Source organism: Roseinatronobacter ekhonensis (genome assembly GCF_900499075.1).
Lineage (GTDB): Bacteria > Pseudomonadota > Alphaproteobacteria > Rhodobacterales > Rhodobacteraceae > Roseinatronobacter > Roseinatronobacter ekhonensis.
In genome coordinates this window covers 1-112823 of record NZ_UIHC01000005.1, presented here as the reverse complement: position 1 = coordinate 112823, position 112823 = coordinate 1, and the positions used below count along the sequence as shown (strand labels likewise).

Sequence of the window (112823 nt, the reverse complement as noted above, 5' to 3'; positions counted from 1 at the left end):
ATTTGCTGCGATGCGGCGCAGCCGGTCTGTGCTGTCTTTGATATAGATCAACAAATGGCAATGTGTCGCATCGGTTTTGCTTGTTCTAAGACATGTAATATGGTTTTAGAGTTCAAAAGCTCAACGGAATTCCATGGCATACATCGAATTGTGTGACCATGCCGGACAGAACGCGGCTCAAGGCCGCATAAAAACGGGAACCGACCATGCGCCTTCTTTCCGCCATGACCACTGCGGCCGTCTCTGCCGCTTGCGCCCTGTCTGCCACAATGGCGTTCGCCGACGACCAGCTTCCGGAATTGCCGGTGCGCGGTGCGCCGGTTCCGGGCGGTATTGCGCTGCAAACGCCAGCATCTTCGGTTGCGTCCGGAGTGGTGTTTCTGGACAACCTGCTTCTCTGGATCATCGTGCCGATCACGATTTTCGTGACTGCGCTGCTGATCTGGGTGATCGTGTTCCACAATCGGCGTGCCAACCCTACACCGTCGAAGTTCACCCACAACTCCCCGCTGGAAGTGGCATGGACGGCCATCCCCGCGCTGATCCTGCTGGTGATTGCATTCTTCAGCTTCCCGGCGCTCCGCTACGAGCAGACCATGCCAGAGGCGGACGTCACCCTGAAAACCACAGGCTACCAGTGGTATTGGGGTTATGAGTATGTCGATCATGGTGTCGAATTCTCCAGCTTCATGCTGAACCGCGAAGAACTGGAAGAATACGGTTATACTCAAGACGAATACCTGCTGGCAACCGACACCGCCGTGGTGCTGCCTGTCGGCAAGGACATTGTTGTTCAGGTGACTGCCGCCGACGTGATCCATTCTTGGGCCATGCCTGCCTTCGGTGTGAAGCAGGATGGTGTGCCGGGCCGTCTGGCAGAGCTATGGTTCAATATTGATCAAGAGGGCATATATTTCGGTCAGTGCTCTGAATTGTGCGGAATCAATCACGCCTACATGCCGATCACTGTGAAAGCGGTGAGCGAGGAAGAATATGTCGCATGGCTGGAACGCCAGGGCGCGCAGTTCGCCGAAGGGTCGTGGGAGGCAGACGTGCAGGCGCGCGTCCAGCTTGCCGCTGCCGAATAAAGACCGCCCACCGAACCGGATAGCCGCATGACCGATATTCGCGCAGATTTCACGCAGGCCGGCCCCGCAGATGCGGAGTTCGGTGACTATGTCGCGCTGCTGAAGCCGCGTGTCATGACGTTGGTGGTCTTCACCGCCCTCAGCGGTCTGCTTGTCGCGCCCGGCGGGCTTCACCCGGTCGAGGGGTTGGCGGCGATCATCTTCATTGCGCTCGGCGGCGGGGCGTCCGGCGCGCTGAACATGTGGTGGGATGCCGATATCGACGCGGTGATGAAGCGCACGGCCAAACGCCCTATTCCGGCAGGCAAGGTCACACAGGGAGAGGCGTTGGCGATTGGCGTAACGCTCTCGGCGATCTCGGTCATCATGCTGTGGCTGGCGACGAATGCACTGGCGGGCGCTTTGCTGGCCTTTACGATATTTTTCTACGTCGTGATCTATTCGATGTGGTTAAAACGCGCGACGCCGCAGAACATTGTCATCGGGGGCGCCGCAGGGGCATTCCCGCCGATGATCGGTTGGGCCGCCGTGACCGGCAGTATCAGCATCGAGGCTTGCCTGATGTTCCTGCTGGTCTTCATGTGGACGCCACCGCATTTCTGGGCGCTGGCGCTGTTCATGAAGTCGGATTACCACGAGGCCAAGGTGCCGATGCTGACAGTGACCCATGGTCGCCGCGCAACCCGCACACATATTCTGCTGTATACTATCGCCCTGCTGCCGGTCGCACTCGCGACGGGGCTGACCAGCATTGGCGGGCCGGTCTACATGGCTGCAGCGTTGTGGTTCAGCCTTGGGTTTCTGCATGGTGCATGGGCTATCTGGCGCCGCGACGAGGTGCAGGCCGAAGCCGATAGCTACGCAACCGAAAAGCGCGTTTTCCGGTTCTCGCTGTCCTACCTGTTCGTATTGTTCGGCGCGCTGATTGCAGAAGCCGCGTTGCGCAACCTGCCAGCCTACGCCGATTTTGCCGCTCGCTTTAACCTGATGGAGATGTTCTAATGGCAATCGCCCGCGAACACCCGCTGCACAAGCGCCGCTCCGGCCGCAATATCGGGCTGGCGCTGGTGTTGCTGGCCTTTATCGCATTGGTCTTTGGTCTGACGATCGCCAAAGTGTCGGGCGGCGGCTCTATCGAGGCGTTCGACCACACATACCGGCCAATGCTTGATCCCGACACTCTGATCCCGGCGGAGGAGTGATGGCGCTGTTGGCAAACATGACCGGAAAGCAAAAGACGCTGGTGCAAACGCTGGGCGTTGTGGTTTTCATGGCGGGCTTGGGTTGGGCCTCTGTCCCGCTATACGACCTGTTTTGCCGTGTGACAGGCTATGGCGGCACGACCAACACGGCCAGTGCCGCGGGCGATGTCATTCTGGATCAAACCATGCGCGTGCGGTTCGATGCGTCTGTCGAGCGCGATTTTCCGTGGTCCTTCGAGCCGGTGGAACGCACAATGGACGTTCGGATCGGTGAAACCGGTCTGGCGTTCTACGAGGTGCATAACCCGACTGACCGGCCCATCGCGGGCACCGCGAGCTATAATGTGACACCCTATGATGCAGGCAGCTTTTTCACAAAGATCGACTGTTTCTGTTTCGAATTGCAGGTGCTGCAACCCGGCGAAACCGTCCTGATGCCCGTCACCTATTTCGTCGATCCAGAGATTGTCGATGACCGCGATGCCAAGGTTGTCCATACGATCACCCTGTCCTACACATTTCACGCAACCGACATCCCAGAGGATTACACCCCTCCGGCAGAGGTCGTGACCAACTAAGCCAAGCTGACACAAGATCAGACCAACCCGAGGGAACTGCTGACAATGGCCCACGCGAAAAACCACGATTACCACGTTCTGCCCCCGTCCATCTGGCCCTTTGTGGGTGCGCTGTCCGGGTTTATCATGCTGTTTGGCGCAGTTATGTGGATGCATGACAACGGCCCGTGGCTGTTCTTGATGGGGCTGGCCGGTGTTCTGTATGTGATGTTCGAATGGTGGAAAGACGTGATCGTCGAAAGCCATGCGGGAGATCACACCCCGGTCGTGACAATCGGGCTGCGCTACGGGTTCATCCTGTTCATCATGTCAGAGATCATGTTCTTTGCCGCGTGGTTCTGGAGCTTCTTCAAGCACGCCATGTATCCGATGTATGAGTATGTCGGCACTGAATACGTGCAGCCCTATATCTACGCGGTCAACGCATTCGAACTGCCGCTGATCAACACGCTGGTGCTGCTGTTGTCGGGCTGCGCAGTAACTTGGGCACACCATGAACTTGTGCATGGCGGCACCCGCAAGAATGTCGAACTGGGCCTGCTTCTGGGTGTTGTGCTGGGCATCGCCTTTACCGGGCTTCAGGCGTATGAGTATGCCTATCTGGTAAACCACCGCGACTACACGTTCGCGGGCGATGTCTTCTTTGCCAATTTCTTCATGGCAACCGGATTTCACGGCTTTCACGTCATAATCGGCACGATCTTTTTGGCGATCTGCTGGTTCAGGGTGCGCGCGGGCCACTTTACCGCCGAACGCCATGTCGGGTTCGAGGCCGCGGCGTGGTATTGGCACTTCGTCGACGTGGTCTGGCTGTTCCTGTTCTTCGCGGTATATATCTGGGGCATGTAACACCTTATAACCTGACCTGTCGGAAAGCGCGGGCCTGCGGGCGCGCGCTTTTCCATTGCATGATACTGGAGCACCCGTGACCCGCCGCATGATCCTGCCCGCCCTGTTCGGTCTGATCGGGACCGCAATCCTGATCGCTTTGGGTGTCTGGCAACTGGATCGCGCCGGTCAAAAAGCCGCTCTCGTGGCCGATATGGAGGCGCGCCTTGTTGGCGCGCCGACAGCCCTGCCTGAAAGCCCGACGCCTTTGGCCGATAATTACCGCCCCGTTCGGGCCGAAGGGGCGTTCCTGCCCGCGCAAACCTTTGTGTTGTCGGCGGTGAAAGGGCAGGGGCCGGGCTTTCGCGTGATCGGCGCGTTCCAGACAGACAGCGGGCGCCGCATCCTTGTGGATCGCGGGTTTCTGCCGCAGGCACAGCGCCCCGACCTGCCCGCGCCGACAACCGCGCCGCAAGTCCTGATCGGTAACCTGCAGTGGCCCGAGGATTCCGACAGCTTCACCCCCGAATATGACGCCGCGCGCGATCTGTTCTTTGCGCGTGATGTCGGCCCGCTGGCGACGCATCTTGGAACCGACGCTGTCATGCTGGTTTTGCGCGCCAGCAATCCGCCCCACCCGCAGATACAGCCCATGCCGGTCGATGGCGTCTCCATTCCCGACAACCACATGGGCTATGCCGTGCAATGGTTTCTGATGGCAGTTGTTTGGGCGGGGATGACACTCTTCTTTCTGTGGCGTATCAGGACCAAACGCGACTGAGGATCGGGGCTGACATGCAGTATATTTCCACCCGTGGCACCGCACCGGTGCTTGACTTTGAGGCGACCATGCTGACCGGGCTGGCCCGCGATGGCGGGCTATACCTGCCCGATCATGTGCCGCCGATGAAAATGTCGGAAATCGCCAGCCTTGCGGGCCTCAGCTACGAGGAACAGGCGTATCTTGTCATGCGTCCCTTTATCGGCAGCGCCTTTACGGATGAAGAATTCCGCGAGATCATTGCGCGTGCTTATGCGGGTTTCGGCCATCCGGCGCGCGCGCCGATGAAGCAACTTGCGCCCAATCATTTCCTGCTGGAACTGTTCCACGGCCCGACCTTGGCGTTCAAGGATTTCGCGATGCAACTGATCGGGCAGTTGTTTCAGGCCGCCCTTAAACGGTCGGGCGACCGCGTGACCATCGTAGGCGCCACATCGGGCGACACGGGGTCGGCAGCCATCGAGGCGTTTCGCGGGCTGGAGAATGTCGATGTGTTCATCCTCTATCCGCATGGGCGCGTGTCCGAAGTGCAGCGCCGCCAGATGACCACCCCGACCGAAAGCAATGTCCATGCGATTGCGGTCGACGGCGATTTCGACACCTGTCAGGCGCTGGTCAAGGACATGTTCAACGATTTCGAATTCCGCGACGAAGTTGGGCTTGCAGGCGTCAACAGCATCAACTGGGCGCGGGTGCTGGCGCAAGTGGTCTATTACTTCTCTGCCGCCGTCACGCTTGGCGCGCCGCACCGCCCTGTCAGCTTTACGGTGCCGACCGGCAATTTTGGCGACATTTTCGCAGGCTATATCGCCCGCTCCATGGGGCTGCCCATTGAAAAGCTGGTAGTTGCCACGAACCAGAACGACATCCTGCACCGCGCGCTCGCAACGGGCGGCTACGTCACCGATGGGGTCAAGCCGTCCATCAGCCCGTCGATGGATATTCAGGTCAGTTCCAATTTCGAGCGCGCGCTGTTCGACGCCTACGGGCGCGACGGTGCCGCCGTGGCGCAGCTGATGGATGAATTGAAATCGGGCGGTGGCTTCCAGATCAGCCAAGGCGCGCTGCAGTACCTGCGCGAAACTTTCGCATCGGGCCGCGCGTCCGAGGAAGAAACGGCGGCCACCATCACCCGTACCGTGGGCGCGACGGCCGAAGTTCTCTGCCCGCATTCCGCCGTGGGCGTGCATGTAGCCGAAGCGAATCTGTCGGCCACGCCCATGGTCACGCTGGCAACTGCTCATCCCGCCAAGTTCCCCGACGCGGTCGAGGCGGCCACCGGCACCCGCCCGGCGCTGCCAGAGCGTATGGCCGACCTGTTCGAGCGACCCGAACGCGTCACCCGCCTGCCCAATGATCTATCCGCCATCGAATCCCACATCCGCGAGAACCGCACCGTATGACCATTCAGACCACGACCCTGCCCAACGGCTTCCGTATTGTCACCGAATATATGCCGACGCTGGAATCCGCCGCTGTCGGGCTATGGGTTGAAGCGGGTGCGCGCCATGAACGTGCAGAGCAGAACGGCATCGCCCATTTCCTGGAACATATGGCCTTCAAGGGCACCGCGCGCCGCAATGCGCTGCAAATTGCCGAGGAAATCGAGGATGTGGGCGGCTACATCAACGCCTATACGTCGCGAGAGATGACGGCGTTCTATGCCCGCGTGCTGCGCGCCGATGTCGCGCTGGCGCTGGATGTGCTGGCCGATATCGTGCTGAACCCTGCCTTTGACGCGCGCGAGATCGAGGTGGAACGCGGCGTCATCCTGCAAGAGATCGGGCAGGCGCTGGACACGCCGGACGACATTATTTTCGACTGGCTGCAAGAGGTCGCCTTTCCCGGCCAGCCAATCGGGCGGCCTATTCTGGGGCCAAGCGCGACGGTTCAGGGTTTTGGCGCGGAGGACTTGCGCGGCTTTGTCGCCAGCCATTACGGGCCGGGGCAGATGATTCTGTCTGCGGCTGGCGCGGTCGATCATGACGTGCTGGTGCGTTTGGCCGAACCATTGTTCGGCCATCTGCCCGCCAAACCCGCACAGGTCGCGGCACCCGCGCGCTTTCAGCAGGGCGAACGGCGCGAGCTTCGCACGCTGGAGCAGGCGCATTTCACATTCGCACTGGAAGCGCCCGCCTACCGACATGCCGATTTCTACACCTCGCAGGTGTTTTCAGGCGCGCTTGGCGGGTCGATGTCCTCTCGCCTGTTCCAGCGGCTGCGCGAGGAGCGTGGTCTGTGTTACACGGTATTCGCACAATCGGGGGCTTATGCCGACACAGGCATGATCACGATCTACGCAGGCACCGGCGGCGAACAGGTCGCTGATCTGGCGCTTTTGACGATGGACGAGATCAAGCGCGCCGCCGACGACATGACCGATGCAGAAGTGGCCCGCGCGCGTGCCCAGATGAAAGCGGGGTTGCTGATGGGGCTGGAAAGCCCGTCAGCGCGCGCTGAACGGCTTGCCAAATTGCTGTCGATCTGGGGGCGTGTGCCGGACCTGTCGGAAACCATTGCCAAGATAGACGCGGTCGATGTGGCGGCAGTGCGCGACCACGCGGCGGAACTTGTCGTGGGTAGCAAAGGGGCGATGGCGCTTTACGGCCCTGTCTCTGACGCGCCGAGCCTTGCTGACCTGCAAGCGCGGCTGGCGGCGTGATGCTGGGGCGGCGCGCGAAGCTGCAACTGGAGAGTGCGCGCCTTGTCCTGCGTTTGCCGCAACACACTGACTTCCGCCCATGGTCGGATTTGCGCCGCGCGTCCGCCGGGTTCCTGACGCCGTGGGAGCCGACATGGTCCGACGACCACTTGTCGCGCCGCGCGTTTTTGAACCGGGTGAACTGGGCGGCGCGCTGTCACCGGCTGGACACGGCTTTGCCGTTGTTCATTTTCCGGCGCGAGGATGCCCAGCTTGTAGGCGCGATAACGCTGGACAATATCCGGCGTGGCCCGGCGCAGGCCGGCACTTTGGGCTATTGGGTCGGCGCGCCCTATGCGCGGCAAGGTTACATGCGAGAGGCGATAGAGGCTGTTGTGCATCATGCCTTTACCGCCATGGGACTGTCGCGGGTAGAGGCTGCGTGCTTGCCCGAGAATGTCGCGTCGCGCGGGGTGTTGGAGCGTGCGGGGTTCAAATACGAGGGCGTGGCGCAAAGCTATTTGCAGATAAACGGGCGCTGGCGGACCCATGTGCTATACGCCAATCTGCGCAATGACCGGCGCGGACGCACCGATGCTGGGATGTAGTTCTCCCGCGCGCGGGCCGCGCCCACCCACCCACGGGGCCGCGCGCCATGCGCGGCCCCTTGCGCGCCCCGCGCGCGGGACTAGCTTGAACCACATGACATGTTCCCAACTGAACGCATGTGACGCGGGTTTTGTCGCCCGGCTGGATGCCGAGTTGCCGAGAGGCACTCTGCGTCCCGTCGCTGCGGGCTATCTGTCAGAGCCGCGGGGACGCTGGCAGGGTGTGGCGGGCGGGGTCGCCCTGCCGCGCAACGTCGATGAGGTGGCGAAGATTGTTCGCGCCTGCCATGCTGCCTGCGTGGGCATTGTGCCCTATGGCGGCGGCACCGGCCTTGTTGGCGGGCAGATTGCCCCGGACGGGCCCGCGCCGCTGTTGTTGTCGCTGGAGCGGATGCAGTCGATCCGCGCCAGCTACCCGTCAGAGAACGTGCTGATCGCCGAGGCGGGCGCTATCCTGGCCGACGTGCAGGCTGCCGCTGAAAACGAAGACCGGTTGTTTCCCCTGTCGCTGGCATCCGAAGGATCGGCCCGGATCGGGGGGCTTCTTGCAACAAATGCCGGCGGCGTCAATGTGCTGCGCTACGGCAATGCGCGCGACCTTGTGCTGGGCCTGGAGGCCGTGCTGCCCGATGGCCAGATCTGGCACGGGCTGAAGCGGTTGCGCAAGGACAACACGGGCTATGACTTGCGTCATTTGCTGCTCGGGTCCGAAGGCACTTTGGGCGTGATTACAGCGGCCAGTTTGAGGCTGTTCCCGCGAAACCACGCCGAAGGGGCCGCTTTGCTGGTCGTGGACAGCCCAAGCGCTGCACTGGAGCTGTTGGCTTTGGCGCAGGCGAAGCTGTCGGGAATGATTTCGGCGTTCGAGTTGATCGGTGGGATGGGACTGGCGTTTCTGGCAGAGACAATGCCGCAGGTCCGCCAGCCTTTCCCCCAGCCACCCGCATGGATGGTGCTTCTGGATTTGGGCGTGCCCGACGGGATTGATCTGCCGCCGCTGCTGGAGAGTGTTTTGACCGACGCGATGACGCGCGGGTTGATCACGGACGGTCTGATCGCGCAGAACGCCGCGCAGCGTGCCGAGTTCTGGGAGATCCGCGAATCCATTCCGGAGGCCAATCGCCATATCGGGTCGGTGTCGAGCCATGACATTTCGCTGCCCTTGTCGGACGTGCCTGCCTTTATTGAGCGCGCAGGGCCAGAGCTGGCGCGGATCGGTGCGTTCCGCATCAATTGCTTCGGGCATCTGGGTGACGGAAACCTGCACTACAACGTGTTTCCCATGCCCGGACGGTCGCGCGCTGACCATGAGCACCAGCGCGATGCGATCAAGACCTGCGTGCATGATCTGGTCGATGCCATGGGCGGGTCTGTCAGTGCAGAACACGGGATCGGCCGCCTGAAAACTGGAGATCTGGAGCGCTACGGCGACCCGACAAAGCTGGCCGCGATGCGCGCGATCAAGGCAGCTCTTGACCCGGTGGGCATTATGAACCCCGGCGCTATCCTACGCCGTGTTTAACCCTAGGGGGTACTAGGCGGGCAGTAGAAAATGCAACGCGAACAAAACGCCTGCACCGCCGAAGATGGTCAATGTGGCGTTGCGTGTCCACAGGCTGATGGCAATGGTCGCGACCGCCGCGCCGATACGCACCATGTCGAATTGACCGCCGGTCGCGGTGGGAAACAGGATCATCGGGGTAATCATTCCAGGCATGACCGCCACAGCGGTATAGCGCAGGTGGCGCAGCAGCCATTCAGGCAAATCACGGCTGCCGATAATGCCCAGAAACGACAGACGCAACAAGAAAGACCCTGCGCCCAAACAGATGATCACAAGCCAGATCTGCGCGTCTGACAGTGTCATTGCTTGACCCTCCGCTTGCTTATCTGGCGCTCAACCTCGGCGCCCGTAACCATCGCCAGAAGGGCGGCCAATAGCAGGCCAAGATTGAAGGGCACAAAGGAGAAGGCCAAAACGCCGATGATCGACACAAGCGCAGCTGCCACATGCGCGGCGGACCGCAGCATGGGCACGATCAGCGCCAGAAAGGTGATTGGCACGGCAAAGTCTATCGGCAGGGTTGGTGGGATCACATCGCCCAGCACCGCGCCGCCATAGGTGGCGATATACCATGTCGGACAAACCGGGGTGATGACGCCCATGTAATAAGCAAGCTTCTGGCGCGGTGTCATCTCGGGGCTGTCATCGTATTTCAGGATAGATGCGGCATAGGCCTGATCCACCATGAAATAGGACACGACCGCGCGCTCCCACCACGAAATCTGCCCCAGATGGGGCGCAAGGCTGGCCGAATACATCGCCATGCGCAGGTTGACCGCCAGCGAGGTCGCGAGCACGATCAGAACCGGCGCGTTCTCGACCATAAGCTGGACGGCCACGAATTGCGCCGCGCCTGCGATCACTAGGATAGAAAATCCCATGGTCTGGCTGACATTCAGCCCCGCCTCTGTTGCGACCACGCCGAACACCACGCCAAAAGGTATGATAACCAGCAAAAACGGAAAGCCGGCCCAAAAGCCAAGCCAGAAATCACGCGGGAATGTCATGGGGCCGCCTTTGCGCCGCAGCGCGGTCGTGAACATATGTAAGGTGTTTAGCCCGCGGCAAAGACGAATTCAAGTCAGCGTGAAAACACACCGTTGACCCGCCCTAAAAGCATGAAGGCCCGTGCCGAGCGCGTGTCCGACAATGCCGCGATCTGGGCGTCATCCGCTGTGGGTTCGAACGCGGATAAGACCTTGTCGAATTCGCGCAGGAACAAATGTGCAGCGGCGCGGAATTCGGGGTCTGACCGCATTCGGCCCGAACTGAGCGCAAGGCAGGATCGGTCGCGGATGCCCCCCAAGGGTGCCACCAGCGCGCCGCGCGTGCCTTGGGCAAAGGCGCGCCAGAAATCGGGACGCGCGCGGTCGGGGCGCAGATCATCCATATAGATGCCTTCCTGTGCAAGCCGGGTCAGCACATCTTGCGCAGCCTTGATCAGCGGCGCCACGCGCGCATCCGCCAACGCGCGCCGCAGCGCGGTAAAGCCGTCGGTGTCGTTTTCATCCTCGGGGAAGTGCAGCGCGCGGATCAGCGTGGCAGGGTCCAGCGCATCGCTTGGCGCGGTCTCGAACCCTGCAAGGGCCAACAATGCCTGAGGGTCTTGTTGGCCCGGTTGCAGGCTGCGCCCTTCGCGCGCCCGCTGCGAGAAGAACATGGTCAGGCGGGTTTCTGTTTGTTCGGCCTGCGCGCTGAGTTGCTCGATCTTCTGCGCGGCAATCGGCGGCAGATCGCTCTCTGGCTGGTTGCGTTGCAACATGCTCCGGCGCAATTCGTCAATGCTGCCCTGTAGCTGTCCGGCTTCCGAGCGGATCTCTGACATGGCATTGGCCAAGAGCAACACCATGGAAATCAGTACCGCTGGCAGGAACAAGCCCACCGCAAGCATGGCCAGCGTCACCTTGTCCATTGCCGCGAAATCGGCCAGCAGAAAGAACACGGCCCCTGCCAAAAGCCAAACCGCCAGCGCAAGGGCGCGCACCACGCCGCGATCCATCAACCGCGACGGCGCGCGGGCGGGACGGTTCACGACAGGGGGCGGTGTCTGGGCCATGGGTCAGATATACTGGATTTCGAGTATCTCGTAACTGCGGTTCCCACCCGGCGTGCGAACCTGAACGCTATCGCCCTCGTCCTTGCCGATCAACGCGCGCGCGAGCGGCGATTTCAGGTTCAGCAACCCTTTTTCAAGATCGGCCTCTGCCTCGCCGACAAGCTGGTAGGTGCGTTCCTCGTCGGTCTCTTCATCCACCAGTTTTACGGTCGCGCCGAACTTCACGCTGCCCGACAGCTTGGCCGGGTCGATGACATCGGCCCGCGACAGAATGGATTCCAGCTCCTTGATGCGGCCTTCGATGAAGCTCTGTTTTTCACGCGCTGCATGATACTCGGCATTTTCCGACAGGTCGCCATGCTCGCGCGCTTCCGAAATGGACCGGATCACGGCGGGGCGCTCGACAGATTTCAGGCGTTTCAATTCTGCGTCCAGCATCTGCTGACCGGTGCGGGTCAGGGGCAGTTTTTCCATTTGTCGTCCCCACTCTATATATAAAGACAGCCCGCGGCTGGGGCCGGGGCTATCTGGTTACTCCACCTGTATCTGAGCGCAGCGGCGACACAAATGCAAGCGCAATGCGAATATCGCGTTTCAGATACATATTGTCGCGATCAGGCGGTTGTTCGTGCTGCAACGCCGCGTAAGCATTGACCATGCCGCCGGACCTGCGCTAGGGCTGTGCGACAGAATATGTCGCGCAGGCATCAATGCGCGCAATTATCAGGAGCAAACATGTCCGCCACTGACCGCGAAGCCATGGAATATGATGTCGTCATCGTTGGCGCTGGCCCGGCTGGGCTGTCTGCCGCGATCCGGTTGAAGCAGCTTGACCCCGATATGGGCGTTGTCGTGCTGGAAAAGGGCTCTGAGGTCGGTGCGCATATCCTGTCGGGCGCCGTTCTGGACCCGTCGGGCTTGGATGCCTTGATCCCCGATTGGAAAGACCGCGGCGCGCCGATCACCGTACCGGTCCGTAAGGACAATTTCTATATGCTGGGCGAAGGTGGACAAATCCGCGTGCCGAACTGGCCGATGCCGCCTTTGATGAACAACCATGGCAACTACATCGTGTCGATGGCCAATGTCTGCCGCTGGATGGCCGAACAGGCCGAAGAACTGGGGGTAGAGATTTTCCCCGGCATGTCGTGCTCTGAAGTGGTCTATGGCGAGGACGGGCAGGTCAAAGGCGTGGTCGCGGGCGAGTTCGGCAAGAACCCCGATGGCACCCCGGGCGACGGGTATGAACCGGGAATGGAGCTGCATGGCAAATATGTCTTCCTATCGGAAGGGGTGCGCGGATCGCTCTCGAAAGAGGTGATCGCGCGCTACAGCCTGTCCGACGACAAAGAGCCGCAGAAATACGGCCTTGGCATGAAAGAAATCTGGGAGGTTGACCCGGAAAAGCACTGTGAAGGCACCGTCACCCACACAATGGGTTGGCCTTTGGGCAGCAACGCTGGCGGCGGCAGCTTCATCTACCACATTGACAACAATCAGGTTTATGTCGGATTTGTGGTCCACCTGAACTACGAAAACCCCTATCTGTCGCCCTATCAGGAATTCCAGCGCTTCAAGCACCACCCGATGGTGGCCGAGTTGCTGAAAGGCGGCAAACGCGTGTCTTATGGCGCGCGTGCGATTTCCGAAGGGGGCTATCAGTCCATTCCGAAAGTGGTGTTTCCGGGCGGGGCGCTTTTGGGGTGCTCGGCGGGGTTGGTGAACGTGCCGCGCATCAAGGGCAACCATAACGCAATGCTCTCGGGCAAGGCCGCCGCAGAGGCCGCGTATCAGGCCATCAGCGCTGACCGCGCAGGCGACGAGCTGACCGACTATGAACACGAACTGCGCAACGGTCCAGTAGGGCAGGACCTGAAAAAAGTGCGCAATGTCAAACCGATGTGGTCGAAATGGGGGCTTTTGCCCTCGCTCACTTTCGGGGGGCTGGACATGTGGACCAATACGCTCGGATTCTCGTTTTTCGGCACGATCGGGCATGGCAAATCCGATGCCGACGCGACCGGCGAGGCCGCCAAGCACAAGCCGATCGACTACCCAAAACCCGATGGCAAACTGTCCTTCGACCGGCTGACCAATGTGGCGTATTCCTTTACCAACCACGAAGAAAGCCAGCCTGCTCACCTGACGCTGGTGGACCCTACCGTGCCGATCAAGGTGAACCTGCCGAAATACGCCGAGCCCGCGCAACGCTACTGCCCGGCAGGCGTCTACGAGGTTGTCGAGGAAGAGGGCAGCGATCCGCGCTTTGTCATCAACTTCCAGAACTGCGTGCATTGCAAGACATGTGACATCAAGGATCCCAGCCAGAACATCAACTGGGTCACGCCGCAGGGCGGGGACGGGCCCAACTACCCGAATATGTAAATCGCCGGTGTAAACCGATTTTTGATCGGCTTTTGGCCGGCGGGCGATTGCCTGTCAGGGGTCATGGCACTAGGGTCACGGCACCTAACCGGAGTATTCAGAGCGTGCAACCCCCCATGATGTTCCTCGCCCGTCTTGCCTTGGTTGGCGTGCTGGTTGGTGCTGCCGCGCTGTCCGGCCCTGCCGTCGCGCAGGATCTGTCTTTGCGCGGGACGGCGGGCGCATTCCTGTCGTCGCGGGTTGCGGTCTCCAATGGTGATTTCGCGCAGATGGCCGCCAACCATGACCGGCTGTTGCAGGCCGATCCCGAGAACCCGGGTTTTCTGGAATTGTCCATGCAGGGGCATCTGCTGGCGGGCAATTTCGACCGTGCCGTTGATCGCGCGGCACAGATCATGGCGCGCGGTGACGGAAGCAATGTCGCTGCCCTTGTCATGCAGGCGGACGCGTTCAACCGTGGGGAATATGACGTGGCGCTGGCAGCCTTGGATGACGGCGCGCGCACGGGGCCCCTAACCGACCCAATGGCCCGTGCCTGGGCCGAATTGGGCAAGGGCAGTATGTCGGACGCGCTGGGTGCCTTTGACACTGTCATCGCCCAACGCGAAGAGCTTGCGCCTTTCGCGCTTTACTTCAAGGCACTTGCGCTGGCCTTTGTCGGGGATCTGGAACGCGCCGAAGCGCTCTTGACCGGCGAGGCCGAAGGCCCGATCGGGCTAAGCCGCCGGGGCGTTATCGCGCATATCTCTATCTTGTCGCAACTTGGCCGGATGCAGGACGCGCTTGAGTTGACCGACGCGATGTTCGGCGTAAACCCCGATGAGGATGTCGCCTATCTGCGCGCCGCATTACAAGAGGGGCGCGCGATCCCGTTTGAGACCATCACCTCTGCCCGTGACGGGATGGCCGAAACCTATTTCACCCTCGCCTCGGCACTGCCATCCGAGCGTGGGGATTGGTTACCGCTGATCTATGCGCGGCTTACTCTGGCGCTTCGCCCCGAGCATGGCGATGCCATCCTGCTGGCCGGTCAGTTGTTGGAGCGTGCCGAGCAATACGCGTTGGCAGACGCGGTCTATGAGTCTATGGCAGAGGATCATCCACAATATCTGGGCGCGCAACTTGGCAAAGCCAACGCGCTTTCCCGCAGCGGTGATACGGCACAGGCAATCGAAAGCCTACGCGCGTTGACCCGTGCCAAGCCGGACTCGGTTCTGGTCTTCAGCGCGCTTGGCGACATGCTGCGCCGCGAAGAAGACTTCGCAGAGGCAGAAGCGGCCTATGCCACCGCGCTCGACCTGCTCGACACGGTTGAAGAGCGCCATTGGGTGCTGATCTACACCCGCGCGATCACGCTGGAGCGGCTGGACGACTGGGAGCGCGCGGAACCTGAATTCCGCCGAGCACTGGAATTCGTGCCGGAAGAGCCGCAGGTTCTGAACTATCTTGGCTATTCGCTAATCGACAAGGGCCTAAAGCTGGACGAAGCACTCGACATGATCGAACGCGCGGTCGAGGCAGAGCCTGATAGCGGCTATATTGTCGACAGTCTGGGCTGGGCCTTTTACCGCCTTGGCCGCTATGAAGAGGCCGTCCCGGTCATGGAGCGTGCGGTCGAGCTGATGCCGACGGATCCTATTTTGAACGACCATTTGGGCGATGTTTACTGGGCCGTGGGCCGCGAACGCGAAGCCCGGTTTCAGTGGCGCCGCGCGCTGTCTTTTGCCCCGCATCCCGATCTTGATACGGACCTTGTCCGCCGCAAGATCGAGGACGGCAAGAACCCGCCCGACGCGGTGACAAGCACGCAATGACCGATGCAGAGCTGGCACCTGCCAAGGTGAACCTTGCGCTGCATGTGACAGGGCAGCGCAGCGATGGCTATCACCTGCTGGATTCGTTGGTGGTGTTCACGCAAGCGGGCGATATTTTGCGCGGGCAGGAGGTCCAATCGGGCCTGACGCTGCGCGTTGCCGGTCCCGAAGCCGCCGGGCTAGCGGGCGATAATGACAATCTGGTGCTGCGCGCTGCGCATGTCATGCAGGCCGAAGGGCTGGCGCTGGAGTTGGAAAAACACTTGCCGGTTGCCTCTGGCCTTGGCGGCGGATCTTCGGACGCGGCCGCTGCGCTCAGGCTGGTTGCCCGCCTGACGGGTCGGGCGCTGCCCGAAGATGTCTTGTCCCTTGGTGCCGATGTGCCGGTCTGCATGGCGGCTACACCGTGCCGGATGCGCGGGATCGGCGAACGGGTGACGCCCATGCCCGCCTTGCCACACATGGCGATGGTGTTGGTCAACCCGCGTGTCGGGGTGTCCACGCCAACGGTTTTTGCGGCGCTCGCGCGCAAGGATAACCCGCCCCTGCCGGACCCGCTACCCGATTGGGCCGATTTTGCGCAGTTCATCCTTTGGCTGGGCAAGCATCGCAACGATTTGCAAGCGCCCGCTTGCGCGGCAGTTCCGGATATTGCGCAGGTCTTGAGCGCGCTTGACAATGCGGGCGCGGCGCTTGCGCGTATGTCGGGTTCTGGCGCGACCTGTTTCGGGTTATTCCCGGACATGGAGCGTGCCGAACGGGCCGCGCAAACCCTCCGGCGGGTCGAGCCGCAGTGGTGGGTGCAAGCGACCGGCCTTTTGCAAGGCGGTCCCGATGGCACAGCCTGACATGCTGGAGATCGCGTCTGCCGATGCGCTCTGGACGTGGCTGGCCGCGCATCACGCAAGCAGCAAAGGCATCCGGCTGATCACGTGGAAAGCGGCCCATCGCGACAAATATGTGTCGCGCGACGAGGTTCTGGATGCACTTTTGGCGCATGGCTGGATTGATGGTCGTCGATTTGTGGTCGATGATGACCGCACGGCGCAGCTTGTCACCCCACGCAAGCAACAGGCCTGGTCGGAAAGCTACAAGGCGCGCGTTGAACGGCTGCGCGCAGAGGGGCGCATGCACCCGGCAGGGGAAGCGGCGGTTCAGCAAGGCATCGACTCTGGCCTGTGGGATTTCTTTGCAGATGTGGACCGTCTTGTCGTGCCTGAAGATATGGCGTCGGCGCTTGATATGGGCGCTTGGGATGCCTTGCCGAAATCCTACCGGCGCAATGTGCTGCGCTGGATCAAGCTGGCCAAGACGGTTCCGACACGCGAAAAGCGCGTTGCCGCCGCGCTTGATGCGACGGCCAAAGGACGGCGATTGCCGCAGATGTAAGTTCTACCCCTCGAACAGGCGGCCTTGCTGTTCCGGCGTGGGGGCGGGCAGGCCAAGATGCGCCCAGGCCTTGGCCGCCAGCATCCGTCCGCGCGGGGTGCGCGCCAGAAGGCCCTGTTGCAACAGGTAGGGCTCGATCACTTCCTCGATCGCGTCGCGGCTTTCCGACAGTGCGGCGGCGATGGTTTCCACCCCCACCGGCCCGCCGCCGTAATTGTCGGCCAGAAGCGACAGGTAGCGCCGGTCTGCTCCGTCCAGCCCCAATTTGTCCACGCCCAGCCGGGTCAGGGCGTTGTCAGCCAAAGCGCGGGTCAACCGCCCGTCGCCTTCGACCAATGCGAAATCGACCACGCGGCGCAGCAGGCGGCCAGCGATGCGCGGGGTGCCGCGCGCCCGTTTGGCGATTTCGCGCACCCCTTCCTCTTCGGTGGTCACACCCAACAGCCGCGCCCCGCGTTGCACGATCTGGCACAGCTCATCTTCGGTGTAGAATTGCAGGCGTGTCGGAATTCCGAACCGGTCGCGCAGCGGCGTGGTCAGCAGGCCCATCCGCGTCGTGGCCCCGACCAGCGTGAACGGTTGCAATTCAATACGCACGGTGCGCGCGGCAGGCCCTTCGCCGATAACCAGATCCAGCTGGAAATCTTCCAATGCAGGGTAAAGCACCTCTTCCACGACCGGGTTCAGGCGGTGGATTTCGTCGATGAACAGAACATCACGCGCTTCGAGATTGGTCAGGATCGCGGCCAGATCGCCCGCCTTGGCCAGCACCGGGCCGCTGGTCATGCGAAAGCCCACGCCAAGTTCCCGCGCCATGATCTGCGCCAGCGTGGTTTTGCCCAGTCCCGGCGGGCCGTAGAATAACGTGTGGTCCATCGCTTCGCCCCGCATCTTGGCGGACTGGATGAATACACGCAGGTTGGCGCGTGCCTCTTGCTGGCCGACGAATTCGTCCAGGCCTTGGGGCCGCAAGGCGCGGTCCAGGTCGGGGCTGTCGGTTGGCATGTCCTGCCCGCGCAAGGTGGGGTCGGGTGTTGTCATGGCACTACCCTTTCGGGGCCAGCAGGCGCAGCGCGGCACGGATCAGCGCGGGCGTGTCTGCGTCGGGCTGGTCGGTTTGCGCTTCAGCCACCGCGCGGGCGGCATCTGACGGGCCATAGCCCAGATTGCCAAGCGCCGACATCGCTTCGGCCACGGCATTCGTGGGGGTGGCTACAGGGGCCGCCGGGGCCGTGCCGTGGGGCGTCGGCTCAATCACGTCGGCGGCAGAGAGGTTGGCGGCGGGCATGGCGGGGCTGTCCACTGTCATCAGGGCGGGGGCCTTGTCCTTCAGCTCATTGGCGATACGCAGGGCCAGCTTCGGGCCGACACCCGGTGCCTTGCGCAACGCCGCACTATCGCCAAGCGCAATCGCGCGCGACACGCCGTCTGGGCCAAGCGCGCCAAGGATCGCCAAAGACGCTTTCGCCCCAACCCCCTGAACAGAGGTCAGTACGCGGTGCCATTCCTTTTCCAGAAGTGTGGGGAAGCCGAAAAGCTGCATCAGGTCTTCGCGCACGACCATATCTGTGTAAAGCGCGACCGCTTCGCCCCGGCCCGGCAATGCCATCAGGGTCCGGTCAGAGACATAGACGATATAGCCGACCCCGCGCACGTCGATCAGAACGTGATCCCCGCCGCGCATATCGACCACGCCGGACAGCTTGCCAATCATCCCACCACCTTTGCCGCACGTTGCGCGGTCTGGCTGTGGAACGCGTGGCAAATGGCAATGGCCAAAGCATCGGCGGCATCCGGCCCCGCGATCTGCACGCCGGGCAGTTGCATGCGCACCATGTGGTCCACCTGTTCCTTGGCGGCCTTGCCCACGCCGACGACGGCCTTTTTGACCGCGTTGGGCGCGTATTCACCGACCACCAGCCCGGCTTGGGCGGGCACCAGAAGCGCAATGCCCCGTGCGCTGCCCAACTTTAGCGTGGCGACCGCATCCTTGTTCACAAAGGTCTGTTCCACCGCCGCGGTATGCGGCGCAAAACGCGCCAGTACATCGGTCAGTTGCCGGTGCAATTCCAGCAGGCGCGTGGCCAGATCGGCGGTCGCGGTGGAATGGCATATGCCGTTGCCAATATGGCGCATGCGCACCCCGTCCACGTCGATCACGCCCCAGCCAAGGTTGCGCAAGCCTGGGTCTATGCCGATCACGCGCATCATGTTTGGGGCCTGCCTGTTTGCTGTTTTGGCATGGTTAGCACGAAAAGCGAACATCTGCCAAGTGGCTAGCCGCGCACCGCCCCGTCAAGTCATGCAAAAAGGGCATAGGGGGCATGCAATAACTGTGAGTTGTGAAGGGGCATCGCAAGGGCTATTTGCCGATCATGCACAAAGATGCAGCAGTTTGAAAACTTTTCTATCGGAGACCAGACATGACCTTCTACGCAGAAAGCCGCAACACCGCGGCAGAGGTCCTTGCCGGTTTCCATGGCCTCTCGCTTGGCGCGCTTGTCGCCACCTTGATGACTTGGAACGAGCAACGGATCACCCGCAACCGTCTGAGCCTGCTCAGCGACCGTGAACTGGCTGATATCGGGCTGAACCGCGCCGATATAGAGGCCGTCGCACAAGGCCGTCATCGCCGCTAAGCGTTGACAGGATGACAGCCTGCGCCCGTGGCCTGCCAGCTGCGGGCGTTTTTATTAGTTCGTCTTGGTTTTTGGGATGAATGGCAACGGCATTACCGGCACGCCTTCGTCCAGCAGGGCCTTGGCCTCTGCCGGTTTCGCTTCGCCATAGATCGCGCGTTCGGGGGCCTCTCCCAGATGTATGGCGCGGGCCTGTTTCACGAAATCCGGCCCGACATAATCCGAATTCGCTTCGACCTCTGCGCGAAGCGCTTGAAGCTTTTCCATGACATCAGCGCGTCTGGCGGTTTTGACGGACGGGGCCATGATCGCCTTGATCACGTCGGCCGCGCCGCAGTCGGGGCAGGTCACAAGCCCACGGTCGTGCAGCGCGTCATACGCCGCGCCGGACTGGAACCAGCTTTCGAACCTGTGGCCGTGAGGGCAGTCGAGAGTATATTTGATCATCGCTGTGCCTGTGACAGTTCCGCAGGACTTAACGATCTGGCAGAGTATTTCAAGATGAAAGCGGTTGTCGCGCTCTTGCGTGTTCGCGTGCCCGATCTAGTTTGACCGTCATGAAACACGTCATCATTGCGCTTTTCCTCACCTTCTGTGCCGTGCCTATGGCGCAGTCATTCAGCTTTACCGCCCTGAACGGCGACAAGCTTGACCTGACGCAATGGCGCGGTCAGCCGGTGCTTGTGGTCAACACAGCCTCTTTTTGCGGATTCACCCGTCAATACCGCGATATGCAGACGCTGTATGATGAATATGGCGACGATGGTCTGGTGGTGCTCGCTGTCCCCTCAGAGGATTTCAACCAAGAATACAGCAGCAATGAGGACGTGGCGCAGTTCTGTCGGGTTGAAACTGGACTGACCTTTCCGATTGCAGAGATCACGCAGGTGCGTGGCGGCGCGGCGCACCCGTTCTACCGCTGGCTGTCACAAGAATATAACCGCGCGCCGACATGGAATTTTAACAAGGCGCTGATCGGTCCGCAGGGCGACCTTCTTGGATTTTGGGGCTCGTCGATGCGCCCGACTGCGCGCGCCATTACAGACGAAATTCGCCGCGCGCTGCCGTGAGACCGGTTTTCATCGGCTCAGAGATTTATCGCGGGTCCAGCTACGGCGGGGCGCATCCGCTGCATATACCGCGCGTTTCGACCGTTATGGACCTTGTGCGCGCTCTGGGCTGGTTGGCTCCGGGACAATACCGCAACAGCCCGCGCGCGAAACCCGCCGCTTTGACGGGGTTCCATACCTCTGACTATATCGCGGCGTTGCAACGGGCCGAAGCGGCGCAGGCCGTGGATGCTGTGGCGTTTGACCGCCACGCGCTGGGCACGACCGCGAACCCTGTGTTCCCTGAAATGTTCCGCCGCCCGGCCACCGGCGCAGGCGGCGTTATGCTGGCGGCCGAACTGGTGGCAGAGGGCGGAGTCGTTCATGTGCCCGGCGGCGGCACGCATCACGCCATGGCCGACCGCGCGAACGGGTTCTGCTACCTGAATGACCCGGTCCTGTGCCTGCTGGCGCTGCGGCGGCTGGGCCTGTCGCGCATCGCCTATGTTGACATAGACGCGCATCATGCCGACGGGGTGCAAGCCGCCCTGGGTGCGGATGACGACATGCTGCTGATTTCTGTTCACGAGCAAAACCGCTGGCCCTATACCGGCGCGCTGGACGACACGGGCGGCGGGCGCGCGGTGAACCTGCCGGTGCCGCGCGGGTTCAACGATACCGAGATGACATATGTCCTGCACCGTCTGATCCAGCCGCTGCTGGAACAGTTCGACCCGCAAGCGGTGGTGCTGCAATCCGGGTCTGACGCGATACTGGAAGATCCACTTTCGCGGCTGGCGCTGTCAAACAACGCGCATGCGCAGGTCGCTTTGGCGCTGCGCGACATGTCCCCGCGACTGATTGTGTTGGGGGGCGGGGGCTATAATCCGTGGTCGGTGGCTCGCTGCTGGACGCGTGTCTGGGGGGCGTTGAACGGGCACGACCTGACAGGATCGCTACCCGAACAGGCGCAAGCCCTGCTGCGCCCGCTGACATGGAACCGGCGCGGGCCTGCATGGCAGGTGCAGCCGCATTGGACGACCACGCTCAATGACCCCGCCCGCGACGGGCCGGTCGGTGCGGACCTGAAGCACAGGGTCGACGTTTTGCGCAATCGTGCGCGTCTGGCCCGCGCGGCGCATCTTGCACCGGACCCCGCCCGCGCGTAGAAGGGCTGCGCAATTCTGGGGCGAAGAGGTCTGCGCATGCCGCTTCTGGTGATGAAATTCGGGGGTACCTCTGTCGCCGATCTGGACCGCATTCGCAACGCGGCCCGCAAGGTGCGTGCAGAAGTCGCGCGCGGCTATGACGTGATCGTCATCGTCTCTGCCATGTCGGGCAAGACCAATGAGCTGGTCGGCTGGGTGAATGAAACCTCGCCGCTCTATGACGCGCGCGAATATGATGCCGTGGTCAGTTCGGGCGAGAATGTCACCGCCGGATTGATGGCCCTGACATTGCAGGAAATGGAAGTGCCTGCGCGTTCTTGGCAGGGCTGGCAAGTGCCGATCCAGACCACCAGCGCGCATAGCGCGGCCCGCTTCGTGGACATTCCGCGCACCAATCTGGATGCGAAATTCGCCGAAGGCTTCAAGGTCGCCGTGATCGCGGGGTTTCAGGGCGTCAGCCCCGAAGCACGGATTACAACGCTGGGGCGCGGCGGGTCTGACACGACTGCCGTGGCCTTTGCTGCTGCGTTCGGCGCGGAACGTTGCGATATCTATACCGATGTGGACGGGATCTACACGACCGACCCGCGCATCACCAGCAAAGCGCGCAAGCTGGAAAAGATCAGCTTTGAAGAAATGCTGGAACTGGCCAGCCTTGGCGCAAAAGTGCTGCAAACCCGGTCGGTGGAACTGGCCATGCGCTACAAGGTGCGCCTGCGCGTGCTGTCGTCGTTTGATGAAACCGACGAAACATCAGGAACTCTGGTCTGTGATGAGGATGAGATCATGGAATCGAAAGTCGTCTCTGGCGTGGCCTATAGCCGCGAAGAAGCCAAGCTGACCCTTGTCACCGTAGAGGACAAGCCCGGCATTGCCGCCGCCATTTTCGGCCCGCTGGCCGATGCCGGTGTGAATGTGGACATGATCGTTCAGAATATCTCGGAAAAAGCCGCGGGCACCGACAAGCCTGTGACCGATATGACCTTTTCATGCCCTGTGGATCAGGTCGCCCGCGCCCGCAAGGCGCTGGAGGCCGCGCGCGACGCGGGCAATATCAACTATGATATGCTGGAAGTGGACGAAGATGCCGCCAAAGTGTCGGTGGTCGGAATCGGGATGCGCAGCCATGCCGGCGTTGCCGCGCGCATGTTCAAGGCGCTGGCGGCGGACGGCGTGAACATCAAGGTTATCGCGACATCAGAGATCAAGATTTCCGTTCTTATCGACAGGAAATATATGGAATTGGCGGTTCAGGCGCTTCATGATGCGTTTGAACTGGACAATGCGGGATAGCGCATCGCGCCTGTAAGATGATCGGAGGGGCCATGCCCCACAGAACGGAAACCGACAGCCGCCGGATGTTGCGAGAGCTGCGCGACGAAATGGCCAGCGCCCAGCCGGGGCAGGAACGGCTGGATCGGATAACCACGATCATAGCCAAATCCATGGGCACCGATGTGTGCTCTATCTACCTGCTGCGCGATCCCGACACGCTGGAGCTGTGCGCCACCGAAGGGTTGCGCGCGAGTGCGGTGCACGAAACCCGGCTGCGTCTGGGCGAGGGGTTGGTCGGCAAGGTGGCCCGCCTGGCCCGCCCTTTGAAAAGCGCCGACGCGCCGTCAGAGCCCGGCTTTCGCTATATGCCTGAAACTGGCGAAGAGGTGTTCACCTCTTTCCTGGGTGTCCCGGTGCAGCGGTTGGGTGAGCGGCTGGGCGTGCTGGTCGTGCAATCGAAAGAAACGCGCGACTATTCCGAGGACGAGATCTACGGGCTGGAAGTGGTAGCCATGGTCATCGCAGAGATGACCGAACTGGGCGCGTTCGTGGGCGAAGGGACGAGCTTTGCCTCGCCCCACAAACACGCCACCACCCTGCGCGGTGTGACGGCGCAAGAGGGTGAGGCCGAGGGCCATGTCTGGCTGCACCAACCGCGCGTGGTTGTCACGAACCTTGTCAACGACGATTCCAAGGCCGAAATCGCGCGCCTGCACGACGCGGTCGAGAAGCTGCGCGGCTCTGTCGATGACATGCTGAACGCGGCGCGGTCGCGCGACAAGGAACATCAGGAAGTTTTGCAAACCTACCGCATGTTCGCCAATTCGCGCGGCTGGATGAAGCGGATGGAAGAGGACATCCGCCTTGGTCTGTCTGCCGAAGCCGCCGTGGAAAAGGAACAATCCATTGCGCGTGCCCGGCTGGAAACGGTGCCCGACCAGTATCTGCGCGACCGGCTGCATGATCTGGACGACCTGTCGAACCGCTTGCTGCGTATTCTGACGGGTCAGGGCGTTGAAACGGGCGCGGAAATGCCCGACCGGGCCATTCTGGTTGCGCGCAATATCGGGCCCGGCGACCTGTTGGAATATGGCCGCAAGCTGCGCGGTGTGGTGCTGGAAGAAGGCGCTGTGGGCAGCCACGCCACGATTGTCGCGCGGGCCTTGGCCATTCCGCTGGTCATCAGCGTTCCGCGTATTACCACCGATGCGCTAAGCGGGGATCATATTCTGGTGGATGGCACCGAAGGCGTGATCCATCTTCGCCCCGATGACACGGTCACGGGCGCGTTCCGCGACAAGATGGCGATGCAGGCCAAGGCGCAAGAACGCTATGCCAGCTTGCGGGACAAACCCGCAATGGGGCGATGCGGCACACAGATCACGCTGAAGATGAATGCGGGTCTGATGGCCGATTTGCCGTCCTTGCCCACATCCGGGGCCGAAGCCGTTGGCCTGTTCCGCACCGAATTGCAATTCCTGACGCGCGAACGCATGCCGCGCCGGTCGGAACTGGTGGCCACCTATGCGCGGGTACTGGATGCCGCGGCGGGCAAAAGCGTGCATTTCCGCACGCTTGACATCGGCTCTGACAAGGTCGCGCCATATATGAAGCGCCCCGACGAGCCGAACCCCGCAATGGGGTGGCGCGCGCTGCGCGTTGGCCTCGACAAACCCGGCGTATTGCGGATGCAGTTGCAGGCGTTGATCCGCGCGGCGGCGGGCCGCCCACTCAGCGTGATGTTCCCGCTTGTCGCGACGGGCGAGGAATTTGCCCGCGCCCGTGATACGCTGATGCGGGAAATCGAACGCGAACGCCGCCTGGGCCACGAATTGCCAGAGCAGTTGAAGGTCGGCGCGATGATGGAAACCCCGTCGCTCGCCTATGCGCCCGACAGTTTTTACCGCGAGGTCGATTTCATCTCGATCGGCGGCAACGACCTGAAACAGTTCTTCTTCGCCGCCGACCGCGAGAACGAACTGGTGCGCCGCCGCTATGATACGCTGAATGTCAGCTTCCTGACCTTCTTGCAGGTGATCGTGGATCGTTGCCACGAGACAGAAACCGCGCTGTCCTTTTGTGGCGAAGACGCGGGCCGTCCGGTCGATGCGTTGGCGATGGCCGGGATCGGCATTCCGGCGCTGTCGATGCGGCCTGCGTCCATCGGACCAGTGAAATCCCTGATCCGGCGGTCGAACCTGAACGAAGTGTCCGAACTGATCGCCCGCGTTCAAGTGCGCGGGCTGGAAAGCGCGCGCCCCGCCTTGCTGGATTATGTCGCGTCACTTGTTGACTGACCTGCAATGACCTCTGCCTTTTGCACGCGGCCCGCTACCCCGTCCCATGCGCCGGGCAGCAGCGCCAGCCCAAGCACCCGCTCGGGGTTGGTCGGCGGCGGCATTGACACATCCGCCAACGGTTTGAACCCGAAACGTCCGTAATAGGGCGCGTCGCCCACCAGCAACACCCGCGCCCAGCCAAGCGCGCGCGCGCGCTCTACGGCTTCGCGGATCAGCCACCCGCCCAGACCTTCGCTCTGATGGGTTGGGTGCACGGCAATCGGCCCCAGCAGCAGCACCCGCGCGCGGCCGACGCGCACCGGCCAAAAGCGGATCGCGGCGGCAACACCGCTGTCGTCGCGCAGCAGCAGGCACAGCTCTGCCACGGGGCTGACCCCGTCGCGCAGCCGGTAAGACGACAGCGCTTCGCGGCCGGGCGCGAAACACAGGTCATATAGCGCCTCTACCTCCCACCAGTCGGCCGGGGTTTCGGTGGATAACTGCATGGGTCTTTTCCGCTTGGTCTGGCCGCGCGGGTAGCATGGCGCTAGGGTCTGCGCAAACCAAAGGAAGTCTGCACATGTTCTACGAACCGAAAGATGGCCATGGCCTGCCGCACAACCCGTTCAATGCCGTGGTCACGCCGCGCCCGATTGGCTGGATCTCGACCCGCGGCTTGGACGGGCGCGACAACCTTGCACCCTATTCATTTTTTAACGCGGTCGCCTATGAGCCACCGCAGGTCATGTTCGCCTCGACCAGCGCCAAGCCGGACCGCGATGACACAAAGGATTCGGTCGCCAATATCCGCGAAACAGGCGTGTTTTGCGTGAATGTGGTGGAATACGCCGCGCGCGACGTGATGAACCAAAGCTCTGGCCCGTGGCCGCGCGAGGTGGATGAATTCGACCACGCGGGCATTGCGCGGGCCGCGTGCAGCATGATCGACGCATCACGCGTGGAAAATGCGCCTGCCGCGCTGGAATGCAAGATGCGCCAGATCATCAAGCTGGATGGCGCCGCCAATTTCATCGTGGTGGGCGAGGTTGTGGGCGTGCACTTGCGGGATGATTGCATGGTGGACGGGCAGTTTGACATCACTCGCTTTCAGCCCTTGGCGCGCTGTGGCTACCGCGACTATGCCGTGGTCCGCGATGTGTTCAGCTTGTCACGGCCCGGTGACTGACCCCTTGTTTGCGAAGGTTCGCGCGATATCTATTGCTCAGGTAACAGGAGCATATGATGTTCGGCTTTAGCCCCAGAAAGATCCAGATGATTGACCCTGCGCAGGCCCGTCCGGGCCGCGCGACCCCGATCGCCACGGCAGAGCGCCATGCGATATGGGACCGGCCCCTTAAGGCAGCCCCGCCGGACGGGATGGAACACGCCATGTTCGGCATGGGGTGTTTCTGGGGGGTGGAGCGTATCTTCTGGCAAACCCCTGGAGTGTGGTTGAGCATGGTGGGTTATGCAGGCGGCTTTACGCCAAACCCGACCTATGAGGAGGTCTGCAGCGGCGAAACCGGCCACAACGAAGTGGTGCGCGTGATCCTCGATCCGGCCACCATCAGCTATGAGGGGCTGCTTGCAAAATTCTGGGAAGGGCATGACCCGACCCAAGGCATGCGGCAGGGCAATGATCGCGGCACGCAATACCGTTCGGGGATTTATGCGTACGGCGACGCGCAGCTTGCGGCGGCGCAGGCCAGCCGCGACGCTTTTGCGCCGCGTCTTGTGCAGGCGGGATATGGCGCGATCACGACCGAAATCACGCCCGCGCCGGAATTTTATTACGCCGAGGATTACCACCAGCAATACCTGCACAAGAACCCGAACGGGTATTGCGGGTTGGGCGGTACGGGGGTGACCTGCCCGGTCGGCTTGTCGGCCTAAGGCGCGCCCGCGCGCAGCTCGACCGGCGCGCCCACCCGCCCACCCATGCGCGCCGCCCGACCCGCGCGCGGGCGCGCCGGGACGCTTGGATTGCCAATGCTTGACCCGCCCTTGGCGCGGCTGTATCGCGACGACAGTTTCCTGTCCCTGAAAGTGCATCCGATGCCGACCTTCACCGCCATTACGACCTTGAACGCCGAAGCTCCTGCCTATGCGCTGTCCGAGGCGATGGAAAACATGACACCGGAACCCACCGGTGTCGGCGTGTTCGAGATGGAAGACGGGTCGGGGCTTTGGGAAGTTGGCGGCTATTTCGTAGAAGCCCCGGACGATGTAGAACTGACGCTTCTGGCGCAGGCCTTTGGTGCAAAAACCTTCATCGTGTCGGAATTGCCGGAAATCGACTGGGTGGCCAAGGTCAAGCGCGACCTGTCGCCGGTCGAGGCCGGACGCTTTTTTGTATATGGCAGCCATGACGCCGAGAAGCTGCCACAGGGCCGCGTGGGTCTGTTGATCGAGGCGGCGATGGCCTTTGGCACCGGGCACCACGGCACGACATTGGGCTGTTTGCGCGCGCTTGACCGATTGGACACCGCAGGTTTCAAAGGCCAGCGCGTGGCCGATATTGGCTGCGGCACCGCCGTTCTGGCGATGGGTGCGGCCAAAATCTGGCCCGAACCGGTTCTGGCCAGCGATATTGATGCGATTGCGGTCGAGGTCGCGCAGGCTAATGTCACTGCCAATGCGCTGGATGGGCGTGTGACATGTCTGGAAGCCACCGGTTTCGACCACCCCGACCTGACCGCCGCAGCCCCGTTCGATTTGGTGTTTGCCAATATCCTGATGGGCCCGTTGATCGCGCTGGCGCCGGATATGGGGCGCATGGTGGGGCAGGGGGGATATGCAATCCTGTCGGGTTTGTTGGTGGAGCAGGCTGACACGGTTTTGGCTGCGTATACCGAGAACGGCTTCAGTTTGCACCACCGTGAGGATATCGGCGACTGGGCCACATTAACCTTGTCGCGGAACTAACGCGGTATTGCCTGTCTCACGCCAAAGTTGTGACAGATTTCCGGGGCTATCTTGGCTTTGACAGGATCAGAGCAAGGCCAGCGGGTATGACACCTCAACAGTTGATAGATTTTGACGCGCGACGCGAGGCGGTGCTGCGCGAGCATATGAAAACCAGCCCCAAGTTCCGCGCCCTTCGGCGTGACCGGCGCGTCGCGTTTGCCGCGTCGGTTGTGCGCTACGGGGTGGCAGTGGGAATCATGTTGTTTCTGCTCAAGGCTTTCGTGATCTCGCAATCCGGACCCGATGGGTATTTGGCGACCGTGCAGCCGCTTTTGTCGCAACTGCCCGCAGGCAGCTTGCTAGCGCAATCGGTCGCAATCGACCCCTATAGCGCCATGCTGGCAGATGCCTTCACAGAGCTGACCGCACCAGACACGCAGTCCGCCCAAAACGCGCTTGACGGGTTTTCGCGGGTTGGCCCGGCGACATCAGAATTCTGACCCACGCATCGGACACACCAGCTTTGTCACCTTGGTTCGCCAAGCTTGTGCTTGTGTCTGCCCGTCATCGGGCGGGCTTGACAATCTTGACTTAAATTGTCAGATTATCCCATAGCCTAGCCATCGAATGACAGCCCGGCCCTACAATCCTATCAGCCAATCGGGCCGCTATGTCAGAACTGTGCTTGCGCCAGCCCACCCCATTGGGTGCGGTATGGTGAAAGATGAAACGCCAACGTCGGGTGAAATGCAGCCGGTGCCCTTGCACCATGCCGAAGCGCTGACATTGCAAGGCAACACCGCTCAAATCTTGTTGGACGGGCAGGTGTATACCCTGCGCATTACCCGTGCGCGCAAGCTCATCCTGACCAAGTAGCCCCACCCGCGCCGTCTTTTGGCAAATCCGGACCCGATATGAGCAAGATACCCTCTCCCTGCATTGGTGTATGCAAATTCAAGCGCGACGGCCATTGCATCGGTTGTTCGATGACCAAGGATCAGAAATCCTTGTTCAAGAAACTGAAAAAGGAAAAACACCAGCATGCCTTTCTGGACATGCTGGTGCATCAGCAGAGTGATATGGGCAAATATTCACATTGGCCTTCGGCCTACCGCAAACGCTGCGACAAGAAAAACGTGAAAGCGCCTGTCTAGCCTATCCCAGATGGGCGCGTAGCAACCAAGCGAATTTTTCATGCGTCTGCCCGCGTGCGATCGCCATATCTTGCGTCAGCAAATCGCCGTGTTCTTCTGCCACTGCGGCAGTGCCCGCCAGCGTTGCGGCCAGCGTGTCTTGGGCTTTGGCCATAGCCGCGACCATGTCCTCGGCAGAAGCATGGCCATCGTGCTCCGCAACTTTCGAGCGCTTGAGCATCTCTGACAATCGCCCTTCGGCATGACCGCCAAGCGCTTTCACCCGCTCTGCCAATGCGTCCTGCGCGGTGAAATGATCCTCGTAAATCGTTTGAAACATGTCATGCAGCGCGCCAAAGGCCATGCCGGTCACGTTCCAATGAAAATTCTGCGCCAACATGGTTGTAACGGCGGTTTCCGCCACGCTTTGTGTCAGTGCTTCGCAAATTGCGTCTTGCGCGGATGGGGTTAATTGAGCGGCGGTCTGGGTCATGCGCAACCCTCCTGTCATGAATGTCTGGGATGAGTGCGGGACTGGCTGGCGCATAGCTGGCGGCCCGCTACCCCAATCCTAGACCGGCGGGCGGGATTGTTCAACCAAAATTTAGAAATATTCTAAGTCTTGGGCGATGCGTCAGCACCCAGTCGCGCGACAAGCTGTGCCGCAAGCCAGCCAACCGACCGCCGGTAATGCAACGGCAGGCGGGCGCGCAGCAGGAAAGTTGCGCTTGCCTGATCATCGCGCGCGATAGCATCCAGTAATGCCAGCAACCAGTTTTCATCAAACGACCGCTCGCGCGCAGCCACGGTATGCACCACCGGGGCCTTTGGCAAAGCCTGTGCAAGCGCCCGCAACAGCGCATCGGCATAGACCTGCGGGGACTGGCCGTCACGATTATACAAGAGCGCGCAAGCTTCAAACACAGGCATATGCGCTTTGGCCCTGCATGTCCGCATCAGCACGCGCAACATTGTCAGCGTGGCGTCTGTTTGCGGGCTGCGGCTATGTTCGGAGGGGCAGGGAAGAGTTTGCATGGATCACCTATTCCTGAGTAATATACTCTGAAACTCGGTGTCTGGCCAGCGAAACCGCGCCTCTAAAGCGCGGCGGATTGAAATAGCCGCACTTTCAGCCCGCCATGCGGGATCGGCGCGCCTGCGTCCAGCTTCAGGCCCGTTGCATGGGCCAGCTTGGCATCTGTTGTCACCAGCCCCACGCGCCAGCCTGCGAACTGCTCTGCCAGAGCTTTGCCCAGACTGGCATATAAGCCGTATAGCTGGCCAATATTCCCGATACGGCCCCCATAGGGCGGGTTAACCATAACCAAGCCCGGTGCGCAGTCTGGGCGGGTCAGCGCGCTGATGGGCTGGCAGGTGAACTGCGTCCAGTCAGACAGGCCGGCACGTTCGGCATTCGCGGTCGCACCCTGCACCGCGCCCTGATCGCGGTCATAGCCAAAGAAGCGCAGATCTGGTGATCTGGGCGGCATTGGGATCGCAGGCTGCTCGGGTGCGCCGGAAAACTGCTCGAACGCGAAGCTGCGTGCGCGGCCGGGTGCCAGGCCCGCGGCGATATCGGCGGCTTCCAGAACGAAGGTGCCCGACCCGCACATCGGGTCAATCACCGGCTGTGTGCCGTCATACCCCATCTGCCGCAGGAACGCGGCGGCCATGGTTTCGCGCAATGGGGCTTTGCCGATGAACTGCTTGTAGCCGCGCTTATGAAGGCTCTCGCCCGACGTATCGAGCGAGATCGTCGCCAGATCGTCGTCGATCCGCAGCATAACGCGCAGCCCCTCGGCGGCGGATAGCGGCGCGCCAACTGCATCTGTAATCGCGCGTTCTATGCGCTGGGCGGCGGCCTTTTGGTGGTAGATGCGCGAACGTGTGCAACTGGCTTCTATGCGCACAGGCACATCGCCGCGCAGCCAGTCGGCCCAAGGCAGCTTGCGCGCGCGTTTGTCCAACTGCGCCAGATGCATGGCCCGAAACGCGCCAATCCGAACGAGCACACGGCTGGCCAGACGGCTTTCACGGTTGGCGCGCGCAATGTCGGACATACCGCCGTTAAATTCCACGCCGCCGGGCAGGGCGCTGGGGTCAGAAAACCCAAGCGCTTGGGCTTCATTCAGCAATAGCGGCTCCAGCCCCGGCAGGCAGGCCATGAAAATGGTATACTCGGTCATGCCCCCTGCGATACGGGGAAACGCGCGGCTTGGCGAGGGGGTATGTTACCCTGCCAGCCTGTCCATGGCTTGGGCGAGTTTCACGTCCAACTCGGTAATCCCGTCGGCATCATGGGTCGTCAGTGTGACGTTCACGGTCTTGTAGACGTTGGACCATTCGGGGTGGTGGTTCATCTTTTCGGCCACGATAGCCGCACTGGTCATCCAGCCGAACGCATTGATGAAATTGGCGAATGTATAGGTTTTTTGCAACGCGTCGCGCCCGTCTGCCAGCGCCCAACCATTGGCCAGAAGCGGGTCCAGTGCGGTGCGGTCGGTCAGTTTTTCGGTCATGTATCCTCCTGTCTGGGTTTGCGGAACGGCGCGAAACCGGCCAGCGCCGACATTTCATAGTCGATGGCCGCGCGCTCTTCGCGCAGGTAGCGCGCAACCGCCTGATGAAAACCGGGTTCGGGGAAATGATGCAGCGAGTGGATCTCGCTCGGCATATAGCCGCGAGCCAGTTTATGCGTGCCCTGCGCGCCAGCCTCGACGCGGCCCAAACCCTGCTGGATGGCGAAGTCCATCGCCTGATAATAGCACAGCTCAAAATGCAGGCAGGAGTGATCCTCGACACAGCCCCAGTAGCGACCATACAGACAATCACGCCCGATGAAATTCAGCGCGCCGGCAATCGGGATGCCGTCGCGTTCGGCCAGCACCAGCAGAACATCGTCGCGCATGGTCTGTTGCACGATGTCGAAGAACTGGCGCGTCAGGTAGGGGGTGCCCCATTTGCGCGCGCCGGTGTCTTGGTAGAATTGCCAGAAGGCATCCCAATGTTCGGGCCGCAGATCATCGCCGGTATAGGCGTGGATTTCGCCGCCAAAGGCTTGGGCGGTCTTACGTTCCTTGCGGATGGTTTTGCGCTTGCGCGACGATAGTGCGCCAAGGAACGCCTCAAAATCCGTATAGCGCGCGTTTTCCCAGTGAAACTGCTCTGTCACACGGTGCAGGAAGCCATATTCCGTGCCGCGCGCGGCCTCTTGGGCTGTGCAAAAGGTCACATGTGCCGATGACAGGTTATTGTCGCGCGCGACCTGCGCCATCGCTTGCAGTATCGCGGCGGTCCCCGCATTCTCAAATCCCGCTTTGCACAAGAAACGCCGGCCCGTGGCGGGCGTGAACGGCGCAGCCACTTGCAGTTTCGGATAGTACTGCCCGCCTGACCGTGTGTAGGCCTGTGCGAAAGCGTGGTCGAAGATGTATTCGCCCTGGGAATGCGATTTCACATAATGCGGAGCAACGGCGATCAACGCGCCGTCCTGTTCAACCGTTATATAGCGTGGCTCCCATCCCGTGCCGGGACCGACGGAGCCTGACGCCTCCAATGCGTGCAAAAAGCGGTAGGTGGTGAATGGATCGGTGGGGCGCCCGGTCGCATCTTCCGGGCAAGCGCAGGCATCCCAATCCTGCGCCGCGATCTCGTCCAAGGACGAGACCAGCGTGACCGAAAGCGCCCCGCCATCCGCCATCACATGGCCGCCAGCAGCGCCTCGCCACCCGAGATGTCGCAGGTGCCGGGGCTTTCCTCTGGGTGGAACAGTGTGACCACACCATCCTCGACCAGCATCGCATAGCGCTTCGAGCGGCCCATCATGCCGACGGGTGGCGCGTCGAACATCATGCCGATTTCTTTGGTAAACGCGCTCGTTCCATCCGAGAGCAGGGTCAGCCCCGCATCGCTTGCACCGGTGCTGTCGCCCCAATGCTTCATCACGAACACGTCGTTGACTGACAGGCAAATGATCTCATCCACGCCCTTGGCGGCCAAGTCATCCTTCACGCGGATAAAGCTGGGCACATGCGCCGAATGGCAGGTGGGCGTATAGGCACCGGGCACTGCGAAAATCACGACCTTGCGGCCTTTGGTCAGGCTGGACAGGCTGACCTGCTCCGGCCCTTCTGCCCCCAGACGCGACAGGCTTGCCTCTGGCAGCGTATCGCCCACTTGAACTGTCATGTTCCATCCCTCTCTTGGTTGTCTTTTGCTATGCCCTGAATATAGGATGCAGCACGGTGCGGGCCAGTGGCAAGAGGGCAGGATGAAGCGAATTGTTGTCGTGGGTGCGGGCCAGGCCGGCGCCTCGCTGGTGGCGCGGCTGCGGGCCAAAGGTTTTGATGGCGGGATCACCCTTCTGGGCGCAGAACCTGTGCCGCCCTATCAGCGCCCGCCTTTGTCCAAAGGGTATCTGCTGGGGGATATGGCGCTGGAACGCCTGTTCCTGCGGCCAGAAATTTTTTATGCTGATCAAGCGGTTGACCTGCGGATGGGTGCAAGCGTGACCGGTCTGGACCGTGCCGCGCAGACCGTGGCGCTGGGTGACGAGCATCTGCCCTATGACGCGCTGGCGCTGACCACGGGGTCGGTGCCGCGCCACCTGCCTGCCAGCATTGGTGGCAATTTGGCGGGTGTCTACACAGTGCGCGGGCTGGCGGATGTCAATGCCATGGCGGCGGAGTTCCGGGCTAGCGCGCGCGTTGTCATCGTGGGTGGTGGCTATATCGGGCTGGAAGCGGCTGCGGTAGCCGCAAAGCGCGGGCTGGATGTAACCGTTCTGGAAATGGCCCCGCGCATTCTGGCGCGTGTGGCCGCACCGGAAACCGCTGCCGCCGTTAATGCCCTGCACGCGGGGCATGGCGTGCGTATCCTGACCGACACTGCCTTGGCGCGCATCGACGGCACCGACCGCGTCAGCGGGGTTACGCTAGCGGATGGCACGCATCTGCCAGCAGATTTCGTGATCGTCGGCATCGGCATTGCCCCTGCAACCGATCTGGCCGAAGCGGCGGGCCTGACGCTGGATAACGGCATCGCCACCGACGCGCAGGGCCGCACCAGCGACCCATCGATCTGGGCGGCGGGCGATTGCGCGTCCTTCCCGTGGCAAGGCGGGCGGCTGCGGCTGGAAAGCGTTCAGAACGCCATCGACCAGGCCGAATGCGTGGCCGACAACATGCTAGGTGCGGGCCGCGACTATGTGCCAATGCCGTGGTTCTGGTCGGACCAATACGACATGAAGCTGCAAATCGCCGGGCTGAATGCAGGCTATGATCGTGTGATTGTACGTGCCGCGCCCGCCCGCAGCCATTGGTATTTCAAGGGGGATACGCTGCTCTCGGTCGATGCGCTGGGCGATCCACGCGCATATATGGTTGGCAAGCGGATGATAGAGCAGGGGATCTCCCCCGATCCCGCGGCACTGTCCGACCCTGCGACTGACCTTAAAGCTCTGTTGAGCGCATGAGGATCGTCGGCGGCACCCATCGCGGGCTGAAGCTGGCCGAGATCGGCGCGGGTGATGCGGCAGCACATCTGCGTCCGACATCGGACCGTGTGCGGGAATCGATGTTCAATCTGCTGATAAACGGCGCAGATGCGATCCCGTTCGACGGTATTCGGGTGCTGGACCTGTTTGCAGGCACCGGCGCCTTGGGGCTAGAGGCACTGTCGCGCGGCGCAAGTTTTGCCTGTTTCATAGATGACGGCGCCACAGCCCGCGCGCTTCTGCGCGAGAATATCGAGAAGATGCGCGCCATGGGCCGCACCAAGGTATTTCGGCGCGACGCGACCACCTTGGGGGCAAACCATGGTGCAGTGTTTGATCTGGTGTTCTTGGACCCGCCCTATGCCAAGGGCTTGGGCACGCAAGCGCTGGCATCCGCCGTCGCGGGCGGCTGGCTGAAGCCCGGTGCACGCGTGGTCTGGGAAGAAAGCCTGCCCCAACCTGCGCCCGAGGGGTTCACACTTGTCGATCAACGCCGCTACGGCGACACCCATGTCACCATGCTGGAGCATAGCGCGTGACCCCGAAGCTTGTGATTTTCGATTGCGACGGTGTGGTCGTCGATAGTGAAATATTGACGAACTCCTTTCTGCGTGACGAAATGGCCGCGCATGGGCTGGACCTACCCCTAGAGCAGATCATGGGTCTGTTCGTTGGCGGTACGATTTCGGGCGTTGCCGTGCAGGCGCGCGATATGGGGGCGACCCTGCCGGCGGATTGGGTGGAAACCTTCTATCCGCGCATCTGCGAGGTGCTGGCACGGGGCACCCCGATGATCGCGGGCATTGTCGGCGTGCTGGAACGGCTGGAGCAGGCGGGCATTCCTTATAGCATCGGGTCGAACGGACGGCACATGAAAATGCGGACCACCTTGGGCCAGCACCCGGAATTGGCGTCACGGTTCACGACCAACGTGTTTGCCGCCACCGATGTCGCCCGCCCCAAACCCGCGCCCGACCTGTTTTTGCACGCGGCACAGGCGATGGGCCATGCGCCCGCGCATTGCGTGGTGATCGAAGACAGCCCCACCGGCGCGCGCGCGGCACAGGCGGCAGGGATGCGCTGTTTCGGCTACGCACCCGAGGGCGATGGCGCGAAGCTGGTGGCTGAGGGCGCGCATGTGTTTCGTAGTATGGACGACTTGCCAGCCCTGTTGGCCCTGTAATCCGCCCATGAAAAAGGGGCGCTTTCGCGCCCCTTATCCGGTGCTATATGACCGGCGATCACGCCAGATCGAAGCGATCCGCGTTCATCACCTTGACCCATGCAGCGACGAAATCCTGCACGAATTTCTCGGCATTGTCGTCTTGGGCATAAACCTCTGCATAGGCGCGCAGAACCGAATTGGACCCAAAGACCAGATCGGCGCGGGTGGCGGTGAACCTTGCGGCCCCCGTTGCGCGGTCCTGCAACTCATAGGAATTGCGACCTTTGGGTTCCCATTTCCAATCCATGTCGGTCAGGTTGACGAAGAAATCATTCGTCAGCGCGCCGACACGGTCGGTAAAGACGCCATGCGCCGTGCCGCCGTGGTTGGTGCCCATCACGCGCAGACCACCGACAAGGCAGATCATTTCATGCGCCGTCAGGCCCATGAGCTGCGCCCGGTCGAGCATCATCTCTTCGGGCTGGACGGAATAGTCCTTCTTCATCCAGTTGCGGAACCCGTCGGCGACAGGTTCCAGCCACTTGAAGCTGTCGGCATCGGTCATCTCGTCCGTGGCATCGCCCCGGCCCGGTGCAAACGGCACTTCAATGTCGAACCCGGCGGCTTTCGCGGCCTGTTCCACACCGACATTGCCCGCCAGCACGATCACATCGGCAATCGAAGCACCGGTTTCGGCGGCAATCGGTTCCAGCACGGCCAGCACGCGGCCCAGACGGTCAGGCTCATTGCCTTCCCAATCCTTCTGCGGGGCCAGACGGATGCGCGCGCCATTGGCACCGCCGCGATAGTCGGACTGGCGGAAGGTGCGAGCGCTGTCCCATGCGGTGGCGACCATGTCACCGACCGACAGTCCGCTTGCGGCGATCTTGGCTTTCACAGCGGCCACATCGTAGCTTGTGGAGCCAGCGGGCACCGGGTCTTGCCAGATCAGCACTTCGGTCGGGGCTTCCTTGCCGATATAGCGCTCTTGCGGGCCCATGTCGCGGTGGGTCAGCTTGAACCACGCGCGGGCGAAGGCATCGTCAAAAGATGCGGGGTCGGCCATGAACTTCTCACAGATGGCGCGGTAGGCCGGGTCCATCTTCATGCCCATATCGGCATCGGTCATGATCGGGTTGTAGCGGATGGACGGGTCTTCGACATCGACCGGCTTGTCTTCCTCGGCAATGTCGATGGGTTCCCACTGCCATGCACCGGCGGGAGATTTCTTCAATTCCCACTCATAGCCGAAGAGCAGCTTGAAATAACCCATGTCCCACTTGGTCGGGTGCGTGGTCCATGCGCCCTCAATCCCGGACGTGACCGCATCGCGGCCCACAGCGCGGGTCTTGTGGTTGATCCAGCCAAGCCCGCCTTCTTCCAGCGCGGCACCTTCGGGGGCCGGGCCAAGGTTTTCGGCGCGGCCATTGCCGTGGCATTTGCCGACGGTGTGGCCACCGGCGGTCAGCGCGACGGTTTCTTCGTCATTCATGGCCATGCGGGCGAAGGTTTCACGCACATGCTGCGCAGTCAGCTCCGGGTCCGGCTGGCCGTTCACGCCTTCGGGGTTCACGTAGATCAGCCCCATGTGCACGGCTGCCAGTGGGTTTTCCAGCGTCGCGGCGTCGTTGGTATCCGTATAGCGGTTTTCGGCGGGGGCCAGCCATTCGCTTTCGGCGCCCCAGTAGATGTCCTTTTCTGGGCCCCAGATATCCGCACGACCCAAGGAAAAACCAAAGGTTTGCAGACCCATATCCTCATAGGCAACGGTGCCCGCCAGGATGATCAGGTCGGCCCAGCTGATCTTGTTGCCGTATTTCTTCTTCAGCGGCCAGAGCAGGCGGCGCGCTTTGTCCAGGTTGGTGTTGTCGGGCCAGCTATTGAGCGGCGCGAACCGGATATTGCCGGTGCCAGCGCCGCCACGGCCATCCTGCACGCGGTAGCTGCCTGCGGCATGCCATGCGAGGCGAATCATCAAGCCGCCATAATGGCCCCAATCGGCGGGCCACCAATCCTGGCTGTCTTTCAGCAGCGCCTTCATATCGGTTTTCAGCGCGTCGTAATCCAGATCCTTGACCGCTTCACGATAGCTGAATTCGCCCAAGGGGTTCGTCTTGGTGTCGTGCTGGTGCAGAATGTCCAAGTTCAGCGCCTTGGGCCACCAATCCATCACTTGCGTGCCGGTCGTGGTCACCGCGCCGTGCATGACAGGGCATTTGCCTGCATTGTCTGATCCGTCCATTGATCCCTCCAGAGATTAAATCTGGAATGAGTCTAACATGCCAAAAGGATCAGGAATAGTTTTTTGTTCTGATGGATTTTATAAGGTAAAGTTATGAAATTCTACATTTCGACATGACGCAACTGGTTCATGACGCGGACCAACTCGCGGGCAATCGCGGGTTCAGACAGCGCGTGGCCCGATAGCCCGACCATTTCCAAACGCGAGCGGCCCCAGTGGCGGTGTAATTCCCATGCGGTCGCGGGCGGACAGATCATGTCATAGCGGCCCTGCACGATAGTCCCGGGCACATTGGACATCTTCCAAAGCCCGTTCAACAGCGCGCCATCCTCGCCCAGAAAGCACCCGTTGGAGAAGTAGTGATTCTCTAGCCGGGCAAAGGCGCGGGCGTAGTCACTGGGCGCATCGCCCCCCAGCAGCCCGCGAGTTTCAATTGAGGCCAGAGCGTTTTCCCAGCGCGTCCAGGCGCGGGCGAAGCGGTTTTCCTCATGAATGTCACCGCTGAACAGTCGCTTGGAATAGGCTGCGATCAGGTCACCTTGTTCCTCATCAGGGATCAGCCGCGTGAATTGAGCCCAGAGTTCGGGAAAGAACCGGGCTGCACCCCCGCCATAGAACCAGTCCAGTTCCGCGCGCGTGCCAGTGAAGACACCGCGCAAAACCACATGGGTGACGGCATCGGGGTGCGCCTGCGTATAGGCCAGAGCGAGCGTCGCGCCCCACGACCCGCCGAACACCGCCCAGCGCGAAATCTCCAACGTGTCGCGGATCAGCTCTATATCGGCCAGCAGATGCGCGGTTGTGTTGGCATGAGTGGACGCCGAAGGCTTGGACCGCCCGCATCCGCGCTGGTCGAACAGGACAACGCGGTAATGTTCGGGGTCGAAAAACCGCCGCATGGTCGGGCTGCATCCGCCGCCGGGCCCGCCATGCAGGACCACTACCGGCGTGCCGTTGGGGTTGCCGCATTGCTCGATATAGACACGATGCCCTTCGCCTACGTCCAGCAAGCGCTGGTCATAGGGTTCGATATATGGGTAAAGACCCTTGTGTGCGTTATCATGTCCGGCTGACTTGTCCATATGCTGGACTATATAGTTTGTCAGACCCGCCCGCCATGGGGCACAACGCAAAAAACCGAGGGGACCATGACGACAAGCACGATCGACCCGTCCGAAGTGGCGAAATTCGAGGCGATGGCCGCTGAATGGTGGGATCCGAATGGCAAGTTCAAGCCATTGCACATGCTTAATCCCTGCCGGTTGGACTATATTACGCGCCAAATTGCCGCTGAATTCGACCGTGATCTGACCGCGTCCCAGCCGTTCAAGGGGCTGCGGCTGCTGGATATTGGCTGCGGCGGCGGGTTGCTGTCGGAACCGATGGCGCGTCTGGGGGCTGATGTGGTCGGCGCAGATGCCGCCCCGCGCAACATTCCGGTCGCGCAAATCCATGCCGATCAGGAAGGCTTGCAGATCGACTACCGCCACACCACCGCAGAGGATATGGCGGCGGCGGGCGAGCAATTCGACGTGGTGCTGAACATGGAAGTGGTCGAGCATGTCGCCGACCCGCTGGCCTATCTGACCGCCTGCCAGCAGTTGTTGAAACCGGGTGGGCTGATGATCTGCTCGACCCTGAACCGCAACCCGAAAAGCTACGTCATGGCGATCATCGGGGCGGAATATGTCATGCGGTGGCTGCCCAAGGGCACCCATGAATGGTCGAAATTCATCACCCCGGATGAGCTATATGACCTACTGCGCCGCGCCGACATGGACCCTGTCGACCGCACGGGGTTTGTCTTTGACAAGTTGCGGTGGAGCTGGTCGCTGTCCGAGCGCGATCTGTCGGTGAATTATGTCACGGCTTCGGTGAAGCAGGGGGCACGGGCGTAGACCCAGTCGGCCGCAAGGCCCCGGGTCAAGCCCGGGGCGCGCGTGTTGTCTTACCCGCGCATCACCTCGGCCACTGCCCGCGCCACGTCACCTGCGCGCGAGGGGTCCATGCCTGCCATGTTCACCCGCCCGTCCCACAGCATGTAGATGCCATCATCCTCGCGCAGCTTGGTCACTTGCGCTTCGCTCAGTGGCAGGATCGAAAACATGCCCTGTTGCGCGGCCACGGCCCCCATGCGGTCCGACCCGCTGGCGTCGCGCAACGCCTCCGCCAAGGCGCGACGATTGGTCTGCACGCGGGCGCGCATCTCGTCCAATTCTTCCAGCCAGACCGCGCGCAGCATCGGGTCGCCCAAGATGGTGCTGACAACGCGGCCGCCGTGATCGGGCGGAAACGCAAAGCTCTGGCGGTTCAGACCGGCCAGAGTTGCTGCCATCGCATCGCGCTGACCCTCTGGGACCACCACCATGGCAATGCCGACGCGGTCGCGATAGAGGCCGAAATTCTTGGAACAACTCGCAGCAATCAATACTTCGGGCAAGCGTGCGGCCAAATGGCGCAAGCCGCCCGCATCGGCATCCAGACCGTCGCCAAACCCCTGGTAGGCCATGTCGACGAAGGGCACGGCCCCTGTGCGTTCCAAAAGCGCGCCCATCTCGGCCCAATCCTGCGGCGACAGGTCCACCCCGGTCGGATTGTGACAGCAGCCATGCAGCAGCACCACTTCTCCGGCCTGCGCAGCGCCCAGATCGGCGAACATGCCAGCGCGGTCCAGCGCACCGGCTTCTGCATCCAGATACCTGTAGGGGCGCGCTTTCAGCCCTGCGGCTGCAATCAGCGGCCCATGGTTCGGCCATGTCTGCGCGCTGACCCAGACGGTCGCGCCGGGGCGCACCTTCGCGATCAACTCGCAAATCTGGCGCACCGCCGCTGTGCCGCCGGGTGTGCCCACAGCGGCCACCCGCGCGCTTGGCACGGCGCCGCCCAACAACAAGGCTTCCATCGTGGTTAGAAATGCCGCGTCGCCCGCCAGTGACAGGTAGCTCTTGCTGTCTTGCTGCTCCAATATGCGCGCCTCGGCCTGTTTGACCGCGCGCATGATCGGGGTGCGCCCCTGTGCGTCGCGATAGACGCCCACGCCAAGGTCGATCTTGTCCGCACGCGTATCGGCGGCAAAAGCCTGCATCAGGCCGATAATGCCGTCCAGCTTCGGGGCGGGCAGGGTTTCGAACATGCGCTTATTCCTGTGCAGGGGTCCAGTCGCGCGTCAGGGTGCGCGTGCGCTCTTCCTGTCGGACGACATTGAAGCCGTGGCGTTGATACTGGATCAGCGCGCGTGGATGGTCGAGTGTGCAGGTGTTGACGGTCATTCTTTGCACGCCGTCTTGCGCCCAACCCGTCAGGATCGCGGTGCGCAGCATCCAAGAGCCGAAACCGCGCCCGACCACACCGGGTACCAGTCCGAAATAGCAAAGCTCGCATGTGTCGTCCGCGCGCCAGTCCAACAGGAAAAACCCATGCGGCCAGCCCTTGTCGATCAGCGAATACAAAGCGACCTTGGGGTCGGCCAGCCAGTAGCCGATCTCTGCATCTTCTGACGCGTGCAGATCGGTCCAAGCATAGTCGCGCCCCACCGCATCATAAAGCGCGCGGAAATACCACACAGGCGACGAATCTGCCTTGAGCAATGCTCCGGTCATGGCGGCGGGTGTGTGCGGCCAGTCATAGGAAGGTCGCGCTGTCATCTCCAGAAACGTAACAGTATAGGGAACGGTATCCCCGGTGCGGCGCGTGGTCATCCCTGTTCCACCTTCAGATCCGGGAACAGCCCCCATTCCGACCATGACCCGTCATAGAGCGCGTGGTCGCGGTGGCCTAGCACTTCCAGCCCCAGGGAGAGCACCGCCGCTGTCACGCCCGAGCCGCATGTGGTGATGATCCGGCGGTCCAGATCGACGCCCGCGTCTTCGAATGCCGCGCGCAAGTCCTTGTCGCGCTTCAATGTTCCGTCCGCCTGAAGCAATGTGCCAAACGGCAAGTTCAGCGCGCCGGGCATATGGCCCGCGCGCAACCCCTCGCGGGGTTCCGGTTCGTCGCCGCGAAAGCGCGACGCGCTGCGGGCATCCACGATCTGCCAGTCGCGCAATTTGATGGCGGCGGCAACCTGGCTCACGTCTTTCACAAGATGCGGCTGGCGCTGCACCGTCATGTGCCGCTCACGCAGCACAGGCGGCATATCTTCCACAGCGCGCCCTTCGGCTTGCCACTTGGGCAAGCCGCCATCCAGTACGGCGACATCGGTCTTGCCCATCAGCTTGAACAACCACCAGACGCGCGCTGCGGAAAACAGCCCCATTCCGTCATAGACGACCACTTGGTGCCCGTCTCCCACGCCCATGCTGCGCATCCGCGACATGAATTTTTCGACCGGCGGTGCCATATGCGGCAGTTCGGACCGGTGGTCGCTGATGTCGTCAATATCGAAAAACCGCGCGCCGGGGATGTGCGCTTCATCATATTCGGCCCGCGCATTTCGCCCCGACGCAGGCATATACCAGCTTGCATCCAGCACGCGCAGATCGGGGTCAGACAAATGCGCGGCCAGCCATTCGGTGGAAACCAGCGTTTTCGGATCGTCCATATCAGCCCCCGTAGCAATTTGTCCTCCAACACCTACCGAGGCCCGCGCAGACTGGCAAGCAGGGCTTTTCGCGGATGCGCGCATGGCGTATTCAGGCAGGTATGAGCAATGCCCTGACCGCGCTTTACGACCGCAAGGTCGAGACTGGAACGCTGCGCCCGGACCCGGCCCAACGCGCGGCAATGCCGTTGTTCCAGCCCTTACTGGAGTATTTGGCCCAATCTGCCCCGAAATCCGGGGGGCTGCGTGGGTTGTTCGGGCGTGCCAAGCCCGCGTTTGCGCCGGGGCTCTATCTGTGGGGCGGCGTGGGGAGTGGCAAATCCATGCTTATGGACCTGTTCGTGGACCATGCGGGCGATGTGCCCAAACGCCGTGTGCATTTTCACGCCTTCATGCAGGAGATACATGCCGGCATGCACAAGGCCCGCCAGTCCAACACCGAAGACGCGCTTGCGCCCGTGGCCGATGCCGTGGCCGCGCAGGTCCGCCTGCTGGCGTTTGACGAGATGCAGATCACTGACATCACCGATGCCATGGTCGTTGGCCGCCTGTTCGAGCGGTTGATGGCGGCGGGAGTGGCGATCGTCACCACCTCGAACCGCCCGCCCGACGATCTGTACAAGGATGGGCTGAACCGCGCGCTGTTCCGGCCGTTCATTGATATGCTCAACGCGCAAATGACAGTGCACCACCTAGAGGCGGAAACCGACTACCGCCAACACCGTCTTGCGGGCGCGCAAGTGTATTTCACCCCGTCCGGCGCGCAGGCGCGCGAAAGCCTTGGGCAGCTTTGGGATGATCTGACCGGCCATGATCCGGGACAGGAATTGCGCCTGCGCGTCAAAGGCCGCGATGTCGTGGTCGCCAAGGCGCATAACGGTGTGGGCCGCGCGTCTTTTTGGGAGCTGTGCGGCCAGCCCTTGGGCGCCGCTGATTACCTTGCCATCGCAGAGGCGTTGCGTGTTCTGATCCTCGACGACATTCCGCAACTGTCTTCGGGGAACTACAATCAGGCCAAGCGTTTCGTGACACTGATCGACGCGCTTTACGAGGGCCGCGTGCGCTTCATCGCCTCTGCCGCGGCAGAGCCTGAAAAGCTATATACCGAGGGGGCCGGTTCGTTCGAGTTCGAGCGCACCGCGAGCCGTTTGCGCGAAATGCAAAGCGCCGACTGGCAAACCTGACTTCTTTCATCTTGCCGCAAATACTCGCGGGGGTCGGGGGGCGGCAGCCCCCTTTGGTTCCTATCCAAGCTGTGCGACGGCCCATTTTGCGGCATCGGCGACCACCGGATCGGCATCCTCGCACAAGCCTTGCGCCACGGGCTGTAGACGGGGGGTGCCGGAATTGCCGATGGCATAGAGCACGTTGCGCACGAAGCGCCCCCGCCCGATCCGCTTGATGGGCGAGCCGGAAAAGCGCGCCCGAAACGCCGCGTCATCCAGCCCGGCCAGTTCTGCCAGATCGGGCGCGATCATGCCGTCGCGGGCGGCATATTTCACCTCGCGGGCCTCGGCGGCGAATTTGTTCCACGGGCAGACCGCAAGGCAGTCGTCGCAGCCATAGATCCGGTTGCCCATCTTTGACCGCAGCTCTTCCGGAACCGGGCCGTGATGCTCGATCGTCAGGTAGGAAATGCAGCGCCGCGCGTCCAGTTGGTAGGGCGCGGGAAAGGCATTGGTCGGACAGACATCCAGACAGGCCCGACAGCTTCCACAACGCTCCTCGGCTGGCGCGTCAGGGGGCAGCGCATGGGTGGTGAAGATTGCGCCCAGAAAGAACCAGTTGCCCAGCTCGCGTGATAAAAGGTTGGTGTGTTTTCCCTGCCAGCCCAGTCCCGCCGCCTCGGCCAGCGGCTTTTCCATGACCGGGGCGGTGTCGACAAAGACCTTGATCTCGCCGCCCGCTGTCTCGATCAGCCAGCGCCCCAGCCGTTTCAGGCGTTTCTTGACCACGTCATGATAATCGCGCCCTTGTGCATAGGCGGAAACCACGCCCCGGTCCCGCAGCGCCAGCAGGTCCAGCGGGTTGTGATCCGGCGTGTAGGCTTCGGCCAGCATGATCACGCTACGCGCCTCTGGCCACAGCGCTGTCGGATCGCCGCGCCAGTGCATCCGCTCTGCCATCCAGCCCATCTGGCCATGATGACCGGCCTCGACAAAAGCGCGCAGTCGCTCGGGTGCGTGCGGTATGGCGTCGGGGCGCGTGACAGCGCAGGCGGTGAAGCCGAATTCCCGCGCGCGGTTGAGCAACTCTGATTTCAGGTCTTCGGGCATGTGTCCGGCATGGCGCAAAACGCCTCAGAAATCCAGATCGGCATAATGCGCGGGCGGCGGAAAGCCGGGAATCTGGTCAGCCAGAAGCGTGCGGAATGCAGGCCGCGATTTGATCTTGGCATACCACTCATGCACCGTGCTCGACCGTTTCCAGTCCACATCGTTTATGTAGTCCAGACAGGAAAGATGCGCGGCAGCCGTAAAATCCGCGAGCGTCATTTCATTGCCCGCAAGCCAGCGGCGTTTGCCCAGCAGCCAGTCCATATAGTCCAGATGAAACTTGATACGGGTAGACCCGGTCTTGATGCGTGTCGAATCAGGATAGCCTTGCCCGCTGATCTTCTTGTTCACCCGCTCATAAACAAGGTTTGCGGTCACTTCGGTGTGGAACTTGTCATCGAACCATGTGCACAGGCGGCGCATCTCATAGCGGTCCTCGGGCGATTTGGGCACCAGCGGCGGCGTGGGGATCGATTCGTCCAGATACTCGCAAATGGCTTGGCTCTCGGACATATGCGTGCCGTTGTAGCGCAAGATCGGCACCTTGCCCGCCGGGTTGCGGCGCATGAAATCCTGGCTGGGATCCCAGTAGCGTTCCTCTATCAACTCGACCTCGACGCGCTTTTCCCCAAGGGTCAGCCGCACCTTGCGGCAAAAGGGCGACAGGGGGACGTGATACAAACGGGCCATGGGCTGCGCGATGCCTTTGTGAAACGGGGCGGTTTCCCTCTCTTGCCTTGCGCTGGTCCCAAGTTCAACCACCCAGACAGTCGGCGCGCCCGTCACGTTCGATTGTGGCCGCCCCGTCCATAATCTGCGCGGCACGCCGTTGCACGAAAGCGGACGGGTCGGCAGCATCGCGTGTCTTGGGCGATGGCAGCAGCGCGGCAAGGCGCGCCGCCTGCACTGCGTTCAGTTCAGCTGCCGACACGTTGAAATAGTGCTGCGCGGCGGCGTCCACGCCGAACACACCTTCGTCGAATTCGGCCATGTTCAGATAGACCTCGACAATGCGGGTCTTGGGCCATGCGGTTTCCACGATCAGGGTTATGCCCGATTCGAGCGCTTTACGTGTCCAGTCCCGACCGTGCCACAAAAACACGTTTTTCACCGTCTGCTGGCTGATGGTAGAGGCCCCGCGCATCGCGCCCGCTTCGATCACCTGGCGGATGGCCGACATGTCGAACCCCCAGTGTCGGCAAAAGTTCGCGTCCTCGGCCGCCACCACAGAGCGTGCCATCACGGGTGCGATCTGGTCCAGCGGCACCCAGTTGCGGCTGATCTCTCCCAAACGGCGGTATTCCTGCCACATGAACAGACCGCCGGGCGGCGCAACAAAGCGGTACAGCAGCACCCAGGCGACCAGCAGCACCAAGACCAGTGCAGCCAGCCGCAGCACCCAGCGCCGCAGCCAGCGCAGAGCGTTCGCTACGCCCATAAAGGCACGGTGCGGCGCGCCGGTGCGGTAGGGAGGTTTCTTTTGTGTCTGTTTGGCGCGGGGCATGGGGGTTTAACACATGGCCGCGCCTGCCCGGTCAAGAGGGTATCACCCGTAGGCAATGCCCAAAAGCACCACGCCAAGCACCATGCGGTAGATCACATAGGGCGTGAAGCTGACGGATCGCAGCAGCCGCATCATCAGCGCTAGCGCGGCAAGGGCTGCGACAAAGGCGATCGCGGCGGCGATTGCGGCATCGCGTGCCAAAGCCCAATCCGCCTGACCGATCACATCTAGCGACAGCAGCGCGCCAGAGGCCAAAATTGTGGGGATCGACATCAGCATAGACAGTTTCGCAGCATCATGGCGCGCATAGCCCAAAGCCCGAGCGCCGCTGATGACTATACCCGACCGCGATGTGCCGGGAATAAGTGCCACCACTTGCCACAAGCCAAGAATGACCGCATGGCGCAGTGTCCAGCCGGGCGCGGCGCGGGTCTGTGCGCCGCGTTTGTCGGTGACATAGAGTACAATGCCAAAGATGATCATGGCCCAACCGATGACAGCGATACTGCGCATCAGATCTATCCAGCCGGTCAGCTTCAGCACAAGGCCGGCGGCCATGACCGGGATGGTTGCGACAATCAAGCAGAGCGCCAGAAACGATTCCGGGCTGGCAAGCTGACCGCGCGCAAGTTGTCCGGCACCGCGCACCGCGCGCGCCACGTCCGTCCGAAAATACAGGCAGACCGCGACAAGCGTGCCCACATGCACCGCGACATCCAGCGCCAATCCTTGATCCTGCGCGCCCATCAGCTTGGGCAACAGGATAAGATGGCCAGAGGACGAGACCGGCAAAAACTCTGTCACGCCCTGCACAAGCGCCAGAATGGCAAGGTATAGCAATGTCATAGCGCCGCTATACTCTGCGGGGATTAGTGTGCCAAGATTTAATAAGCAGACATTAAAGGCAGCTTTGCTGACCTAAAATCGTAGAAATTTCCTAATCTTTCTGCGCAAGCGAAGAAATTTTCTTCAGAAATGGCAGCTTTGCTGACTTTTCATTTGCGTCGCGCCTTTGTAAAAGGCCGTTCCGAACCTTGGAGGACAGAAAATGGCCAAGCAACCGATGCTGCGTTTCGTATCCGTTGGCAAAGAAATGCCAGAAAAGCGGCCGCCAGACCTGCGGACCGAGGATTTCGGCGAGATTTATGGCGAATACGCAAGCGAAAAAGCTGCGGAGCAAGCGGGCCGGTGCAGCCAATGCGGTGTGCCCTATTGCCAGTCGCATTGTCCATTGCACAACAATATTCCCGATTGGCTGCGCCTGACCGCCGAAGGGCGTTTGCAAGAGGCCTATGAGCTCAGCCAAGCTACCAACACCTTTCCCGAAATCTGTGGCCGTATCTGCCCGCAAGATCGCCTGTGCGAAGGTAATTGCGTGATCGAGGAAGCGGGGCATGGCACCGTGACCATCGGATCGGTCGAGAAATACATCACCGACAAAGCTTGGGACGAAGGCTGGGTCCAGCCGATTGCGCCCACGGCAGAGCGCACCGAATCGGTCGCCATTCTGGGTGCCGGCCCCGGCGGGCTGGCCGCGGCCGATGTGCTGCGCCGCGCCGGTGTGCAGGTGACTGTCTATGACCGCTATGACCGCGCGGGCGGGTTGATGACCTATGGTATCCCCGGCTTCAAACTGGAAAAACCCGTCGTCATGCGCCGGATCGAACAGCTTGAAAAAGGCGGTGTCGAATTCGTTCTGAACTGCAATGTTGGCGAGGATATCAGCTTTGATGCCATTCGCGGTAAACATGACGCGGTGCTGATCGCAACGGGCGTCTACAAGGCGCGGGATCTGAGCATACCGAATGCCAACGCGCCCGGCGTGTTGCCCGCGCTGCAATTTCTGACTGCCAGCAACCGCAAGAGCTTTGGTGACGAGGTTCCGGATTTCGACGACGGCACGCTGGATGCCAAGGGCAAGCGCGTGGTGGTCGTGGGCGGCGGCGACACAGCCATGGATTGCGTGCGCACGGCAGTGCGGCAGGGCGCGACCTCGGTCAAATGCCTGTATCGGCGCGACCGCGAGAATATGCCCGGCTCTCGACGCGAAACACAGAACGCAGAGGAAGAGGGTGTCGAATTCGTCTGGCTGACCGCTCCCTTGGGCTTTATCACCGATGACGCGGGCGACCTGTCGGGCGTGCGTGTGCAGCAAATGCGCTTGGGCAAGCCCGATGCCAGCGGTCGCCGCGCCCCCGAAGTGATTGACGGGGCCGACTATACCGAGGACGCCGACATGGCGATCATGGCGCTTGGGTTCGAGCCGGAAGACATGCCATCGCTGTTCGACCAGCCCGAACTGGCCGTCACCCGCTGGGGCACGATCAAGGCGCGCTTCAACACGCATGAAACGGAAATGCCGGGCGTCTGGGCCGTGGGCGACATCGTGCGCGGCGCTAGCTTGGTAGTCTGGGCTATCCGCGACGGGCGCGAAGCTGCCGACTCCATCCTGACTTATCTTTCGGCACCCGCACAGGTTGCTGCCGAATAACCGAATTTCCTGCCTGAAAGGGAAACGACATGACCAAGTATGATGACGCATGGGCCGCCCGCGAAGAAGCCAACCGTGCCTACATGTCCGAACACAGCCTGTATCGCGACGAGGACGAGCATTCGTCCTGCGGCGTGGGGCTTGTGGTATCGCTGGACGGCAAGCCGTCGCGCAAGGTGGTGGAAAACGGGATCGAGGCGCTGAAAGCCATCTGGCACCGCGGTGCGGTCGATGCCGACGGTAAAACCGGCGACGGCGCGGGCATCCATGTGCAAATCCCCGTGTCGTTTTTCTACGACGCGATCCGCCGCACGGGCCATGAGCCCGCGCATGACCAGCTTATGGCCGTGGGGCAGGTGTTTTTGCCGCGCACGGATTTTAACGCGCAGGAACGTTCGCGGACCATCGTGGAAACCGAAGTGCTGCGGATGGGCTACGCGATCTATGGTTGGCGCCATGTGCCCGTCAGCGTGTCCTGTCTGGGCGAGAAGGCGAATGCGACGCGGCCAGAGATTGAACAAATCCTGATCCGTAACACCAAGGGCACCGATGAAGAGACGTTCGAGCGCGAACTGTATGTCATCCGCCGCCGGATTGAAAAAGCGATCAGCGCCGCCGGGATCACCGGTTTTTACATGTGTTCGCTGTCCTGCCGGTCGATCATCTACAAGGGGATGATGCTGGCCGAGCAGGTCGCCGAATTCTACCCCGATCTGGCAGACGAGCGGTTCGAAAGCGCCTTTGCGATTTATCATCAGCGCTATTCGACCAATACGTTCCCGCAATGGTGGCTGGCGCAGCCTTTCCGCATGCTGGCCCATAACGGCGAGATCAATACGCTGAAAGGCAACCTGAACTGGTTGAAAAGCCATGAGATCCGCATGGCATCGGGTGCCTTTGGCGAGATGGCCGAAGATATCAAGCCCATCGTCGCGTCCGGCGCATCGGATTCGGCGGCGCTGGATTCGGTGTTCGAGGTTCTGGTCCGCGCGGGCCGCAACGCGCCCATGGCGAAAACCATGCTGGTGCCCGAAGCGTGGTCCAAAACCGCCGTCGAGATGCCCGAAGCGTGGCGCGACATGTATTCCTACTGCAATTCGGTGATGGAACCGTGGGACGGCCCCGCCGCCTTGGCCATGACCGATGGTCGCTGGGTCTGCGCGGGTCTGGACCGCAACGGCCTGCGCCCGATGCGCTATGTCGTGACCGGCGACAACATGCTGATTGCAGGGTCGGAAATTGGCATGGTCGTGGTCGATGAACTGTCCGTGCGCGAAAAGGGCGCACTTGGGCCGGGCCAGATGATCGCGGTCGATATGACCGACGGCAAACTGTATCACGATGTCGAGTTGAAGGATAAACTGGCAGCGCATCAGCCATTCGGCGACTGGAACGAAAAGATCGTCGAGCTGAATGAAAAGCTGCACGATGTACCCGAATCCCGCCAGATGGAGAAGGCGGACCTGCGCCGCCGTCAGGTGGCCGCTGGTTATTCTATTGAAGAAATAGAGCAGGTTCTGGCCCCGATGGCCGAGGACGGCAAGGAAATGATTGCGTCGATGGGCGACGATACACCCTCTGCGGTGCTGTCCAAGGTCTATCGCCCGCTGTCGCATTTCTTCCGCCAGAACTTTAGCCAGGTGACGAACCCCGCAATCGACAGCTTGCGCGAATACCGCGTCATGAGCCTGAAGACCCGCTTCGGCAACCTGAAAAACGTGCTGGACGAGGAAAGCAGCCAGACCGAAATTCTGGTGCTGGAAAGCCCCTTTGTGGCCAATGGCGAATTTGCCGAGATGGTCCGTGAATTTGGCGACCAGGTCTCGTTCATCGACTGCACCTTCCCTGCAGGCGCGGGCGAAGATGCGCTGCGCGACGGTCTGGAACGCATTCGGGCCGAGGCGGAGGATGCCGTGCGCTCTGGCGCAGGCCATCTGGTGCTGACGGATGAACACCAATCCGCCGACAAGGTCGCGATGCCGATGATCCTTGCGACCAGCGCCGTGCATAGCTGGCTGACACGCAAGGGGCTGCGGACCTTCTGCTCCATCAATGTGCGCTCTGCCGAATGTATCGACCCGCATTATTTCGCGGTGCTGATCGGGTCCGGTGCGACCACGGTCAACGCCTATCTGGCGCAGGAAACCATTGCCGACCGGATCGACAGAAACCTGATCGACGGCCCGCTGATAGAGGCGATGCGCCGCTACCGCGCGGCTATCGACCTTGGTCTGTTGAAAATCATGTCCAAGATGGGGATTTCGGTCATCTCGTCCTATCGTGGCGGGCTGAATTTCGAGGCCGTGGGCCTGAGCCGCGCCATGGTTGCCGAATACTTCCCCGGAATGCCGAGCCGGATTTCCGGCATCGGTCTGCACGGTATCCAGATGAAACTGGAAGAGGTGCACGCCAAAGGCTGGCGCGGCGGGCAGGATGTGCTGCCCATCGGCGGGTTCTACAAGATGCGCCGCTCTGGCGAAAAGCACGCTTGGGAAGCCACCAACATGCACCTGCTGCAACAGGCCTGCAACAATTCCAGCTACGCGTTGTGGAAGCAATATGCCAAGGCCATGACCTCGCGCGATCCGATCCATCTGCGTGACCTGTTGGACATCAAGCCCTTGGGCCGTGCCATTCCGTTGGAAGAGGTGGAATCCATCACCTCTATCCGCAAGCGGTTTGTCACGCCCGGTATGAGCTTGGGCGCGCTGTCGCCCGAAGCGCATATGACGCTGAACATCGCCATGAACCGCATCGGCGCGAAATCCGACAGCGGTGAAGGTGGTGAAGATCCGGCCCACGCGCACCCGCTGCCCAATGGCGACAACCCCTGTGCCAAGATCAAGCAGGTGGCCTCTGGCCGCTTTGGCGTGACCGCGGAATACCTGAACGCTTGCGAAGAGTTGGAAATCAAGGTTGCCCAAGGAGCGAAACCGGGTGAGGGTGGCCAGCTTCCGGGCATGAAGGTGACAAAGCTGATCGCACGGCTGCGGCATTCGACGCCGGGTGTGACGCTGATTTCGCCGCCGCCGCATCATGACATTTACTCGATCGAAGACCTTGCGCAGCTGATCTATGACCTCAAGCAGATCAACCCGCGCGTGAAGGTCACGGTCAAACTGGTGGCGCAATCGGGCGTGGGCACGATTGCCGCCGGTGTGGCCAAGGCCAAGGCGGACACGATCCTGATTTCGGGCCATAATGGCGGCACCGGTGCCAGCCCCGGCACGTCCATCAAATACGCGGGCCTGCCATGGGAGATGGGGCTGACCGAAGCGCATCAGGTTCTGGCCATGAACAAGCTGCGCGAGCGGGTGACGCTGCGGACCGATGGCGGATTGCGCACGGGGCGCGACATTGTCATGGCCGCGATGATGGGGGCCGAGGAATACGGCATCGGCACCGCCGCGCTGATCGCGATGGGCTGCATCATGGTGCGCCAGTGCCAGTCGAATACCTGTCCGGTGGGCGTCTGCACGCAAGACGAAAGCCTGCGTGAAAAGTTCACCGGCAATGCCGACAAGGTGGTAAACCTGATCACGTTCTACGCGCAGGAAGTGCGGGAGATCTTGGCCGAAATCGGGGCGCGGAGCCTTGATGAGGTGATCGGGCGCGCCGACCTGCTGACGCAGGTCAGCCGGGGTGCGGCGCATCTGGATGATCTGGACCTGAACCCGCTGCTGCTGACCGTCGATGGCGCGGACCAGATCCGCTACGACCGCGAGAAGCCGCGCAACGCGGTGCCGGATACGCTGGATGCCGAGATCATCCGCGATGCCGCGCGCTTCTACGAAGAAGGCGAAAAGATGCAACTGTCCTATGCGGTGGAAAACACGCACCGCACCGTGGGAACGCGCGCGTCCAGCCATATCGTGAAACGCTTTGGTATGCGCAACAGCCTGCAACCCGACCACCTGACGGTGAAACTGACCGGCAGCGCAGGGCAATCTCTGGGCGCATTCGCGGCGCCGGGCCTGAAGATCGAGGTCTTTGGCGATGCCAATGACTATGTCGGCAAAGGGCTGTCGGGCGGTACGGTCGTGGTGCGCCCCCGCATGTCCTCGCCCCTTGTCACCCAAGACAATACGATCATCGGCAACACGGTGCTGTATGGCGCGACCGACGGTTACTTGTTCGCGGCGGGCCGTGCGGGCGAGCGGTTTGCGGTGCGCAACTCTGGCGCTCAGGTCGTGATTGAGGGCTGCGGTTCCAACGGGTGCGAATACATGACCGGCGGCGTGGCGGTCATTCTTGGCAGCATCGGTGCCAATTTCGGCGCGGGTATGACTGGGGGCATGGCTTACCTGTATGACCCGGAGGGCGAAACCGAGGACCTGATCAACATGGAAACCCTTGTGACCTGTCCCGTGACCGTAGAGCATTGGGATGCCGAGTTGCGTGGTCTGATCGCCCGTCATGCAGAAGAAACGGGGTCGTCGCGCTCCGAGGATATCTTGCGCAACTGGGACCGCGAGCGTGTGCATTTCGTGCAGGTTTGCCCGAAAGAAATGCTGGTGCATCTGCCGCACCCGATCAGCCATGATCAAGCGGCCATGCCAGCCGAATAGGTCTGGCGGTTGTCTTCGCCACTCAAATTCGGGCGCGCGGCGGTGGCTGCGCGCCCAGACCTGGCCAAAAATAAAAAGCCCCGCAGATGCGGGGCTTTTGCCATTCTAGTCATATCGCTCCCGGGCTGTTACGGGCAAGCCGCCTCGTAATAGGTGCCGTCGCCGCGCGCATAGGCACAAGTGCCAGTTTCCGTGTTGCGCGCCAGCAAGGTGCCTGCGGCGGCCCCTGCGACCGTGCCTATTATGGCCCAGTTGGTGTTGGCACCCAGCAGGTTGGCAGCGGCCAAACCACCAGCGGCACCCAGCACGCCACCCGTGACCTGACGCTCGGTCGAGGTCATCTGGCAGCCCGAAAGGGCCAGTCCTGCCGCCAGAATGGCGACGCTTGCGAATTTTGTCATCTGCTCTCCTTCCCGGGCCTTGCCCGATATCCGAAGCACTTAGTTTATCAGCTTTTGCGCATCTGTCATCGGATCGTGCGCACCGGCTGGGCACGATTGCGTCAATCGGCGGTAATTTGCAAATCCACCCCGTCCGCCCGCACGGTTACGGCAAGCGTTAGGCCTTGCGCAGCCGCTTCTTGCGCCAAAAGTGGGAACTGCACATGCGCTGCGCGCAGGCCGTCGGGCCATGGGCCGCCGTCTGCTATTGGTGTCCAAAGCGCACTATCCAGTTTCGGTTTCTCCGCGCGTGCCGTGATGTGAAGACCCGTGTCAGAAAATGCACAGACCGCATGCCCCCCATAGGGAAGGGCGCATTCCAGGCATAGCAGCGCCAAGAGCCCCAGCTTGACAAGAGGTTTGGGTTGGCTTGGCGCGGGCGTCCAATCCAGATCGAACCGAAGCTGTGCACAATAGTCCCGCAAGATGCCCTGCAATTCGTCCGCGCCGATGGTCTGGTCCGCGCGCACGCTGCCAAAGGCAATGCGGAACAGCCTGATGCGCGCCTGTGCCTGTTGCACGCTTTCGCGCACCAGCTCCAGTTCCGGACCGCCGGTTGAATTGGCCATCTCCAGCAGTTCGACCCCATTGCCTATGGCCCCCAGCGGGCTGATAAGGTCATGGCAGATTCGGGCTGCGACCAGAGCAGGCAGGTCGGGTTCGTGCGGCATCTGCGCCGCGCTTGCGGAAACTTGTGGGGGAAAGCGGTGTCGCATCATATACTTGAACCGGGAATGTTCGTGCGCTGCCCCGCCCATCCCGATTGGGGGCTTGGGCAGGTGCAATCGCGCGTCGGCGATATCGTGACTGTGAATTTCGCAGAGATGGGCAAACAAGTGATTAACGCGACCATGGTTCCTCTGGAGGTTGTCTGGAACGTTGATGATGAGCATTAAACAACCCAGACGTGCGCACAATGATCGAACGCGAAACAAACTGTTTCGCTTGAACGCATCGGTCGCTTTGGATTAAGCGCAGACGGCGCAATCGGGACAGGACTGAAACGGGATGGGGCCAGCGTCATACCTAAAGCCGAAGGCGGGCAGCCTGTCGACGCGGCTTGCCGCAAGCGCAGAAGACCTGCGCGCGGCACAGGGGCTGCGCTACCGCGTATTCGTCGAAGAGTTGGGCGGCGACGGCCCGCTGGTGGATCATACCGCAAAACTGGAGCGGGATGCGTTTGACCCGTATTTTGACCATTTGTTGCTGATTGACAACGCGTGCGAAGGCCAGATTGTCGGCGCATACCGCCTGTTGCCGGGCGACCGCCTTGGGCCGGAGGGGCGGTTTTATAGCGATGGCGAATTCGACCTAGCGCCCCTGCGCAATTCCGGTCGGCGCTTGCTGGAACTGGGGCGCTCTTGCGTCGCCCCGGCCTATCGCGGCGGGATGGCAATGCTGCTGATGTGGCAGGCGCTGGCGGACTATGCGACGGCGCGGCACATTGAGATTCTGTTCGGGGCGGCCAGCTTTCCCGGCACAGATCTGACCGCTCTGGCGCAGCCGCTAAGTTGGTTGCATCACACCCATCTTGCCGCGCCAGAGTTGCGGGTGCGCGCGCGTCCCTGCCATCTGGATCATATCCTGCCCGCCGACGCGCTTGACCTGACCGCCGCGCGAGAAGGCATCCCGCCATTGATTCGCAGCTACCTCCGGCTTGGTGCGACCATTGGCGAAGGGGCATTTGTCGACCATGCATTCAACACCACGGATGTGTGCATCATTCTGGATGCCGCCCGTCTGAGCCGTCATGCACAAGCTTTCGTGGGGCGAACGGGATGAGCACTTGGGATTCGTCGATACCGCCGCCCTCTACGGACTTGAGCACGGCAGAGCGTCGCCGCGCGTTTTTGCGGCTTGCGGTTCTTGCCTTGGGTCTGGTGCCGACGCTGTTGGCCTTGGTCTTGGCCCGCATGGCAGAGTATGTCACCCATGCGGGCGCGCGCCGATTGTCCCCTCGCGTCATGCGGCTTTATTGCCGCTTTTTGCTCTCGGTCATCGGGGTTCGCGTGGAATTGCGCGGGACGGTCCCAATGGGGCGGGGCGCGCTGGTTGCCAATCACGCGTCATGGCTCGACATTTTCGTGCTGGGGGCCACGGCCCCCGTGCAGTTTGTGGCAAAATCAGAGGTCGCGGGCTGGCCCGGCATCGGCCATCTGGCGCGGTTGGTGGGCACGGTGTTCATTCGCCGCGACCGCCGAGAGGCACAGGCGCAAACCGGCGTTCTGGCGGCAGAATTCCGGCGCGGCCATCGCTTGGTGTTCTTCCCTGAAGGCACCAGCACCGACAGCACCCTGGTGCTGCCGTTCAAGGCGACGCTGTTTCAGGCATTTCTGGCACCTGACATGCCCAAGGGGCTGGCGGTGCAACCCGTCTCTTTGCGCTACCACGTCCCCGAAAACACCGACCCGCGGTTTTATGGCTGGTGGGGTGGCATGGATTTCGCCAGCCACTTCCTGCGCATTCTGGGGCAAGGTCGGCAGGGGCGGGTGACGGTAACCTGCCACCCGCCTGTTGTCTGCGCGGGCCAGACCCGCAAGACGCTGTCCAGCCAATGCGAAGCATTGGTGCGCGCGGGGTTTGCGTCCGGCTAGGCTTTCGCGTCTTCGGCGGCCTTGCGCAACGCGGCCATCAAATCTGCCAGCAGGGTTTGATAGCTTTCTGTCACCAATGCGCCGTTTGCGTCAAAATGATCCTTGGGTCCGGCGACCAGCATCTCTGGCCCCTGCAAGATCAGCGGGCGGAACGGGACCATCATCAGCCGCAACGCGAATTGCGTGCGTTCGCCGCCCGCGCGACCGGCTGCGGCAGAGACCAGCGCGACCGGTTTGCCCGTCCACGGTTGCCCGCCCCGGCTTATCCAGTCGAGCGCGTTTTTCAGCACGCCCGGCGGGGCCTTGTTGTATTCGGGGCAAGCAATGACAACGGCATCCGCAGCTTTTACCTGCTCTTTCAGCCGGGTCACGGCGTCGGGCATGCCCTGCGCTTCCAGATCTTCGTTGAATAGAGGCAGGTTCAGGTCGCCTTCGATGAAATTTGACGGGCCGAAAGCTTGCGCGCTGGCATGCATGAGCTTGCGGTTGAAGCTGTCGGCGCGTAGCGACCCGCATAGGCCGAGAAGTGTCAGGTCTGTCATGGTTGTCCTTTCCATTGCGTCCCTTAGGTAAGGGTGTTCATGACCAAGGCAACCGCTTGCGCGCAAGCCGGGTTTCGCGCAATTTCGGAACCAAGCAAGACAAAGGACAGATGATGACCGATCGCCACGGCGGACAAATCCTTGTGGACCAGTTGAAAGCGCAGGGGGTGCGCCGCGTGTTTTCTGTGCCGGGAGAGAGCTTTCTGGCAGCTTTGGACGGGCTGCACGAGTCCGGGATCGAGAATGTCGTTTGCCGCCACGAGGGCGGCGCGGTGATGATGGCCGAAGCCCACGCCAAGCTGACGGGCCAACCCGGCGTTGCCTTTGTCACGCGCGGGCCGGGTGCGACGAACGGGTCGAGCGGTATCCATGTCGCCAAGCAGGATTCAACGCCACTCATTCTGTTCGTGGGCCAGATCGACAATCGCCACCGTGACCGAGAGGCATTCCAAGAGGTGGATTATCGCGCCGTATTCGGCCCGCTGGCGAAATGGGCGGCAGAGGTCGACCAGATCGACCGGCTGCCCGAATACATCAGCCGCGCTTTCCATGTCGCCCAATCTGGTCGCCCCGGTCCTGTTGTGCTGGCCTTGCCCGAAAACATGCTGTCGGCGCGCGCCGATGTGCCGGATCTGCCCGCTGTCGCCCCTATGCCGCCGTCGGTCTGTAGTGACCAGATCGACGCGGTGTTGCAATTGCTTTGCCGCGCCAAGCGTCCGTTGGTGATTGCGGGCGGGTCGGTCTGGTCGGCGCAAGCTGCCCAAGACCTTGCGCGCTTTGCCGAAGGGTTCGGCTTGCCCGTTTGTGCCACCTTCCGGCGGATGGACCGTATCGACAACCGCCACCCCAATTATGCGGGCGATCTGTCGGTCGGGATGAACCCCAAACTGGCCGCGCGCCTGCGCGAGGCGGATTGCCTGTTGGTGATCGGCTCTCGCCTCGGCGATATTGCGACCGGCAGTTATGACTATGTCGACCCGGCAGCTCCCGGCAAGACGATCATCCATATTCATCCCGACCCCGACGAATTGGGCCGCGTGTTCCGCCCCGATCTGGGTCTTGCGGCCCCTGCTGTCGATGTGCTTGCGCGTCTGGCGCGTCGCGACCCGCCCGCGCGGCCGGACTGGGCGGCATGGACGCAGGCGGCACGCGCCGACTATCTGGACTGGATCACCCCGCGCGAAACGCCGGGCGCCGTGAAGCTGGAACAGATATTTTGCAGTCTGTCCGACCTGCTGGCGGATGATGCCATCATTACCAACGGCGCGGGCAATTACGCGGCGTTCCTGCACCGCTACCTGCGCGCGCGCGCCTTTCCGGGGCATCTGGCGCCGACTTCGGGGTCGATGGGCTACGGCTTTCCAGCCGCGATCTCGGCCAAGCTGGAACATCCTGACCGCGCGGTCGTCTGCGTGGCCGGTGACGGGTGCTTCCAGATGACGTTGAACGAGATGTCCACGGCCCGCCAGTACGGCGCGAATGTGGTCGTGATCGTCTGCAACAACGGGCAATACGGCACGATCCGGATGCATCAGGAGAAGACCTATCCGGGGCGCGTGAGCGGCACGCAATTGTTCAACCCCGATTACGCCGCTTTGGCGCGGGCCTACGGTGCGCATGGCGAATGCGTGACCCGCACTGAGGAGTTCGCGCCTGCGCTGGAGCGTGCGCTGGCGGCAGACCTGCCTGCGGTGATCGAACTGGTGCTGGACCCCGATGCGCTATCGCCGGGGCTGACGATAGAGGGCGCGCGGGCCTTGGCGAAAGCCTGACCAGAACACGCTTCATTAAACGAAAAGCGGCGGCCCAAGGCCACCGCATAAAGCGCTGGGCGCTGCGGTGCTTAGTGGATCAGCCGACCCATTGCCGCGGCGACATCGGCCATGCGGCATGAAAAGCCCCATTCGTTGTCATACCACGCCAGCACGCGCACGGTGCGCCCGCCCACGACCTTGGTCTGGTCGGGCGCGAAGATGGACGAATGCGGGGTATGGTTGAAGTCGATCGAAACTTTCGGCTCGGGATCATAGGCCAGAACTGCGCCCATGGACCCTTCCGAGGCTTTGCGCATGATCTCGTTCACCTCTGCGACCGTCACGTCACGGCCTGCCTGAAAGGTCAGGTCCACTGCGCTGACATTCGGGGTCGGCACGCGCAAGGATGTGCCATCCAGCTTGCCCGCCAGTTCCGGCAGCACCTCGCCCAAGGCTTTGGCAGCGCCGGTCGATGTCGGGATCATCGCCATCGCTGCGGCACGCGCGCGATACAAGTCCTTGTGGCGGCGGTCCAGCGTTGGCTGGTCGCCGGTATAGCTGTGGACCGTGGTCATGATGCCTGCCTCGATGCCGATGGCATCGTTCAGCACCTTCGCAAGGGGGGCAAGGCAGTTGGTGGTGCACGACCCGTTCGACACAACAAGCTGTTCCGAGGTCAGGCTGCGGTGGTTCACGCCGTAAACGATCGTCGCATCGGCATTCTTCGCGGGCGCCGACACCAGCACACGGCTGGCGCCACGGCCCAGATGCACGGCAGCGCGGTCACGGTCATTGAATTTGCCGGTGCATTCAAGCACCACATCCACGCCGCCCCAGTCAAGCTCTTCGGGTTCGTAGGTGGACATCACCTTGATAGGTCCACGACCCAGGTCGAGCGTGTCGCCCTCAACCCGGATATTGCCGGGGAAGCGGCCATGCACGCTGTCGTATTTCAGCAGATGTGCATTCGTCTCGATTGGGCCGGTGGCGTTGATCTTGACCACCTCGACATCGTTGCGCGCGCTCTCTGCGATATGAGCCAAGGTGCAACGCCCGATCCGCCCAAAGCCGTTAATCCCGATGGTGATGGTCATTGTGATCTCTCCGCAATCTGGTTGCGGGCGGTATACCTTTGGGGTAGGGGCGAAAAAAGGGCGAAAACCGTGTGTTTGTCAGGCGTTAGCGCAATCTTGGCGTGATAGCGCAACCACAGGCACGGGCCGGTCACGACATGTGCAACGGGGGCGGCATTGCAAAACCAGCAGACAGCGGCTAACCGGATTGCCGACAGGATTTGAAAGTAACGCGCCTTGGCACTTCTGGACAACATCCGTGATCTGATCGACATGCGGTCGTTTTCGTCTGTCTGGTTCTGGATCGTGCTGGCGCTGGCGTGGTCATCCGCCTCTCAGACCATCATGGGCGCCCCGTATGACCTGATTGTCAAAGCGCGCCGCAAAGGTGGCGAGGCGGCAGAGGATCTGAACACGATCGTCGGCATTTTCGTCCGCCGCCGTCTGACCGTTGTACGTCGGGCCGGACATTGGGTCTTGGGCTTTCAGGTCATGGTGCTGACGGCGGTGTGTATAATGGCATTCGGGCAAGCGATTGAATTCGCACAAGCCTTGTTCCTTTTGTTTCTTCCGCTCGTGCTGACGCAATTTTTGGCAGTCCGGCTTGCGTTTCGGATAGAGCACGACAACATGCGGGATGATCGCCTGCAACGCGCATTGCTGCGCCACCGGCTTTTGGTGCAGTTGATCGGGGTCGTCGCGATCTTCGTGACCGCGGTTTGGGGCATGTTGCATGTCATGAGCGCCACGGTGTTAAGCCTGTGAGGCGCGCGCGCCCGGTCCGGAAAACTGCCATGCTTCAAGGACACGAACTTTAACGATGACCAACGCTCCTTCCCGGATCATCATGGGCGGCGCGCCCGAGGGTTATGATGCAACGCTGCTCATGCGCGAGCTGGAGCGCGGCGAGGACCCCCTGATTCATGTGGCGCGCGATGACAAGCGGGCCGAGGCGATGGCGCAGGCGCTGGCCTTTGCCGCGCCAGAGGTGACGGTGCTGCGGTTTCCTGCGTGGGATTGTCTGCCCTTCGACCGTGTCTCGCCCAATCCCGATATATCGGCAGCCCGCATGGCCACGCTGGCCGCATTGGCGCATGGCGTACCGGGGCGGTTCGTGGTGCTGACAACGCTCGCGGCGGCCACGCAATATGTGCCGACACCGTCGGTTGTGGCAGAGGCGTCGTTTCAGGCCACGGTTGGCAAACGGCTGGATGAAGGTGGCTTGCGCGACTGGTTGGTGCGCATGGGATTTGCCCAAGCGCCCACAGTCTCGGAACCGGGCGACTATGCCATTCGGGGTGGCATTTTCGACATCTACCCACCGGGTGAAAGCGGCCCTGTCCGGCTGGACCTGTTCGGCGATGTGCTGGACGGTGCGCGCCGGTTCGACCCGGCAACGCAGCGAAGCCTAGAAAAGCTGCAAAGGGTGGAATTCGCGCCAGTGTCCGAGATCATTCTGGATCAGGCTGCGATCACGCGGTTCCGGCAGAACTACAGGGTCGAATTCGGGGCGGCAGGCAATGACGACCCGCTATATGAGGCCGTGAGTGCGGGGCGCAAGCATCAGGGGATGGAGCATTGGTTGCCCTTCTTCCATGCCGATATGGCGACGCTGTTCGATTACCTGCCGCAGGCCGCGCTGGTGCTGGACGAGCAATCCGACACATTGCGCGCCGCCCGATGGGACAGCATTGCCGACCAGTATGATGCGCGCCGCGAAGCGATGAGTGCCAAGGGGCGCATGGATACGGTCTATAAACCCTGCCCGCCGGACCTGCTGTATCTGGACGCGCCCGCATGGGACGCAGCCCTTGCCCCCCGCCGCGTTATCCGCCTGCAAGCCGCGCCCGCCGCACCGGGGCCGGGGGTGCTGGACGCGGGCGGGCGCATGGGGCGCAGTTTTGCCCCCGAGCGGCAGTCGGGTGCCAATGTGTTCGATGCGCTGGCAGAGCATATCACCGCGCGCCGCCAGTCGGGCCGTGTGGTTGTCGCCACCCATTCCGAGGGTGCGCGCGAACGCTTGCGCGGGTTGCTCGAGGATCATGGCGCGGGGGCTGCACAAGACATCGCCACCGCGCGCGACATGGGGTCGAGCAAGGATGGGCTATACCTTGCCATCTGGCCGCTGGAGGCAGGGTTCGAGGCACCCGATCTGACGGTTGTTTCCGAACAGGATGTGCTGGGCGACCGTCTTGTCAGCCGCAAGACCCGCCGCAAAAAGGCCGAGAACTTCCTGACCGAAGCGCAGACCCTCTCGCCGGGCGATCTGATCGTGCATGTCGATCATGGCGTGGGCCGCTACACAGGGCTGGACACCATCACCGCCATGGGCGCGCCGCATGAGTGTATCGCGCTGGAATATGCAGGTGGCGACAGGTTGTTCCTGCCGGTGGAAAACATCGAGCTTCTGTCGCGCTACGGGCATGAAGAGGGATTGCTCGACAAGCTGGGCGGCGGCGCGTGGCAAGCCAAGAAAGCCAAGCTGAAGCAACGCATCCGCGAGATTGCCGACAAGCTGATCCGCATCGCGGCGGAACGCCAGTTGCGCAAAGCGCCGGAATTCACCGCGCCCGACGGGATGTGGGATGAATTCCTTGCCCGTTTTCCCTATGCCGAAACCGACGACCAGTTGAATGCCATCGCGGATGTGGTTGAGGATTTCGAAAGCGGTTGCCCAATGGACCGGCTTGTCGTCGGCGATGTGGGCTTCGGCAAAACCGAAGTCGCCATGCGCGCGGCCTTCATCGCCGCCATGTCCGGCGTTCAGGTGGCCGTTATCGCACCGACCACGCTGCTCGCGCGGCAGCATTTCAAGACATTTGCGGACCGGTTCCGGGGTTTCCCGATCAATGTGCGGCCCCTGTCGCGGTTCGTCTCTGCCAAGGATGCCGCGGCGACACGCGACGGGATCAACAAGGGCACGGTGGATATTGTCATCGGCACTCATGCGCTGCTGGCGGCATCGGTGAAATTCGCCAATCTGGGCCTGCTGGTGATAGATGAGGAACAACATTTCGGCGTTAGCCACAAGGAACGCCTGAAAGAACTGCGCTCTGATGTGCATGTGCTGACGCTGACCGCCACGCCCATCCCGCGCACGCTGCAACTGTCGCTGACCGGCGTGCGCGACCTGTCGATCATCCAGACGCCCCCCGTGGACCGTCTGGCAATCCGCACATATGTGTCGGAATTCGATACGCTGACGCTGCGAGAGGCGATCCTGCGCGAGCATTATCGCGGTGGGCAGACGTTCTTCGTGACCCCGCGGATTGCCGATCTGCCCGAATTGGAAGAGTTCCTGCGCACTCATGTGCCTGAAGTCAGTTTCGTGACCGCGAACGGCCAGATGGCGGCGGGCGATCTGGATGAACGGATGAACGCCTTTTATGACGGCAAATACGACGTGCTTCTGGCCACCAGTATTGTCGAATCGGGCCTAGATATTCCGCGCGCGAACACCATGATCGTTCACCGCGCCGATATGTTCGGGCTGGCGCAGTTGTATCAGATCCGGGGCCGCGTGGGCCGGTCGAAAACCCGCGCCTATTGCTTCCTGACCACCAAGCCGCGCGCGCCGCTGACCCCGCAAGCCGAACGGCGGCTGAAGCTTTTGGCCAGCCTCGACAGCCTTGGCGCGGGGTTCAACCTGGCCAGCCATGACATGGATTTGCGCGGTGCGGGCAACATTCTGGGCGAAGAGCAGTCCGGCCACATCAAGGAAGTGGGCTATGAACTTTACCAACAAATGCTAGAGGAAACGATCGCCAAGATCCGGTCTGGCGAGATTTCCTCGGTCGATGATCTGGACGGGCAGTGGGCGCCGCAGATCAATCTGGGCGTGCCGGTTCTGATTCCCGAGCCCTATGTGCCCGATCTGGATGTCCGCTTGGGCTTGTATCGTCGCCTGTCCGGCCTGACCACCAAGGTCGAGCTGGAGGGCTTTGCCGCAGAGCTGATCGACCGTTTCGGCAAGCTCCCGCGCGAGGTGAACACGCTGTTGGCCGTCATGCGCATCAAGGCCGAATGCAAGCGGGCGGGTATTGCGAAATTCGATTGCGGTCCGAAGGGTGCCACCATCCAGTTCCACAATGACAAGTTTCCCAATCCTGCCGGTTTGGTCGAATTCATGCAGGACCAGAAAGGTCTGGCCAAGATTCGCGACAACAAGATTGTCGTGCGCCGCGATTGGGACACAGAGAAAGAGCGCGTGCGCGGGGCCTTTGCCATCGCCCGTGATATGGCGGCAAAAGCTGGCAGCTAGGCAGCGCATTATATATTTCTATTAGAAACAAAGTATTGGGTCGATGTCATCCAATAACGTCGGCCCGTCATGGGCTGACGCCGCTGTGATATTGAGCGGCGTGCAGCTTCCGAACCAGGTTGGTTTTGCGGATCACCCGCAGCCCTTGAACGGGCCTTTCAGATCAATCTGCTACGGAGCACCTGACATGACCTTTTTGAAATTTACCACGACGGCCTGCGCCATGGTCCTGACCCTTGCCACGCTGCCCGCAAGCGCGGGGTCGAACCGTGTGCTGATCGACCAATGGGGCCGCGACAATTCCGGCGCGATTGCGCAAACCGGCCACCACCAACGTGTCAGCATCACCCAGCGTGGGCGGGGCAACCTGTCGCTGAATACGCAGGACGGCGCACGCAACCGCGTGGTCGTGGGCCAGTCCGGTCGGGACAATGTGGCCGACACGCTCCAAAACGGGCGGCGCAACATTGTCGGTGTCGCGCAAATGGGGCGCCAGAATGACGCCACCGTCACCCAGTCTGGCAACCGCAACGCCGTCGGCGTCATCCAGACGGGACGCGGCAATACCGCCAATGCCACACAGGCGGGCAGCGGCAATGTCGTGCTGATTATTCAGGAATGACATCGCGCCGGGGGGGTAAGCCCCCCCCGGCCCGCGCGAGCTTTTGACCCAAACGGAGGCATTGATATGTCCCTCATTCCCTATACCGCCGCAGCCGTGGTGATTGCGGGTGCGGTGTCCACCGCCAGCCTTGCAACATCACATGACACTCCGCCGCCAGAGGCGCTGGTCTGCGCCTTGCACCTGTCGCAAAGCGGGCGGACCGTCACCCTTCTGGCCGAAGCGCAGGCGCGCCAAGGCGCCCATGGCACTTACGCGCTGACGGTCGAGCAGCTGGGCACGGGCGGGCGCACGACACTTCGACAGGGCGGCGCGTTCCACCTCGAACCGGGCCAACGCAGCGTCCTTGGCAAAGCCACCTTTGCCGCGCGCCCTCGCGATATCAGCGCCGAACTGGTGCTGGAGGCAGCCGGCGCGCGCAAGACCTGCACCACGCTCAGCCTGTAACCCGAACCCATCGTGAAAGGAAAACCCATGACCCTATGTCACACTCATTCCCGCACATCCCGCAAGCTGGCGGCCGCCTTGGTCGCCGGGCTGGCGCTAGCGCCAATAGGGGCGGCGCAGGCGGGCAGCCTGTCGTTGTCGCTGAATGCCCAAAACGCGCAAGAGGCCCGCGCGCTCAATACCGCGATCACACTCTACTCGATCCACCGCGATATCCGCTCCGGCGCCGATATCCGGCAGGTCGGGCGCAACCATGCGGCGGCACTGGCCCAATCAGGCGGCAACAATCGCGGAATCATCCACCAGCAGGGGCGCAACCACAGCGCCAACCTGTCGCAACAGGGTGGCAACAATTCGCAGGTTATCTTGCAATTCGGCGACGGCGCCCATGCCGATGTTGCACAACATGGCGGTCAGGCCGGGATATTGCTGCAATTCAGCCGGTGACAAGCGGGCTTGTCCCAATGGGCACAATGCCGCTATGGCTACGCGCGATATACCCCTGACCAGAGTTCGCCTTGCCCGCCGCACCCCAAGCCAACCGCAAAGACCAATCGCGCAACGACCGGATCGTTGCGCGTTGGCTATGGCATGGGTTTATCGCCAAACGGATGCCCTATATCGGGCTGGCCGTCGCGTTCATGGTGCTGGAAGCCGCGATGCTGGGGGCGTTCAGCTATCTCGTGCAGCCCATGTTCGACGATGTGCTGGTCGAGGGCGACAGGGGGCGGGTTGTCTTTGTGGCGCTGGCCATGGCTTGCGTTTTCTTTGGGCGCGGACTGGCGCGGCTGGTGCATAAATCCGTGATGGCGTGGCTGTCCGAGAAGGCCACGGCGGAATTGCAAGGCACCTTGCTGGCGCATTTGGCCACGCTCGATCAGGGCTTTTTCAAGCTGAACGCGCCCGGCGTGCTGATCGAACGGGTGCGCGGCGATTCCGAAGCCATGCGCCGGGTCTTCAACGGGTTCATTACTGGTCTGGGCCGCGACGGTGCGGCGGTGGTGGTGTTGCTGGGGGTCGCGCTTTGGACCGCGTGGCAATGGACGCTGTCCGCGATTATAGCCATTCCCTTGATCGTGCTGCCGATTATGGCCCTTCAGCGGCTGATCCGTCGCCGCTCGCGCGAGGCGCGGCTGGCGGCCGCCGACAGCTCGAACCGGCTGGACGAGGCTTTTCATGGCATCGCCACCATCCAGCTGACGGGCACAGAGGCACAGGAACTGGGCCGCTTTCGCCAGATCATGAAGGTCTTTGCCCGCAAGGCCACCCGCGCCGCCGTGGGCCAGGCTTCTGTCAGCACGGTGATGGATTTCGGCGCCGCGATCGGGTTCGCGCTGGTGCTGGTGGTCGGAGGTTTCCAGATCATAGAGGGCACGCGCACCGTGGGGCAGTTCATGTCGTTCTTTACCGCGCTGGGCCTGCTTTTTGACCCGATGCGCCGCTTGTCGGCTTTGTCGGCGGAATGGCAGAATATCCTCGCCTCGCTGGAGCGCACGCATGCGCTGTTGCAGATTACGCCCAAGGTGGTCAGCCCCGCGCCACCGCACGCGCCAGTGCCCGTGCGCGACGCCGCCCGTGTAGAGCTGCGCGATGTCGCTTTTGGCTATGACGAAACGCTGGTGTTGCGCGATCTGTCGCTTGTGGCAGAGGCCGGGCAGACAACCGCCATTGTCGGGCCGTCGGGGGCTGGCAAGACCACGAGTTTCACTTTGCTGACACGACTGGCCGATGTGCAATCGGGCGCGGTTCTGATCGGGGGTCACGATGTGCGGGCCATGGACCTTGGGGAACTGCGCGGGTTGTTTTCCGTGGTCAGTCAGGACAGCGCGCTGTTTGACGAAACGATCCGCGACAACGTCACCCTTGGTGCGGGCGAGGTGTCGGATGCGGCGCTTCAGGCCGCGTTGCAGGACGCGCATGTGGCCGATTTTCTGACCGGCTTGCCGCAGGGTCTGGACACGCTTGCGGGGCCGCGCGGGTCGTCACTTTCGGGTGGCCAGCGCCAGCGTGTTGCGATTGCGCGCGCGCTGTTGCGCAATGCGCCGATCCTGTTGCTGGATGAAGCGACCAGCGCGCTTGACGCGAAATCCGAGGCGTTGGTGCAAGCCGCGCTCGACCGACTGGCGCAGGGGCGCACCACCTTGGTGATCGCGCACCGCCTATCCACCGTGCGGCGCGCCGACAAGATCGTGGTCATGGACCGGGGCCGCGTGGTGGAACAGGGCACGCATGACGAATTGCTGGCCCATGGCGGGGCCTATGCGCGGCTTTATGCCATCCAGTTCGGGCAGGATGACGGGGGCGGTCACGATCAGGCGAATTCGCCCTGAACGCACCATCCGTCGCGTTGCGGCGTGTGAAACAGCCACAGCCGTGCGCCGCGATCCGTCTGCACCCGCCAATAGTCGCGCAGGCCGGACCGCCAGTTCGGATCGTCCAGCCACCATTCGGGGGTTATGCGCTCTGGCCCCGTGGCCGCCACGACCTGCCATGTCTGCCCCCGCCATTTGAACCGACGCGGCACCGCGCGCCCGCTACCCGCGATGGGTTCGGGTGCAAACAGCGTCAGCGGGCGCGGAGCGCGCGGGCGTGGCCAGTCGGCTGCGGCGTCGCTATAAGCGGCGGCTGCCACGGTAAACGCCTTTTCCGGGATATGGCTGTCGGCGGGCAGCAGGCGCTGCACATGCTCGAACCCCAGACGGTTGCTCAGGCGCGACAGCAGATCGGCCAGATCGTCTTGCGCGCGTGCGCCGCCGGTCGTGACCTGCTGCAAGGGCAGGGGGGCTGTCTCGGGTGCGCTCAGGCGCATGCCGTCGATGCCATAGCCCGCATCCACCCCGTCCAGCGCGCGGTCAAACAGCGGCGCGATACCGTCCGCGTCCCGCATGGGCCGGGCAAGACGGATTTCCAGCCGCACCGAATGCCCGTCAACGCGCGACAGGTCCAGCACCAACCGCCGCGCGCCCAGCTCTGACCGGTGCAAATGCTGGCAAAGCCGTTCCAGCAGCCGCGTCAGCCCCGCGTGCAGATCGCCCAACAGGCCAATCGGGTCGGGCAACGACATCCGCACGGCAAAGACCGGCGCGGGGGGCGGGGGCGCCACCGGCTCTGGCAGGTCGCCCATGGCCTGATCCAGTCGTTGCAACATCTCTGCGCCAAACCGGCGGGCAAGCGGCGCGCGCGGCATCTGTGCCAGATCGCGGACATGGCGCAGGCCCAGCCGTTCCAGCGCGGCCAGCGTTTTGGTGGGCAGGCGTAACGCGGCGAGTGGCAGCGGCCCAAGGGCGGCGCGCGCGCCACCGGGCGGGACAATCCCCCCCGGCCCGACATGCGCCATGGCCCAAGCCGCGCCGCGCGTATCGGCCAGCCCTGCGCGCGCGGTGAACCCCATGCGCGCCAGCCGCGCCAGCAGATCGTCCAGCAAGGCGTCTTCGCCGCCCAGCAGATGCGCCGCGCCAGAGATATCCAGCGCCAGCCCGTCCGCCCCGTCACAGGCCGCCCAAGGACAGTACCGCAACGCCCAGCGGCGCAGGGATTCCTGCGCCTGCGCGGTGCGGTGGGTATCTGCGGGCCGGGTCAGCAGGTCCGGGCACAGCGCGCGCGCATCGGCCAGCCCCATACCCCGCGCCAGCCCCAGCGCTTCGGCTTGCATGTTCAGGCAGACCAGCCGTTCCGCCCCGCGCTGCCGTTCGATCATGGCGAAAGGCGCGTCCAGCGCCAAGCGGCGCAAGGCAAGGTCCGATTGCAGGCGGGGCAGCCAGATCACGATGATACGGCGTTGGGTGGGCATGATGATTCCAGATGTTCCTGATATGTTCTACACGACTTGCGCAAGACGGTCGAGCAGCAGGTGCATTGCAAATTGCGTCTCGATACCGCATATCCCTGCAAACTGCGTTGGAGTGGGTGATGAACTATCTCGAATTCGAAAAGCCATTGGCCGAGATTGAAGGCAAGGCGACAGAGCTGCGCGCCATGGCCGCCGCAAACCCCGATGTGCAGATCGAGAAAGAGGCAGCCGCCCTTGATGCCAAGGCGCAGAAAATGCTGGTGGATTTGTATAAATCTCTTAGCCCGTGGCGCAAATGCCAAGTCGCGCGCCATCCCGACCGCCCGCATTGCAAACGCTATATCGAAGCCCTGTTCGACGAATTCACGCCGCTCGCGGGCGACCGTGGTTTTGCCGAGGACGAGGCGATCATCGGCGGGCTGGCACGGCTGAACGACCGCCCTGTCATGGTGATCGGGCAAGAAAAGGGGCATGACACGCAAAGCCGGTTGCGCCGCAATTTCGGCATGGCCCGCCCCGAAGGCTACCGCAAGGCGATCCGACTGATGGATATGGCCGACCGTTTCCGGCTGCCTGTGGTCACGCTTGTGGATACGCCCGGCGCCTACCCCGGCAAGGGCGCGGAAGAACGCGGGCAGGCCGAAGCCATCGCGCGTTGCACCCAGAAATGCCTGTCGCTTGGGGTGCCGATGGTGTCAGTCATCATTGGCGAGGGGGGCTCTGGTGGCGCGGTCGCGCTATCCACGGCGAACCGCATCGCCATGTTGGAGCATTCGGTCTATTCGGTCATCAGCCCCGAGGGGTGCGCGTCGATCCTGTGGAAAGACGCCGAAAAGATGCGCGAAGCCGCCGAAGCTTTGCGTCTGACGGCGCAAGACCTGCTGAAACTGGCCGTGATCGACCGCGTTATCCCCGAACCCATGGGGGGCGCGCAACGCGATCCTGACGCCACCGTGCGCGCTGTGGGCAGCGCGATTTCCGCCATGTTGGCAGAGATGGAAGGCAAGAGCCCAGCCAAACTGCGCCGCGACCGTCAGCGCAAGTTTCTGGATATGGGCACCAAGGGTCTTGCCGCCTGAGTGCCATTCGCAAACGCATGCATTTGCATCGGCCAGACCTAGAATCGGCTTGTGGCCTTTGGGCAAATAATGCTATCCGCCGTGCCAGAGCGGGTATGGTGTAGTGGTAGCGCGCCGGCTTCCCAAGCCTGAAGTGCGGGTTCGATTCCCGCTACCCGCTCCAGTTTTTGCAGCAAAATGCGCGGTGGAAATGGCGGCTTTCGGTTGCCGTGGCTTTGGGGCAAACTGTGCATCTGGGCAATGACAGCAGGCGCGCGTGACACGGCTATCCAATACCGAGCAGGCGTTTTTGGACCAGTTGGTCAGCGGTTCGCAGGGGCGCCGCGGCCCGCTGGGGCAGGACGGGTTCGGGCGCTGTTCGATCATGTTCATCAGCGCAGATTTCAAACACGGCACAACGCGTGACCGCGATGGCGCGCCGGGACCGTTCCGCCGCAAATGGGGCCGCTGGTCCGAAGTGGAGAAGGGCCATAAACCTTTGCGCAATCTGGGCACGCTGAGTGCGCTGCAGGCGATTGGCGCACGGGGTTGGGTGCATATGGACCTGCAAGATGCCCGGACCCTTGGTCGGCCCGCACACCCGTTGCCCGCGCCCGTTTTATGCTATTGCCGCAGGCCAGAGGCGGAAAATATCGTGCTATTGCCGTTGCCGCGCTATCATGATCTTGGAACACAACGCTTTCTGGGCAAAACCCCGCCAGACACGATTGCTTTCGATGACAAGTCGGATGCGGTTGTCTGGCGCGGGGCGCTGTCGGGCAATCCGCGCGCGCTTCCCTCTGGCCCTCGCAACACGCGGCAATTGCTGGCCGATCTGGACGCAGCGAAAACCCCCGCAGAGGTGGCGTCCATCGTGGCCTATTTGCGCCGCAACACGCGCTTCGGGCTGGTGCATCGCTACGCCGCCCATCCCGATTTCGATGTTGGCCTGACATGTGACGACACGACGACGGCGCTGTTCCGGCGGAGGAAGCTGGGACATGTGGTCAAGCCGCGGCAGCCCATGTCATGGCAACGCCAATTTCGCTATATTCTGAGCATTCGTGGCAATGACACCGGGTCCAATTTTATTCCCGCACTCGATAGCAATTCGGTTGTGCTGCGCGAAGAAGACGGGTGGGAGCTGTTCTATTCAAACGCGATCCGCCCGTGGGAGCATTACATCCCGCTGGCCCCTTTCCTGACCGATCTGGACGAAAAGCTGGACTGGGCACGCGCGAACCCTGCCGAATGCAAAGCCATCGTGGCGCGCGCGAAAGAGGTCTGCACCTTGTTGGGCGATGCGCGTTTGCGCGATCTGCACTTGCGGGCGGTGTATGAGCATTACCGCGCGATCACACCGTGACGCGGCGAAAGGACTTGAACCTCGCCTGTGTTCTGACCCAAATTGCGCAAAATGACCAAGAAAGCAGCAGACATGGCGCAACCCTGCATCATCGCCGTGGCGATCACCGGGTCTGTCCCGACAAAGGCCGATAACCCCGCAGTGCCGATTACGGTGGCAGAACAGGTCGAGAGCACACATGCCGCCTACGAGGCGGGCGCGGCCATCGCGCATTGCCATGTCCGCAATGATGACGGCACGCCAAGTTCGGACCCAGACCGGTTCGCGGCACTGATGGACGGGATCGCGCAGCATTGCCCCGGCATGATCGTGCAGCTTTCCACCGGCGGGCGGTCGGGGGCGGGGGCCGCGCGGGGGGGCATGTTGCCGTTGCGGCCCGATATGGCGTCACTATCGGTCGGGTCGAACAACTTCCCCACGCGGGTCTATGAAAACCCGCCCGATCTTGTCGGTTGGCTGGCCTCGGAAATGCGCGCCCATGACGTGATGCCCGAAATAGAGGCGTTCGACCTGTCGCACATCATTCAGGCCGCGCTTATGGCCGATGACGGTCGCCTGCCGCGCCCGCTTTATGTGCAGTTCGTGATGGGTGTGAAGAACGCGATGCCCGTGGACGAGCGGGTGCTTGATTTCTACATAGAGACCCTGAACCGCTACGCCCCCGATGCGCTATGGTGTGCCGCTGGCATTGGGGCAGGGCAGATCGTGGTCAATGAATGGGCTATCGCGCGTGGCGGCCACACCCGCACGGGGCTGGAAGACAATGTCCGGCTGGACCGTGCGACGCTTGCGCCCTCGAACGCGGCACTGGTCGCGCGCACGGTGGACCTATGCGCAAAATACGACCGACCCGTGGCGACACCTGCCCAAGCGCGGCGCATTCTTGGGCTGCGTCCGACGCCCCTAGCGTGACCCGCCACTGCGTTACGTGGCGAAATTGCCTTTCCCTCTCGACTTGAGGGATTTGTGCTGGCAACCTGTGACCATTCCGCGCGCGTTGGCCACGGCCCGCCGCGCAGGGACCAATAACTAAAACGACTTGGGAGAATGAACATGACTGCCATTTCTTTCCGCACGGGCCTTGGTGGCGCGTTGCGTATGGCCTCTGTCTCTGCACTTGCGCTGGGCCTTGGGCTGGCGGCGGCAAGCGCCGAAACCATCCGCTGGGCGCGCGTCGGTGACGCGCTGACGCTGGACCCGCACAGCCAGAACGAAGGCCCCACGCATACCTTGGCGCATCATATCTATGAAACGCTGGTAGGCCGCGCCACCGATGGCTCGCTGACCCCGCGTCTGGCCGTCGAATGGGGCATCCACCCCGATGACAGCACGGTCTGGGTCTTTACCCTGCGTGACGGCGTGACCTTCCATGACGGCACCGCGCTGACCGCAGATGACGTTGTCTTTTCGCTGAACCGTGCGCGGGGCGAAACGTCGGACATGAAGGGTCTTCATGCCGGCGTGGTCGAGGTTACGGCACCCGATGACATGACCGTCCATATCAAGACCGAAGGGCCTGCACCGCTTTATGTGCAGAACCTGACCAACACGTTCATCATGTCCCGCGCCTGGGCCGAAGCGAATGACGCGCTGACTGCGCAGGATTTTGCCGCCGGGGAAGAAAACTTTGCCGTGCGCAACGCCAACGGCACCGGCCCTTACACGCTGGTCGAGCGTGACCCAGAAGTGCGCACCGTTCTGGAAGTGTTCGACGGGCATTGGGGTGACGCGCCCGAAGTGACCGAAATCATCTACACCCCGATTGCCGAAGCCGCGACGCGTGTCGCCGCCCTGCTGTCGGGCGAAGTGGACATCGTGCAGGACGTGCCGGTGCAAGACATCCAGCGGCTGGAGCAGACGGACGGTATCAAGGTCGAATTCGGCCCCGAGAACCGGACAATCTTTTTCGCCTATGACATGGGGTCCGAAGACCTTCTGACCGCCAGCGTCGACGGCAACCCCTTCGCCAACCCGATGGTGCGTGAAGCGATGCATCTGGCGACCGACCGTGATGCCATTCAGCAGGTCGTGATGCGCGGACAGTCGCTGCCCACGGGTGTGACCATGCCTCCCTTCGTCAACGGTTGGACCGAAGAACTGGACGCCTACGCTGCACCAGATATTGCGCGCGCGCAGGAATTGATGGCAGAAGCAGGCTATGCCGATGGCTTCTCGGTCGATCTGCACACGCCCAATGACCGTTACCTGAACGACGAAGCGATCTCTCAGGCGCTGGTCGGGATGCTGGCCCGGATCGGGATTGACGCCAATCTGGTGTCGCAGACCCGGTCCATGCATTTCCCGCTTATCCAGAACCGCGAAACGGATTTCTACCTGCTGGGCTGGGGCGTTCCGACCTTCGACAGCCAGTATGTGTTCGATTTCCTTGTGCACTCGACCGAGGGCGCACGCGGCGGCTGGAACGGCTCGCGCTATTCCAACGCCGAAGTGGATGCGCTGGTACAGGCCATGGCAACCGAAACCGACCTCGAAGCGCGTGACGCCATGATTGCAGAGGTTTGGGCGCAGTTGCAGGAAGACCGCGTGTTCCTGCCGATCCACAACCAGACGCTGGCCTATGCCATGCGCGACGGGATCAACCTGCCGGTTCACCCGGAGAACCAGCCTTCGATGGCCGATGTCACCTTTGACTGATCCTTGAACGAACCCTGCGCGCGCGGAGCCTGATCGCCCCGCGCGCGTTTGCTTTTTGCCCATAGGGACATCCGATGCTGGCCTTTATCCTTCGCAGAGTGCTGCAATCTCTGGTCGTCATGCTGGTCGTGGCGCTGGTGTCCTTTGCCCTGTTTCGCTATGTGGGCGACCCGATTTCGACCATGATGGGCCAGGAAGCCACCATTGCCGACCGCGAGGCACTGCGCGAGCGGCTGGGCCTGAACGACCCGTTCATCGTGCAGTTTTTCGATTTCGTGACCCGCGCCGTGCAGGGCGATTTTGGCATTTCATATCGCCTGCAACAGCCCGTGATGGAACTGATCCTGTCGCGCTTGCCCGCCACGCTGGAACTGGCACTGGTGTCGGGCGTGCTGGCTTTCGTCTTTGGCGTGGGCTTTGGCGTGTACACCGCACTGCGCCGTCGCGGCTGGTTGTCCACGGCCATCATGACCGTCTCGCTGATCGGCGTGTCATTGCCGACGTTCCTGATCGGGGTGCTGCTGATCTGGCTGTTCGCCGTGGAACTGCAATGGCTGCCCAGTTTCGGCCGCGGAGAGGTGGTCGACATAGGCGACTGGTGGCGCACGGGGTTCCTGACACCTTCGGGCCGCGCGTCGCTTATCCTGCCCGCGATCACGCTGGGGCTGTACCAGATGACGCTCATAATGCGGCTGGTCCGCGCCGAGATGCTGGAAGTGCTGCGCACCGATTACATCAAATTCGCCCGTGCGCGCGGGCTGTCGAACCGCGCCATCCATTTCGGCCATGCGCTGAAAAACACCATGGTGCCGGTGATTACCATTACCGGGCTTCAGCTTGGCGCGATCATCGCCTTTGCGATCATCACCGAAACCGTGTTCCAATGGCCGGGCGTGGGCGCGTTGTTCATCAACTCGGTCCGGTTTGTCGATGTGCCGGTCATGGCCGCTTACCTGATGATGATTGCGGTCATCTTTGTGGTCATCAACCTGATCGTGGATCTTCTGTATTACGCGGTGGACCCGCGCTTGCGCGTGGAACGCGCGGGCGCCGGGCATTAAGGGGGGCTGCGCATGACGAGCGATACCCAATCCAGCCTTGCCCGTTTCTGGGACAGTGACATCATGTGGTCCTTCCGGCATTCGCCCGTGGCGATTGTCGCAGGGCTGGTGGTTGCGCTGATCGCCCTGGCCGCGTTGTTCGCGCCATGGATCGCGCCCACCAACCCCTATGACCCGGCGGCATTGAACCTGATGGACGGGTTCACCCCGCCGATGGAACCCAATGCCTTCACCGGCAACAGCTACATCCTTGGCACCGACAACCAGGGCCGCGATGTGCTGTCAACAATCCTCTATGGCACGCGGATTTCCTTGTTCGTGGGCTTGTCGGCGGTGCTGTTCGCGATGGTTCTGGGCATCACCTTGGGGCTGATCGCGGGCTATCGCGGCGGCTGGGTGGATGGGCTTTTGATGCGCATCGCCGATGTGCAATTGTCTTTCCCGTCCATCCTGATCGCGCTGCTGATCTTTGGCGTCGCGCGTGGGCTTATCCCGCCCGCCTACCGCGAAACCATGGCGATCTGGGTGTTGATCGTGGCCATCGGCCTGTCGGACTGGGTGCAATTCGCCCGCGTGGTGCGCGGCGCGACCATGGTCGAGAAATCGAAGGAATATGTGCAGGCCGCCCGCGTGGTCGGTGCGCACCCCGTGAAAATTCTGATCAAACACATCCTTCCCAACGTCATGGGGCCGGTGCTGGTTATCGGTACGATCGGGCTGGCGCTGGCGATCATCGCGGAAGCGACACTGTCTTTCCTCGGCGTCGGGGTGCCGCCCACGCAGCCCTCGCTTGGGACGCTGATCCGGATCGGCCAGCAATACCTGTTTTCGGGCGAATGGTGGATTTTGCTCTTCCCGTCGATTGCACTTCTTGCGCTGGCACTGTCGGTCAACCTGCTGGGCGACTGGCTGCGCGACGCCCTGAACCCGAGGCTGCGCTGATGAGCACTGTGACCCAAGACCCGCTTCTTTCCGTCCGCGATCTGGTGGTCGAATTCCCGACCCGGCGCGGCACGCTGCGTGCACTGGACCAAGTGTCGTTCGACATCGCTCCCGGCGAGGTTTTGGGCATGGTCGGCGAATCCGGCGCTGGCAAATCCATTACCGGCTCTGCCATCATCGGGCTGATAGAACCGCCGGGGCGCATTGCAGGTGGTGAAATCCGCCTGCGGGGCGAGCGGATCGACAACCTGCCCTATGAACAGATGCGCCGCATTCGCGGTCGCCGTATCGGGATGGTGTTTCAAGACCCGCTGACCAGCCTGAACCCGCTCTATACCGTTGCGCAACAGCTGATCCAGACGATCCGGACGCATATGGACGTGTCCGAATCAGAGGCTCGCGCCCGCGCCGTGGCACTGCTGGACCGCGTGGGCATTCCTGCCGCCGCGCGCCGGATAGATGACTATCCGCATCATTTCTCTGGCGGGATGCGGCAGCGCGTGGTGATCGCGCTGGCCTTGGCCGCCGAACCTGAATTGGTCATAGCGGACGAGCCGACCACCGCATTGGACGTGTCCGTGCAGGCCCAGATCATCGACGTTTTGAAGGAAATCTGCGCCGAGCGAGGCGCCTCGGTCATGCTGATCACGCATGACTTGGGCGTCATCGCCGAAACCGCCGACCGTGTAGCGGTGCTATACGCGGGGCGCGTGGCCGAAATCGGCCCTGTGCGTGATGTGATCCAGCACGCGCGCCACCCCTATACGCGTGGACTGATGGGCGCGATTCCGACGCTGGAGCAAGACAGCGACCGTCTGGTGCAGATCCCCGGTGCGATGCCGCGCCTGAACGCGATCCCGCAAGGCTGCGCGTTCAACCCGCGCTGTGAACATGTGTTTGACCGCTGTTACAAAGAGCGCCCTGTTCTGCAACGGGCCGCGCCAAAGCATCAGGTGGCCTGCTGGCTGACAGAGGAGGGCGGCGCATGAGTGAACCGCTGGTGCAGGTCGAAGGGCTGACCCGCCGTTTCGACATATCCAAGCCGTGGCTGAACCGGGTTATCGAGCGCGAAAGCCGCCAGTTTCTGACCGCGAATGCTGACGTTGGGTTCAGTATCAACCGTGGCGAAACGTTTGCGCTGGTGGGCGAATCGGGGTCGGGGAAATCGACCATCGCCAAGATGATCGTTGGGCTGCTGGCCCCGTCGGCGGGCAGTATCCGGTTCGACGGGCAGGAGATGGATTTTGCCAGCGGTGCCGATATGCGCGCGCTGCGCCGCCGGTTCCAGATGATCTTTCAAGACCCGTTCGCCAGTCTGAACCCGCGCTGGCGAGTGCGCGATATCGTGGCTGAACCCATCGTCACCTTTGGCCTGCTAAAAGGCGCAGAGATCACGCGCGAAGTGGACCGCCTGTTGGAAGTGGTGGGCCTGTCCGCCGCCGATGCTGCGAAATTCCCGCACGAATTCTCCGGCGGGCAGCGCCAGCGGATTGCGATTGCGCGCGCGCTGTCGTCAAAGCCCGAATTCATCGTTTGTGACGAACCCACTTCGGCGCTGGATGTGTCGGTGCAGGCGCAAATTCTGAACCTGATGCGCGATTTGCAGGATGAATTCGGCCTGACCTATCTGCTGATTTCGCATGATCTGTCCGTGGTGCGGCATATGGCGACCAGAATCGGCGTGCTCTATCTGGGCCGCTTGGTCGAGGTGGCCGATGCCAAGCGCCTGTTCACCGAACCCCAGCACCCCTACACCCGTATGCTGCTGGATGCGGTGCCGGATCTGGCACTGTCGGGGCGCAGGCGCAAGCCGGTCTTGGGCGAAATTCCCAACCCGATCGACCCGCCTTCGGGGTGCGCATTCCACCCGCGTTGCCCGCTTGCAGCGGATATCTGCAAGCGCGAGACCCCCGCCCCGCGGCCTACGCCAACCGGGCAGGCGGCCTGCCATTTTGCGGGGCAAAACAGCGAGGTCGCTTAAACATGTATCCTTGTTACATTTTTGTTGCCCGCGCCTCGATCTGCCCCTAGCTTGAACCGTGCAGGCAGGATGTTACCCTGTCTCGGAAGACTTACTCCTCGTTCCCTCCTTTCAGCGGGGGCTTCCTGCCTGTACCTGTTTTTGCGCAGTCGTGCGGGCTTGCCAAATCGGGCTATTGCCACGATAACAGGGCCAGCTTGAGATAGGGTCACACTATGCGCGCAAGAATTTACCGCCCCGCCCGAAACGCCATGCAGTCTGGCACGGCCAAGAGCAAACACTGGGTTCTGGCCTTTGCGCCGTCGCAGGCGCGCAAGATTGATCCATTGATGGGCTGGACCAGTTCCGACGATATGGACAGTCAGGTCACGCTGCGCTTTGAAGACCGAGAGAGCGCCGAAGCCTATGCCAATGCCCATGGCATCGACTACACCGTGGTTGAACCCAAGACGCGCCGTCCGAATATTCGTCCGGCGGGCTATGCAGAGAATTTCGCAACCTCGCGGCGGCAGGTCTGGACCCACTGACGATCTGACCGGGGTAAATGCAATGCGCATCGGGTATCTGATGAACACCTACCCGGTGACGAGTGCCACCTTCATTCGCCGTGAGATAGCTGCGCTGGAATCCATCGGTATGGATGTCGCACGCTTTGCGGTGCGGCCTTGGTCCGAGGATTTGGTCGAAGCCGCTGACCGCGCCGAGGCCGCGCGCACCCATTACCTGCTTGCCCCCGGTGCGCTGCGGTTGTTGTGGTTTTTTCTGTTGGAATTGCTTACCAACCCGCGCGGGTGTGCGCGCGGTTTCGTGGCATTGTGGGCGATGTCGCGCGCCGCAGGGCAGGGGGCGTTGCTGCGCCATCTGGCCTACCTGCTTGAAGCGGTGCACCTGAAGCGCGCGTCCAAAGGGTGCGCCCATATCCATGCACATTTCACCACCAACACGGCGGCGGTGGCGCTGCTGTGTCACCGGCTAGGCGGGCCGGAGTTTTCCTTTACCGCGCACGGGCCGGACGAGTTCGATGACCCCAAAGCCTCGTCGCTCGCGCTGAAACTGGCCGAAGCCCGCTTTGCCGTGGCGATTACCCAATTTGCCCGCACGCGTCTGGCTTTGGCGGGCGGGCCGCAGGTCTGGGACAAGCTGCACGTGGTGCATTGCGGGGTTGATCTGGATGACCTGACCCCCGCGCCGCCCCCGCCCGACAATGCGCCCTTTGTCTGTGTCGGGCGGCTCTGCCCACAAAAAGCGCAGGTGCTTTTGGTGCAGGCCATGGCCGAACTGGTGAAAACCCATCCCGACGTGCGACTTGTCTTGATCGGGGATGGTGATACGCGGCCCCAGATAGAGGCACTAATCACCCGCCACAGCCTGCAAAGCGCGGTAGAGCTGCGCGGCTGGGCCGATGGTGCTGCGGTCAAGGCCGCGCTGTCGGGCGCGCGCGCGATGGTGCTGCCCAGCTTTGCCGAAGGGCTGCCGATTGTCATTATGGAAGCATTCGCGCTGGGGCGGCCGGTCATTTCGACCTATATTGCAGGCATCCCCGAACTGGTTGACCGTGAAGCAGGCTGGCTGGTGCCTGCAGGCGATGTGGCCGCTTTGGCGGACACGTTGCGCAAATGTCTTGAAACGCCGCCGGAGCGTCTGGAAGTCATGGGCGCGACCGCGCGCAAACGGGTCGAAGAACGCCACGACCTGCGCGCCAGTGCCGAACGGCTGAAAGCCTTGTTCGAGGGGGCTGCTCAGTAGCCCCCATCACCAGATGCGATCAGTCGCGCAGCAATTCGTTGATGCCGGTTTTCGACCGGGTCTGCGCATCGACCCGCTTTACGATCACCGCGCAATACAGGTTGATCCCGTTTTTGGACGGCATGGACCCCGCCACCACGACCGAATAGGGCGGCACTTCGCCAAAGGTGACGTCACCTGTTTCGCGGTCCACGATCTTGGTGGATTTGCCGATAAACACGCCCATCCCCAAAACGGACCCTTCGCGCACGATGCAGCCTTCGACTACTTCGGAGCGCGCTCCAATGAAGCAGTTGTCTTCAATGATGGTCGGACCAGCCTGCATGGGTTCCAGCACGCCGCCAATGCCCACGCCGCCCGACAAATGCACGTTTTTGCCGATCTGAGCGCAGCTTCCGACGGTGGCCCAAGTGTCGACCATCGTGCCGCTATCGACATAGGCGCCAAGGTTCACGAAGGACGGCATCAACACCACGCCGGGCGCGATATAGGCCGATTTGCGCACGATGCAGTTGGGAACGGCGCGAAAGCCCGCGTCTTTCCATTCCTTCTTTTTCCAGTCGGCGAACTTGCTGTCGACCTTGTCCCACCATGTGCCGCCCTGCGGGCCGCCCTCGTGTTTTTCCATATCTTTCAGGCGAAAGCCCAGCAGCACGGCTTTCTTGGCCCATTGGTTCACATGCCAGTCGCCGTTCTCCTGCCGTTCGGCCACGCGCAGCTTGCCGCTGTCGAGCGCATCAAGCGTTTCCTCGATCGCGCTGCGCGTTTCCCCTTTGGTGTCGGGGGTTATGGTGTCGCGGACGTCCCACGCGGCTTCAATCGCGGATTCGAGGGCGGCGTTGTCAGTCATCAGGGGCGCTCCATGGCTCTGGTCATTGGGGTGTCACGGCTATAGCGTTAACAGAGTGCAACCGCAATTCCCGCAAGACCTGACCGGAGAGCCTTTTGAAAGACCGCGACAGCCACCGTATTTTTCCCGACGCCAAGCAGGATATCGACCTGTGGGATGATGTCCCCGACACCGCGCAGACCCGCCATCCGGCGTATCGGCTGGCCTTTGGCGACCCGGATTTCCTTGTGCGGGACGAACTGCGCCCCGTGCGGCTGCAACTGGAACTTCTCAAGCCCGAATTGCTGATGGCGGAACGGGGGATTCAGTCCACCATCGTGATGTTCGGCGGCGCGCGGATTCCAAGGCCGGAAGATGCAGCGCAAGCCCGCACCAAGACCTTGGCCGGTCTGTCGCGCTTCTACGAGGAAGCGCGCAAGTTCGCATATGAGATGACGTTGCGGTCCGTGCAGGCCTATGGCCGCGAGGATGTCATCGTCACCGGCGGCGGGCCGGGGGTGATGGAAGCAGGCAACCTTGGCGCAAGCGAGGCTGGCGGCGTGTCGATTGGCCTCAATATCGTGCTGCCGCATGAGCAGGCGCCCAATGAATACGTCACGCCGGACCTGTGCTTCAACTTTCACTATTTCGCCATTCGCAAGATGCATTTCCTGATGCGCGCCAAGGCGATCACGGTCTTTCCCGGCGGCTTTGGAACGCTGGACGAGACATTCGAGGCGCTGACCCTGATCCAGACCAAGCGCATGGCGAAGCTGCCCTTCATCCTGTTCGGGCGTGAGTTCTGGGCCAATGTCGTGAATTGGGACATGCTGGCAGATGCCGGGACGATCAGCGCCGACGACCTGAACCTGTTCCACATGGTCGATACCGCTGAAGAGGCGATTGCGGTTATTGACGGGTTTGACGCCGACTAAGCGCGCGGTGCGGCGGCGCGGCGCAGGCGGTCATTGATGGCCGCGCCGATCCCGTGGTCGGGAACGGGCGCGATAGCGATGGGCTGTGCCATCAAGTCTGCTTTGTGCAATGTGGCGAACAGTGTGCTTGCGGCTTCGTCTAGATCGCCGTCGGGCGACAGGTTCAGCGCCGCGCCCGCGCACTCGGGGCCAAAGCCGATCCAGATTTCATCCGCGTCTGGCTTGGTCACGTTCAGCCGCAGGTTTGCTTGCGGCGCATAGTGTGACAGCATTTGCCCCGGCGCGGTGATCTTGGCGCCGGTGCGTTCGCGGGGCGGCTGGCCCAGCACGGCGGCGAGTTGTTCCGAACTGATGCCGCCTTCGCGAAGCAGTATGGCGTCGCCCCCTTCGAACCCCAGAATGGTCGATTCCAGCCCAACGGGGCAGGGGCCACCGTCCAGCACCGCGGCAATCCGCCCGCCAAGACCGGCCATGACATGCGCCGCCGTCGTTGGGCTGATCCGGCCAGAGGGGTTGGCCGACGGGGCCGCCACCGGCCCGCCGAATGCCGCCAGAAGCGCGCGTGCGAGCGGATGCGCGGGGACACGCAGCGCAACCGTGGGTAGGCCTGCTGTAACGGAATCCGCCAGCCCGTGATCTGTGCGCAAGGGCGCGACCAACGTCAGCGCACCGGGCCAGAAAGCTTCGGCCAGCTTGCGCGCTTGATCCGACAGATGTGCGAGCTTTTCCGCCGCCTCTGTCCCGTCCAGATGCACGATCAATGGGTTATGCGCGGGCCGCCCTTTGGCCTTGAAGATTGCCGCGACCGCCTCTGCGTTGCGCGCGTCGCCCGCCAACCCGTAGACCGTTTCGGTCGGCATCGCGACAAGCTGGCCCGCACGCAAAAGTTGTGCCGCATATGCGACCTCTGCGGGGGCTAAAAGCGCGGTCTGCGGCGTTTTTTCCATGGTGTGACGTGGCGTTGGGGTTCTGCAAGAGCCTGCAACCCGCTATCAGTAGCGCAACACCCTGTCCAGCCTGACGGAGCGGCCCATGCCCTACACGCCTCCTTTGCGCGATTTCGCTTTCATCCTAGACCATGTTGCCGGGTTCGACCAAGTTCGCAACAGTGACCTATTTGGGGATGCCACGCCCGATACGGTACAAGCCATCCTGTCCGAAGGCGGGAGGCTTTGCGCCGAAGTGATCGCCCCGCTGCGGCGTCCAGGCGACACAAACCCGGCAAGGCTGGACAACGGCGCGGTGGTCAGCCCGCCGGGCTATGCCGAGGGGTTCCGCGCACTGGCGGAGGGTGGCTGGATCGGGATTTCCGCCGACCCCGAGCATGGCGGCATGGGCATGCCGCAAACCGTGTCGACCGCGTTTTACGAGATGATGTCATCGGCCTGCTTGTCCTTGCAGATGAACCCGCTGCTGACGCAGGGGCAAATAGAGGCGCTGGAGCATCACGCCTCGGACAAGATCAAGGCGCTCTATTTGCCCAAGCTGATTTCGGGCGAATGGTCGGGCACGATGAACCTGACCGAACCGCAGGCTGGCACCGATCTAGCCGCGCTGCGGTCCAAGGCTGAACCGCAAGAGGATGGCACCTACAGCGTGTCGGGGCAGAAAATCTACATCTCTTGGGGCGATTGCGATTTCACCCAGAATGTCTGCCATCTGGTGCTCGCGCGCTTGCCTGATGCCCCGGCAGGGTCCAAGGGGATCAGCCTGTTTCTGGTGCCCAAGATCATTCCCAACGCCGATGGCAGCCTTGGCCAGCCGAACGCGCTGCGAGTGGTTAGCCTTGAACATAAGCTTGGCATCCACGGCTCGCCCACCTGCGTCATGGAATATGACGGGGCCACGGGATGGCTGGTCGGCGCGCCGCACAAGGGGCTGGCGGCAATGTTCACCATGATGAACAATGCCCGCGTCGGTGTAGGCGTGCAGGGCATTGGCGTGGCCGAAGGGGCGTATCAGCACGCGCTGGCCTATGCGATGGACCGCAAGCAGGGCCCAACGCCGAAGGGCGCGACCGCGATCATCGACCACCCCGATATTCGCCGCCAACTGGCCATCATGCGCGCCGAGATATTCGCGGCACGCGCGATTGCCATGGCCAACTGTGTGGCGATCGACATGGCGACGGCCACCGGGTCCGCGGATTGGGCGGCGCGCGCGGGCTGGTTGACACCGATCACCAAAACCTACGGAACTGAAACAGGGATCACCGTGTCGGATATGGGCATCCAGATCCATGGTGGCATGGGCTTCATAGAGGAAACGGGGGCGGCCCAATTCCTGCGCGATGTCCGTGTAACCGCGATCTACGAGGGCACAAACGCCATTCAGGCGCTCGACCTTGTCGGGCGCAAACTGGGTGACGGCGGGGCCGCCGCCTTTGCTTTGCTGGACGAGGTGGCGGAAACAGCCGCCGCGTCAGATATGGGCGCACCCGTATCCGACGCCGCGCAAGCCCTGCGTTCGGCAACCGATTGGATGCTAGGGCAGGGGATGGCAGAACGCGCCGCCGCCGCGACCGCTTACCTACGCGCCTTTGCCCGTGTTCTGGGGGCAGACATGCATCTGCGTGCAGCACAGTCGGGCGAGGCTGCGCGCGTGAGCTTGGCGCGTGTCTATATCGACCATTTGTTGCCCGAATGCGCCGCGCACCTGACAGCGATGCGGGCAGACCCTGCCAGCTATATGGCCCTGTCGGCAGAGGATCTTGGCGCGTGAGCGACGGCATCCGCTACCCGTTCGAGGTGCCGCCCGAAGAAGGCGCGGCAATCGAAATCGCGCCCGGCATAGTCTGGGCGCGCATGCCGCTGCCCATGGCGCTGGACCATGTCAATGTCTACGCGCTGGATGACGGCGCGGGCTGGACCGTGTTTGACACCGGGTTCGACACCAAGCGCACGCGCGGTGCATGGGTCAAGCTGCTGGCGGGACCGCTTTGCGGCAAGCCTGTAACCCGCGTCATCGCCAGCCACCACCACCCTGACCATATCGGGCTGGCGGGCTGGTTTCAGGCCGGGGGCGCTACGCTCGCGACCTCGCGCACGGCATGGCTGTTTGCGCGGATGCTGACGCTGGACGACCAAGACCGCCCGCCGCCCGAAACGCTGGAATTTTGGCATAGGGCAGGGATGGACCCGGACATTCTGGCTAAGCGTGCCGATGAGCGCCCGTTCAACTTTGCCGATGTTGTCGCGCCATTGCCGCTGGGGTTCGACCGCCTTTCGGACGGCGATATCCTGCGCGCGGGTGGGCGTGACTGGGATGTGCGGCTGGGCCAAGGCCATGCGCCCGACCAGATCACGCTCTGGAGCCGGGATTGCAACCTTGTGCTGGGCGCGGATCAGCTTCTCCCGTCGATCTCGCCCAATCTGGGGGTTTACGCGACCGAACCGAATGCCGACCCGGTGGCGGAGTGGATGGAGAGTTGCGCGCGCCTGCAAGCCTTCGCGCGCGCGGATCATCTTGTCTTGCCCGGTCACAAACTGCCCTTCACCGGCCTGCCGATGCGCTTGCGCCAGAAGATAGACAACCACCACGGCGCACTGGCGCGTCTGGAAGAGCATTTGTCGGAACCGCGCCGCGCCAGCGAATGCTTCGCGCCGCTGTTCAAACGCCAGATTGGCGAAGGCACTTACGGGCTGGCTTTGGTCGAGGCTGTCGCGCATCTGAACTATCTTGAACGGATGGGCCGTGTGACACGCCATATGGGTGACGATGGCGCATGGCATTGGCAAAGCGTTGCGGTGGCGTCAGGTTTGGGGTGACAGCCCCCGACCGATGGGGTATTTGACACTTCATATACGCGAACATGGAGAATGTGACATGGCTGACCATGAACACGGTAAAATGGACACCACGACCCAGCAAAAGACCTTTGATGGTTTCATGCGCATGGTGACTTGGGGGGCTGGTATCAGCATTGGCGTTCTGATCTTCATCGCGCTGGTCAACGGCTGACCCGTCGCGGGAACCAGACAGGAAACGTCATGCAGGTAATGGTTGTGCGGCAGATGGTGCCGCAGCTTCGCGCCCTGGCGCTGATGGTGCTGGCGGTTTTTACATTGGCGGCCTGCGCAGGCGAACGGGTCTGGGCCCCGGATGACGCGGTACAGGCCGCGCGCTATGCGCATGGCGGACGACCCGAACTGACCATCATCACTGTCATGAACTACCGCTCCAAGCGCGGTGACCATACAGCCCTGTTTATCAACGCGGATGAACGTGTGCTCTTTGATCCGGCCGGAAGCTGGAAGCTCCCCGATGTGCCGGAACGAAATGACCTGCATTACGGGATCACACCCCGAGTCGGCGCCTCTTTCTATCTGAGCCACACCCGCGAAACTCATTACACCGTTGTGCAGCGCATACCCGTGTCTATGGAAACTGCGCTGCGCGCCAAGCAATTGGCGACAGAAGCAGGCCCAGTGCCTGCGGCCCATTGTGCGGTGTCCACAATTGCCATCTTGCGCGAGTTGCCGGGGTTTGAAGATCTGCAGTCAGGGTATTATCCGCACCGTTTGATGGAGCAAATCGCGGCAAAGCCTGGCGTTATCACGCGGGAATTGCATTACGACGCGCCGGACATCAACACGCAGGTGTATTCGGTGCAGGCCCGGCTCTGAACGTCAGTCGCGCTTATTCCAAGTGGTCGGTGAAGCCGTCGAGAACCACGCGCCACCAATCGAACGTGTCGTCCAGATTGGCGCGGCTCACGCCGCCGAACAGATTGACATCCCACTGGATGACCGGGTCGTTTTCTGCGTCCAGCGTCGCTTTGCCGAAGCGGTTGTCGTTGTTCCAGGCTTGTATGGTGTTCTGCGTTACGGCCCCCGTATTCACCCAAGCCGCGCGGAATTGGATATTCGTGCAGTTCCGACCGTTTTCGCAGCCATAGAACAGGACCAGATATTGCGTGCCGTCCATTCGGCCGCGCAGCATCGGGTCACCCACGGCGTCCGATGTGACCTCTACCGCCCCGTAGCCCCGCGCAATGGCGGCAATCGCTTCAGGGTCGCTTGCGTCGAGCAAGGTTTGTGCACCAGATGCTGCGGGCGCCAGCGCCAGCGTCGAAAGTGTCAAGATCTTTGCGAAGGCGGTCATGTGTCTCTCCATGGGTATTGCGGCAGCATACCGCATCCGCCCTTTCTGGCAACGATCAAGATCGCGGGCTTGTGCCGTCCGCCTGTTTTCGGCACACCCGGCACATGATTGACACCCCGTATCAGCCGCCGCAGGACGACCTTGTCATCCTGCACGAGGATCATGAACTGCTGTTCATCGACAAACCGGCGGGCCTGCTATCCGTGCCGGGGCGCGGTCCGCATCTGGCCGATTGCCTGATCGCGCGGGTCCAGTCGGTTTTCCCCGAAGCGCTTCTTGTCCATCGGCTGGACCGCGACACATCGGGCGTGATTGTCTTTGCGCGCAGCCCGGTGGCGCAGCGGCATCTTGGACTACAATTCGAAAAACGGCAGACCCGAAAGCAATACATCGCGCAGGTCTGGGGGCAGGTCACGGAACGTCAGGGGCGGGTTGATCTGCCCCTTATTGTCGACTGGGACAACCGCCCGCGCCAGATGGTTTGCCATGAAACCGGCCGCGCAGCCCAAACCGACTGGGCGCTGATCCGCCATGACATATATGGATCGCGCTTGCGGCTTATGCCCCTGACGGGGCGCAGCCACCAGCTTCGGGTGCATATGCTGGCCATCGGCCACCCAATCCTGGGCGATCCGTTTTACGCAAGCGGGCAGGCCGGTGCGTTTCCGCGCCTTATGCTCCATTCGCGGGAATTGCGGTTGCGCCATCCAGATGGCGGGCGGGGGCTAACGGTCAGCGCGCCGGTGCCGTTCTAGTCCTTCCCAGCTTCATCTTGCCCCAAATACTCATGGCGCGCCATCGGTCAAAAATCCGGCCTGAACGGGATGCGAAAAGGGCGCGGGGCCGTTTCGGCCCCGCGCTCCCGCGGCGCGCTTGCCCGCAGGGCAAGGCGCAAAATCTTGGTCTGGCTCAGTTCGCGGCCATCTGGTTGTGTTTGCGCGCGACCAGTGTCTTTGCCGTTTCCACCGCCACGGCGGCATCGCGGCAATAGGCATCGGCACCGATGGCGCGGCCAAATTCCTCGTTCAGCGGCGCACCGCCCACCAGCACGATATACTCGTCGCGCAGACCCTTTGCGGCCAGCGTATCAATCACGACCTTCATATAGGGCATCGTGGTTGTCAGCAGCGCCGACATACCCAGAATATCGGGCTGTTCGCGTTCCAGCATTTCCAGATATGCCTCGACCGCGTTGTTGATGCCCATGTCGACGACCTCGAATCCGGCGCCTTCCATCATCATCGCGACAAGGTTCTTGCCGATGTCATGGATGTCGCCCTTGACGGTCCCGATCACCATCTTGCCCATGCGCGGCGCGCCGGTTTCGACCAGAAGCGGCTTGAGGATTGCCATGCCGCCCTTCATCGCATTGGCGGCCAGCAGCACTTCGGGAACGAAAAGGATCCCATCACGGAAATCATGACCGACGATGGTCATGCCCGCGACCAGCGCCTTGGTCAGAATGTCGTAGGGCGTCCAGCCGCGATCCAGCAAGATGCGAACCGATTCCTCGATCTCTTCGCGCAACCCGTCGTAAAGATCGTCCATCATCTGTTCGACAAGTTCGTCGTCAGACAGATCGGCCAGAATGATTTCTTCTTCATCAGACATGGAAGGCACCTCTTGAAACGCCGCGCTTTTGGGCGCGCGGGCTGGACTGTTGCTCAGGGTTTCAGACATTTTGTCGCGCCGGACACGTCCATTTGCGACCTAGGCGCGGGGCTTGGCGACCATACCGACCGGATCGTCACCAAAAGGCCTCGAAATCTTAGCTCTCGCGGCGGCGGCGGTTGCCACGACGGGCGGGTGTGTCGGGGCCATCGGCTTCGGTCCCGTCCACGGCAGACGAAAACCCGCCGATCCGTGTCTTGATCGTCTCCAGATCGGGGCGGGGTCCGGCAGCGCGGGTTTCCAGTGCTTCGCGCATCGCGCGCAAGTGGTCGGGCATGGTGCCACAGCATCCCCCGATGATACGTGCGCCGCAATCGCGCGCCAGCACGGCGTAATCGGCCATCAGGTCCGGCGTGCCGTCATAATGGATGTGCCCGTCAACATATTTCGGAATGCCCGCATTGCCCTTGGCAATGATGGGCATGCTGGTGCCTGTATCGACAAAGCCCAGCACCGTGCGCAACAGGTCCGACGCGCCCACCCCGCAATTCGCGCCAAAGGCCAGCGGTTTGTGGGCCAGCTTGTCGACCATTTGCGCCATCGCCGCAGAGGTCAGGCCCATCATGGTGCGCCCGGCGGTGTCAAAGCTCATCGTGCCGCACCATGGCATACCGGCCAGCGCGGCGGCTTCGGCGGCGGCCTTGTATTCCTCAGAGGCGGAAATGGTTTCCACCCATAACACATCTGCACCGCCAGCTTTCAGCCCCTCGGCTTGTTCGTGGAACATCTCGACCGCGAGCGCATGGGTCAGGCTGCCCATCGGGGCCATGATCTCGCCCGTCGGCCCGATGGACCCGGCGACGATCACACGCCGCCCCGATGCGTCGGCCACCTCGCGCCCAAGTTCCGCGCCAAGGCGGTTCAATTCGTGCACGCGTGCTTCGGCGGAATGCAGTTTCAGACGGCTGGCATTGCCGCCGAATGTGTTGGTCAGGAACAGGTCAGAGCCGGCATCGACCGCGCCACGGTAAAGCGTGCGGATTTTCTCGGGTTCGTCGGCATTCCACAATTCGGGCGCATCGCCCGATTGCAGTCCCATGTTGAACAGGTTGGTGCCGGTCGCGCCATCGGCCAAAAGCCAGTCGCGGGTTGCAAGAAGCTCTGTCAGCGCGTCAGTCATATGTTCGGTCCCATCGTATCAGGGACATCCGCGCCCCGTATCAGGGCGCGCTTAGCGCAAAGCGGGGGCGCAGATCAAACGCAAACTGTTCTGTGGGTGATTTACCCTTCGGCCAGTTCTGCTTTGGCCTCTGCCAACAGTTCGGCCATCTTGGTGCGGATCATCGCTTCGTCCGCCTTGTCGCCCAGATCTGCGGCAACCTTGCGGAACACGTCTTCGTGGCCAGCTTCCTCGAAATCAGAGCGGATCACGTCCATCGCGTAGGATTCGGCGTCATCGCCCGATTTGCCCAAAACGCCCGCGGCCCACAGGCCCAGCTTTTTGTTGCGGCGCGCGATGGCCTTGAACTGCATTTCTGCATCATGTGCGTATTTGTTTTCGAACGCGCGTTCGCGGTTATCGAAGGTGGACATGGCGGGCCCTCATCGGTTTGTGTGGCGTTGCGTAACATATGCCCACTGGGGCGCCGTGCTGCAAGGTTAAACAGGGGCAGAGACCGCGAACGGCTTTGCTTGCGACCGCGCCCACGCTGGAGTATAGGCACGCCAGACCACACCGCATATCGCGGTGCAGCACCTGTTGGAGAATGTCGATGGCACGCCGCACGAAAGTTTATGAGGGCAAAGCCAAGATTCTCTATGAGGGCCCCGAGCCGGGCACATTGGTGCAGTATTTCAAGGACGACGCCACCGCTTTCAATGCCGAGAAGCGGGACGTGATCGACGGCAAGGGCGTGTTGAACAACATGCTGTCGGAATTCGTCATGTCCGGGCTGAACCAGATCGGGGTGCCGACGCATTTTATCAAGCGTATCAACATGCGCGAGCAGCTTATCCGGTCGGTAGAGATCATTCCACTGGAAGTGGTCGTGCGCAATATCGCCGCCGGGTCCATGTCGAAACGGCTGGGCATAGAGGAAGGCACCCGCCTGCCACGCCCCATTATCGAATTCTATTACAAGGACGACAAGCTGGGTGATCCGCTTGTCAGCGAGGACCAGATCCTTGCCTTCAACTGGGCCAGCCATCAGGATCTGGATGATATGGTCTCGCTTGCGGTGCGGGTGAACGATTTCCTGTCAGGGATCATGCTGGCCGTGGGAATCACTTTGGTCGATTTTAAAATCGAAATCGGGCGGCAGTATGAGGGCGATATGCAGCGCCTTGTCGTGGCTGACGAGATCAGCCCCGATTCGTGCCGCCTGTGGGACATCAAGACCGGCCAGAAACTCGACAAGGACGTGTTTCGGCGCGACCTTGGCAGCCTGACAGATGCCTATTCCGAAGTGGCGCGCCGCCTTGGCGTGATGCCGCGCAACGCGACCCCCATGACCAAACCCAAGTTGATGAATTAAAAGGTAGCCAGTTCCATGAAAATGCGTGTCATCGTCACCCTGAAATCCGGCGTTCTGGACCCACAAGGAGAGGCGGTGCGCCACGCGCTCGGCTCGCTCGGGTTCGAAGGTGTGAACAAGGTCCGCCAAGGCAAGATGATCGAGTTGGACCTGACGGAAACAGACCCCGTCCGCGCAGAGGAACAGGCACGCCAGATGTGTGAAAAGCTGCTCGCCAACACGGCGATCGAGAGCTACTCGCTGGAACCGGTGCAAGGGTAAGCCGTCATATGAAAGCCGCTGTCATTACGTTTCCCGGGTCGAATTGCGACCGTGATCTGGCTGTCGCCTTCGAACAGGCTGGCGCAGAGGTGGTGCGCGTCTGGCACAAGGATACCGCCCTGCCTGCGGGCGTGGATGTGGTCGGCCTGCCCGGCGGGTTCTCTTACGGCGACTACCTGCGATGCGGCGCGATTGCCGCGCACTCGCCCATCGGGAGTGCAATTGCCGCGCATGCGCAGGCCGGTGGCTACGTTCTGGGTATCTGTAACGGCTTTCAGGTGCTTCTGGAAATGGGCCTCTTGCCCGGTGCGCTTCTGCGCAATGCCGGGCTGAAATTCGTTTGCAAGCCGGTTGCCCTGAACGTGACCTCTGTCGAAAGCGATTTCACGTCTGAATATGGCGCAGATGCGCAGATCACCATTCCCGTGGCGCACCATGACGGCAATTATACCACCGATGCCGATACACTCGCGCGGTTGCGAGGCGAGGGGCGCGTGGCGTTCACCTATGCCCAGAACCCGAACGGCTCTGACGGTGATATTGCCGGCATCCTTTCGGAAAACCGTCGCGTGCTGGGCATGATGCCACATCCCGAACGCGCGCTGGATGCTGCGCAGGGTAGTGCTGATGGCCGCGCGCTCTTTGCCGGCCTTATCGGCGCTTTCGTGCCCGGCTAGGAACACCCGACTTGAGCGCCGGGGGCAATCGCAATATCGTTGCGCGCATGATCACCCCGCCCGATCTGGACAACCGTCGTGCCAGCATTCTTGGCATTCCGCTCTGGGGGCGGGCGGCAGTGTTTGCTTTGGTGGTGGTTGCAGCCGTCAGCACTTGGTTTCTGAACGGCTGGCTATCCACCAATTTCACCGAAGCCACCCGCAACCGGGCAGAGCTTCGGCTTGTGCTGTACTCCGGCAATATCCAATCGGAATTGCAGCGAAATTCGGTGGTGCCGTTGTTGCTGGCGCGTGACCCGGTGATCGCGGATGCGCTGCGCGACAGCAATTTCGCGACCATTTCGCAGCGCCTGATCGACCTGCAAAACGAGATCGGCGCGGCCTCTATCGAATTGCTGGACCAGAACGGGCGGACCGTCGGGGCGACAGACCGCAACATCCTTGGCACCATGCGTAGTTCTGACGCGGTGTTTGTCGACGCCAGGCGCACCCCCGATACCGTGTTCCAGACCCGAGAGCTGGATAGCGGGGGGTTCAGTTTCACTTTCTCGCGCGCGGTGCGGTCGGGGCGCGAGGTGTTAGGCGTGGTCATCGTGTCGGCCGATCTGTCCAAATTCGAACGCAGTTGGGCAGGCTTTGCCGATGCAGTGGCACTGATGGAATCATCCGGTCGGATTGTGCTGGCGACGGAACCGCGCTGGCGGGGCCGCTCGCTGGAAGAGGCGCTGGCGATTCGCGATGCACCGTCAGCGATTGCGCGCGCCTTTCGGGCCACAACCGATTGGACCCAACCGGCGCCGGATGCGTTCCTGCGTGGCGAGGCGGTGTTGCGATCAGAGGTGCGCGTGCCGTTTCGGGGCTGGAAGCTGGTCAGCTTCACCCGCTACGATTCGGTGCGCGAGCGGGTCAATGCGGCACTGGCGCTTGTGCTGACTGGATTTGCGCTGCTGCTGGCGCTGACCTTCTACATCCTAAGCCGACGTGCCTACACGCAATCTGAGGTGTTCAAACGCGAATCCGAGGAACTGCGCGGCCTCAACGCGCGGTTGCAACGTGAAATCGCGGCACGGGTGCGGATGCAAAAAGATCTTGCCGTCGCAGAGCAGACCTTGGCGCAATCCTCCAAGCTGGCATCATTGGGCGAGATGTCGGCCTCTGTCAGCCATGAGCTGAACCAACCCTTGGCGGCGATGAAAACCTATCTGGCTGGCGCGCGCCTGCTGTTGAAACGCAAGCGCCCCGAAGAAGCATTGGCATCGTTCCAGCGGATTGACGACCTGATCGACCGCATGGGGGCCATCGCGCGGACACTGAAATCCTTCGCGCGCAAAGGCGGTGAGGCGTTCGCACCCATCGACTTGCGCACATGCGTGGCCGACGCATTGACCATGACAGAGCCACTTTTGCGCGACAGTCGCGTGCTGTTGGTTCGCACGGTCCCCCCCGATCCGGTCATGATTCTGGGTGATAGCGTGCGCGTCGAGCAGGTGATCCTGAACCTTGTGCGCAACGCGGTGGATGCAACCAAGAACACCAATGCACCGCAGATCGACATCATTCTCAGCCAAGGCGACACTGCCAAACTGACCGTGCGCGACAATGGTGAGGGGATTGCCGATATCGACAATCTGTTCGAGCCGTTCTACACCACCAAGCCTGCAGGGCAGGGGGTCGGTCTGGGGCTGGCCATTTCGTCGGGTATCGTGAAAGATCACGGTGGGCGGCTTACCGCCCTGAACCCAGGCGAGGGCGGCGCGGTATTCGAAGTGGAATTCCCGCGCTATACGGGCTCTGACCAGCAGGACACATAACGCGAACCTGATCTGAAACCGCTTGCCTGTGTCGTCTGATATCGGCCATCTGGCCGCAATAAAGCCGAAAGGATCGCGCCGATGAGTCGCGCCATGCATGTTGCCATCGTCGATGATGAACAGGATATGCGCCAGTCTATCAGCCAGTGGCTGGCGCTGTCGGGGTTCACGGCCGAAACCTATGCCGACGGGGCAGAGGCAGTCGCTGCGATCGATAGCGATTTTCCGGGCGTGGTCATCACCGATATCCGCATGCCAGGGCTGGACGGTATGGGATTGCTCAAACGGTTGAATGCGATTGATGCGACAATCCCGGTAATCTTGATCACCGGTCATGGTGACGTGCCCATGGCCGTCGAAGCCATGCGGCTTGGCGCGTTCGATTTTCTGGAAAAGCCGTTCGATCCAGAAAAGATGATGGCGCTTGCCGACCGTGCTGCCAAGGCCCGCGCGCAAGCGATGGAGTCGCGCGCGCTGCGCACCGAACTGGCGGATGGCGCGACGATGATGCGCCGCCTGATCGGAGAGTCGGGTCAAATGCAGCGCCTGCGCGAGGATATTCTGGATATCGGGCAGGCCGATGGTCATGTGCTGATAGACGGGGAAACCGGCACCGGAAAGACGCTTGTCGCGCATGCCTTGCATGCTGTCGGCAGCCGGTCGGCGCGCAAGTTGGTGTCGCTCAACTGTGCCGGGCTGGATGATGCCACGCTCAACGCCCGGCTGTTCGGCCCTGCGCCCGCAGAAAGCGCGGAACGGCCCTTGGCCGACGCGGCGCGCGGTGGCACCCTTGTTCTGGAAGACATAGAGGCGTTGTCCGAACCTGTGCAGGCCCGGCTTTTGGCCTTTATAGATGCACAGGGCACCCCGCCCGACACCCGCATTATTGCCGTCTGCAATGGCCACAAGCGCGATCAGACCCTGGAAGATGTGCTGCGCCCTGATCTGTTTTTCCGGCTTGGCGCGCATCAGGTTGTTTTGCCGCCCCTGCGCGCGCGCGGCGAGGATATTCTGGCGCTGTTCAACGAGTATATGGGACAGTTCGCAGAGGAATACGGCTGCGCAGTGCCGGTGCTGTCGATGCCCGACGCCGCACAGCTTCTGCAAGCGCCATGGCCGGGAAATGTCCGCCAGCTTGTGACGATTGCTGAACGCAGCGTGCTCCAAAGCCGGCGCGAAGATGGCGCGCTGATGTCGTTGGTCATGGCCGATAACGAAGCGTCGGGCGAGGCTATGACCACAGAAGGCAAGCCGCTCAAGGAACATGTTGAAGCGTTCGAGCGCATCTTGATCGACAACACGATGCGCAGGCACAAAGGTTCTATCGCGGCAGTCATGGAAGAATTGCGCCTGCCGCGCCGGACGCTCAATGAAAAAATGGCCAAATACGGGCTGACGCGCTCTGATTACGTCTGATCTGGCGGCAGTATTGGCCCGATCTTTTGCGGTGCATGGAATAAGCATTGTCATTTGTGGCGTTTAGCCGCTATGCTGACCGGGTTAAGGTGTGCAATCAGACTGCAAACCCCGACAGATTTCGCTGCCCTGGCAGACCGTCGCGCACAACGCCGCGCCGCCTTGGCAGATGGATAGGCCGCAAGGCTTGAACAGCCCGCCTCATTTTCACGAGTGATCGGGCGCAACCTGAACAGCCACGCCTGCGTGGCACTTTTGGAACCGCAATGAACGGACCGGCGCGCAATTCACGTCTATCCCGCAGCAGATATACTGCCGCGACGCCGATAGAAGTGTGCGCCCCGTCGGTTCTGCTCAGCGCTCAGACAAGCCATCCTCCCGCGCGAACTGCGCCGCCAGGCCTCGCGCCTGTCAGGCCATTTTGGCGCCGTGCCGGATGCAACGGAACTCAATGCCACAGAAAATGCTTATTGATGCCACCCACGCGGAAGAAACCCGCGTCGTGGTGGTTGACGGAAACAAGGTCGAGGAATTCGATTTTGAAACAGAAAGCCGCCGACAGCTTGCCGGGAACATCTACCTTGCCAAGGTAACGCGGGTCGAGCCGTCGCTTCAGGCGGCCTTTGTCGACTACGGCGGCAATCGCCACGGCTTCCTTGCCTTCAACGAGATTCATCCGGATTACTACCAGATTCCGGCAGCTGATCGCGCCGCGCTTCTGGAAGAAGAGCGTGCGCTCGCTCATGAGGCAGAGGAAGAGGACGCGCCCAAGGCTGAAAAGCCCGCGCGCAAGCCCCGCCGCTCCAGCAACCGCCGCAAATCTGCCAAGGCCGAAACGGTCGAGGCCGAGGATCAGGTGCAAACCGGCGACATTGCCGGCATGGATATCGTAGAACCCTTGGGCGATGGCGATGAGCGGCCGGTGCCGGTCGCGGAGGCTGAAAACACCACGGATAATGCGGATACTGCCGACGTGACCGACAAGGTAGACGCGGAAACGCCGGAGGCCGAGACGCAAGACGCGCCCGTGGCCGAAGCCGTCGACACACCAGAGGCGGACTCCGACGACGAAGGCTATGTCGCTGCCGAACATGCCACCGAACTGGACGACCGGATCGAGTCCGTCTCTGATGGCGATCCGATCGAAGAGGCGCGCCCGCGCCGCAAGCCGCGTATGCGCCGCTACAAGATTCAGGAAGTCATCAAGGTGCGCCAGATCATGCTGGTGCAGGTTGTCAAGGAAGAGCGCGGCAACAAGGGTGCGGCGCTGACCACCTACCTGTCGCTGGCGGGCCGCTACTGTGTGCTGATGCCCAACACCGCGCGCGGGGGCGGAATCAGCCGCAAGATTACCAACGCCGCCGACCGCCAGAAGCTGAAGGCCATCGCGAATGAAATCACTGTGCCCGAAGGGGCAGGGCTGATCATCCGCACCGCCGGCGCGAACCGCACCAAAGCCGAGATCAAACGCGACTATGAATACCTGTTGCGCCTGTGGGAACAGATTCGCGACCTGACGCTGAAATCCATCGCGCCGACCCCGATTTACGAGGAAGGCAACCTGATCAAGCGCTCGATCCGCGATCTTTACAGCAAGAACATCGACGAGGTGCTGGTCGAAGGCGACGCAGGCTACCGCGTGGCCAAGGACTTCATGAAAATGATCATGCCGTCCCACGCCAAGAACGTGAAGCTGTATGACGAAGGCTTGCCGTTGTTTGCTCGCTACCAAGTTGAAACCACGCTGACGGGCATGTTCAACCCCACGGTGCAACTGCCCTCGGGCGGGTATATCGTGATCGGGATCACCGAAGCATTGGTCGCCATCGACATCAACTCTGGCCGCGCGACGCGCGAAGGCTCCATCGAAGATACGGCGGTCAAGACCAACCTGGAAGCTGCGACAGAGATCGCGCGCCAGTTGCGCCTGCGTGACCTTGCGGGCCTGATCGTGATCGACTTCATCGACATGGAAGAGCGCAAGAACAACGCCGCCGTCGAGAAGATGCTGAAAGACAAGCTGAAATCCGACCGAGCACGCATTCAAGTGGGCCGCATCTCGGGCTTCGGTCTGCTGGAGATGAGCCGCCAGCGCTTGCGCCCCGGCATGTTGGAAGCGACGACGCAGCCCTGTCCGCATTGCCACGGGACAGGTCTGATCCGGTCCGATGACAGCATGGCGCTGACCGTGTTGCGCCAGATCGAGGAAGAGGGCACGCGCGGCAAATCGCGCGAGGTTCTGGTGCGCGCACCTGCCGCTGTCATCAACTTCCTGTTCAACTATAAGCGTGAACATCTGGCGCAGATCGAGGCCCGGTTCGGAATGGCGGTCCGGCTGGAAGCCGATCCGTCCATGGTTAGCCCCGATTTCACCATAGAGAAGTTCAAGACAGCAACGCGCGTGCCGGTGCCACAAGCGCCGGTCGTGTCGATGGATGGCAATCTTATGCCAGAACTGGAAGCAGAGGACGAGCCGGATGAAACGCCTGCCGAGGCATCTCGGACCGAGGCGGAACCGGCAGGCGACAGTGACGACCAGCCGCGCAAGAAGCGTCGCCGCCGTCGGCGTCGGCGGGGCGGCAAAGACGCCGATGGGGCATCGGACAACGGTGCATCGGAAAACGGCTCTCAAAACGAAACGGCCGAAACCGAATCTGCCTCAGAGGGCGCGCAGGACGCCGTGGCAACATCCGACAGTGAAGCTGCCGCAGTCGATACGCCGGTAGACGCCGAGCAACCCGCCGCAGAAGTTCCGGCAGAGAAGCCCAAGCGCAAACGCGCGTCGCGGGCGAAAAAACCTGTTGCAGAACCGGCGTCCGAGGCTGATTCTGCAGCGTCGGCAGAGCCTGCTGCCGAGACGACAGAGGACGCGCCCAAGAAACCAGCCCGCCGCAGCCGTACCCGTCGCAAGCCTGGGGCTGATGCTGCTGTGCCTGAGGCCGATGATGCCACGCCTGCAACGGCGGCTGTTGAGGAACGGACCGAGGTTGCGGCTGCGAACGCGGTGACAGAGGTGCCGGATTCCGGCGCCGACGCGGCTGCGCCGAAGGCCGCAGATGCGGATGAGGCGCCCGAAACTGCGGCGACCGAAGAGGCGCCGTCGCCCCAAGAGCAACGAGAGCCTGCGGCGGAGACGGTAACATCAGAGCCTGTGACGCCAGAGCCTGTGACAGCCGAGCAGGCAGCGCCAGACACATCGCCCGAGCCTGTCGCGACCCCTGAACCCGTGGCTGAAAAGCCGCGCCGCCGGGGCTGGTGGTCGCGTTGATCCTTTGTCCGCGCCGTCTCGAAGCCCGGTCCACGCGAATGTGACGGCGCGGGCGCGTGATCTTTGGGCGCGCCTGAGCTATGGCTGTGGGATAATCTGACAAGACAGGCCACTCATGTTCGGCATAGACCTCTTCGATGCAGCCCTTCTGCCCGCGCTGATGATTGCCTTCGCAGGGGGTGTCCTGTCGTTCCTGTCGCCCTGCGTTCTGCCCATTGTTCCGCCTTATCTGGCGTATATGGGTGGCGTCTCCATGCAGGAGATGACCGCGGGGGCGCAGCGACGCCGCACCATCGTTCCGGCATTGTTTTTCGTGATGGGCCTGTCCACGGTGTTTCTGTTGTTGGGGTTCACGGCCTCGACCATGGGCAACCTGTTTTTGCGCAACGCCGAATTGTTCGGGCAGATCGCGGGCGCAGTGGTCATTGTGTTCGGCCTGCATTTTCTGGGTGTGTTCCGCATCCCCTTCCTTATGCGCGAGGCGCGGATTGATGCGGGCGACAAGGGCGGGTCGGCCTTTGGGGCTTATGTGTTGGGGCTGGCGTTTGCCTTTGGCTGGACGCCCTGCATCGGCCCCGTTCTGGGCGCGATCCTGTCCATGGCCGCGACAGAGTCCAATTCGGCGCGCGGCACCCTGATGCTGGGTATTTATGCCCTTGGCCTTGGGTTGCCGTTCTTGCTGGCCGCGATTTTCGTGCAACGCTCCATGACCATCATGAATCGGATCAAACGCCATATGGGGCTGATCGAAAAGGTTATGGGCGGGCTTTTGTTGCTGGTCGGGTTGGCCATGGTCACGGGCGCGTTCACCCGGTTTAGCTGGTGGCTGCTGGAGACTTTTCCAGCGCTTTCGCAGATAGGATAGCGTTACTTCAGCCCGATCTCGGCCAGCATCGCATCTAGTTCCGGGGGCAGGTTGTCATCCCCTTTGCGCGCTTTGGGCAGGTCGGCAGGCGCGTCCTCTGGTTTCAGGTAGCGCCATCCTTGGAACGGACGCCGCGTGGCGGCGGCGGTGCGCACCACCTCTGGGTCCAGAACAATAGCGCAGCGGGTGATACCATCTGCGCCCAGCACTTCGTCCAGCCGCACAATGCGTTGCCGCGCAAGCACAGCGCCCTTGAATACCCAGTATAGCGAGCCGCCGGCCAATAGCTCCGCCGCCCGTTTGGGCCACATGCGGGTGACATGGCGCGGCATCCCGTCCGGCCCCTTGGCGCGCGGCTGGCACTGCCATGCAAGCAGATCGTCGACCTTTTCCGCGCCGACGCAGAGTTTGATGAGGTTCAGCTTTGCCATAGGTGGTAATTAACGTGCCGACACGTAGGAGCAAGCCCGATTAGCGCGCCAGTGCCAGTTTGCGCAGGGGCGCCAACAGCGCCAGCCCCGCCAGCGCGATCGCCAAAGACAGCCACAGCGTTGCTGCCAACCCGATGGCCTGTTGCGCGACCGCGAAGAGAACCGGGGCTGCCGCTGCGCTGACATTGCGCAGGCCTGCGAGTTGTCCCAAGCGGCGGCCCAGACCGTGTGCGCCGAACAGCGCCAAAGGCACAGCGCCGCGCACGATACTGGCCAGCCCTTGGCCAGCGCCGAACAGCACCGCAAAGCCGAGCGCCAAGGCGACCTCACTGCTGGGCACCAGCAGAGCTGCGACGGCGAGCGCGACGGCGCTACCGGAAATCAGCGCCACGCTCAGGGGATGAAATCCGCGCCAGAGCGTTGCATCTATCACGCGCACCAGCACTTGCGTCGGCCCCATGGCCATGCCGACCAGATAAGCCGTTTGCCCTAATCCGCGATCCAGCAGCACCGGGACCAAGTGCACACCGAAGGCGGCAATCACGGTGCCGGTCAGCGCAAAGCTGATACCCAACAGCCAGAACGCGCGGGTGCTTCGGGCGGGCGGCACGGGCGGCCATTCGGGCGCAGGCGGGGCGCTTTCGGCGGCAGGGGCGGCGGAATTGCGGCGCTTCGCGGCGATCCAGCCATGCAGTGGCAAGGCCAAGGCCAGATGAAGCAAGGCAAAGGCCAAATAGCAGCCGCGCCAGCCGATTTCTTCGACCATCCAACCGGTCAGCGGCCAGAACAGTGTCGAGGCAAAGCCCCCGATCAGCGTCAGCCGGGTGATGGCTTGGCGCGTGCCGCGCGGCACCTTCAGTGCCAGCGTTGCGAAGGCCGCGTCATATAGCACAAGGAAGCTGATTGCTTCGAGCATGATGACAAGCGCCGCATAGGTCCAGAAATTTGGCGCCACCGCCATTCCGGCAAAGAGTGCGGCCACCAGTGCACTTGCCAAGGTCATGACGCGCGGCGCGCCAAAGCGGTCGAGCCATCCGCCAAACCGGCTGGACAGCAGGCCGCCGATGAACAACCCGATAGAAAACACCCCAAAGAGTATCGCCGGAGACACGCCGTATTCGGCTGCGACAAAGGGCACAAGTATGGGAAAGGCGTAGAATACAGCGCCGTAGCCCAGCACTTGTGTGACGCCAAGTGCCGCCACGATACCCGCCCAACCTGCCGAAAGCTGTTTCATGAATGCCCTTTGCCATGGTGCAGGTAACGATGCCATGACAGCGTTGACCGATGCCATTGCAAGGCCTATTTTGTCCGTTCCCCTGCGCCAACCCCAAAGGATGCCACTATGAGTCGGTTTTCTGCCCCGATTGCGGAACAGATCTGGGATATGAAGTATCGCCTGAAAGCCGCTGATGGCCATATCGAGGAACAGACGGTCGAGGACACTTGGCGCCGCATCGCGCGCGCGCTTGCACAGGCTGAAACCGACCCCGTCGCATGGGAAGACAAGTTCTACACCGCTTTGGATGATTTCAAATTCCTGCCAGCCGGGCGCATTACCGCAGGCGCGGGCACCGGGCGCAGCGTGACCTTGTTCAATTGTTTTGTGATGGGCACCGTCCCCGACAGCATGGGCGGTATTTTCGACATGCTGAAAGAGGCCGCGCTGACCATGCAGCAAGGCGGCGGGATTGGCTATGATTTCAGCACCATCCGCCCCAAGGGCGCGGCGGTGCATGGCGTGGCGGCCGATGCCTCTGGCCCGCTCTCGTTCATGGATGTGTGGGATGCGATGTGCCGCACCATAATGTCGGCGGGCAGCCGTCGTGGCGCGATGATGGCCACCATGCGCTGCGACCATCCCGACATCGAAGATTTCATCACCGCCAAGCAAGATGCCGCCCGGCTGCGCATGTTCAACCTGTCGGTTCTGGTGACGGACCCGTTCATGGATGCGGTTCATTCCGATGGCGCGTGGGATCTGGTCTTTGACGGCAAGGTTTACCGCACGGTGCAGGCGCGCGACCTTTGGAACCGGATCATGCGCGCGACCTATGATTATGCCGAACCGGGCGTGATCTTCATTGACCGGATCAATGCCGCCAACAACCTGTCTTATGTAGAGACCATTGCCGCGACCAACCCTTGCGGCGAACAACCACTGCCGCCCTATGGCGCCTGCCTGCTGGGGTCTATCAACCTAGCCAAGCTGGTATCGGACCCCTTCACCGGCAAAGCAACGCTGGACAAGGGCGCGCTTGACGATCTGGTGCGCGTGGCCGTGCGGATGATGGACAATGTGGTCGATGTCAGCCGTTTCCCGTTGGATGCACAAGCGCAGGAAGCGCAGGCCAAGCGTCGGATCGGGCTGGGTGTGACGGGGCTCGCCGATGCGCTGGTGCTGACCGGGTTGCGCTATGGCTCTGACGAAGCCGTGGCACAAACCGACATTTGGATGCGTGCGGTGGCGCGCTCGGCCTATCTGGCCAGCGTCGATCTGGCGCGCGAGAAGGGCGCTTTTCCGCTGTTCGAGCGCGACGCATTTCTGGCCTCTGGCACCATGCAGGCAATGGATGCAGATGTCCGCGCCGCCGTATCAGAGCACGGCATCCGCAACGCGCTGCTGACCTCGATTGCGCCCACCGGCACGATCAGCCTGTATGCGGGAAATGTCAGTTCGGGCATCGAGCCTATTTTCGCCACCAGCTATACCCGCAAGGTGCTGCAAAAGGACGGCTCGCGCACCGAAGAGGTGGTCGAGGATTATGCCGTCGCCCTTTGGCGGCAGATGCACGGGGACACCCCCTTGCCCGAACATGTCGTGACTGCCCAGAATCTTGCGCCGATGGACCATGTGAAAATGCAGGCGGCGGCGCAGAAATGGGTCGATAGCAGCATCTCGAAAACCATCAACTGCCCTGAAGACATCTCTTTTGATGCGTTCAAGGACGTGTATCTGGCCGCGTGGGACATGGGCTGCAAGGGCTGCACCACGTACCGCCCGAATGATGTGACAGGGTCCGTGCTGTCGGTGTCCGAAGCCGACCCTGCGCCACAAGCCAGCCAAGGCGCGGACGTGGTCTACCTGGCCGATCCGTTCGACCGGCCCGACGCGCTGGAAGGGCATACTTACAAGCTGAAATGGCCGGGGTCCGAACATGCGATTTATGTCACGATTAATGACACGGTGATCGCAGGCCACAGGCGACCCTTCGAAATCTTCATCAACTCCAAGAACATGGAGCATTATGCGTGGACCGTTGCGCTGACGCGGATGATTTCAGCCGTGTTCCGGCGGGGTGGCGATGTCTCTTTCGTGGTCGAGGAACTGAAAGCCGTGTTCGATCCGCGCGGCGGGGCATGGGTGCAGGGGCAGTATATCCCCTCGATCCTTGCCGCGATTGGCGGTGTCATCGAACAGCACCTGGTGCGGATCGGATTTATCGGCGGGGCCGGGCTGGGGCTGAAAGCAGACCCGCAGGCCGTGCAAATGGCCGTGGGCGGACAGCCCGCATCTTGCCCGTCTTGCGGTGCGTTCGAAATGGTGATGATCGAAGGCTGCATGACCTGCCGCGCCTGTGGACATAGCAAATGCGGCTAAAGAGCTTGGCGCGAACCGTTTTCAAAAACTAGCCTGCCCGTGCCGATCTGTCAGACCGGCACGGTGGTTTTAAAGATCGCACTTCAGTGCAATGCCGCTTTTGGCCGGTCGGGCGCATCTGTGCTGTGTTCGCCAACCATCAGTCCGTCGGCCCCGGCGGTGACAGGCAGGGTTGCGCCGTCCAGCACCTGGCCGCCCAGCAACAACTGTGCCAGCGGGTCTTGCAGGTGGCGCTGGATCACTCGTTTCAACGGGCGCGCGCCATAGACCGGATCATAGCCCTTATCGGCGAGCCACGCGCGGGCGCTGTCATCCAGCTCCAGCGTGATTTTGCGCGCCAGAAGCCGTTTGAGCAGCCGCGCCAACTGGATATCGACAATCGCATCCATGTCGCCGCGTGCCAACCGGTCGAAGATCACTGTCTCATCCAGCCGGTTCAGGAATTCGGGACGGAAATGCGCGCGCACGGCCTCCATCACCTCGGCGCGGGCGGCGTCCGGGTCCGCCCCGTCTGGTAGCCGTGACAGAGCCTGAGAGTCAAGGTTGGATGTCAGCACGATCAGGGTTTGCTTGAAATCGACCGTGCGGCCCTGACCATCCGTCAGCACCCCGTCATCCAGCACTTGCAACAGCACGTTGAACACGTCGGGATGGGCCTTTTCCACCTCGTCGAACAACAAGACCTGATAGGGGCGGCGGCGCACCGCTTCGGTCAGAACACCCCCTTCGTCATACCCAACATAGCCCGGAGGGGCACCAATCAGCCGCGAAACCGAATGCTTTTCCATGAATTCGGACATGTCGATCCGCACCATCGCCTGATCGTCGTCGAACAGGTAGGATGCGACCGCCTTGGTTAGTTCGGTCTTGCCCACGCCGGTCGGGCCAAGAAACAGGAACGAGCCAAGCGGCCGGTTCTCATCATTCAGGCCGGCGCGGGCACGGCGCACGGCATTGGCCACGGCTTTCAGAGCGGCGTCTTGGCCTACGACCCGTTTACGCAGTTCGTCTTCCATGCGCAGCAGCTTCTCGCGTTCGCCTTCCAGCATCTTGGACGTGGGAATACCTGTCCAGCGTTCGACCACTTCGGCAATTTGCTCGGGCCGCACCGCGTCTGACACCATTTTCTCGGCCTCGCGCGCCTCTGCCTCTGCCAGCTTGCGCTCCAGTTCCGGGATGTCGCCGTATTGTAGCCGTCCGGCGCTGGCGAAATCGCCATTGCGCTTTGCGGTTTCCAGCTCAATCCGCGCGCGGTCAAGGCTTTCCTTGATCTGGCGTGCAGCTTCCAGCTTGTCGCGCTCGGATTGCCAGGTGGTGGTCATCTCGGCGCTGCGTTGCTGCAACTCGGCCAGTTCGCGCTCCAGCACCTCTAGGCGGTCTTTCGACGCGGCGTCGTCTTCCTTCTTCAGCGCCTCGGCCTCGATCTGCTTTTGCAGGATGTCGCGGTCCAGCGCGTCCAGCTCTTCTGGCTTGCTGTCGACTTCCATGCGCAACCGGCTGGCGGCTTCGTCCATCAGGTCGATGGCCTTGTCTGGCAGGAAGCGATCTGTGATGTAGCGATGCGACAGCGTCGCGGCCGTCACCAGTGCCGAATCGGAAATGCGCACACCGTGGTGCAGTTCGTATTTCTCCTTGATCCCGCGCAGGATGGAAATGGTGTCTTCCACCGTCGGTTCCTCTACCAGCACCGGCTGGAAACGGCGGGCAAGGGCCGCATCCTTTTCCACATGCTTGCGGTATTCATCCAGCGTGGTCGCGCCAACGCAGTGCAACTCGCCGCGCGCCAGTGCTGGCTTGATGAGGTTCGCGGCATCCATTGCGCCTTCGGATTTGCCGGCGCCGACCAGCGTGTGCATCTCATCTATGAACAGGATGATCTCACCCTCGGCAGAGGTCACTTCGGACAGGATCGCTTTTAGCCGTTCCTCAAACTCTCCGCGGTATTTCGCACCGGCAATCAGCGCGCCCATGTCCAGCGCCATCAGTTTCTTGTCGCGCAGGGATTCGGGCACGTCGCCATTCACGATGCGCAGGGCCAGCCCTTCGGCAATGGCCGTTTTGCCCACACCCGGTTCGCCGATCAGCACGGGATTGTTCTTGGTGCGACGGCTCAGAACCTGCATGGCGCGGCGGATCTCATCATCGCGGCCAATGATCGGGTCGATCTTGCCGTCGCGCGCGGCCTCTGTCAGGTCGCGGGCGTATTTCTTCAGCGCATCATAGCCGTCTTCGGCGCTTGCACTGTCGGCGGTGCGCCCCTTGCGCAGATCATTGATCGCGGCATTCAGGTTCTGCGCGGTCACCGCACCTGCATCGAGCGCGTCTTTCGCGCCTGATTTGACCAGCGCCACGGCGGTCAGCAGACGTTCGACAGTGACATAGCTGTCGCCAGCCTTTTGCGCGACCTGTTCGGCCTGATCCAACACCTTGGCGGTTTGCGGATCCATGTAAATCTGACCGTCACCGCCCTGCACCTTCGGCAGCTTGGCCAGCGCCAGATCGTTCGATTGCGCCACTTGGTCCGGTGCGCCACCCGCGCGGGTTATCAGGTTGGCGGCCATACCTTCGCTGTCATCCAGCAAGGCTTTCAGCAGATGTGCCGGGGTCAGCCGCTGGTGGTCTTCGCGCAACGCGATGGTCTGGGCCGCCTGCACAAAACCGCGCGCGCGTTCAGTGAATTTGTCCATATTCATGGTGTCGTCCTTTCTTAAAGCACCCGTCTTGCGACCCCGCCTGTCAGGCAGCGCAGGGATCATCCCGAGCCTTGGCCTATATATGGGCAGTGGGCAGCACTGTTGCAAGATTGGCACAGGGCGGTTGGGCCAATTTTTCTGGCAGGCTGTGGCGGCTTGTCGCGCGAAAGCCCCGCCCGCTCCGCAATCTTGCCCGAATTGGAGACAAAGATGCATGTTGAACAAATTGGTTTCTTGAGGCGTAACGATGGACCGACTGACAGAGATGGAAGCATTTGCCACGGTTGTGGACCAAGGCGGCTTCACCGACGCGGCCCGCAAGATGGGGATTTCGAAATCCGCCGTCTCCAAGCATGTTTCGTCCTTGGAAGCCCGGCTGGGCGCGCGGCTGCTGAACCGCACGACCCGCCGCGTCAGCCCGACCGATATCGGGCTTGCCTATTATGACCGCGCGCGCCGTGTCCTGAATGACGCCGGAGAGGCCGACAGCCTTGTCACATCCATGCAATCCGCGCCCTCGGGCGTCTTGCGACTGGCGGTGCCCACGGATTTCGGGGCGACGCATCTGTCCCCCATCTTGGGCGAGTTCCTGAACCGCTACCCTGACGTGTCGGTCAACATGGTGCTGAAAAACCGTTATGTCGAACTGATCTCGGAAGGGTTCGATCTGGCCATCCGTATGGGTGAGATGGACGACAGCACGCTGCGCGCCCGCAAGATCTGCGAAACCACGCAACGGCTGATCGCCTCGCCGGCCTATCTGGCCGAACACGGTCGCCCGGAACGGCTGGACGATCTGAACGCGCACCGCTTGCTCTATTATTCGCACAATGCCGCATCTTCCATGTGGAAGATCACCGCGCCGTCCGGCGAAGTGCGTCAGGTGCGCTCTGCCACATGGTTCTCGGTCAATGACGGGCAATCGCTATTGACCGCGTCGATCAATGGTCTGGGCATCGCTTACCTGCCCAGCTTTCTGTATGCGCAGGCGATGAAATCGGGACAGGTGGTAGATGTCATTCCCGACCTGCCGCGTGACGTGCAAGGCTTGCATGCGGTCTACCCGTCTGGCCGGTATACCCAGCCCAAGGTGCGGGCCCTGATTGATTTTCTGGTCGAGAAATTCGGCACACGCAACGCCGACGGCTGGTAACACGGGCCGTTGTCGCCGCGCGAATCCTTGGCGTTCTGGTTCGCGGCACTGTCAGTCCCGATGGTACGGACTGCCAGACAGGATGGTCGCCGCGCGGTAAATCTGCTCTGCCAGCATCACCCGCGCCAGCATATGCGGCCAGACCATTGTTGACAGCGACAGCACCGAATTTGCGCGCGTGCGCAGCTCAGTAGCCAGACCATCCGCGCCGCCAATCAGAAACGCCATGTCGCGCGCACCTTTGTCACGGGTCTGCGCCAGCAACCGGGCAAATTCGGGCGAGCTTAGCGCCGTGCCACGTTCATCCAGTGCAACCAGATACGCGCCTTCGGGGATAGCCCGCCCCAGCAAAGGCGCTTGTGCCTGCGGGGTGGTGGCTTTGCGCTCATCAACCTCATGCTCCTCGCAGGGGCCAAGCGACAGCGCGCGCCCCGCACGGTTGAACCGCTTCAAATAGTCGTCGATCAGCGCACGCTCGGGGCCTTTGCGTACCCGCCCCATTGCGCAGATATGCAGGCGCATGTCTCAGACGCCCGAACGCCCGATATCCTGCCACATCTTTTCAAGCTGGTAGAATTCGCGCACTTCGGGCCGGAAGAGATGAACGACCACATCCCCTGTGTCGATCAGCACCCAATCGCCCGTGTCTTTCCCTTCAACGCGTGCGGTCAGGCGGAAGGTTTCTTTCAGCCGGTCCATCAGCTTCTGGGCCATCGCCGCCACTTGCCGGGTTGACCGGCCAGAGGCCACGACCATCGTGTCGGCCATCGCAGATTTCCCCTTCAGGTCAATCTGGACCACATCCTCGGCCTTGTCGTCATCCAGCGAGGACAAGACCAGTTCCAGTGTTGCAGCGCTGGTCAACGGAACGGACGGCGCGCGGTGGGCCGTCAAAGCGGTCGGGTCGGTATAGGACAGGGGGTGATCCTCCAAAAACTGCGATAGTGCGAAGATAACATTCGCGCGGCCTTATCTCAATCACCTTGGGTGGCGCAATCGCGTTATCGGTGAAGAAATACGCATTCTCATAGGCGTTGCCATATTGCCCGATTGGGCGTATCTAGCACCCTATGTTCAGGTTTTTCGACATCACAGATCACGCGCGCCTGCCGCAGCGGTTCACGCGCGAAAACCGTTCGGTTCTGGCCCGACTGCGCTGACCGCGTCTGCGCACCGCAACGGTGCGCGCCAAAGCCATACCCAAATTCCGCTTTTCCCGAGAGATATCGCCATGCCAAAGACCCTCTATGACAAGATCTGGGATGCCCATGTCGTCCATCAGGACACCGACGGCACCTGCTTGCTGTATATCGACCGCCATCTGGTCCATGAAGTGACCAGCCCGCAAGCCTTCGAAGGGCTGCGTATGGCCGGTCGCAAGGTGCGCGCGCCGGACAAAACCATCGCGGTGCCGGACCACAATGTGCCCACAACACCGGACCGCGAACACGGCATCGAAAACCCCGAATCGCGCATTCAGGTCGAGGCTCTTGACCGCAACGCGCGCGAATCCGGGGTGCATTACTACCCGGTCAACGACGTGCGCCAGGGGATCGTGCATATCGTCGGCCCCGAACAGGGCTGGACCCTGCCGGGGATGACCGTGGTTTGTGGTGACAGCCACACGGCCACGCATGGGGCGTTTGGCGCTCTGGCGCATGGCATTGGCACGTCAGAGGTGGAGCATGTGCTCGCCACGCAAACCCTGATCCAGCAAAAATCCAAGAACATGAAGGTGGAAATCACCGGCTCGCTGCCGCCGGGTGTCACCGCCAAGGACATCACCCTGTCAGTCATCGGTGCCACGGGTACGGCAGGCGGCACCGGCTATGTCATCGAATATTGTGGGCAAGCCATCCGCGAGCTTTCGATGGAAGGGCGAATGACCGTGTGCAACATGGCCATCGAAGGCGGGGCGCGCGCAGGCTTGATCGCGCCTGATGAAAAGACGTTTCAGTATGTCATGGGCCGTCCCCATGCGCCCAAAGGCGCACAGTGGGACGCTGCACTCGCGTGGTGGAAAACCCTCTACTCAGACGATGATGCGCAGTGGGACAAGGTCATCACTTTGCGCGCCGAAGATATCGCGCCCGTGGTCACATGGGGCACATCCCCAGAAGATGTGCTGCCGATCACCGCACATGTTCCCGAGCCCGACAGCTTCACCGGTGGCAAGACGGGTGCCGCGCGCCGCGCTCTGGCCTATATGGGGTTGGAGGCGGGCCAGAAGCTCACCGATATCGAAATCGACACAGTTTTCATCGGGTCTTGCACCAATGGTCGGATCGAAGACCTGCGCGCCGCGGCCGAAGTGCTGAAAGGCCGCAAGATCGCGGTCAAGCGCGCCATGATCGTGCCCGGTTCCGGGCTTGTGCGGGCACAGGCAGAGGAAGAAGGGCTGGCACAAATCTTCATGGATGCGGGCTTTGAATGGCGTCTTGCGGGCTGTTCCATGTGCTTGGCGATGAATCCCGACCAGCTTGCGCCGGGTGAACGCTGTGCCGCGACCTCGAACCGCAATTTCGAGGGGCGGCAGGGCCGTGGCGGGCGCACGCATCTGATGTCGCCCGCAATGGCTGCGGCAGCGGCGATCACGGGCCGCCTGACCGATGTGCGCGACCTTGTTGGCGAACCCGCCTGATTTCGTCCTTGTTTTAATATCCTCGGGTCGTCGTCGATGCGCCATTGGTTCAAGCAACAATGGCGACGGCAAAGCCCCCGGTTCTACCCAAGCGGAGAGACCTATGGAAAAATTTACCACTTTGACGGGCGTGGCCGCGCCGATGCCTCTGGTCAATATCGACACCGACATGATCATTCCCAAACAGTTCCTGAAAACCATCAAGCGATCGGGGCTTGGTGTGAACCTGTTCGATGAAATGCGCTATGATGATGACGGCCAGGAAATCCCCGATTTCGTGCTCAACCAGCCTGCCTATCGCTCGGCGCAAATTCTTGTGGCGGGGGAGAATTTTGGCTGCGGATCGTCGCGTGAGCATGCGCCATGGGCGCTGCTGGATTTCGGCATTCGCTGTGTAATCTCGACCAGCTTCGCAGATATCTTCTACAGTAACTGCTTCAAGAACGGCATTCTGCCGATCGTGCTACCGCAAGAGCAGGTCGATGCCTTGATGCAGGACGCCACCAAAGGCGAGAATGCCCGCATTGCGGTCGATCTGGAGTCGCAGACAGTAACCGGGGCCGATGGCGCGGTGTTCGCCTTTCAGGTCGACCCGTTCAAGAAGCACTGCCTGCTGAACGGGCTCGATGATATCGGCCTCTCGTTGGAAAAAGTCGCGTCAATTGACAGCTTCGAAGCACAGGCAGCGCAAGCGCGTCCTTGGGTCTGATCCCTGATTTTTCAGCGTTTTTTTGCGGCACCTGCTTCGGGTGCCGTTTTTTTTCCACAAATTTGATGCAAAGGCGCGACAGTTCGACCTCGAAATTGCCTCATCCTCTTCCGATAGTAAGCGTGGCTCTTGCTAGGATGACCGGAAATGGGCAACATTGTGTCAACAATAAGGCGGCTTGGCTTGAACGGGCTGCACGACAAAATGAAAACGCTGCGGGGATCAACCCCGCAACAGGCACCGAGGCGAGGCAGTCGAGCGTCCATGTCACACGTGGCACAAACTTTTTTGCGCGGCATTCTTGTGGCGGTCTTCGTGCTGCTGCCTGCAATGCTACTGCCCGGAATCTCGCAGGATGTGGCGCAAGCTGCGACTTTGATCGCGTTGATTTCGGCAGCCGTGGTTATGGCCGAATATGCGGCAGCTTATCCCGGTCTGATCGAATTCCGCGATGCGAAGCCCTATAACCGTTTGCGTTTTGGCATGATCGTCGTGGTCGTTCTGGCCCTGACGCTGTTGCAACGAAGCATCGCTACCGGGGAAAGTGACGCGCTTACCGCGACCGCGATCTGGCTGGCAGGTGCGTTTGATTTCAGCTTCAGCCCTATGCGGCTGCTAGTCCTTTCTTTGCCGCAGGGGCTCCCGGTCCAGCATCTGCTCAACGTGATGGCGAGCGCGACGCTTGCTTTCATCATGTGCCTGATGGGTGTGCTTGTCTTCATTGCGACCATGTTTGCCGGATATTGGCCGGCAAAGGGCAGTTCGTTCAATGTCTGGATCAACCTGCCCAATTTTGACCCGACCAAAGGGGTCGATGTGGTGCAGCGTCTGGAGCGGGACTCGCAGGTTAACGTTTTGTTAGGGATAATCCTGCCATTCTCCTTGCCAGTGTTGCTGCGCCTATCCAGCCTGCTTGTGCAGCCAATTACGTTCGAAGCAAGTTTGACACTGGTTTGGGGGGTTGCGTTATGGGCATTCATTCCGATCAGTCTGATCATGCGCGGCATTGCCATGTACCGTGTGGCGCAACTGATCCGCGCGCAGCGCCGCCGCATCGCCGAGGAAGAGGCCGCCGTGCCATTGCCCGCGCGCTCTGCCTATTCCTGATAAGCGTGATCGCGGCGGCGAACGTCGCCGCCGATACCGCCGCGGACACAAACCTTCGTATCGCGTTTTGGCGGGTGGATTTCGGCGCGCGTGGTCCGGGCGATGCGCTGGCTCAGATCAGTGCAGAGCGCCCCCATACCACCGCGATGGCGCAGGTCATTGCGCGGCTGAAGCCAGACATCCTTGTGCTGTCCGGCGTGGATTATGATATGGGCAACGCGACACTTGGGTCGATGCGCGCCCTTATCGGGGCGCAGGGGCATGAGCTACGCCATATATTTGCTCCCGTCCCGAACGCAGGCGTCCCCAGCGGGATGGATCTGAATGGCGACGGTATCATCCACGGCCCTGATGATGCCTATGGCTACGGTGAATTTGCCGGTGCGCGCGCCTTGGCGGTATTGTCGCGCTACCCGTTCGACCTCGACACTCTTCGGGATTTTACCCGGTTTCCATGGCGCGATTTGCCGAATGCCAAGCTCTACACCGGCGCAACGGCCAAGGCTCTTGCACAACACAGATTGCCCAGCAAGGCGCAGGTCGAACTGCCCGTTGCCATAAGCGACCAAACCGTCTTGCGCCTTCTGATATACCATGCGGGTCCGCCGGTTTTCGGCTTCCATCCAGATCGAAACCAGAACCGCAACCATGACGAGACAGCATTCTGGGTGCAGTTGTTGGATGGCCAATTGCCATACCCGCCACCGAAGCGGCCCTTCGTTTTGATCGGCGGAAGCAATCTGGACCCGTTCGACGGGGACGGGATACATACTGCAATGCGTGACCTGCTCGATCACCCCGCCTTGCAAGATCCTCAACCTTCGAGCCTTGGGGGTGCAGCACAGCGCGATCCTGCACATCTCGGACCGCCACAGTTGGACACGGTCAACTGGGATGAACCGCAAGGCAATCTGCGCGTCAGCTATGTGCTTCCATCGGTGGATGTCGTGGTCACAGGCGCCGGGGTCTGGTGGCCATTGCCGTCAGACGACGATGCGCAACTTCTGTCGCAAACTCAGACCCGGCACAAACCTGTCTGGGTCGACCTGTCATTTAGAGCGCGTCCGGTTTGACCAGATTCAGGATTCCCTTACTTCATGATCCATGATTCCATGTCTTTGAGCAGATATGGAGATAACAGATGGGCAAACCACATCCACTTGCGTTGCGAGAGCGCGTTG

The 112823-nt window shown here is 62.0% G+C and carries 111 protein-coding genes and 1 tRNA gene; 72 read left to right on the top strand and 40 right to left on the bottom strand.

What is annotated here, in order from left to right:
* Nucleotides 1–206 precede the first annotated feature (206 nt).
* From coxB to ROE7235_RS03960, 10 genes are all read left to right on the top strand, one after another.
* Entirely contained in the window at nt 207–1088 is an 882-nt protein-coding gene (gene coxB / locus ROE7235_RS04005; protein ID WP_370743421.1) for a cytochrome c oxidase subunit II, read from the top strand.
* A gap of 27 nt (nt 1089–1115) precedes the next feature.
* Nucleotides 1116–2090: a heme o synthase gene (gene cyoE, locus ROE7235_RS04000; RefSeq protein WP_121093370.1), complete on the top strand. Its 975-nt coding sequence runs from the start codon at nt 1116–1118 to the stop codon at nt 2088–2090.
* Nucleotides 2090–2290 (top strand): cytochrome c oxidase system small membrane protein, encoded by a 201-nt coding sequence (locus ROE7235_RS03995; protein WP_121093369.1) that lies wholly within the window; start codon nt 2090–2092, stop codon nt 2288–2290. The genes cyoE and ROE7235_RS03995 overlap by 1 nt, the downstream gene beginning before the upstream one ends.
* Entirely contained in the window at nt 2290–2868 is a 579-nt protein-coding gene (locus tag ROE7235_RS03990; RefSeq protein ID WP_121093368.1) for a cytochrome c oxidase assembly protein, read from the top strand. Before ROE7235_RS03995 ends, ROE7235_RS03990 begins: the two co-directional genes overlap by 1 nt.
* 45 nt (nt 2869–2913) lie before the next feature.
* Nucleotides 2914–3717, top strand: coding sequence for a cytochrome c oxidase subunit 3 (locus tag ROE7235_RS03985; RefSeq protein ID WP_121093367.1), 804 nt, complete (start codon nt 2914–2916; stop codon nt 3715–3717).
* Nucleotides 3718–3793: 76 nt separating this feature from the next.
* Nucleotides 3794–4477, top strand: coding sequence for an SURF1 family protein (locus ROE7235_RS03980; protein WP_121093366.1), 684 nt, complete (start codon nt 3794–3796; stop codon nt 4475–4477).
* Nucleotides 4478–4491: 14 nt separating this feature from the next.
* A complete protein-coding gene (thrC, locus tag ROE7235_RS03975) occupies nt 4492–5880 on the top strand; it encodes a threonine synthase (RefSeq protein ID WP_121093365.1) in 1389 nt (462 codons plus the stop codon).
* The gene (locus tag ROE7235_RS03970; protein ID WP_121093364.1) at nt 5877–7139 is read left to right on the top strand and encodes a M16 family metallopeptidase; all 1263 of its coding nucleotides are present in this window, start codon (nt 5877–5879) and stop codon (nt 7137–7139) included. Before thrC ends, ROE7235_RS03970 begins: the two co-directional genes overlap by 4 nt.
* Nucleotides 7139–7726 carry a GNAT family N-acetyltransferase gene (locus ROE7235_RS03965; RefSeq protein ID WP_121093363.1) on the top strand — a complete coding sequence of 196 codons (588 nt, stop codon included), beginning with the start codon at nt 7139–7141 and terminating at the stop codon, nt 7724–7726. Before ROE7235_RS03970 ends, ROE7235_RS03965 begins: the two co-directional genes overlap by 1 nt.
* Before the next feature lie 94 nt (nt 7727–7820).
* The gene (locus ROE7235_RS03960) at nt 7821–9248 is read left to right on the top strand and encodes an FAD-binding oxidoreductase (RefSeq protein WP_121093362.1); all 1428 of its coding nucleotides are present in this window, start codon (nt 7821–7823) and stop codon (nt 9246–9248) included.
* A gap of 12 nt (nt 9249–9260) precedes the next feature.
* On the opposite strand, the gene ROE7235_RS03955 is transcribed toward ROE7235_RS03960, so the two are convergent.
* The 4 genes from ROE7235_RS03955 to greA all read right to left on the bottom strand — a co-directional run bounded on the left by ROE7235_RS03955 (nt 9261) and on the right by greA (nt 11820).
* A complete protein-coding gene (locus tag ROE7235_RS03955; RefSeq protein ID WP_121093361.1) occupies nt 9261–9593 on the bottom strand; it encodes an AzlD domain-containing protein in 333 nt (110 codons plus the stop codon).
* Nucleotides 9590–10297, bottom strand: coding sequence for an AzlC family ABC transporter permease (locus tag ROE7235_RS03950; RefSeq protein ID WP_121093419.1), 708 nt, complete (start codon nt 10295–10297; stop codon nt 9590–9592). The genes ROE7235_RS03955 and ROE7235_RS03950 overlap by 4 nt, the downstream gene beginning before the upstream one ends.
* A 74-nt stretch (nt 10298–10371) precedes the next feature.
* Nucleotides 10372–11346 carry a hypothetical protein gene (locus tag ROE7235_RS03945; protein ID WP_121093360.1) on the bottom strand — a complete coding sequence of 325 codons (975 nt, stop codon included), beginning with the start codon at nt 11344–11346 and terminating at the stop codon, nt 10372–10374.
* A gap of 3 nt (nt 11347–11349) precedes the next feature.
* Nucleotides 11350–11820, bottom strand: coding sequence for a transcription elongation factor GreA (gene greA, locus ROE7235_RS03940; RefSeq protein ID WP_121093359.1), 471 nt, complete (start codon nt 11818–11820; stop codon nt 11350–11352).
* A 261-nt stretch (nt 11821–12081) separates the two neighbouring features.
* Between greA and ROE7235_RS03935 the strand changes: the two genes are divergently transcribed.
* The 4 genes from ROE7235_RS03935 to ROE7235_RS03920 all read left to right on the top strand — a co-directional run bounded on the left by ROE7235_RS03935 (nt 12082) and on the right by ROE7235_RS03920 (nt 16934).
* Entirely contained in the window at nt 12082–13731 is a 1650-nt protein-coding gene (locus ROE7235_RS03935; protein WP_121093358.1) for an electron transfer flavoprotein-ubiquinone oxidoreductase, read from the top strand.
* A gap of 116 nt (nt 13732–13847) precedes the next feature.
* Nucleotides 13848–15545 (top strand): tetratricopeptide repeat protein, encoded by a 1698-nt coding sequence (locus ROE7235_RS03930; protein WP_121093357.1) that lies wholly within the window; start codon nt 13848–13850, stop codon nt 15543–15545.
* Nucleotides 15542–16393, top strand: a complete 852-nt coding sequence (locus ROE7235_RS03925; protein ID WP_121093356.1) for a 4-(cytidine 5'-diphospho)-2-C-methyl-D-erythritol kinase — start codon at nt 15542–15544, stop codon at nt 16391–16393. The genes ROE7235_RS03930 and ROE7235_RS03925 overlap by 4 nt, the downstream gene beginning before the upstream one ends.
* The gene (locus tag ROE7235_RS03920) at nt 16380–16934 is read left to right on the top strand and encodes a YdeI/OmpD-associated family protein (protein ID WP_121093355.1); all 555 of its coding nucleotides are present in this window, start codon (nt 16380–16382) and stop codon (nt 16932–16934) included. The genes ROE7235_RS03925 and ROE7235_RS03920 overlap by 14 nt, the downstream gene beginning before the upstream one ends.
* 3 nt (nt 16935–16937) lie before the next feature.
* Here the strand turns inward: ROE7235_RS03920 and ruvB are convergent, their stop codons facing one another.
* From ruvB to ruvC, 3 genes are read right to left on the bottom strand one after another with little or no spacing between them, the layout of a single operon-like run.
* The gene (gene ruvB / locus ROE7235_RS03915; protein ID WP_121093354.1) at nt 16938–17975 is read right to left on the bottom strand and encodes a Holliday junction branch migration DNA helicase RuvB; all 1038 of its coding nucleotides are present in this window, start codon (nt 17973–17975) and stop codon (nt 16938–16940) included.
* A 4-nt stretch (nt 17976–17979) separates the two neighbouring features.
* Nucleotides 17980–18648, bottom strand: a complete 669-nt coding sequence (gene ruvA, locus ROE7235_RS03910) for a Holliday junction branch migration protein RuvA (protein WP_121093353.1) — start codon at nt 18646–18648, stop codon at nt 17980–17982.
* Nucleotides 18645–19142, bottom strand: a complete 498-nt coding sequence (ruvC, locus tag ROE7235_RS03905; RefSeq protein WP_121093418.1) for a crossover junction endodeoxyribonuclease RuvC — start codon at nt 19140–19142, stop codon at nt 18645–18647. Before ruvC ends, ruvA begins: the two co-directional genes overlap by 4 nt.
* A gap of 215 nt (nt 19143–19357) precedes the next feature.
* On the opposite strand from ruvC, the gene ROE7235_RS03900 reads away from it, so the two are divergent.
* Nucleotides 19358–19573: a DUF1127 domain-containing protein gene (locus ROE7235_RS03900; protein ID WP_121093352.1), complete on the top strand. Its 216-nt coding sequence runs from the start codon at nt 19358–19360 to the stop codon at nt 19571–19573.
* Nucleotides 19574–19627: 54 nt separating this feature from the next.
* On the opposite strand, the gene ROE7235_RS03895 is transcribed toward ROE7235_RS03900, so the two are convergent.
* On the bottom strand, nt 19628–20020 hold the full coding sequence (locus ROE7235_RS03895; RefSeq protein WP_121093351.1) for a DUF1178 family protein: 393 nt from the start codon (nt 20018–20020) through the stop codon (nt 19628–19630).
* Nucleotides 20021–20130: 110 nt separating this feature from the next.
* Between ROE7235_RS03895 and ROE7235_RS03890 the strand changes: the two genes are divergently transcribed.
* From ROE7235_RS03890 to ptsP, 4 genes are read left to right on the top strand one after another with little or no spacing between them, the layout of a single operon-like run.
* Nucleotides 20131–20643, top strand: coding sequence for a glutathione peroxidase (locus ROE7235_RS03890; RefSeq protein ID WP_121093350.1), 513 nt, complete (start codon nt 20131–20133; stop codon nt 20641–20643).
* Nucleotides 20640–21791, top strand: a complete 1152-nt coding sequence (locus ROE7235_RS03885) for an acetoin utilization protein AcuC (RefSeq protein ID WP_220669534.1) — start codon at nt 20640–20642, stop codon at nt 21789–21791. The genes ROE7235_RS03890 and ROE7235_RS03885 overlap by 4 nt, the downstream gene beginning before the upstream one ends.
* Before the next feature lie 36 nt (nt 21792–21827).
* The gene (locus tag ROE7235_RS03880; protein WP_121093349.1) at nt 21828–23084 is read left to right on the top strand and encodes an aspartate kinase; all 1257 of its coding nucleotides are present in this window, start codon (nt 21828–21830) and stop codon (nt 23082–23084) included.
* A gap of 32 nt (nt 23085–23116) precedes the next feature.
* Complete coding sequence (ptsP, locus tag ROE7235_RS03875; RefSeq protein ID WP_121093348.1) at nt 23117–25363, top strand: phosphoenolpyruvate--protein phosphotransferase; 2247 nt, start codon at nt 23117–23119, stop codon at nt 25361–25363.
* On the opposite strand, the gene ROE7235_RS03870 is transcribed toward ptsP, so the two are convergent.
* Nucleotides 25339–25851, bottom strand: a complete 513-nt coding sequence (locus ROE7235_RS03870; protein ID WP_121093347.1) for a GNAT family N-acetyltransferase — start codon at nt 25849–25851, stop codon at nt 25339–25341. The genes ptsP and ROE7235_RS03870 overlap by 25 nt on opposite strands.
* Nucleotides 25852–25925: 74 nt before the next feature.
* Between ROE7235_RS03870 and ROE7235_RS03865 the strand changes: the two genes are divergently transcribed.
* The 6 genes from ROE7235_RS03865 (at nt 25926) to ROE7235_RS03840 (ending at nt 29406) form a co-directional block, all read left to right on the top strand.
* Complete coding sequence (locus tag ROE7235_RS03865; protein ID WP_121093416.1) at nt 25926–26531, top strand: flavin reductase family protein; 606 nt, start codon at nt 25926–25928, stop codon at nt 26529–26531.
* Nucleotides 26532–26587: 56 nt separating this feature from the next.
* Nucleotides 26588–27238: a peptide-methionine (S)-S-oxide reductase MsrA gene (gene msrA / locus ROE7235_RS03860; RefSeq protein WP_121093415.1), complete on the top strand. Its 651-nt coding sequence runs from the start codon at nt 26588–26590 to the stop codon at nt 27236–27238.
* 162 nt (nt 27239–27400) lie between these two features.
* Complete coding sequence (locus ROE7235_RS03855) at nt 27401–28270, top strand: 50S ribosomal protein L11 methyltransferase (RefSeq protein WP_121093414.1); 870 nt, start codon at nt 27401–27403, stop codon at nt 28268–28270.
* Between the two features lie 86 nt (nt 28271–28356).
* A complete protein-coding gene (locus ROE7235_RS03850) occupies nt 28357–28752 on the top strand; it encodes a hypothetical protein (RefSeq protein ID WP_121093346.1) in 396 nt (131 codons plus the stop codon).
* A 214-nt stretch (nt 28753–28966) separates the two neighbouring features.
* A complete protein-coding gene (hemP, locus tag ROE7235_RS03845; protein WP_121093345.1) occupies nt 28967–29128 on the top strand; it encodes a hemin uptake protein HemP in 162 nt (53 codons plus the stop codon).
* Nucleotides 29129–29166: 38 nt separating this feature from the next.
* The gene (locus tag ROE7235_RS03840) at nt 29167–29406 is read left to right on the top strand and encodes a DUF1289 domain-containing protein (RefSeq protein WP_121093344.1); all 240 of its coding nucleotides are present in this window, start codon (nt 29167–29169) and stop codon (nt 29404–29406) included.
* Between the two features lies 1 nt (nt 29407).
* Here the strand turns inward: ROE7235_RS03840 and ROE7235_RS03835 are convergent, their stop codons facing one another.
* The 6 genes from ROE7235_RS03835 to ROE7235_RS03810 form a co-directional block, all read right to left on the bottom strand.
* Nucleotides 29408–29878, bottom strand: a complete 471-nt coding sequence (locus tag ROE7235_RS03835; RefSeq protein ID WP_121093343.1) for a Dps family protein — start codon at nt 29876–29878, stop codon at nt 29408–29410.
* 122 nt (nt 29879–30000) lie between these two features.
* The gene (locus tag ROE7235_RS03830) at nt 30001–30420 is read right to left on the bottom strand and encodes a hypothetical protein (protein WP_121093342.1); all 420 of its coding nucleotides are present in this window, start codon (nt 30418–30420) and stop codon (nt 30001–30003) included.
* 62 nt (nt 30421–30482) lie between these two features.
* Complete coding sequence (locus tag ROE7235_RS03825; RefSeq protein ID WP_121093341.1) at nt 30483–31571, bottom strand: THUMP domain-containing class I SAM-dependent RNA methyltransferase; 1089 nt, start codon at nt 31569–31571, stop codon at nt 30483–30485.
* Between the two features lie 45 nt (nt 31572–31616).
* The gene (locus tag ROE7235_RS03820; protein ID WP_121093340.1) at nt 31617–31904 is read right to left on the bottom strand and encodes a 4a-hydroxytetrahydrobiopterin dehydratase; all 288 of its coding nucleotides are present in this window, start codon (nt 31902–31904) and stop codon (nt 31617–31619) included.
* Nucleotides 31901–33085, bottom strand: a complete 1185-nt coding sequence (locus ROE7235_RS03815) for a GNAT family N-acetyltransferase (RefSeq protein WP_121093339.1) — start codon at nt 33083–33085, stop codon at nt 31901–31903. Before ROE7235_RS03815 ends, ROE7235_RS03820 begins: the two co-directional genes overlap by 4 nt.
* Nucleotides 33085–33573: a peroxiredoxin gene (locus ROE7235_RS03810; protein WP_121093338.1), complete on the bottom strand. Its 489-nt coding sequence runs from the start codon at nt 33571–33573 to the stop codon at nt 33085–33087. Before ROE7235_RS03810 ends, ROE7235_RS03815 begins: the two co-directional genes overlap by 1 nt.
* Before the next feature lie 82 nt (nt 33574–33655).
* On the opposite strand from ROE7235_RS03810, the gene ROE7235_RS03805 reads away from it, so the two are divergent.
* From ROE7235_RS03805 to ROE7235_RS03795, 3 genes are read left to right on the top strand one after another with little or no spacing between them, the layout of a single operon-like run.
* On the top strand, nt 33656–34858 hold the full coding sequence (locus ROE7235_RS03805; RefSeq protein ID WP_121093413.1) for an NAD(P)/FAD-dependent oxidoreductase: 1203 nt from the start codon (nt 33656–33658) through the stop codon (nt 34856–34858).
* Nucleotides 34855–35418, top strand: coding sequence for a 16S rRNA (guanine(966)-N(2))-methyltransferase RsmD (gene rsmD / locus ROE7235_RS03800; RefSeq protein WP_121093337.1), 564 nt, complete (start codon nt 34855–34857; stop codon nt 35416–35418). The genes ROE7235_RS03805 and rsmD overlap by 4 nt, the downstream gene beginning before the upstream one ends.
* The gene (locus tag ROE7235_RS03795) at nt 35415–36062 is read left to right on the top strand and encodes an HAD family hydrolase (RefSeq protein ID WP_121093336.1); all 648 of its coding nucleotides are present in this window, start codon (nt 35415–35417) and stop codon (nt 36060–36062) included. The genes rsmD and ROE7235_RS03795 overlap by 4 nt, the downstream gene beginning before the upstream one ends.
* A gap of 58 nt (nt 36063–36120) precedes the next feature.
* Here the strand turns inward: ROE7235_RS03795 and katG are convergent, their stop codons facing one another.
* Both katG and pip read right to left on the bottom strand, forming a co-directional pair.
* Nucleotides 36121–38286, bottom strand: coding sequence for a catalase/peroxidase HPI (gene katG, locus ROE7235_RS03790; protein ID WP_121093335.1), 2166 nt, complete (start codon nt 38284–38286; stop codon nt 36121–36123).
* Between the two features lie 101 nt (nt 38287–38387).
* Nucleotides 38388–39368, bottom strand: coding sequence for a prolyl aminopeptidase (pip, locus tag ROE7235_RS03785; RefSeq protein WP_121093334.1), 981 nt, complete (start codon nt 39366–39368; stop codon nt 38388–38390).
* Nucleotides 39369–39434: 66 nt separating this feature from the next.
* Here pip and ubiG point away from each other — a divergent pair, with 66 nt between their 5' ends.
* Complete coding sequence (gene ubiG / locus ROE7235_RS03780) at nt 39435–40184, top strand: bifunctional 2-polyprenyl-6-hydroxyphenol methylase/3-demethylubiquinol 3-O-methyltransferase UbiG (RefSeq protein ID WP_121093412.1); 750 nt, start codon at nt 39435–39437, stop codon at nt 40182–40184.
* Nucleotides 40185–40234: 50 nt separating this feature from the next.
* On the opposite strand, the gene ROE7235_RS03775 is transcribed toward ubiG, so the two are convergent.
* Genes ROE7235_RS03775 through sseA form a run of 3 tightly spaced genes read right to left on the bottom strand, consistent with a single transcriptional unit; the run spans nt 40235 to nt 42826 of the window.
* The gene (locus ROE7235_RS03775) at nt 40235–41419 is read right to left on the bottom strand and encodes an amino acid aminotransferase (RefSeq protein WP_121093333.1); all 1185 of its coding nucleotides are present in this window, start codon (nt 41417–41419) and stop codon (nt 40235–40237) included.
* A gap of 4 nt (nt 41420–41423) precedes the next feature.
* Entirely contained in the window at nt 41424–41984 is a 561-nt protein-coding gene (locus tag ROE7235_RS03770; RefSeq protein WP_121093332.1) for a GNAT family N-acetyltransferase, read from the bottom strand.
* Nucleotides 41981–42826 carry a 3-mercaptopyruvate sulfurtransferase gene (sseA, locus tag ROE7235_RS03765; protein ID WP_121093331.1) on the bottom strand — a complete coding sequence of 282 codons (846 nt, stop codon included), beginning with the start codon at nt 42824–42826 and terminating at the stop codon, nt 41981–41983. Before sseA ends, ROE7235_RS03770 begins: the two co-directional genes overlap by 4 nt.
* A gap of 101 nt (nt 42827–42927) precedes the next feature.
* Between sseA and zapE the strand changes: the two genes are divergently transcribed.
* Entirely contained in the window at nt 42928–44010 is a 1083-nt protein-coding gene (zapE, locus tag ROE7235_RS03760; protein WP_121093330.1) for a cell division protein ZapE, read from the top strand.
* 60 nt (nt 44011–44070) lie between these two features.
* Here zapE and queG read toward each other — a convergent pair whose 3' ends face one another.
* The 4 genes from queG to ROE7235_RS03740 all read right to left on the bottom strand — a co-directional run bounded on the left by queG (nt 44071) and on the right by ROE7235_RS03740 (nt 47452).
* Nucleotides 44071–45102, bottom strand: a complete 1032-nt coding sequence (queG, locus tag ROE7235_RS03755; protein ID WP_121093329.1) for a tRNA epoxyqueuosine(34) reductase QueG — start codon at nt 45100–45102, stop codon at nt 44071–44073.
* A 24-nt stretch (nt 45103–45126) separates the two neighbouring features.
* The gene (gene fzlA / locus ROE7235_RS03750) at nt 45127–45792 is read right to left on the bottom strand and encodes an FtsZ-binding protein FzlA (RefSeq protein ID WP_121093328.1); all 666 of its coding nucleotides are present in this window, start codon (nt 45790–45792) and stop codon (nt 45127–45129) included.
* Nucleotides 45793–45856: 64 nt separating this feature from the next.
* The gene (gene mtgA, locus ROE7235_RS03745; RefSeq protein ID WP_121093327.1) at nt 45857–46606 is read right to left on the bottom strand and encodes a monofunctional biosynthetic peptidoglycan transglycosylase; all 750 of its coding nucleotides are present in this window, start codon (nt 46604–46606) and stop codon (nt 45857–45859) included.
* 42 nt (nt 46607–46648) lie between these two features.
* Nucleotides 46649–47452, bottom strand: a complete 804-nt coding sequence (locus ROE7235_RS03740) for an undecaprenyl-diphosphate phosphatase (protein ID WP_121093326.1) — start codon at nt 47450–47452, stop codon at nt 46649–46651.
* A gap of 202 nt (nt 47453–47654) precedes the next feature.
* Here ROE7235_RS03740 and ROE7235_RS03735 point away from each other — a divergent pair, with 202 nt between their 5' ends.
* Together ROE7235_RS03735 and gltB are read left to right on the top strand one after the other, a co-directional pair.
* A complete protein-coding gene (locus tag ROE7235_RS03735; RefSeq protein ID WP_121093325.1) occupies nt 47655–49097 on the top strand; it encodes an NAD(P)-dependent oxidoreductase in 1443 nt (480 codons plus the stop codon).
* Nucleotides 49098–49126: 29 nt separating this feature from the next.
* A complete protein-coding gene (gene gltB, locus ROE7235_RS03730; RefSeq protein ID WP_121093324.1) occupies nt 49127–53665 on the top strand; it encodes a glutamate synthase large subunit in 4539 nt (1512 codons plus the stop codon).
* Between the two features lie 128 nt (nt 53666–53793).
* On the opposite strand, the gene ROE7235_RS03725 is transcribed toward gltB, so the two are convergent.
* Together ROE7235_RS03725 and ROE7235_RS03720 are read right to left on the bottom strand one after the other, a co-directional pair.
* Complete coding sequence (locus ROE7235_RS03725) at nt 53794–54066, bottom strand: YMGG-like glycine zipper-containing protein (protein WP_121093323.1); 273 nt, start codon at nt 54064–54066, stop codon at nt 53794–53796.
* Between the two features lie 101 nt (nt 54067–54167).
* Nucleotides 54168–54776 carry a histidine phosphotransferase family protein gene (locus ROE7235_RS03720; RefSeq protein ID WP_245963871.1) on the bottom strand — a complete coding sequence of 203 codons (609 nt, stop codon included), beginning with the start codon at nt 54774–54776 and terminating at the stop codon, nt 54168–54170.
* 63 nt (nt 54777–54839) lie between these two features.
* On the opposite strand from ROE7235_RS03720, the gene ROE7235_RS20505 reads away from it, so the two are divergent.
* The 3 genes from ROE7235_RS20505 (at nt 54840) to olsA (ending at nt 56699) form a co-directional block, all read left to right on the top strand.
* Nucleotides 54840–55001 (top strand): DUF3553 domain-containing protein, encoded by a 162-nt coding sequence (locus ROE7235_RS20505; protein ID WP_245963872.1) that lies wholly within the window; start codon nt 54840–54842, stop codon nt 54999–55001.
* Nucleotides 55002–55113: 112 nt separating this feature from the next.
* Nucleotides 55114–55887 carry an L-ornithine N(alpha)-acyltransferase gene (gene olsB, locus ROE7235_RS03710; protein WP_121093321.1) on the top strand — a complete coding sequence of 258 codons (774 nt, stop codon included), beginning with the start codon at nt 55114–55116 and terminating at the stop codon, nt 55885–55887.
* Nucleotides 55884–56699, top strand: a complete 816-nt coding sequence (olsA, locus tag ROE7235_RS03705) for a lyso-ornithine lipid O-acyltransferase (RefSeq protein ID WP_121093320.1) — start codon at nt 55884–55886, stop codon at nt 56697–56699. Before olsB ends, olsA begins: the two co-directional genes overlap by 4 nt.
* Here the strand turns inward: olsA and ROE7235_RS03700 are convergent.
* Entirely contained in the window at nt 56696–57241 is a 546-nt protein-coding gene (locus tag ROE7235_RS03700) for an NADPH-dependent FMN reductase (protein WP_121093410.1), read from the bottom strand. The two genes, olsA and ROE7235_RS03700, sit on opposite strands and share 4 nt — an antisense overlap.
* 113 nt (nt 57242–57354) lie before the next feature.
* Between ROE7235_RS03700 and ROE7235_RS03695 the strand changes: the two genes are divergently transcribed.
* Nucleotides 57355–59013, top strand: coding sequence for a thiamine pyrophosphate-binding protein (locus ROE7235_RS03695; protein ID WP_183073309.1), 1659 nt, complete (start codon nt 57355–57357; stop codon nt 59011–59013).
* A 71-nt stretch (nt 59014–59084) separates the two neighbouring features.
* Here ROE7235_RS03695 and gap read toward each other — a convergent pair whose 3' ends face one another.
* Nucleotides 59085–60089, bottom strand: a complete 1005-nt coding sequence (gap, locus tag ROE7235_RS03690; RefSeq protein WP_121093319.1) for a type I glyceraldehyde-3-phosphate dehydrogenase — start codon at nt 60087–60089, stop codon at nt 59085–59087.
* Between the two features lie 216 nt (nt 60090–60305).
* Between gap and ROE7235_RS03685 the strand changes: the two genes are divergently transcribed.
* The 6 genes from ROE7235_RS03685 to ROE7235_RS03660 all read left to right on the top strand — a co-directional run bounded on the left by ROE7235_RS03685 (nt 60306) and on the right by ROE7235_RS03660 (nt 67728).
* Complete coding sequence (locus ROE7235_RS03685; RefSeq protein WP_121093318.1) at nt 60306–60833, top strand: component of SufBCD complex; 528 nt, start codon at nt 60306–60308, stop codon at nt 60831–60833.
* Nucleotides 60834–60888: 55 nt separating this feature from the next.
* Nucleotides 60889–64329, top strand: coding sequence for a transcription-repair coupling factor (gene mfd / locus ROE7235_RS03680; protein WP_121093317.1), 3441 nt, complete (start codon nt 60889–60891; stop codon nt 64327–64329).
* A gap of 187 nt (nt 64330–64516) precedes the next feature.
* Nucleotides 64517–64951: a hypothetical protein gene (locus ROE7235_RS03675; protein ID WP_121093316.1), complete on the top strand. Its 435-nt coding sequence runs from the start codon at nt 64517–64519 to the stop codon at nt 64949–64951.
* Nucleotides 64952–65017: 66 nt separating this feature from the next.
* A complete protein-coding gene (gene csgH, locus ROE7235_RS03670; RefSeq protein WP_121093315.1) occupies nt 65018–65398 on the top strand; it encodes a curli-like amyloid fiber formation chaperone CsgH in 381 nt (126 codons plus the stop codon).
* Nucleotides 65399–65425: 27 nt separating this feature from the next.
* Complete coding sequence (locus tag ROE7235_RS03665) at nt 65426–65845, top strand: curlin (RefSeq protein ID WP_121093314.1); 420 nt, start codon at nt 65426–65428, stop codon at nt 65843–65845.
* A 71-nt stretch (nt 65846–65916) separates the two neighbouring features.
* Nucleotides 65917–67728 (top strand): ABC transporter ATP-binding protein, encoded by a 1812-nt coding sequence (locus ROE7235_RS03660; protein WP_245963870.1) that lies wholly within the window; start codon nt 65917–65919, stop codon nt 67726–67728.
* Here the strand turns inward: ROE7235_RS03660 and ROE7235_RS03655 are convergent.
* Nucleotides 67710–69188 (bottom strand): Y-family DNA polymerase, encoded by a 1479-nt coding sequence (locus ROE7235_RS03655; RefSeq protein ID WP_121093313.1) that lies wholly within the window; start codon nt 69186–69188, stop codon nt 67710–67712. The two genes, ROE7235_RS03660 and ROE7235_RS03655, sit on opposite strands and share 19 nt — an antisense overlap.
* Before the next feature lie 119 nt (nt 69189–69307).
* Between ROE7235_RS03655 and ROE7235_RS03650 the strand changes: the two genes are divergently transcribed.
* From ROE7235_RS03650 to ROE7235_RS03600, 11 genes are all read left to right on the top strand, one after another.
* Nucleotides 69308–70267 (top strand): acetyl-CoA carboxylase carboxyltransferase subunit alpha, encoded by a 960-nt coding sequence (locus tag ROE7235_RS03650; protein WP_121093312.1) that lies wholly within the window; start codon nt 69308–69310, stop codon nt 70265–70267.
* An 89-nt stretch (nt 70268–70356) separates the two neighbouring features.
* Nucleotides 70357–70430: transfer RNA gene (locus ROE7235_RS03645), tRNA-Gly, on the top strand.
* 93 nt (nt 70431–70523) lie between these two features.
* Nucleotides 70524–71612, top strand: coding sequence for a glycosyl transferase family 90 (locus ROE7235_RS03640; protein ID WP_147434163.1), 1089 nt, complete (start codon nt 70524–70526; stop codon nt 71610–71612).
* 72 nt (nt 71613–71684) lie between these two features.
* Nucleotides 71685–72524 carry a 3-oxoadipate:acetyl-CoA acetyltransferase gene (locus ROE7235_RS03635; RefSeq protein ID WP_121093407.1) on the top strand — a complete coding sequence of 280 codons (840 nt, stop codon included), beginning with the start codon at nt 71685–71687 and terminating at the stop codon, nt 72522–72524.
* Nucleotides 72525–72710: 186 nt separating this feature from the next.
* Nucleotides 72711–74267 carry an ABC transporter substrate-binding protein gene (locus ROE7235_RS03630; protein ID WP_121093406.1) on the top strand — a complete coding sequence of 519 codons (1557 nt, stop codon included), beginning with the start codon at nt 72711–72713 and terminating at the stop codon, nt 74265–74267.
* A gap of 74 nt (nt 74268–74341) precedes the next feature.
* The gene (locus ROE7235_RS03625) at nt 74342–75328 is read left to right on the top strand and encodes an ABC transporter permease (protein ID WP_121093310.1); all 987 of its coding nucleotides are present in this window, start codon (nt 74342–74344) and stop codon (nt 75326–75328) included.
* A 12-nt stretch (nt 75329–75340) separates the two neighbouring features.
* A complete protein-coding gene (locus ROE7235_RS03620; RefSeq protein WP_121093309.1) occupies nt 75341–76270 on the top strand; it encodes an ABC transporter permease in 930 nt (309 codons plus the stop codon).
* Nucleotides 76270–77259, top strand: a complete 990-nt coding sequence (locus ROE7235_RS03615; protein ID WP_121093308.1) for an ABC transporter ATP-binding protein — start codon at nt 76270–76272, stop codon at nt 77257–77259. Before ROE7235_RS03620 ends, ROE7235_RS03615 begins: the two co-directional genes overlap by 1 nt.
* Nucleotides 77256–78251 (top strand): ABC transporter ATP-binding protein, encoded by a 996-nt coding sequence (locus ROE7235_RS03610; RefSeq protein WP_121093307.1) that lies wholly within the window; start codon nt 77256–77258, stop codon nt 78249–78251. The genes ROE7235_RS03615 and ROE7235_RS03610 overlap by 4 nt, the downstream gene beginning before the upstream one ends.
* A gap of 215 nt (nt 78252–78466) precedes the next feature.
* Complete coding sequence (locus ROE7235_RS03605) at nt 78467–78778, top strand: ETC complex I subunit (RefSeq protein ID WP_121093306.1); 312 nt, start codon at nt 78467–78469, stop codon at nt 78776–78778.
* Between the two features lie 22 nt (nt 78779–78800).
* Complete coding sequence (locus tag ROE7235_RS03600; protein WP_121093305.1) at nt 78801–79997, top strand: glycosyltransferase family 4 protein; 1197 nt, start codon at nt 78801–78803, stop codon at nt 79995–79997.
* 19 nt (nt 79998–80016) lie between these two features.
* Here ROE7235_RS03600 and dapD read toward each other — a convergent pair whose 3' ends face one another.
* The gene (gene dapD / locus ROE7235_RS03595; RefSeq protein ID WP_121093304.1) at nt 80017–80847 is read right to left on the bottom strand and encodes a 2,3,4,5-tetrahydropyridine-2,6-dicarboxylate N-succinyltransferase; all 831 of its coding nucleotides are present in this window, start codon (nt 80845–80847) and stop codon (nt 80017–80019) included.
* A gap of 95 nt (nt 80848–80942) precedes the next feature.
* Between dapD and ROE7235_RS03590 the strand changes: the two genes are divergently transcribed.
* On the top strand, nt 80943–81761 hold the full coding sequence (locus ROE7235_RS03590) for an LOG family protein (RefSeq protein ID WP_121093303.1): 819 nt from the start codon (nt 80943–80945) through the stop codon (nt 81759–81761).
* Here ROE7235_RS03590 and ROE7235_RS03585 read toward each other — a convergent pair.
* Complete coding sequence (locus ROE7235_RS03585) at nt 81758–82708, bottom strand: L-threonylcarbamoyladenylate synthase (protein ID WP_121093302.1); 951 nt, start codon at nt 82706–82708, stop codon at nt 81758–81760. The two genes, ROE7235_RS03590 and ROE7235_RS03585, sit on opposite strands and share 4 nt — an antisense overlap.
* 85 nt (nt 82709–82793) lie before the next feature.
* On the opposite strand from ROE7235_RS03585, the gene ROE7235_RS03580 reads away from it, so the two are divergent.
* The 4 genes from ROE7235_RS03580 to ROE7235_RS03565 are packed head-to-tail and all read left to right on the top strand — an operon-like array spanning nt 82794 to nt 86386.
* A complete protein-coding gene (locus ROE7235_RS03580) occupies nt 82794–84482 on the top strand; it encodes an acyl-CoA dehydrogenase (RefSeq protein WP_121093301.1) in 1689 nt (562 codons plus the stop codon).
* A complete protein-coding gene (locus ROE7235_RS03575; protein ID WP_245963869.1) occupies nt 84479–85528 on the top strand; it encodes an MBL fold metallo-hydrolase in 1050 nt (349 codons plus the stop codon). Before ROE7235_RS03580 ends, ROE7235_RS03575 begins: the two co-directional genes overlap by 4 nt.
* Before the next feature lie 58 nt (nt 85529–85586).
* A complete protein-coding gene (locus ROE7235_RS03570) occupies nt 85587–85721 on the top strand; it encodes an aa3-type cytochrome c oxidase subunit IV (protein WP_121093299.1) in 135 nt (44 codons plus the stop codon).
* Nucleotides 85722–85750: 29 nt separating this feature from the next.
* Complete coding sequence (locus ROE7235_RS03565; RefSeq protein ID WP_147434162.1) at nt 85751–86386, top strand: hypothetical protein; 636 nt, start codon at nt 85751–85753, stop codon at nt 86384–86386.
* A gap of 13 nt (nt 86387–86399) precedes the next feature.
* Here ROE7235_RS03565 and ROE7235_RS03560 read toward each other — a convergent pair whose 3' ends face one another.
* On the bottom strand, nt 86400–86864 hold the full coding sequence (locus tag ROE7235_RS03560; RefSeq protein ID WP_121093297.1) for a YbjN domain-containing protein: 465 nt from the start codon (nt 86862–86864) through the stop codon (nt 86400–86402).
* Between the two features lie 107 nt (nt 86865–86971).
* Here ROE7235_RS03560 and ROE7235_RS03555 point away from each other — a divergent pair, with 107 nt between their 5' ends.
* Nucleotides 86972–87619 carry a pseudouridine synthase gene (locus ROE7235_RS03555; protein ID WP_121093405.1) on the top strand — a complete coding sequence of 216 codons (648 nt, stop codon included), beginning with the start codon at nt 86972–86974 and terminating at the stop codon, nt 87617–87619.
* A gap of 154 nt (nt 87620–87773) precedes the next feature.
* Here the strand turns inward: ROE7235_RS03555 and ROE7235_RS03550 are convergent, their stop codons facing one another.
* The 3 genes from ROE7235_RS03550 to ROE7235_RS03540 form a co-directional block, all read right to left on the bottom strand.
* On the bottom strand, nt 87774–88475 hold the full coding sequence (locus tag ROE7235_RS03550) for a cobalamin B12-binding domain-containing protein (protein ID WP_121093404.1): 702 nt from the start codon (nt 88473–88475) through the stop codon (nt 87774–87776).
* A 157-nt stretch (nt 88476–88632) separates the two neighbouring features.
* Nucleotides 88633–89655, bottom strand: a complete 1023-nt coding sequence (gene bmt / locus ROE7235_RS03545; protein WP_121093296.1) for a betaine--homocysteine S-methyltransferase — start codon at nt 89653–89655, stop codon at nt 88633–88635.
* Nucleotides 89656–89756: 101 nt separating this feature from the next.
* Nucleotides 89757–90068, bottom strand: a complete 312-nt coding sequence (locus ROE7235_RS03540) for a DUF1476 domain-containing protein (RefSeq protein WP_121093295.1) — start codon at nt 90066–90068, stop codon at nt 89757–89759.
* A 179-nt stretch (nt 90069–90247) separates the two neighbouring features.
* Here ROE7235_RS03540 and purC point away from each other — a divergent pair, with 179 nt between their 5' ends.
* The 7 genes from purC (at nt 90248) to ROE7235_RS03505 (ending at nt 99307) form a co-directional block, all read left to right on the top strand.
* Complete coding sequence (gene purC / locus ROE7235_RS03535; RefSeq protein ID WP_121093403.1) at nt 90248–91009, top strand: phosphoribosylaminoimidazolesuccinocarboxamide synthase; 762 nt, start codon at nt 90248–90250, stop codon at nt 91007–91009.
* A 15-nt stretch (nt 91010–91024) separates the two neighbouring features.
* Complete coding sequence (gene purS / locus ROE7235_RS03530; RefSeq protein WP_121093294.1) at nt 91025–91270, top strand: phosphoribosylformylglycinamidine synthase subunit PurS; 246 nt, start codon at nt 91025–91027, stop codon at nt 91268–91270.
* Nucleotides 91271–91278: 8 nt separating this feature from the next.
* A complete protein-coding gene (gene purQ, locus ROE7235_RS03525; RefSeq protein ID WP_121093293.1) occupies nt 91279–91947 on the top strand; it encodes a phosphoribosylformylglycinamidine synthase subunit PurQ in 669 nt (222 codons plus the stop codon).
* A 47-nt stretch (nt 91948–91994) separates the two neighbouring features.
* Entirely contained in the window at nt 91995–93758 is a 1764-nt protein-coding gene (locus ROE7235_RS03520; RefSeq protein ID WP_121093402.1) for a sensor histidine kinase, read from the top strand.
* 81 nt (nt 93759–93839) lie between these two features.
* Nucleotides 93840–95174: a sigma-54-dependent transcriptional regulator gene (locus tag ROE7235_RS03515; protein ID WP_121093292.1), complete on the top strand. Its 1335-nt coding sequence runs from the start codon at nt 93840–93842 to the stop codon at nt 95172–95174.
* A gap of 451 nt (nt 95175–95625) precedes the next feature.
* Nucleotides 95626–98442 (top strand): Rne/Rng family ribonuclease, encoded by a 2817-nt coding sequence (locus ROE7235_RS03510; RefSeq protein ID WP_121093291.1) that lies wholly within the window; start codon nt 95626–95628, stop codon nt 98440–98442.
* Nucleotides 98443–98557: 115 nt separating this feature from the next.
* Nucleotides 98558–99307 (top strand): cytochrome c biogenesis CcdA family protein, encoded by a 750-nt coding sequence (locus ROE7235_RS03505; RefSeq protein ID WP_121093290.1) that lies wholly within the window; start codon nt 98558–98560, stop codon nt 99305–99307.
* Nucleotides 99308–99309: 2 nt separating this feature from the next.
* On the opposite strand, the gene ROE7235_RS03500 is transcribed toward ROE7235_RS03505, so the two are convergent.
* Nucleotides 99310–99738 carry a DUF1489 family protein gene (locus ROE7235_RS03500; protein WP_121093289.1) on the bottom strand — a complete coding sequence of 143 codons (429 nt, stop codon included), beginning with the start codon at nt 99736–99738 and terminating at the stop codon, nt 99310–99312.
* Nucleotides 99739–99778: 40 nt separating this feature from the next.
* Nucleotides 99779–100975, bottom strand: coding sequence for an MFS transporter (locus tag ROE7235_RS03495; protein WP_183073307.1), 1197 nt, complete (start codon nt 100973–100975; stop codon nt 99779–99781).
* A 108-nt stretch (nt 100976–101083) separates the two neighbouring features.
* On the opposite strand from ROE7235_RS03495, the gene ROE7235_RS03490 reads away from it, so the two are divergent.
* A complete protein-coding gene (locus ROE7235_RS03490; RefSeq protein ID WP_121093288.1) occupies nt 101084–103339 on the top strand; it encodes an adenosylcobalamin-dependent ribonucleoside-diphosphate reductase in 2256 nt (751 codons plus the stop codon).
* A gap of 83 nt (nt 103340–103422) precedes the next feature.
* Here ROE7235_RS03490 and clpB read toward each other — a convergent pair whose 3' ends face one another.
* Nucleotides 103423–106032: an ATP-dependent chaperone ClpB gene (gene clpB / locus ROE7235_RS03485; RefSeq protein WP_121093287.1), complete on the bottom strand. Its 2610-nt coding sequence runs from the start codon at nt 106030–106032 to the stop codon at nt 103423–103425.
* 247 nt (nt 106033–106279) lie between these two features.
* Between clpB and ROE7235_RS03480 the strand changes: the two genes are divergently transcribed.
* Complete coding sequence (locus ROE7235_RS03480; protein ID WP_121093286.1) at nt 106280–107185, top strand: LysR family transcriptional regulator; 906 nt, start codon at nt 106280–106282, stop codon at nt 107183–107185.
* A gap of 51 nt (nt 107186–107236) precedes the next feature.
* On the opposite strand, the gene rlmH is transcribed toward ROE7235_RS03480, so the two are convergent.
* Together rlmH and rsfS are read right to left on the bottom strand one after the other, a co-directional pair.
* The gene (gene rlmH, locus ROE7235_RS03475; protein WP_121093285.1) at nt 107237–107707 is read right to left on the bottom strand and encodes a 23S rRNA (pseudouridine(1915)-N(3))-methyltransferase RlmH; all 471 of its coding nucleotides are present in this window, start codon (nt 107705–107707) and stop codon (nt 107237–107239) included.
* A 3-nt stretch (nt 107708–107710) separates the two neighbouring features.
* Complete coding sequence (gene rsfS / locus ROE7235_RS03470; RefSeq protein WP_183073317.1) at nt 107711–108079, bottom strand: ribosome silencing factor; 369 nt, start codon at nt 108077–108079, stop codon at nt 107711–107713.
* A 331-nt stretch (nt 108080–108410) separates the two neighbouring features.
* Here rsfS and leuC point away from each other — a divergent pair, with 331 nt between their 5' ends.
* The 4 genes from leuC (at nt 108411) to ROE7235_RS03450 (ending at nt 112715) form a co-directional block, all read left to right on the top strand.
* A complete protein-coding gene (leuC, locus tag ROE7235_RS03465) occupies nt 108411–109826 on the top strand; it encodes a 3-isopropylmalate dehydratase large subunit (RefSeq protein ID WP_121093399.1) in 1416 nt (471 codons plus the stop codon).
* 103 nt (nt 109827–109929) lie between these two features.
* On the top strand, nt 109930–110535 hold the full coding sequence (leuD, locus tag ROE7235_RS03460; RefSeq protein ID WP_121093284.1) for a 3-isopropylmalate dehydratase small subunit: 606 nt from the start codon (nt 109930–109932) through the stop codon (nt 110533–110535).
* A 183-nt stretch (nt 110536–110718) separates the two neighbouring features.
* Nucleotides 110719–111642 (top strand): hypothetical protein, encoded by a 924-nt coding sequence (locus ROE7235_RS03455; RefSeq protein ID WP_147434161.1) that lies wholly within the window; start codon nt 110719–110721, stop codon nt 111640–111642.
* A 5-nt stretch (nt 111643–111647) separates the two neighbouring features.
* Entirely contained in the window at nt 111648–112715 is a 1068-nt protein-coding gene (locus tag ROE7235_RS03450; RefSeq protein WP_121093282.1) for an endonuclease/exonuclease/phosphatase family protein, read from the top strand.
* The last annotated feature ends 108 nt before the right edge of the window (nt 112716–112823 follow it).

Bases quoted from the DNA above. Each gene is read 5' to 3' on its own strand.
- coxB (WP_370743421.1), top strand. From the start codon at position 207: ATGCGCCTTCTTTCCGCCATGACCACTGCGGCCGTCTCTGCCGCTTGC.
- cyoE (WP_121093370.1), top strand. From the start codon at position 1,116: ATGACCGATATTCGCGCAGATTTCACGCAGGCCGGCCCCGCAGATGCG.
- ROE7235_RS03995 (WP_121093369.1), top strand. From the start codon at position 2,090: ATGGCAATCGCCCGCGAACACCCGCTGCACAAGCGCCGCTCCGGCCGC.
- ROE7235_RS03990 (WP_121093368.1), top strand. From the start codon at position 2,290: ATGGCGCTGTTGGCAAACATGACCGGAAAGCAAAAGACGCTGGTGCAA.
- ROE7235_RS03985 (WP_121093367.1), top strand. From the start codon at position 2,914: ATGGCCCACGCGAAAAACCACGATTACCACGTTCTGCCCCCGTCCATC.
- thrC (WP_121093365.1), top strand. From the start codon at position 4,492: ATGCAGTATATTTCCACCCGTGGCACCGCACCGGTGCTTGACTTTGAG.
- ROE7235_RS03970 (WP_121093364.1), top strand. From the start codon at position 5,877: ATGACCATTCAGACCACGACCCTGCCCAACGGCTTCCGTATTGTCACC.
- ROE7235_RS03965 (WP_121093363.1), top strand. From the start codon at position 7,139: ATGCTGGGGCGGCGCGCGAAGCTGCAACTGGAGAGTGCGCGCCTTGTC.
- ROE7235_RS03960 (WP_121093362.1), top strand. From the start codon at position 7,821: ATGACATGTTCCCAACTGAACGCATGTGACGCGGGTTTTGTCGCCCGG.
- ROE7235_RS03955 (WP_121093361.1), bottom strand. From the start codon at position 9,593: ATGACACTGTCAGACGCGCAGATCTGGCTTGTGATCATCTGTTTGGGC.
- ROE7235_RS03950 (WP_121093419.1), bottom strand. From the start codon at position 10,297: ATGACATTCCCGCGTGATTTCTGGCTTGGCTTTTGGGCCGGCTTTCCG.
- ROE7235_RS03945 (WP_121093360.1), bottom strand. From the start codon at position 11,346: ATGGCCCAGACACCGCCCCCTGTCGTGAACCGTCCCGCCCGCGCGCCG.
- greA (WP_121093359.1), bottom strand. From the start codon at position 11,820: ATGGAAAAACTGCCCCTGACCCGCACCGGTCAGCAGATGCTGGACGCA.
- ROE7235_RS03935 (WP_121093358.1), top strand. From the start codon at position 12,082: ATGTCCGCCACTGACCGCGAAGCCATGGAATATGATGTCGTCATCGTT.
- ROE7235_RS03930 (WP_121093357.1), top strand. From the start codon at position 13,848: ATGATGTTCCTCGCCCGTCTTGCCTTGGTTGGCGTGCTGGTTGGTGCT.
- ROE7235_RS03925 (WP_121093356.1), top strand. From the start codon at position 15,542: ATGACCGATGCAGAGCTGGCACCTGCCAAGGTGAACCTTGCGCTGCAT.
- ROE7235_RS03920 (WP_121093355.1), top strand. From the start codon at position 16,380: ATGGCACAGCCTGACATGCTGGAGATCGCGTCTGCCGATGCGCTCTGG.
- ruvB (WP_121093354.1), bottom strand. From the start codon at position 17,975: ATGACAACACCCGACCCCACCTTGCGCGGGCAGGACATGCCAACCGAC.
- ruvA (WP_121093353.1), bottom strand. From the start codon at position 18,648: ATGATTGGCAAGCTGTCCGGCGTGGTCGATATGCGCGGCGGGGATCAC.
- ruvC (WP_121093418.1), bottom strand. From the start codon at position 19,142: ATGCGCGTGATCGGCATAGACCCAGGCTTGCGCAACCTTGGCTGGGGC.
- ROE7235_RS03900 (WP_121093352.1), top strand. From the start codon at position 19,358: ATGACCTTCTACGCAGAAAGCCGCAACACCGCGGCAGAGGTCCTTGCC.
- ROE7235_RS03895 (WP_121093351.1), bottom strand. From the start codon at position 20,020: ATGATCAAATATACTCTCGACTGCCCTCACGGCCACAGGTTCGAAAGC.
- ROE7235_RS03890 (WP_121093350.1), top strand. From the start codon at position 20,131: ATGAAACACGTCATCATTGCGCTTTTCCTCACCTTCTGTGCCGTGCCT.
- ROE7235_RS03880 (WP_121093349.1), top strand. From the start codon at position 21,828: ATGCCGCTTCTGGTGATGAAATTCGGGGGTACCTCTGTCGCCGATCTG.
- ptsP (WP_121093348.1), top strand. From the start codon at position 23,117: ATGCCCCACAGAACGGAAACCGACAGCCGCCGGATGTTGCGAGAGCTG.
- ROE7235_RS03870 (WP_121093347.1), bottom strand. From the start codon at position 25,851: ATGCAGTTATCCACCGAAACCCCGGCCGACTGGTGGGAGGTAGAGGCG.
- ROE7235_RS03865 (WP_121093416.1), top strand. From the start codon at position 25,926: ATGTTCTACGAACCGAAAGATGGCCATGGCCTGCCGCACAACCCGTTC.
- msrA (WP_121093415.1), top strand. From the start codon at position 26,588: ATGTTCGGCTTTAGCCCCAGAAAGATCCAGATGATTGACCCTGCGCAG.
- ROE7235_RS03855 (WP_121093414.1), top strand. From the start codon at position 27,401: ATGCCGACCTTCACCGCCATTACGACCTTGAACGCCGAAGCTCCTGCC.
- ROE7235_RS03850 (WP_121093346.1), top strand. From the start codon at position 28,357: ATGACACCTCAACAGTTGATAGATTTTGACGCGCGACGCGAGGCGGTG.
- hemP (WP_121093345.1), top strand. From the start codon at position 28,967: ATGGTGAAAGATGAAACGCCAACGTCGGGTGAAATGCAGCCGGTGCCC.
- ROE7235_RS03840 (WP_121093344.1), top strand. From the start codon at position 29,167: ATGAGCAAGATACCCTCTCCCTGCATTGGTGTATGCAAATTCAAGCGC.
- ROE7235_RS03835 (WP_121093343.1), bottom strand. From the start codon at position 29,878: ATGACCCAGACCGCCGCTCAATTAACCCCATCCGCGCAAGACGCAATT.
- ROE7235_RS03830 (WP_121093342.1), bottom strand. From the start codon at position 30,420: ATGCAAACTCTTCCCTGCCCCTCCGAACATAGCCGCAGCCCGCAAACA.
- ROE7235_RS03825 (WP_121093341.1), bottom strand. From the start codon at position 31,571: ATGACCGAGTATACCATTTTCATGGCCTGCCTGCCGGGGCTGGAGCCG.
- ROE7235_RS03820 (WP_121093340.1), bottom strand. From the start codon at position 31,904: ATGACCGAAAAACTGACCGACCGCACCGCACTGGACCCGCTTCTGGCC.
- ROE7235_RS03815 (WP_121093339.1), bottom strand. From the start codon at position 33,085: ATGGCGGATGGCGGGGCGCTTTCGGTCACGCTGGTCTCGTCCTTGGAC.
- ROE7235_RS03810 (WP_121093338.1), bottom strand. From the start codon at position 33,573: ATGACAGTTCAAGTGGGCGATACGCTGCCAGAGGCAAGCCTGTCGCGT.
- ROE7235_RS03805 (WP_121093413.1), top strand. From the start codon at position 33,656: ATGAAGCGAATTGTTGTCGTGGGTGCGGGCCAGGCCGGCGCCTCGCTG.
- rsmD (WP_121093337.1), top strand. From the start codon at position 34,855: ATGAGGATCGTCGGCGGCACCCATCGCGGGCTGAAGCTGGCCGAGATC.
- katG (WP_121093335.1), bottom strand. From the start codon at position 38,286: ATGGACGGATCAGACAATGCAGGCAAATGCCCTGTCATGCACGGCGCG.
- pip (WP_121093334.1), bottom strand. From the start codon at position 39,368: ATGGACAAGTCAGCCGGACATGATAACGCACACAAGGGTCTTTACCCA.
- ubiG (WP_121093412.1), top strand. From the start codon at position 39,435: ATGACGACAAGCACGATCGACCCGTCCGAAGTGGCGAAATTCGAGGCG.
- ROE7235_RS03775 (WP_121093333.1), bottom strand. From the start codon at position 41,419: ATGTTCGAAACCCTGCCCGCCCCGAAGCTGGACGGCATTATCGGCCTG.
- ROE7235_RS03770 (WP_121093332.1), bottom strand. From the start codon at position 41,984: ATGACCACGCGCCGCACCGGGGATACCGTTCCCTATACTGTTACGTTT.
- sseA (WP_121093331.1), bottom strand. From the start codon at position 42,826: ATGGACGATCCGAAAACGCTGGTTTCCACCGAATGGCTGGCCGCGCAT.
- zapE (WP_121093330.1), top strand. From the start codon at position 42,928: ATGAGCAATGCCCTGACCGCGCTTTACGACCGCAAGGTCGAGACTGGA.
- queG (WP_121093329.1), bottom strand. From the start codon at position 45,102: ATGCCCGAAGACCTGAAATCAGAGTTGCTCAACCGCGCGCGGGAATTC.
- fzlA (WP_121093328.1), bottom strand. From the start codon at position 45,792: ATGGCCCGTTTGTATCACGTCCCCCTGTCGCCCTTTTGCCGCAAGGTG.
- mtgA (WP_121093327.1), bottom strand. From the start codon at position 46,606: ATGCCCCGCGCCAAACAGACACAAAAGAAACCTCCCTACCGCACCGGC.
- ROE7235_RS03740 (WP_121093326.1), bottom strand. From the start codon at position 47,452: ATGACATTGCTATACCTTGCCATTCTGGCGCTTGTGCAGGGCGTGACA.
- ROE7235_RS03735 (WP_121093325.1), top strand. From the start codon at position 47,655: ATGGCCAAGCAACCGATGCTGCGTTTCGTATCCGTTGGCAAAGAAATG.
- gltB (WP_121093324.1), top strand. From the start codon at position 49,127: ATGACCAAGTATGATGACGCATGGGCCGCCCGCGAAGAAGCCAACCGT.
- ROE7235_RS03725 (WP_121093323.1), bottom strand. From the start codon at position 54,066: ATGACAAAATTCGCAAGCGTCGCCATTCTGGCGGCAGGACTGGCCCTT.
- ROE7235_RS03720 (WP_245963871.1), bottom strand. From the start codon at position 54,776: ATGCCGCACGAACCCGACCTGCCTGCTCTGGTCGCAGCCCGAATCTGC.
- ROE7235_RS20505 (WP_245963872.1), top strand. From the start codon at position 54,840: ATGTTCGTGCGCTGCCCCGCCCATCCCGATTGGGGGCTTGGGCAGGTG.
- olsB (WP_121093321.1), top strand. From the start codon at position 55,114: ATGGGGCCAGCGTCATACCTAAAGCCGAAGGCGGGCAGCCTGTCGACG.
- olsA (WP_121093320.1), top strand. From the start codon at position 55,884: ATGAGCACTTGGGATTCGTCGATACCGCCGCCCTCTACGGACTTGAGC.
- ROE7235_RS03700 (WP_121093410.1), bottom strand. From the start codon at position 57,241: ATGACAGACCTGACACTTCTCGGCCTATGCGGGTCGCTACGCGCCGAC.
- ROE7235_RS03695 (WP_183073309.1), top strand. From the start codon at position 57,355: ATGACCGATCGCCACGGCGGACAAATCCTTGTGGACCAGTTGAAAGCG.
- gap (WP_121093319.1), bottom strand. From the start codon at position 60,089: ATGACCATCACCATCGGGATTAACGGCTTTGGGCGGATCGGGCGTTGC.
- mfd (WP_121093317.1), top strand. From the start codon at position 60,889: ATGACCAACGCTCCTTCCCGGATCATCATGGGCGGCGCGCCCGAGGGT.
- ROE7235_RS03675 (WP_121093316.1), top strand. From the start codon at position 64,517: ATGACCTTTTTGAAATTTACCACGACGGCCTGCGCCATGGTCCTGACC.
- csgH (WP_121093315.1), top strand. From the start codon at position 65,018: ATGTCCCTCATTCCCTATACCGCCGCAGCCGTGGTGATTGCGGGTGCG.
- ROE7235_RS03665 (WP_121093314.1), top strand. From the start codon at position 65,426: ATGACCCTATGTCACACTCATTCCCGCACATCCCGCAAGCTGGCGGCC.
- ROE7235_RS03655 (WP_121093313.1), bottom strand. From the start codon at position 69,188: ATGCCCACCCAACGCCGTATCATCGTGATCTGGCTGCCCCGCCTGCAA.
- ROE7235_RS03650 (WP_121093312.1), top strand. From the start codon at position 69,308: ATGAACTATCTCGAATTCGAAAAGCCATTGGCCGAGATTGAAGGCAAG.
- ROE7235_RS03635 (WP_121093407.1), top strand. From the start codon at position 71,685: ATGGCGCAACCCTGCATCATCGCCGTGGCGATCACCGGGTCTGTCCCG.
- ROE7235_RS03630 (WP_121093406.1), top strand. From the start codon at position 72,711: ATGGCCTCTGTCTCTGCACTTGCGCTGGGCCTTGGGCTGGCGGCGGCA.
- ROE7235_RS03625 (WP_121093310.1), top strand. From the start codon at position 74,342: ATGCTGGCCTTTATCCTTCGCAGAGTGCTGCAATCTCTGGTCGTCATG.
- ROE7235_RS03620 (WP_121093309.1), top strand. From the start codon at position 75,341: ATGACGAGCGATACCCAATCCAGCCTTGCCCGTTTCTGGGACAGTGAC.
- ROE7235_RS03615 (WP_121093308.1), top strand. From the start codon at position 76,270: ATGAGCACTGTGACCCAAGACCCGCTTCTTTCCGTCCGCGATCTGGTG.
- ROE7235_RS03610 (WP_121093307.1), top strand. From the start codon at position 77,256: ATGAGTGAACCGCTGGTGCAGGTCGAAGGGCTGACCCGCCGTTTCGAC.
- ROE7235_RS03605 (WP_121093306.1), top strand. From the start codon at position 78,467: ATGCGCGCAAGAATTTACCGCCCCGCCCGAAACGCCATGCAGTCTGGC.
- ROE7235_RS03600 (WP_121093305.1), top strand. From the start codon at position 78,801: ATGCGCATCGGGTATCTGATGAACACCTACCCGGTGACGAGTGCCACC.
- dapD (WP_121093304.1), bottom strand. From the start codon at position 80,847: ATGACTGACAACGCCGCCCTCGAATCCGCGATTGAAGCCGCGTGGGAC.
- ROE7235_RS03585 (WP_121093302.1), bottom strand. From the start codon at position 82,708: ATGGAAAAAACGCCGCAGACCGCGCTTTTAGCCCCCGCAGAGGTCGCA.
- ROE7235_RS03580 (WP_121093301.1), top strand. From the start codon at position 82,794: ATGCCCTACACGCCTCCTTTGCGCGATTTCGCTTTCATCCTAGACCAT.
- ROE7235_RS03570 (WP_121093299.1), top strand. From the start codon at position 85,587: ATGGCTGACCATGAACACGGTAAAATGGACACCACGACCCAGCAAAAG.
- ROE7235_RS03565 (WP_147434162.1), top strand. From the start codon at position 85,751: ATGCAGGTAATGGTTGTGCGGCAGATGGTGCCGCAGCTTCGCGCCCTG.
- ROE7235_RS03560 (WP_121093297.1), bottom strand. From the start codon at position 86,864: ATGACCGCCTTCGCAAAGATCTTGACACTTTCGACGCTGGCGCTGGCG.
- ROE7235_RS03550 (WP_121093404.1), bottom strand. From the start codon at position 88,475: ATGTCTGATGAAGAAGAAATCATTCTGGCCGATCTGTCTGACGACGAA.
- bmt (WP_121093296.1), bottom strand. From the start codon at position 89,655: ATGACTGACGCGCTGACAGAGCTTCTTGCAACCCGCGACTGGCTTTTG.
- ROE7235_RS03540 (WP_121093295.1), bottom strand. From the start codon at position 90,068: ATGTCCACCTTCGATAACCGCGAACGCGCGTTCGAAAACAAATACGCA.
- purC (WP_121093403.1), top strand. From the start codon at position 90,248: ATGGCACGCCGCACGAAAGTTTATGAGGGCAAAGCCAAGATTCTCTAT.
- purS (WP_121093294.1), top strand. From the start codon at position 91,025: ATGAAAATGCGTGTCATCGTCACCCTGAAATCCGGCGTTCTGGACCCA.
- purQ (WP_121093293.1), top strand. From the start codon at position 91,279: ATGAAAGCCGCTGTCATTACGTTTCCCGGGTCGAATTGCGACCGTGAT.
- ROE7235_RS03520 (WP_121093402.1), top strand. From the start codon at position 91,995: ATGATCACCCCGCCCGATCTGGACAACCGTCGTGCCAGCATTCTTGGC.
- ROE7235_RS03515 (WP_121093292.1), top strand. From the start codon at position 93,840: ATGAGTCGCGCCATGCATGTTGCCATCGTCGATGATGAACAGGATATG.
- ROE7235_RS03510 (WP_121093291.1), top strand. From the start codon at position 95,626: ATGCCACAGAAAATGCTTATTGATGCCACCCACGCGGAAGAAACCCGC.
- ROE7235_RS03505 (WP_121093290.1), top strand. From the start codon at position 98,558: ATGTTCGGCATAGACCTCTTCGATGCAGCCCTTCTGCCCGCGCTGATG.
- ROE7235_RS03500 (WP_121093289.1), bottom strand. From the start codon at position 99,738: ATGGCAAAGCTGAACCTCATCAAACTCTGCGTCGGCGCGGAAAAGGTC.
- ROE7235_RS03495 (WP_183073307.1), bottom strand. From the start codon at position 100,975: ATGAAACAGCTTTCGGCAGGTTGGGCGGGTATCGTGGCGGCACTTGGC.
- ROE7235_RS03490 (WP_121093288.1), top strand. From the start codon at position 101,084: ATGAGTCGGTTTTCTGCCCCGATTGCGGAACAGATCTGGGATATGAAG.
- clpB (WP_121093287.1), bottom strand. From the start codon at position 106,032: ATGAATATGGACAAATTCACTGAACGCGCGCGCGGTTTTGTGCAGGCG.
- ROE7235_RS03480 (WP_121093286.1), top strand. From the start codon at position 106,280: ATGGACCGACTGACAGAGATGGAAGCATTTGCCACGGTTGTGGACCAA.
- rlmH (WP_121093285.1), bottom strand. From the start codon at position 107,707: ATGCGCCTGCATATCTGCGCAATGGGGCGGGTACGCAAAGGCCCCGAG.
- leuD (WP_121093284.1), top strand. From the start codon at position 109,930: ATGGAAAAATTTACCACTTTGACGGGCGTGGCCGCGCCGATGCCTCTG.